We start from the raw sequence: 114,230 nt of genomic DNA on the forward strand, positions 1-114,230 counted from the left end.
TTCGTCCTGAGCCAGGATCAAACTCTCCAATAAGGATTGTGTTGATCGCTCCAGACGGAATATGTCTGGCAATCTGGTAAAACTACTCAAAGGAATACTCCTGACGAGGAGTATTCATATTACTGACTGTGTTATCGGCACGCTGTTGAGTTCTCAAAGAACACGCGCTCACCGGATCCAATCTCCGTTTCCGGAGAGTTTCACTCGGGGCTTGTGTTGCTGAAGCTTATTTTGTCCTGCTCGCCGGTGTCAAATCGGCCTCTCAGAGGCCCTTTGTCTTCCGGCTTGTGCCCCGCTCGTTCCGGTTTTGATTTCCGGCCCGTTCCGCGCTGGCAGAGAGAACATTACACGGGGCTGTTTCGATCTCCAAATCGGGGGGTCCTGGTGACCGCGAAACGTGCGGCCACCAGGACAAACAGGGGGATCAGGGTGCGTTGACGCCGACGTCCACGCTCGTGAGCGGCCTGCGGATGGCCGACGAGTTGTACTCGTCGGCCCCCACATCGGGCTTGCCGACGCGGGACTGCGAGTCGAAGTCCCGCGTCACGTAGGAGTACGTGCCCGCGGAGGTCTCGATCGCCGGGCTGCCGGACGCCAGGCGCAGGAGACCCTTGGAGTCGCGCACCAGCTTCGGGTCTACCGAGCGGTAGCCGGACGAGATGCCGGCGGTGCCGCCCCAGATGATGTTGCCCTCGTACTTCACGGTCGAGCCGCTCATCATCTCGATGAACTTCGCCGACGAACCCTTGATGATGTTGTTCGCGAACACGCAGTCCTTCGGCGCGTAGGTGCTGGTGTCGCTGTCGACCACGGCGCCCGTGCCGATCAGGGTGTTGAACGCGACCGTCACGCGGTCCGGCCGGTCGTGCAGCTTCGAGGTCGGGCCGCTGTCGGTCTCGGAGCCCTTGCCGAACACGATCGCGCGGTCCCCGGTGTTCTCCACGTAGTTGTTGAACACCTTGTGGTCGTTCCCGTGGAACCGCACGCCGCTGCCGAACAGCAGGTTGCCCTCGACCGTGGAGCGGTGGCCGTGGCGCAGCACGATGTAGCCCTTGCTGTTGCGGATCGTGTTGAAGCGAACCGTGTTGTCCGAGGACTTCACGGAGATGGCCTCCGGGTCGCCGTTCGCCTTCTCCAACAGGTTGTTCTCGATGACGGCGTAGGCAGACAGCTGCTGTTTGTAGCTGTAGCCGAGCCGGATCGACTCGCCGCCGTTCAGGCCGGTGTAGCTGTGGTTGTAGAAGTAGTTGTGGTGAACCCTGGTCCGTTGGGCGATCTTGCCGTCAGGGCCGGCGATCTGCAGGTACACGCCCTCGTTCGTGCGGTTCGAGAACGTGTTGTGGTCGACCTCGACGTCGTTGGCGCTCACGGTGAGGGAGGCACCCGGCTTGTCGCCGTTGAACGTCGTGCGGGTGATGCGGGTCCCGTAGGCCTCCGCCGGCACGGACAGGGAGCTCGTACCGTTGAAGACGAAACCTTCGATGGTGACACCGCGCACCGCACCGAACTCGAAGCCGCTGGTGTTGAACACCGCGCGACCGGTGTTCTTGGCCGCGATGGCGATCTTCGACTTCGTGATCTTGATGGGCTTGCCGGGGCGGTGCACTCCGTCCTCGAGCAGGATGCGCTGACCGGCTTTGGCCGAGTTGATCGCGGCCTGCAGGGAGGCAACGTTCGGCACGGTGACGACCGCCGCACTCGCGGGCGCCTGGACGAAGATGGACGACAGCAGGGTGGCCGCGCCCACAGCGGCCAGTGATCGGATCATTCGCCAACTCCTATGGTGGCCCGTCGGTGGCGGTGGACCGAAAGGTACCGAGGAGTTCCTGCGGACGGGGTAGTTCGGCGGGGGCCGCTTGCCCCGCCCAGCAGGTAAGGCTCCGATGTCTGCCCTCAAGGGCAGGCTATGGCGCGGAAGGCCCCACGTCAGCCTTGGTCAGCGCTTTGCGGATTGCCGAGGTGCTGTACTCGTCCGCTCCGACGTCCGGCTTGCCCGACCGCGCCTGTGGGTCGAAGTCCCGCGAGACGTAGGAGTAGCTGCCGGTGGATGCGTCGATCGCCGGACTGCCGGACGCCAGCCGGAACAGGCCGCCCGCGTCCTTCACGAGCTTCGGGTCCGCGGAGCGGTAGCCGGACGACGGCATGCTGCCGCCGGTACCGCCCCAGATGACGTTGCCCTCGTACTTCACGGTCGAACCGCTGTGCATGGAGACGACACCACCGGACGAGCCCTTGATGATGTTGTTCGCGAGCACGCAGTCCTTCGGCTTGAAGTCACCGCCGTCGCTGTCGACCACGGCGCCGGTACCGATCAGCGTGTTGAACGCGACCGTCACGCGGTCGGGGCGATCGTGCAGCTTCGAGGTCGGACCGCTGTCCGCCTCCTTGCCGGAACCGAACACCATCGCACGGTCGCGGGTGTTCTCCACGTAGTTGTTGTAGATCTTGTGGTCGTTGCCGTGGAACCGGATGCCGCTGTTGAACAGCAGGTTGCCCTCGACCGTGGTGCGGTGGCCGTGGCGCAGGACGATGTAGCCCTTGCTGTTGCGGATCGTGTTGTAGCGGACCGTGTTGTCCGAGGACTTGATGGAGATGGCTTCGGCGTCACCGTCTGCCTTCTCGAACAGGTTGTGCTCGACGATCGCGTTCGCCGACTTCGACTGCTTGTGGCTGTAGCCGAGCCGGATCGACTCACCACCGTTCGAGCCGGAGAACTGGTGGTTGTAGAAGTAGTTGTGGTGGATCCAGGTCCGCTTGGCGATGTCACTGCCGGGGCCGGTGACCTGCAGGTACACGCCCTCGTTCGTGCGGTTGGAGAACGTGTTGTGGTCGACCTGCACGTCGTCGGCGCCCACGCTGAGCGAAGCGCCGTTCTTGTTGCCGTTGTAGGTGTTGCGGGTGATGCGCGCGGCCTGGGCTCCCGGCGGTACCGACAGCGTGCTGGTGCCGTCGAAGACGAAGCCCTCGACGGTCACGTTCTTGACGTCGCCGAGCTCGAACCCGCCGCTGGTGAACACCGTGCCGCCGACGGTCTGGGCGGCCACGGTGATCCCGGACCTGGTGATCTTGATGGGCTGGTCGGCCACGTGCACGCCGTTCGCGAGCACCAGGCGCTGACCGGGCCGAGCCGAGTCGATCGCGGCCTGCAGGGAGGACACGCTCGACACCCCGACGACCGCCGCGAAGGCGGGCACGTGGACGAAGGACGACAGCAGGGCGGCCGCGCCCACTGCGGCCAGTGATCGGATCATTCGCCAACTCCGTTGATGGGAAGCTGGCGGCGGTAAGGCCTAAGTTAGCGCAAGATTCCGGCAGCAGGGGTAGTTCGGTACAAACCAAGGGCCGTGTCAATGGACGGCACGCGGTCAAGTTGTCCGATGTCTGCGACCGGGAACCACTGCGCGAGGTCGGTTGTGCCGTCCACCTCGTACCGCAGCTCGCCGCCCACGATCCGGACCTCGTACATGATCCGCAGGGCGTGGTAGTCGCGGTCGGGTTCCTCGCGGAGTTCCGAGTCGATGCCGAGCAGCCGCAGCACCTCGACCTCGAACCCGGTCTCCTCCTCGTACTCGCGGATGACCGCGTCGTGCGGGTGCTCCCCGTGGTCGATGCCGCCGCCGGGGAGGATCCAGCGCTTGCCGTTGGGGCCGAGCCAGCGCGCGAGCAGGATCTCGTCGTTCTCGTTGATGCACACCCCGTACGCGGCCACGCGCTGCTTCTTCGCCCTCATGCGGATCAGCCTAGCTGGCGATCATGGCGGAAAAGTGATATCACTTAGCTACTACTTCGATAGGGGGTTCGAATGAGCGCTGTGGCCGACACGAAGGTGCACATGCCGGCACCTGTCGTGCGTGAGAAGCACGCACGGGAGCTGCCCGGTCTGCCGATGTTCCTCGCAGGACTGGTGGTGTTCGCGGTGGGCGTGTGGGTGCTCGTACGAGAGATCATGAACGCGGACAGCAGCGGCACCGACCCGTCGGCGGCGATCCTCATCATCGCGGTGCTGTTGTTCCTGGCGGCATCGCTGATCATGAAGGGGCTCTTCACCGTGGCGCCGGGTGAGGCGCGGGTGCTGCAGTTCCTCGGCCGCTACGTGGGCACGGTGCGCACGGACGGCCTGCGGTGGGCGAACCCGGTCACCACGCGCCAGAAGATCTCGACCCGGATCCGCAACCACGAGACGGCGACGCTCAAGGTCAACGACGCCGACGGCAACCCGATCGAGATCGCCGCGGTCGTTGTGTGGCAGGTGGAAGACACCGCGCGCGCACGGTTCGAAGTGGACGACTTCGTGCGGTTCGTCGGCATCCAGACCGAGACCGCTGTCCGGCACATCGCGACGAGCTACCCGTACGACAACCACGAAGAAGTCGGGCTGTCGTTGCGGGAGAACGCGGACGAGATCACCGAGACGCTCGCGATCGAGATCGCGGCACGCGTGCAGTCCGCCGGCGTGAAGGTGATCGAGTCGCGGCTCACGCACCTCGCGTACGCGCCGGAGATCGCACACGCGATGCTTCAGCGGCAGCAGGCGAGCGCGGTCGTGGCGGCACGGACGCGGATCGTCGAGGGCGCCGTCGGCATGGTCGAGCTCGCGTTGCACCGTCTCGCCGAGCAGGACGTCGTCGAGCTCGACGAGGAGCGCAAGGCTGCGATGGTCTCGAACCTGCTCGTCGTTCTGTGCGGTGACCGTTCCACTCAGCCCGTGGTGAACGCAGGGTCGCTCTACACCTGATGGCTGACCGCAAAAGCGTTCTGCTCAGGCTTGATCCGGCGGTGCACGACGCGTTGAGCAGGTGGGCGAACGACGAGCTGCGCAGCACCAACGCGCAGATCGAGTTCCTGCTGCGGCGTGCGCTGGCGGAGGCGGGCCGGCTGCCCAAAGAGGCAAAGAAAATGCCTCGGCGTGGCAGGCCACCGAAGGAACCTGACCAAAAGGCTGAGGCCGGACCTGCCGACTAGTGCGTACGGTGGAATCAATGACAGATCTCCACACATCTGACGCACGATCACTCGCGTCGGCTCTGCAGGGGTTGCTGGAGGAGGCCAGGAAACTGGTCTCCGACGGCGCGGAGTCGACGCTGGTCCGGAAGGTGACCGACCACATCGGAATCCCGATGAGACAGGTCCCGACCGTGACAGCCAGGTTCATGGGGTGGGAGCACGTGAACGTGCACCACGGAATCGAAACCTATCTGGCGGAACACTCTCCGGGGGCGGAGTGGTTCGGGATCGCGGGCAGACGCTCGTTCCAGTACCTGTCCGACATGCTGAGCGGAGCAGTGCACGACGGCAGCTTCGGTCTCGGGCCCGTCGACTACGCGACCGTCGCCACCGGCCCCGACACCGCGATCGAGGCGGTGCAGCTCGGGCTGGTCCCCTCCCGATCACCGGACGGCGAGCCCGTGGTCCTCGCGGTGCAGGGTCCCGGCGAGGACTGCGACGCCCAGTGTTCGCTGCAGGTGCTGGCAGCGTCCAGGGAGACCGCGACGGCCACCCGGGAGGCGGTCGAAAGCCACATCACGCGGCACAACCTGTTCCAGGGCAAGGTGATGGCGTTCGGGCTGAGCGAGCACCGCCGCAACCAGCTGCTCACCTTCCTGCCGAGACCGTCGTTGCGATCTGAAGACGTCGTTCTGCCAGAGGGCGTGCTGGACGCGATCGAACGCCACGTCGTGCGCACAGCCTCACAAAGCGCGCGGCTGCAAGCACACGGGCAGCATCTGAAACGAGGACTTCTGCTCCACGGTCCGCCTGGCACCGGCAAGACGCACACGATCCGGTACCTGATGGGACGGCTGGGATCCTCGACGGTGATCGTGCTGAGCGGCATCGCGATGTTCAAGCTCCTGAAAGTGGCGACGTCGATGGCACGGAAGCTCGCACCGTCGGTGGTCGTCGTCGAAGACGTCGACCTGATCGCCGAGGATCGGCGCCACACGGAGACCGGCAACCCGGCGTTGTTCGAGCTGCTGAACGAGATGGACGGTGTCGGCTCCGAGGCGGACGTGACGTTCGTGCTCACCACGAACCGGGTGGACGTGATGGAACAGGCCCTCGCCCAGCGGCCTGGCCGGATCGACCTCGCGATGCACGTCCCGTTGCCCGATGAGGAAGGCCGCGAACGGCTGCTGCGGCTTTACGCGTCCGGTACTCGTCTGGATCTGCCGGACGCTTCGGCGATCGTGGCTGCGAGCAAGGGCGTGACGGCGTCGTTCATGAAGGAGCTCGTGCGGCGGGCGACGTTGATCGCGTTGGACCAGCAGCCCGAGGTGGAACGCGTGCGGCTCGACGAGGCGACGATCTCGGCCGCGCTGGCCGAGCTGCTGGATGAAAAGCAGTCGCTGACACGGAGCGTCCTGGGCGGCTGAACAGGCGTTTCACCAGCATGAAACCGCTTCCACGGAGTTCCTCCGTTCGGGGGTGTTTTTGTCCTACTCCTCCACGCGATCGTGTGCGGCGGGCGCACGGGAGCGTGGAGGAGTCTTGTCTTTGTTTTCCCGCAAGCGCGCCGGTCTCGGCGTGCTGGGCGTTGCTGTGCTGATCGCGTCGCTGACACCTGCAGGTGGTGTCGCGGCGGGCAAAGAGATCTATTTGGACGCTCGGGCGTCGACGGAGCGGCGGGTCGAGGACCTGCTGCGGAGAATGACGCTCGAGGAGAAGATCGGGCAGATGGCGCAGATCCGCGTCGGGAAGCTGCGCGGTGACTGCAACAACGTCAACGGACCGTTGGTGGAGTCGTGCCTGAAGGCGGTGCTGTCGGACGCGCACGTGGGCTCGATCCTGTCCGGCGGTGGTGACGCACCGCTGGAGAACACGCCCAAGGCGTGGGCCGAGATGAACAATGCGATCCAGCGCTACGCGTTGGAGAACAACAGGTTGAAGATCCCGATCATCTACGGCGCGGACGGTGTGCACGGGCACAACAACGTCATCTCCGCGACGATGTTCCCGCACCAGATCGGGCTCGGTGCGACGTGGAACCCCGCGCTGCAGGAGCAGATCGGTGTGTCGGCGTCGAAGGCGTTGCGCGCGACCGGTGTGTTCTGGAACTTCGCGCCGGTGTCGGACATCGCGCGCGACACGCGTTGGGGGCGTTACTACGAGACCTACAGCGAGGACCCGTTCCTCGCGGGACAGCTGGCGGCGGCGAACGTGCGTGGACAGCAGTCCAAGGTGGACGACACGGCTCAGCTGACCGCGACCGCGAAGCACTTCGCTGGGTACTCGGCGCCGGCGAACGGGCACGACCGCGCGGCTGCGCAGATTCCCGTCCGCCAGCTGCAGGACGTGGTGCTGCCGCCGTTCCAGGCGCAGTTCGACGCGGGCGTGAAGACCGTGATGATCAACTCCGGTTCGCTCAACGGTGTGCCGGTGCACGCGTCGAAGTACATGCTGCAGAAACAACTGCGTGAGCGCATGGGCTTCAAGGGCGTCGCGGTGTCGGACTGGCAGGACATGAAGTACCTGGTGGACCGGCACAAGGTCGCGCCCGACTACAAGACCGCGATCGCGATGAGCGTCAACGCCGGTGTGGACATGGCGATGGAGCCCTCGAACGCGGCCGAGTTCACGTCGCTGCTGCTGGCGAACGTGCGCGACGGTTCGGTGTCGCGCGGGCGGATCGACCAGGCCGTGCGGCGAGTGCTGAAGCTCAAGTTCGACCTGGGGCTGTTCGAGAAGCCGTACGTGGACCCGGCGAAGGCCGACGGCAACGTGGTGAACGTGGACCGCCCGCTGGCACGTCAGGCAGCGGCCGAAGGCACCGTGCTGCTGAAGAACGACGGCGTGCTGCCGCTCTCGGGTTCGGCGAAGAAGATCGTCGTGACCGGTGAGACCGCGGACGACGTGCGCCGCCAGCTCGGCGGCTGGACGGTCGAGTGGCAGGGCGTGCCGGACGACTCACCGCTGCCGCCGACCGCGACCGTGCTGACCGGCGTGCGTGAGGCTGTTCCTGGTGCGTCTGTTGTGCACGCTGCGACTCCTGCTGCTGCCGTTTCTGAAGCCGCTGGTGCGGACGCGGTCGTCGTCGTCCTGGGCGAGAAGCCAGGTGCGGAGGGTCCGGCCGACACGGAGAACCCGGCACTGACTCCTGAGCAGCAGGCGTGGGTCGACACGGTGCAGGCGACCGGCAAGCCGGTGGTCGTGGTGCTGCTGACCGCCCGTCCCCAGGTGCTCGGCGGTGCCGCAGACGCGAACGCGCTGGTCGCGGGCTGGTTGCCGGGCAGCGAGGGCGGCCGGGCCATCGCCGACGTGCTGTTCGGCGCGGTGAACCCGAGCGGCAAGCTGCCGGTGTCGTGGCCTCGGACGCTGGGTGATCCGACCCTCACCTACGACCAGCTGCCGGGCGCGAACACGTCGGCGGGCGCGAAGTACGACCCGCTGTACGCGTTCGGGCACGGGCTGTCGTACACCTCGTTCGCGACCTCGGGCACGTCGGTGGCCGTTGATCGCTCGACGGGCGTGGTGAAGTTCACGGTGGCGAACACCGGCGGGCGTGCGGGCACGGTCGTGGTGCCGGTCCACGTGCGCCAACCGGCCTCCCCGGTGCTGACGCCCGACCAGCGCCTGGTGGGCTGGACGCGCGTGGAACTCGCTGCGGGACAGTCGAAGCAGGTCGAGGTGTCGTTCAAGCTCTCGCAGCTCGCGCTGACCGTGGGCGACGTGGACGGCGACGGCCGGCGTGAGGTCGCCCGCGGCGGCTACGAGGCCGTGGTGGGCGCGGAGAAGGCCGCCTTCACGGTGCGCTGAGCTGGCCTGATATCCTTCGTCGTCGTGAATGCGCGGCACTCCGCCGTGGAGGAGAGCCGGTCGTCGAGGCCGGTGCCGACCAAGCGCGTCACGAACTCCGGTTTCGACACAGAAGGGTGATGTCGCATGGCGAACATCAAGTCCCAGCTCAAGCGGATCAAGACCAACGAGAAGGCGCGCCTTCGCAACAAGTCGGTCAAGTCGTCCCTCAAGACGGCCATCCGCAAGTTCCGCGAGGCTGCCGAGGCCGGTGACAAGGCGAAGGCCCTGGAGCTGCTGCAGGACGCGTCCCGCAAGCTCGACAAGGCCGCCACCAAGGGTGTCATCCACCCGAACCAGGCCGCCAACAAGAAGTCGGCGATGGCGCTGCGCGCGAACCAGCTCGAGGGCTGATTCAGCACGGCACAAGCCTCTGAGAAGGGCCTGCTCCTCGTTGAGCAGGCCCTTTTCGCTGTCGAGGAGTGGACTGCCGGTCCGGTTGCGCGGTAGGGATGGGAACCATGGAATCGCTTCCGCGCATCGACTTCGTGGAACTGCACGATCTGGACCGCATCCCTGCCGTGCTGCGCACCCTGCACACCGAGTCCATCGTGACGATCTACCGGCTGACGGACGCCGCACGGGCGTACTCGGTCCCGTTGTCGATCGCCCTGCGCGAGGGCGCCTCCCACCGGATCGTCGACCTCTGCGCGGGCTCTGGCGGGCCGGTACCGCTCATCCAGCGCAAACTGCACCGCGAGGGCATCCACACCCAGGTCACGCTGACGGACCTGGTGCCGAACGTCCGTGCCTTTCAACGCGTTCAGGCTGCACACCGGCGACGGCTGCCAAACTGCTGTTCCGTGGACTACGTCTCGTCGTCCGTGGACGCCACCGACTGCACGGTCGAGGGAACGCGGACGATCTACGGCGCCTTCCACCACTTCCCGCCGGCGATCGCTGCCCGGATGCTGCAGAACGCCGTCGACACCCGCTCGCCGATGGTCGTCGTCGACACCAAGCGGTCGTTCCTGTACGTGCTGCTCTTCCCGTTCCTGATCACACTGGCCGTGCTGCTTTCGGCACCGTTCCAGCGCAATCCCCTGCCGCGCTACCTCCTGCGGCTGGCGCTGACCTACCTCGTGCCGGTGCTGCCGTTCATGATGTTCTTCGACAGCGTCGTGTCGTTCCTGCGCATGTACGGGCGCGCGGAACTGCGGCGGATGGTCGACGGCCTGGCCGGCACCGAGACGTTCACGTGGAAGATCGGCGTCGTGCCGGGCTTCACCGGCGCCCAGTACCTGATCGGGATCCCCCGCGACTGATCAGCGGCGGCCGTGCGCGGCGACGATCTTGAGCACCGCACGTTCCAGCGCGTAGTCGGCGTCGGCCGCCACGCCCTTGACGTCGGCGTTGAGCCCCGCGACGACCTGCATCGCGTCGGCGAGGCCCGACTGGTCCCAGCCGCGGGCCTGAGCCTGCGCCTTCTTGATCTTCCACGGCGGCATGCCCAGCGGACCGGCCAGGCTGAACGGGTCGGCCCGGCCCACCGCGGACACACGCGCGACCGTGCGCACAGCGTCCGCCAAGGCGTCCGCGACCAGCACGTGCGGCACGCCCAGCTGCATGGCCCAGCGCAACGCCTCCATGGCGCCCGCCCGGTCACCGGTCACGGCCTTCTCGGCGACCGCGAACCCGGTCACCTCGGCCTTGCCCTGGTGGTAGCGGCGGATCTCGTCGACCGTCACCTTGCCGTCGGTGTCGGAGACGAGCTGGGACGCCGCCGCGGCGAGCTCGCGCAGGTTCGTGCCCACGGCGTCGATGAGCGTGGCGACGGCCTCGGGGTCGATCTTGCCGCCCGCCTGCCGCACCTCGTTGCGGACGAAGGCCTCCCGATCACCCGGCTTGGTGACCTTCGGGCACTCGATGACCACGGCGCCGGCCTTCTTCAGTTGTCCAGGCAGGTCCTTGGCCGCCTTGCTGCGGCCACCGCCCGTGTGCACGACGACGAGCGTGATCCCGTCCGCGGGCGCCTTGGCGTAGGAGACGACCGCGTCGGCGATCTCCTTGCCGATCTCCTGCGCGTTCTGCAGAACGATCACGCGACCCTCGGCGAACAGCGACGGACTGACCAGCTCGGCCAGCTCGGGAGGCGTGAGATCAGTCACCTGCACGCGGGTCAGGTCGGCGTTCGAATCGGCCTTGCGTGCGGCCTCGAGAGCCGCCCGAACAGCCCGTTCGACCAGCAACTCCTCCTCGCCGACGACGAGGTGCAGTGACTCCGGTGCGCTCACGCTCCGCATCCTCCCACGTCCCGGATCGTGGACGTCTGTGGCTGAGCAATGGGCTCTTGTCGTAGCTTGGTGACCACAACTGAACACCGCTCATCCAGAGGGGCAGAGGGACCGGCCCGAAGAAGCCCCGGCAACCGGCGTCAGCGCTATCACCATGCGCAGACGATCACGGTGCCAATTCCGACCCGTTCGATTTCGCGGGAAAGATGAGGAGATACCTCGCGATGACTGCTGTCTCTGTGCCCACGAGCACGAAGTTCGACCTCGGCCCCGCCCGCGCACTGCTGTGCCGTGAGTGCGGAAATGAAACTCCTCTCGCTCCTGAGTACGCCTGTCTGGAGTGTTTCGGGCCGCTGGAAGTGGCCTACGACTTCGGCAAGATCCGGCGCGAGGACATCGAAGCCGGCCCCAGGTCGATCTGGCGCTACCGCGGCCTCCTCCCCGTTCCGTCCACTGTGGAACAGCACCCGAACACCGACCCCGGCGGCACCCGCCTGGTCGAGGCACACAACCTCGCCAAGGCACTGGGCGTGCGCAAGGTCTGGGTGAAGGACGACACCGGCAACCCCACCCACTCCTTCAAGGACCGCGTGGTCGGCGTCGCGCTCGCCGCGGCCCGCGAGCTCGGCTTCAAGGTGCTGGCCTGCCCCTCCACCGGCAACCTGGCGAACGCAGTAGCCGCGGCAGCCGCCCGCGCGGGCTGGCAGTCGGTGGTTCTCGTTCCCTCCTCTCTCGAGCGCGCCAAGATCCTGATGAGCGCCGTCTACGAGGGCGCCCTGATCGCCGTCGACGGCAACTACGACGACGTGAACCGCCTGGCCCAGGAACTCGCCGCGGAGCACGAGGACTGGGCGTTCGTGAACGTCAACGTCCGCCCGTACTACGCGGAGGGCTCGAAGACCCTCGGCTACGAGGTCGCCGAGCAGCTCGGCTGGCGCCTGCCCGACCAGATCGTGGTGCCCATCGCGTCCGGCTCGCAGCTCACCAAGGTCGACAAGGCGTTCCGCGAGCTCGGCCAGCTCGACCTCGTCGAAGCCACCCCGTACCGCGTGTTCGGCGCCCAGGCCACCGGCTGCAGCCCGGTGTCCGCCGCCTACAAGGAAGGCCACGACGTCATCCGCCCGGTCCGCCCGGACACCATCGCCCGCTCGCTGGCGATCGGCGCCCCGGCCGACGGCCCCTACGTGCTCGACGCGGTCCGCCGCACGAACGGCGCCATCGAAGACGTGACCGACGAAGAGGTCGTCGAGGGCATCAAGCTCCTCGCCCGCACCGAGGGCATCTTCGCCGAGACCGCCGGCGGCGTGACCGTGGCGACGGCGAAGAAGCTGATCGAGTCGGGCCAGCTCGACCCGGACGGCGAGACCGTGCTGCTGATCACCGGCGACGGCCTCAAGACCCTCGACGCGCTCGGCGACACGGTCGGCCCGCGCGCGACGGTGCCGGCGTCCGCAGAGGCCGTCATCAAGGCACTGGGCTGATCACGCTGCTTTGATCACCTCCTTCCGGTCCGGGGACGTTCACGCGTCCCCGGACCGCGTTGTCTCCGTTGTGTCAGAAGGAAATGGCGTCCGTCTTCATCCAGCCGGTACGCGGAAAGCGTTGCAGGCAGTCCATCACGTGCGGCCCGATCGGGTTCACGTTCGCGCGCCACGCCACGATTCGTTGCGGCCACGGGGCTTCCGCCTTCAGCACGTTGTAGTGGTAGTCGTGCCAGTCGTGCGGCACGATCCGCAGTTCGTCGTCGAACACGTACTCCGAGACGAGGTCGTACGCCTCCTCCGGTTCGGCGGCCTTGGTCGGTGGCAGCACGTGCGTAGTCGTCGCCTTGTAGGTGAGGGCTCGGGTGCCGTCTTCGAGTGTTTCGCAGATGTAGTAACCGAAATCGGGTTTGAGCTCGTCGTGCGGCCATGGCGTCGCCGAGTAGTTCGTCTGCCACAGGGCCCACGCAAGCCCGGGCGTGCCACCGGGAACCGGGTAGCGCGCGTTGTACAGCCTGATCCAGACCATCCTCTTCTCCTTCGTACTATTCGGTTTCCCGGCAACACCGCCAGGTCTCCGTCCCTGTCCGTGCGCAACACCAGCGCACCTCCCGCCCGCAACATGTCCATCACGTGCGGACTCGGGTGCCCGTAGCGGTTGCCCGTGCCGACGCTCACCAGCGCCACCCGCGGCCGCACGGCCTTGAGAAACGCGGGCACCGAGTACCGCGAGCCGTGGTGCGGCACCTTGAGCACCTCGGCACCCAGGTCCCGCTCCCCCAGCAACGCCGACTGGCCGGCCAGCTCGACATCGCCGGTGAGCAGCACTCGGCCCGCTCTGGTGTGTGCTTTGAGGACGAGCGAGTAATCGTTGACCGTCGTGTTCGTGTCTCCTGCTGTCGGTGGCCGTCGTGGCCCCAGCACCTCCACTTCCAGTCCGGGCCAGGCAAACCGCTCACCGGCCTTCGGCTCCACCACCCGCACGCCACGACTGCGGGCCTGTTGACCGACCTCCTTCCACGCCCACGCGGGCTCCTTGAGCGGCCCCACCGCCACCGCACCCACCGCACGCCCGGTGAGCACAGCCGACAGGCCCTGGACGTGGTCCGCGTGCAAATGCGTCAACACGACCAGAGGAATCCTCTTGATTCCCAACGTCTTCAGGCACCGGTCGACGGCACCGGGATCGGGCCCGGTGTCCACCACGACCGCGCGGTCGGCGTCGTCGGTCGCCAGAACCAGTGCGTCGCCCTGGCCCACATCGCAGGTGATCACCTTCCACCCGTCCGGCGGCCAGGCCGGCGCCACGACCTTCAGCGGCACCAGCACCACGAAGACGCCGACCAGCACGGCGACGACCAACGTCCGCGTCTTCTTGAGGCGCAGCAACAACACCACCGTCGCCACGACCACGGTCAACGCGATCGCCCCGAGCCAGCCCTCCGGCCACCTGACGGACGCGCCGGGCACGGTCGCCGCCTGCCGCCCGACCTGGATGAGCCACGTCACCGCGGGTCCGGCGACGTGCACGACCAGTTCGGCGGCCGGGTCCCAGAGCGGCGCGACGGCTGCCGCCGCCACGCCCAGCACCGTCGCGGGTGCGACCACCGGCCCCGCGACCAGGTTGGCGACGATCGCCACGAGGCTGACCTGACCGGAGAGCCCGGCGACCAACGGAGCCGTTGCCAGGCTTGCGGCCGTCGGTACGACGATCGCCTCGGCCAGGCCGCTGGGCACGCCGCGTTCCTTCAGCGCCCGCGACCACTTCGGCGCCACCAGCACCAGCGCCGCCGTCGCCACCACGGAGAGCGCGAACCCCGGATCGCCGCCCAGCGCGGGATCGACGAGGACCAGCAGGAGGATCGCGGTCGCGAGGCTCGGGAGCGTGGACCGGCGCCGGCCCAGCACGAGCGCCAGCAGCGTGACGGCACCCATGACCGCGGCTCTGAGCACGCTGGGCTCCGGACCCGCGAGGACCACGAACCAGACCAAGGCCGCCATCGCTGCCGCGGCCGCTGTACGCGGGCCGGCCCTGAGTCGCTTGGCCACCAGGTAGACCGCGCCGCACACGATCGCGAGGTTCGCGCCGCTCACCGCAAGCAGGTGCGCGAGGCCGGCGGTGCGGAACTCGTCGACGATGCGAGGCACCATCTGGTCGGTGTCGCCCACCACCAGTGCCGGCAGGAGGCCGGCTTCCTCGGCATCGAGGACCTCGCTGGCTTCCTTCAGACCGTCGCGGAGGTGGTCCGCCCAGCTCTGCCAGATCGGAGGTGGCCGCGGGTCGGTCGGCGGGCCGCGGACTCGCAGGACTGCCGAGGTGAGATCGCCGCCTCGGGGCGGGGCGAGCGTGCCCCTGGCCGTGACTCTTTGGCCTGGCAACAGGTTTCGCCACTTGTCGGCCGGTGCCAGCAGGACCAGTTTGGCGCCGTTCGCCTTCGCCGTGATGACCACGTGGTCGACGCCTGCCTGGTGGCCGCCGAAGCCTGCGGCCCTGATGCCTTTCGGCCTGGTCGTGAGTTCGACGGTGAGAGTGGTCGTACGGCCTTCGTCGGCGGCCAGTCGGAGCGGGTGGGTTTCGGCTCTCAGGACGTTGCTGCCCACCCAGGCCGCGGCAACCGGGCCGGAGATCAGGAGGGCGATCGCGCAGGTCCTGGTCCACCAGGCTCTGCGCCACGCGGCCAGGCCGATGGCCCCTGCCGCGAGGCCCGTGAGGACTGCCGCCTGCCAGCTGAGGAAGAGACCGGCGACGGCGGTCGCCCACACCGCTGCCGCGGCGGGGACCAGCCGGTAGTCGTGGGTTATCGAGTGCTTGCGGACCACCGGAGCCTCCGTTGTCCTGACTCGAGCAGCAGTCGCTCGGTGGCGCGGGTGGATTGGGGTGTGGCTCGGCGGGTGATGCGGACAGAACGCATGACCAGACTCCTGTTGGAGAGCAGCGGGGCTGAACCGGATCGGAAGAGCGGGTCAGGTGTGGACCAGCTCGGCCAGCTTGGCCAGCTTGGTGTCGCCGATGCCTTCCACCTCGCGGAGTCGGTCGACCGAGGCGAACGGGCCCTTGCGGGTGCGGTGCTCGACTATGCGCTGCGCCGTCACCGGGCCCACGCCGGGCAGGGCGTCCAGTTCGGCGGCCGTTGCCGCGTTCAGGTCCAGCTTGGACGGGGCGGCGCCGGGTGCGGCCTGGGGCGGCAGGCCGACGGCTATCTGCTCGCCGTCGGCCAGTTTGCGGGCCAGGTTCAGGTTGTGGAGGTCGGTGCCCGGCTTGATGCCGCCTGCCAGGCGGACGGCGTCGGCCACTCTGGCGCCGGAGGTCACCGTCACCAGGCCGGGGGTGGCCACCTCGCCAACCACGTTCACAACCAGTTCCTGGGCCGCGGCCGTGGTGCTCACGAGGGCCACGGCCGGGGCCGGTTCGGCGGCGGGGCTCTGCCACCAGCTGCCCAGGCCGATCACGGTGCAGGCGACGACTATGCCCAGGGCCAGGAGGCCTCGGCGTGGCAGGCGCGGCAGGTGAAGGCGGCGGCGGGGTTTGCCGTGTTCGTCGGAGTCTTCGGAGCGGGCGTAGACCAGGGTCGGGTCGGCGCGGACCTTGGCGGCCAGGGCTGCCAGGCGTTCGCTCGGGCTGTCGGCAGGGTGGGGGCGGGGGAGCATGGGGGCGACGCTACGGAGCGGGGTGGGTGGGGTGACCGGGTTGGCTCCGGGGCTGTGGATTACTCGCGGGTTGTGGACAGGTCGCGATCACTCGGGGCTTGAGGACGCGGAATTGTCGGGGGTGTGTGGGAGGATGTCGGGCCCTCCCGGCAGCACCACCACGCCCAGCACTCCTGGGCCCGTGTGGGCACCGATCACCGCGCCGACCTCGGAGATCACGCATCCCGTCGAGCCTGGCAGGCGTTCGTCCAGCCGGGTCGCCAGTTCCGCGGCGCGTTCGGGAGCTGCCAGGTGGTGCACGGCCAGGCCTACCGGGCCATCGCCCGCCGCGGCCGCAGCCAGGTCGACCAGACGGCCCACGGCCCGGCTCATCGTGCGGACCTTCTCCAGCGGCACGATTCGGCCGTCGTCCATGTGCAGCAGCGGTTTCACGGCCAGCGCGGTCCCCACCAGCGCCGCCGCCGTGCCGATCCGCCCGCCCCTGCGCAGGTGGTCGAGGGTTTCGAGGCAGAAGAACATCCTGGTCTGCGCGGCGGCAGAGGTGGCGGCCTCCTCGACGGCAGCGTGTGAACGTCCATCAGCGACGGCCGCACACGCGCGCAACACCGCGAAACCGAGCCCCATGCCCGTCGAGCGCGAGTCGACCACGCGAATCCGGGACGGGTCGATCTCCTCGGCAGCCAGCCGCGCCGCCTCCCACGTCCCGGACAGCTCACGAGAGAGATGCACGGACACGATCGCGTCCGACGACGACAGGACGTCCCGGTACACGGCAGCCATCTCGCCTGGCGTCGGGCGAGACGTGGTCACGCGGCGGTGCTCGGCAAGGGCGCCGGCCAGCTCGAATGGACCGAAGTCGACGCCATCGAGGCGTCCGGCACCGTCCACCGCCACGTGCAGCGGCACCACGGTGATCGAATGGCGCTTCGCGAACCCCTCGGGCAGGTATGCCGTGGAGTCGGTGACGATGGAGATGCGCACGAGCGACGAGCCTACGGGGCTCACTCCTCCGTGGGACTCAACGCCACGGACGAGATGAGGGCGGCCATCGCCTTGCCCACCAGCTCGTGGCCCTCCCAGCCCCAATGCATCCCGTCTGGATTTCCTGCGCCGGAACGCACGTGCTCACCGATCACGGCCGGCAGGTCCAGCAACGGCACTCCCGCACGTGAGGCCCAGCCACGCACGGCCGCAGCCGCAGCCGCGTGTCCGTCATGCACAAAGCGATACGTGGGAGCCCGGTGCACCGACGGCACGATCCCCACCGCCGGCATCGTGTACTGGAGGTTGCGCACCGACTGGAGCATGTCCCGCAGGTACCGCGCAGTCAGCGCCGGAGGTAACGCCGTGCGCGCGTAGGGCGCCAACAGCGGTTGGACGTCCCGATAACGCGCCCGCACCCACTTCCGCAACCAGTCAGGCCGCACATAACGCAGCCCCTCGCGCAAGTACGTGGGCAACGGCGACGGCAGCGTGTCCATGCTCCCCACCGCGAACACCAGAACGTCGGTGCGAGGCAGCAACGACCAGATCCGCGGATCCCCGGTCAACGCCCACCAGGCGTCCCGAGCCGTCCACCCGAACCCGGCCGCCAGCTCCGCTGAACCACCCAGCTCAGCGGCACAGATGTTGTGCCACAACCGCGGGTGATCAGCGGGTAACGGCCCGGAAGGCCCGAAGAACGACAGCGAGTCCCCGAGGACGAGCAGTCTCAACGCGTGATGCCCGCGTTGTAGGAGGAGAGCCGCCAACGGCCGTTGCGCCGCGTGAACACCGTCCAGTGGCAGTTGGAGATCCCACCGAGCTGCGACCACGACGGCACCGGCAAGTCCAGCAACCGCCCGGTCAACGCACTGATGAGCCCGCCGTGCGCGCACAGCATCACCGTGCCGGAGAACTCCGCGTCCACCTCGGTCACGACCTCGACGGCCCGAGCGGCCACCTCGACGCGCGACTCACCGTCCGGCGGCGTGTAGGTCGGATCGGTCCGCCACACCGTGATGGCGCCCGGCCACTCCTGCTCCACCTCGGCCGTGGTCAGTCCCTGCCACTTGCCCAGATGGGTTTCGCGCAGCCGCTCGTCGATCCGCAGCGGGATGTCCGTCGATGAGGTGAAAACCCCAGCGGTGTTGCGCGCGCGTTGCAGGTCGGACGCGACCACGATCTCCGGCTCGAACCCGGCGAGCACCGGGACGGCGAACCTGGCCTGGTTCAAGCCGGTCTCGGTGAGCGCCGAGTCCAGATGACCCTGCAGACGACCTGTCGCGTTGTAGTCGGTCTCACCGTGCCGCCACAGCACGAGCCGGCTCAGGGCCATCAGCTACCTCATTCAGCCGTGGACTCGGCGGGGACGTCCGCTTCGAACTCGATGCGCGGGCAGTCCTTCCACAGTCGCTCCAGGCCGTAGAAGCTGCGCTCCTCCGTGTGCTGCACGTGCACCACGACGTCCACGAAGTCCAGCAACACCCAACGGCCCTCGCGAGCCCCTTCGCGGCGCACCGGCTTCGTGCCGGCCTCCCGCAGCTTCTCTTCGATGTTGTCGACGATCGCGCCGACCTGCCGCTCGTTCGGAGCGGACGCGATCACGAACACGTCAGTGATCACGAGCTGGTCGGAGACGTCGAGCACCGTCACGTCGTGCGCCTTCTTGTCGGCCGCTGCGTTCGCCGCGACCAGCGCCAGCCGTCGTGCCTCGTCGGTGGCTGCCACGTCACTCCTCTGACTTCCGGCGAGCGTCGATACGCCCACACGAGTTACTGAGGGTACCGGCGACCGCCAACCGTTACGTCGCACGCGGGCATGAGGAAGGCCACCCCAGCGCCCTGGAGTGGCCTTGAACTGCGTTGAAACTCAGAGCGGGCGGACCTGCTGGGCCTGCGGCCCCTTCTGTCCCTGCCCGACCTCGAACTCGACCTTCTGGTTCTCCTCGAGCGAGCGGAACCCCTTGGACTGGATCTCCGAGTAGTGCACGAAGACGTCAGCCGAGCCGTCGTCGGGGGCGATGAAGCCGAACCCCTTCTCGGCGTTGAACCACTTCACGGTGCCTGTAGCCAAAGCCTTGCCTTTCACCAACCAGCAACAACGCGATGATTGTTGCTCCCCGAGACCGCGGATGCACGCGAAATCCACCCAAAGGTGGTCACGACTCGGAGTACAAGCCGGTTTTGGCGATGTACTGGACCACACCGTCTGGGACCAAATACCAAACCGGCTGGCCCGAAGCGGTCCGCGCGCGGCAGCCGGTGGAGGAGATGGCCATGGCCGGGACCTCGACGAGCGACACGGCTCCTGGCGGCAGGTGATGGTCAATCAGCGTGTAGCCCGGACGGGTGACCCCGATGAAGTGGGCCAGTTCGAACGCATCCGCGGCGCGCTTCCACGACAGGATCTGCTCCAGCGCGTCGGCGCCGGTGATGAAGAACAGGTCCGCGTCCGGGTACTGCTTCTTCAGGTCCGTGAGCGTGTCCACGGTGTACGTGGGGCCGTCGCGGTCGATGTCCACGCGACTGACCGAGAAGCGGGGGTTGGACGCGGTGGCGATGACCGTCATCAGGTAGCGGTCCTCGGCGGGCGACACCTCGCGCGACGACTTCTGCCAGGGCTGACCCGTCGGCACGAAGATCACGCGGTCCAGGTCGAACCTGGCCTGCACCTCGCTGGCGGCCACGAGGTGGCCGTGGTGGATGGGGTCGAACGTGCCACCCATGACGCCGATGCGCATCAAAACAGCGTAGACGGGCGCGGACCGCTCCCATGGTCCTGCGCCCGTCGTGCTGATCACACCGGACGGCCCAGGGGGAGGACGGGCCGTACGGCGCGCGGCCCACCCCGAAGCAGAGCCGCGCACAGGAGGAACGCATCCGCCTCTCCCCCATTACGCGGCTCGGCCAAAATTTTTCTCACCAGGCGACGACGAGCTTCACAGGGCCCCTGACCAGCGAACCCTTGCGGAACTCGACCGGTTCCGCGAGCCGCAGACCAGGCATCCGGCGCAGCAACGTGCCCAGCGCGACCTGCAGCTCCATCCGCGCGAGCTGCGAGCCGAGGCAGAAGTGGATGCCGTGCCCGAACTGCAGGTGCTGGCCGACATCGCGGCTCAGGTCCAGTTCGTCGCTCTTCGGGTACACCGACTCGTCGCGGTTCGCCGACGACACGACCACGAGTACGGCGTCGCCTTCCTTCACGAGCGCGTTGCCGACCTGGACGTCCTCGGTGGCGATGCGCGTGAAGCCGGCACCACTACCCAATGGGATGAACCGCAGCAGCTCCTCGATCGCGTTCGGGAGCGTGTCCGGGTCTTCACGCAGGCGCTTCATGGCGTCCGGGTGCTCGAACAGGGTCACGACGCTGTTGGCGATCATGTTCGCCGTCGTCTCGTGGCCGGCGACGAGCAACGTGATGCCGAACCGGACGAGTTCGTCCTCGCTCAGCCGGTCGTCGTTGTCACGGGCTGCGACGAGTGCGCTCATCAGGTCGTCCGCGGGCTGTTGACGGCGTTTCGCGATGAGGCTGGTGAAGTAGGCGTGCAGCTTGAGCATGCCTTCCATGGCCTCTTCCGGCGTGTAGCCGCCGACCGTGGCCAGCACCTGGTTCGACCACATGCGGAAGTCGGCGCGGTCCTCGAACGGCACACCCAGCAGCTCGCAGATCACCGTGATCGGGAACGGCATGGTGAAGCCCTCGACAAGGTCGCCGGGGTTGTCCATGCGGTCGAGCAGGTCGTCGGTGATCTGCTGCGCGCGTGGACGCAGCTGCTCGATCCGCCGCACCGTGAACGCCTTGGACACCAGGCGTCGCATGCGTGCGTGGTCTTCGCCGTCGTGGGTGAGGATCGACCCACCGGGCGCGATGAGGGGCTGCATCCTCGGCACGTCCTGGTTGACCGTTCGCGCTCGGCTGAAGCGCGGGTCGCCTAGGACGAACTTCGTCTCTTCGTAGGACGTGACGAGCCAGCCCTCGCCGCCGTACGGGTACGTCACGCGCGTGACGGGCTCTTCACGCCGTAGACGTTCATAGGTCGGATCGAGGGCCAGGCCGTCGGTTTCGGAGAACGGGTAGGTGGGAGCCATGTCTCCGAAGGTAGAGCTACGCCTTCGGGCGCGTGTGACCTTCGCCCCAGACGACCCATTTAGAGGACGTCAGCTCGGATAGGCCCATCGGACCGCGGGCGTGCAGCTTCTGCGTGGAGATGCCGATCTCGGCGCCCATGCCGAACTCGGCACCGTCCGTGAACGCCGTGGAGGCGTTGACGAACACCGCCGCCGCGTCCACTCGCGTCGTGAACTTCCGTGCTGCCGCAACGTCGTTCGTCACGATGGCCTCGCTGTGGCCGGAGCCGTACGTCGCGATGTGCTGCACCGCTTCATCCAGCGAGCCGACGACCTTCGCGGAGATGTCGAGGCTCAGGTACTCGGTGCCCCAGTCGTCGTCGGTCGCCTTCTCGACGTTCGGCTGCTGCGCGAACTCGTCGTCGCCGTGGATGGTCACGCTCTCCTGCTGCAACGCCTTGGTGATGCGCGGGACGAACTCCTTCGCGACGTCCTTGTGCACCAGGAGCGACTCAGCCGCGTTGCACACGCTCGTGCGACGCGTCTTGGCGTTGAGGACGATGGCCTCGGCCATGTCGAGGTCGGCGTGCGCGTCCACGTAGACGTGGCAGTTGCCGACGCCGGTCTCGATCGTGGGAACCGTCGCCTGCTCCACCACGGCGTTGATCAAACCCGCGCCACCACGCGGAATCACCAGGTCGACCAGGCCGCGGGCGGTGATGAGGTGCGTGACGGACGCGCGGTCGTGACACGGCAGCAGCTGCACGCAATCGGCCGGCAAGTTCACGCTTTCGAGTGCATCGCGCAGGACTGCGACGAGCGTGGTGTTGGAGTGCTCGGCGGTCGAGGAGCCCCGCAGCAGCGCGGCGTTGCCCGACTTCAGCGCGAGACCGGCGGCGTCGACCGTGACGTTCGGGCGAGCCTCGTAGACCATGCCGACGACGCCCATCGGGACGCGGATCTGCTTGAGCTCCAGCCCGTTCGGGAGGATTCCGCCGTTGAGCACCTGGCCGACCGGATCGGCAAGTCCCGCAACGGTTTCCAGGCCCGTGGCCACGCCGTCGATGCGGGCTTCGGTGAGCGTGAGGCGGTCCAGGATGTTGTCTGGCAGGCCTGCCGCCCTGCCCGCTTCGAGGTCCTTCTTGTTGGCCTCGATGATCTCTGGCGCGCGCTGGCGGAGAGCGGCGGCCATCTCGTGCAGCGCGGCATCCTTGCGCTCACGGGTGGCGAGGACGAGTTCGTCGGCGGCGACGCGGGCGCGGCGGGCTGCTGCGTGCACCTGGTCGCGCAGGTCATCAGTCACGCTGCACAGCTTACGACCTGCGACAATCACAATTGTCAGACCCGCCTGGCAAGCTTGCTCCCCATGGACGACATCGCGTTGCGAGAGCTGGCCGAAGAACGGCTACGGGCACTGGCAGGCCCCGAGGCGGTGCTGCGCGAGGACCAGTGGACCGCGATCCACACCCTCGTGGCTCAGCGCCGCAGAGCTCTCGTCGTCCAGCGCACCGGCTGGGGCAAGTCGGCCGTGTACTTCATCGCGACGGCGTTGCTGCGCCAGCTCGGTGAGGGACCGACGGTCATCGTCTCGCCACTGCTCGCGTTGATGCGCAACCAGGTCGACGCGGCGGCACGGGCAGGCGTGCACGCGGTGACGATCAACTCGGCCAACACCGACGAGTGGGACGCCGTGCAGGAGCAGGTCGCGGCCGGCGACGTCGACGTGCTCCTGGTGAGTCCGGAACGGCTGAACAACCCCGACTTCCGCGACACCGTGCTGCCCTCGCTGACCGCTTCCGCGGGCATGCTCGTGGTCGACGAGGCGCACTGCATCTCGGACTGGGGCCACGACTTCCGGCCGGACTACCGCAGGCTGCGGACGTTGCTGACGGAGCTGCCACCGGGCGTGCCGGTGCTGGCGACGACGGCGACGGCCAACGACCGCGTGGTCCACGACGTCACCGAGCAGCTGGGGCTCGGCGCCGAGGAGGGCACGCTGGTCCTGCGCGGGCCGCTGGACCGCGACAGCCTGCGTCTTTCGGTCGCGCTGCTGCCGACCGCCGAGTCACGCCTCGGGTGGCTCGCGGAGCAGCTCGACCGGCTGCCGGGCTCCGGCATCATCTACACGCTCACGGTCGCGGCGGCGGACGACATCGCGGCGTTCCTGTCGTCACGCGGCTTCCCGGTGGCCGCGTACTCGGGCAAGACCGAGCCGGCCGAACGTGAACGCGCCGAAGAGGACCTGCTGAACAACCGGGTCAAAGCGCTCGTCGCCACCTCCGCACTGGGCATGGGTTTCGACAAGCCGGACCTGGGGTTCGTCGTGCACGTCGGCGCGCCGTCCTCGCCGATCGCCTACTACCAGCAGATCGGCCGGGCGGGCCGCGGCGTCGACCGTGCCGAGGTGATCCTGCTGCCGGGTCACGAGGATCGCGACATCTGGGCGTACTTCGCCTCGCTGGCGTTCCCGGCGGAGGTCGTGGTGCGCCAGGTGCTGTCCGCGCTGGCAGGCGCGAGCAAGCCGTTGTCGACGGCGGCGCTGGAGCCGATGGTCGAGCTGTCCCGGGGCAGGCTCGAGGTCGTGCTGAAGGTGCTGGACGTAGACGGCGCGGTCCGGCGGGTGCGCGGTGGCTGGGAAGCGACCGGGCGCCCGTGGGAGTACGACGGCGATCGGTACGCGCGCATCGCCGAGGCGCGCAGGGCCGAGCAGCAGGTGATGATCGACTACCTGCGGACGTCGTCGTGCCGGATGAAGTTCCTGCAGGACCAGCTGGACGACCCGCACGCGCGCGAGTGCGGTCGTTGCGACAACTGCACTGGCGAGCGGTTGTCGGTCGAGGTGTCGGAAACGGCGGCAGGCGCGGCCCGCGAACGCCTGCTGCGCCCCGGCCTGGACGTGGCGCCGCGCAAGATGTGGCCCACCGGCATGGCCGCGATCGGCGTGTCGTTGTCCGGCAAGATCCCGCCGTCGGAAATCGCGGCGACGGGCCGGGCACTGGGCCGGCTCACCGACATCGGCTGGGGCAACAGGCTCCGCGACCTGCTCGCCGACGGCACCGACCGCGAGATCCCCGAGGACGTCTTCGCGGCCTGCGTGAAGGTGCTGTCGGCGTGGGCCTGGGACGACCGCCCGGTCGGTGTGGTGACGGTCGGTTCCCGCAGGCGCCCGGCTCTGGTCGACAGCTTCGGCCAGCGCATCGCGTCCATCGGCAGGCTGCCGTTCCTCGGCACCGTGTGGCTCGGTGAGTCGACGCACCGAGCCAACAGCGCCCAGCGCCTGGCCGGCCTCGTGCGCTCCGGCGAGACACCGGATGTGTCCGGTGTGGATGGTCCGGTGCTGCTGGTGGACGACCACATCGACACCGGCTGGACGATGACGGTGGCGGCTCGGATGCTCAGGAAGGAGGGGGTGCCCGCGGTGCTGCCGTTCGCGCTGGCCGTGACGAACTGACGTACGCGCCTGAGCGACCGCGCATCCGCCCGCTAGACCGAGCGGGACAGCCGGGGCGGCGAACCGCGCCGCGGAGGCCAGACCAGAGTGAACCTGCTGGCAGGGTTCGGGCGAGCCCGGGGTGAGGCACTGCCACTCGGGTCCAACGGTCGGGCGTGCGTGCATCCGACACCAGGGCCCGACAGCACGCGCACGACCGGGGCAGCCAACCGCACGGCGGCGGCCAAGCCGGAACGAACCCGCAGGCACGCTCCGGCGGAACCCGGAAGCGAGGCGCTGAATTCGGGTTCAACGTGCGACCGACACAGGACTCCGGCAGCACGCGGAGCAACCGGGCGGCCACCGCGCCGAGAAGCTAGGCCGGAGTGAACCTGCCGGCAGGTTCGGGCGAGCCCGGAGGTGAGGCGCCGCCACCCGCGTCCAACAGTCGGACACCCGCGCATCCGACACCAGGGCCCGACAGCACGCGCACGACCGGGGCAGCCAACCGCACGGCGACGGCCAAGCCGGAACGAACCCGCAGGCACGCTCCGGCGGAACACCGAAGCAAGGCGCTGCATTCGGGTTCAACGGCTGGGCGACCGCGCAACGGCCGCTGAGCCCCGACAGCACGCGGCGCACCGAGCGGCCGATCACACGGCCATGGCCAAGCCGGAACGAACCCGCAGGCACGCTCCGGTGGAACCCGGAAGCGAGGCGCTGCCGCTCGCATCCAACGGTTCGGGGTGCACCCGACAGCACGCGGCACAACCGGCCCCGCCAGCCGCACGCCGCTGGCCAGGGTGGAGTGAACCCGCAGGCAGGTTCGAGCAAACCCGGAGGTGAGGCACTGCCACCCGCGCCCAACGGCTGAATGATCGCCGGAAGACCTGACACCTCGGTGCCGGGCCTGCCGAAGCACGACCCCGAGTTGTCGTGACTTCCGGCGAGCGAGAAACTCCACCACATGATCCCGCCTGGACCGGCCACGCCTCGCACACGCAGGTCGTGGTTGCGGATGTTCCTCGTCGGACTGGCGCTGTGGGTCGCGACGGTGGTGATCACCTACCTCACCGGCAACGCCAACCTGATTCCGACGATCGTGCTGCTGGGCAGTTTCCTGGTGCCGGCGACGTTCGTGGTGTGGGCGTTCGAGCACAGGCACTCCGGTGAGGTGACCGGGGAGCTCGTGTTCCGGACGTTCGCGGTCGGTGGTGTGCTGGGTGTGCTCGGGGCGTCGTTGCTGGAGACGTACCTGCTGCATCCGTCGCCGTGGTTGTTCGTGGGCGTCGGGCTGATCGAGGAAGCGGTCAAGCTCGGTGCGCTGGCGTTGCTCACGCGGCATCTGGTGCACAAGTCGACGCGGGACGGGCTGGTGCTCGGGGCCAGTGTCGGGTTCGGGTTCGCGGCGTTCGAGTCGGCCGGGTACGCGCTGATGGCGACGTTGACCGAGGACGGGCTGTCGTTGATGGACCTGGTCACGACGGAGCTGTTGCGAGGGTTCCTCGCGCCGTTCGGGCACGGGCTGTGGACGGCGATCCTGGGTGGGGTGTTGTTCTCGCGCAGTGTTCGCGAGCACTTCCTGCTCACCGGGCGGTTGCTTTGGGCGTACCTCGGGGTGTCGTTGCTGCACGCGCTGTGGGACTCGATGAACAGCATCGCCGTGGTGATCACGTTGGTGCTGACCGATCAGCCTTGGCAGGAGCAGGCGTTCGAGGCCGGTTACATGCCTCAGCCGACGCCTGTGCAGGTGCAGCTGTTCACGGTCTTCACGTGGCTCGGGCTGGCGTTGATCTCCGTGGTCGGGCTGCTCTGGCTGCTCAGCCTGGTGCGGGCGTCCCGGCGGGAGTTCGCGCCGGTGCGCGGCTATCCGCTGCGCACCGACGCGCGGTGGTGGCCGGGAGGCCGCTAGCAGTTGTGGATGCCTGAGGTTGCGGACGACACCACCAGGTCCACGCCGGGCAGGGTGATGTGGGCGCCGTTGACCTGGAGGCCGCCGGGCGCCGGCACCTGCTCGTTGATCACGATCTTGCCGCCGGGCAGCGGGATCGTGGTGTTGGGTGCGGTGCTGACGGTGATCGGGAGGCCGGCGACGGTCAGCGCGCCGATGGTGACGGTGCCGGTGGCGCCGGCGCAGGTGCTGCGGGAGGTGGCGACGACGTCTCGCAGCGCGATGATGCCGATGCCGACTTCCGCGACCGACGTGCGTGCGGTCGAGGTGCCGGGTGTCAGCGTTGTGACCACCGACGTGCACAGTGCGCGGGCGCCTACGGGCAGGTTCGCGACGCACGGTGGTGTGGTTGTTGTTGCGCGCGCGACGCGGACTTCGCCCGTGTCCGGTGTCGGTGCCACAGTCAGGCCGAGGGCGTTGCCCGAGAGGCCGAAGCCGCGGCCGGTCATGTGTTGCAGACCTGCCGTGGTGGACGTCTGGCTCGGCTCGTAGAACTGGTCGCCTGCGAAGGTGGCCGTCACGGGCACTGTTGCTGTCGGGTTGAGCGGTTGGTCCACGGACGCGATCGTGCACTCCGCGGTGCCTTGGGCGTCGGTCGTGTCCACACAGGACTGTTCGCCCAGGTTGAGCTGGACGGTGCGGGCGGCTACGGGTGTGCCGTCGTCCTCGGTCAGTTTGGCGGCCAGGCGGGCGGGTTCGGCGTTGGCCACGGTCGCGTCGCCGGTGTAGGTGAGTGCGGTTTCCTCTTTGGTGACCACGAAGTCGGCGCCGGTGTTCGACGGCAGCAGGCCCTTGCTGCCCGCGAACGCCGCGGTCAGCGGGTAGGCGCCCGCCGGCTCGTTCGGCGTGATCGAGCACGATGCCACGCCGGACGCGTTGGTGGTGCCGGTGCAGGTCTCGGTGTTGTTCAGGGTGAAGACCACCGGCTGGTCGCCTGCGGGTGCGCCGGTGCCGGTGAGGGTCAGGCGGGCGGAGACCGTTGCCGGGTCGTGGAAGTCACCGGTCAGCGCGCCGGTGTAGGTGAGCGTCGTCGGCTTGCGGGTCACCTCGAACTGGACCTGCGTGCTCGACGGGTGGTGCACCACGTCGCCGCCGTAGCCGATCGCCAACGAGTAGGTGCCCGCGTTCTCGTTCGGGGTGATCGAGCAGGAGGCGACGCCGTTGGCGTCGGTCGTGCCGACGCAGGTTTCGGTGGCGTTGAGGCGGAACACCAGTGCGGCGTTGGGCACCGGGGTGCCCGAGGTCGTGGCGGTGAGGCGGGCGGAGAGTGTCACCGGGTCGCCGGTGAAGCCGGAGGACGGGCCGGTGTAAGTGATCGTCGTGGACTCGACGAGGTAGCTGATGGTCACCGACGGCTCTTCGTCGGTCTCCTCTACGACGAAGTTCGAGACGCCGGCGCCCGCGCGGGCAGAGCCGTTGCCGCCGTCACCGCCGTCGACCGCGATGATCAGCGGGGTCGGCGCCTGGAAGCCGGACGCGCCGCCGCCACCGCCGTACCAGCCACCGCCGCCTCCTCCCCCGCCGCCACCGCCGGCGGTCGCGGGGTTGCCGGGTGCGCCGAGTCCGCCGAACCCGAAGGTGCCGGGGAGACCGGGGAAGCCGCCCGGTCCCGGGATGCCGGGCGTGCCGCCGGTGTTGTCGCCGCCGTTGCCTGCATTGGTTCCCGGAACACAGCCGATGGCGAAGCACCGGCCACCGCCGCCTCCGCCGCCGGGCGCGACGATCAGCCTGCTGCTGAGGCTGTCGCAGGGTGCGGCCGCCGAGCACAGCCGCACGTCGCTCGCCCCACCGCCGGCGCCGCCCGCGAACGGCGTGCCCAAGCCGCCGGGTGCGCCGCCGCCGAAGCCCGGCACGCCGCCGTTCTCGCCGTTTCCGTGGCCGCCGTTCTGGCCAACTGCGACCACCAGCTGCGTGACGCCGGATGGGATGGCGAGGTCCGAGGTGGCTCGGTAGCCACGTCTGCCGCTCGGGGCCGAGCCGTCGCCGCCGTCGCCGCCGCGTCCGCCGATGGCCACCACGCGCAGCTTCGTGACGCCTGCCGGGATCGTGTAGGTCTGTTCGCCGCCGGTCGGGTGGAACGTCCTGGTGACGAGGTGATCGGCGAGTGCCGGTGGTGCGAACACGACGCTCGCGCCCATCAGGCCGATGGTGAGCGCCGTCGCGAGCCTGGCTCGGGACATCCGGGGTGCCTTCCGTGCAGAGGGCCCCGACCCGGCGAAAGGATCCCGCAGCACAGTTCGGGACGGCACGAACTTCACCCGAACGCCAGAGGCAAAGAAGCCGAACGGACGCGCGGACGGCCCACTGGTGCGGTGTGGCACTGTTTGGCCATGACTCCGGACGTCGTGCGGTTCCGGCAGGCCGATCTTCTGTCCGCGCTGCACCGGCGGTTCGGGCCGGTCGTGCGGATGGGCCCGTACACCTACCTGCTCGGGCCGGAGGCGAACCAGTTCGTGTTCGCCAACTCCGAACTGTTCGAGGTGGAGCGGGCGTTCCAGGTGCTGGTGCCGGTGGACGGGCCCACGTCGTTGATCGTCAGTGACGGCGAGGACCACAAGCGACGGCGGCGGCTCGTGCAGCCCGCGTTGGTGCACCGGCAGATCGCCAACTACGTGCCGGTCATGCGGGCCAACGCCGAAGCGGCGCTCGACGCGTGGCGGCCCGGCGAGACTGTCGACGTCTACCAGGAGTTCCGGCGGGCGATCCGGCGCAGCACGATCCACGCGCTGTTCGGCGAGAAGCTGGCACAGGACGCGGACTTCTTCGGTGCGCACCTGCAGCTGCTGATCAACCTGGTCGACCGCAACCCCGCGGTGGTCACGTGGCTGCGGCGCACGAAGGCTCCGGCCTGGCGCAACGCGATGAGGGCCAGGAGAGCTGTCGACGCGCGGGTCTACCAGGCGATCGAGGAAGCGCGCCGGGGAGCGGCCGAGGACGACCACGTGCTCGCGTCGCTCGTGCGCGAGAAGGACGGGCTGAGCGACCTCGAGGTGCGCGACCAGGTCGTCACGCTGATCGCGGCCGGGTACGAGACGACCAGCGGCGCGATGGCGTGGGCGGTCTTCAACCTGTTGCGGCACAACGGGGTGTGGGAGCGCGCGCAGGAGGACGACGACTATCTGGCCAATGTCGTCAACGAGACGTTGCGGCTGTACCCACCGGCGGTGGTGTCGGCACGGGTTGCGGCGCAACCGTTCGAGTTCGCCGGGAAGAAGATCAAGCAGGGCACGTTTCTGCTGTACAGCCCGTACGTCACGCATCGGCTGGCCGAGGTGTGGCCGGATCCGCTGCGGTTCGACCCGGACCGGTGGGAGCGCAAGCCCGCGCCGCACGAGTTCCTGCCGTTCGGCGGCGGGCCACACCGGTGCATCGGCGCCGGGCTGGCCACGACGGAGCTGACCGTGATGCTGAAAGCGTTGCTGCAGCGGCCGAAACCGGAACTCCTGCCCCAGCGCATCACGCCCACGAGCGTCGCCGCGATGCGCCCCAAGCGCGGACTCAGAATCCGAGCAGCAGGATGATCGTCGCGGCGAGGCAGGCGACGGTGCGCACGTGGTTCCAGAGCGTCCACTTGCGCAGGTACTCGGGCCAGTAGGCGTCGTCGGTCCGTTCGAGGCGGTTGTTCATCGGGACGTTGACGAACATCGTCAGCAGAAAGCATCCGACGATATAGAGCAGGCCGCCGACGATCCTGCCCTGGAAGACCTCGATGCCGCACAGCACAGCGGTGCCGAGAAAAACCAGCAGGAACAACGGGTTCTGGATGCGGCCATTCATCCGGCGCATGGCACCGCGGGCGTGCTCGGCGGACAGGTCGGCGAGGCCGGGCATGACGGCCGTGGAGAAGGCGAAGAACACGCCGGCCATCAGGCCGGACATGGTGACTGCGATCAGCGTGGTTATCCCCATGACGTCCACTTTGTCGCGTCAACACCGGACTCTCAATGACAGTTCATCGCGCGCGCTTGCTCGTTCGTCCAGACTGGTGACATGACGGACGCGTTGGGCGAGGCGCTGCACCTGCTGAGGATGTCCGGCACCTTCTACTGCCGGAACGAACTCACCGAGCCGTGGGGGCTGACCATGCCCGACATGGAGGACTGCCTGTGGTTCCACGTGCTGACCAGCGGCCGGTGCGAGGTCGAGGTCGACGGCGCGGTCACGGTGCTCGAACCCGGGGACGTCCTCCTCGTGCCCGGCGGCCAGAGCCATCGGCTGTTCAGCGCTCAGGACGCGGCATCACCACTGGTCACAACGCTGCCGCACACGTTCGAAACCGACAACTACGCGATCCTCCGGTACGGCGACGGTGGCGCCGTCACGCACCTCGTGTGTGGTGCGGTCCGCTTCGACCACCCGGCGGCGAAGCACCTCATCACCGTGCTGCCGCACCTGCTGTACGTCCGGCAGGCCGACGACATGCGCGCCACGATCGACCTGATGGCCGCCGAGGCGCGGACCCTGCGCCCCGGCGGCGAAGCGGTGATCACCAGGCTCGCGGACGTGCTGGTGATCCAGACGATCCGCTCGTGGCTCGCCAACGACCCCGCCGCACGCACCGGCTGGCTGGGAGCCTTGCAGGACCAGCAGATCGGGCAGGCGCTCGCGCTGATCCACCGCGATCCCGCGCAGCCGTGGACCGTCGAACGCCTCGCGCACCAGACCGCGATGTCCCGGTCGGCGTTCGCGGCGCGGTTCACCGACCTGGTCGGCGAGCCGGCCATGCGGTACGTGACGCGGTGGCGCATGCACGTGGCGCTCAACCGGTTGCGGGACCGGGACAGCACGGTCAGCGAGATCGCGCGCGGGCTCGGCTACGAGTCGGAAGCGGCGTTCAGCCGGGCGTTCAAGCGGATCGTCGGAGTTTCCCCCGGTCAGGCGCGGGCGGGCTGAAGCAGGTCCCAGCGGTTGCCGTAGAGGTCCTCGAAGACGGCCACGCGGCCGTAGACCTCGTCGCGCGGCGTCTCCAGGAAGCGCACGCCGAACTCGGTCATGCGGGCGTGATCGCGGTCGAAGTCGTCGGTGTTGAGGAAGAACCCGACACGGCCGCCGGTCTGGTCACCGACGCGCGCCTTCTCCCCCTCCGACGAGGCCCGCGCCAGCAACAACGACGCTCCACCGCCTGCGGACACCACGACCCAGCGCTTGTCGCCCTGCGGCTCGTCTTCCACCAACGTGAACCCGAGACCGTCCACGTAGAAGCGGATCGCCTCGTCGTAGTCGCGGACCACCAACGTCACCAAACCAAGAGAACGCACGCACAGGAGTATCGACGAGCCAGTTGAGACGTTCACCCGAGGCACCCTCCTCTGTGAGAAAGTGCCCACATGGCGGTGACCACGGAAACTCATCGACTGCCCGTGCGCACTCTCGTCGCTTCGTCGGCGGGCAACGCTGTTGAGTGGTACGACTGGGGCATCTACACGGCGTTCAGCATCTACTTCGCCACCCAGATCTTCCCCGCGGGCAACGAGGCCGCCGCCCTGCTGAGCACCTTCGCCACGTTCGCGCTCGCCTTCTTCTTCCGACCGCTCGGCGGTTATCTGCTCGGCCGGTTCGCGGACCTCAAAGGCCGCCGCACCGCGATGCTGCTGACGATCGTGCTGATGTCCGGCGGTTCGGTCGTGATCGGTCTGCTGCCGACCTTCGAGCAGGTCGGCTGGCTCTCACCGGCTCTGCTGGTGCTCGCCCGCATCGCGCAGGGCATGGCGCTGGGCGGTGAGGTGTCCAACGCGTCGGCGTACCTCGCGGAGATCGCGCCCGCCGCACACCGCGGCCGCTACTCGTCGTTCTTCTACATCTCCACCGGTGCGGCGGTGCTGATCGCGTCGCTGCTCGGGTTCGTCCTGTCCCGCAACCTCGACAAGGCGGCGATGGCCTCCTACGGCTGGCGCGTGCCGTTCCTCATCGGCGGGGTGCTCGGTCTGATCGGGCTGTGGCTGCGGCGGGAGCTGAAGGAGACCGAGCAGTTCGAGGACAACAAGGCCAAGGCGGAGAGCCTGCGCAACCCGTTGATGATGACGCTCAAGGAACATCCGAAGGCGGTCGGTCAGCTCATCGGCGTCACGCTGCTCTCGACGCTGAGCTTCTACACGTTCTTCTCGGCGCTGACGCCGTTCGCGGTGAAGACCAAGGGCGCCAACGACATCGACGTGTTCCTGGCGCTGTCGATCGGCACCGTGGTGTTCATCGCGCTGCAGTACCCGATGGGCTGGCTGGCCGACCGCTACGGCCGCAAACCGCAGATGCTCGTGTGGGCCGGCGCGATGGCTTTGCTGGTCGTGCCGTTGTCGACGCTGGTGCGGCCGGGCCTGATCAACCTCGTGATCGTGTTCTGCGTCGGGCTCGGCCTCTACACGGCGATCACGTCGATCGCGCCCGCGATCATGAGTGAGCTGTTCCCCACCGAACTGCGCGGGCTCGGCATCGGCGCTTGGTACAACCTCACGGTCGCGCTGTTCGGCGGCACCGCGCCGCTGGTCATCCAGGCCGTCGGCGGCACGGTGTTCTTCTGGTACGTCGCCGTGGGCGCGGTGATCACGTTCCTGGTGATCCTCACGCTTCCGGAGACAAAGGGTGTTCCGTTGAGCTGAGGCAGAACTCGTTGCCCTCCGGGTCGGCCAGCACGAACCAGACGCCGTCACGGCTCACCACCGACGCGCCCAGGCCGACGAGCCGTGCCACCTCCGCCTCGACGTCGTCGCACCAGAGATCGACGTGCACGCGGTTCTTGACCGTCTTCGGCTCCGGCACGCGATTGAAGAAGAACCGCGGCGATCCATCGAGCAACACCGACGGGTCGTCCTCGGGATCGTCGATCCCCATGGCGCGCAACCGAGTCAGTTCCGCCTCGTCGTACGGCGCGATCTCGTGGTCGTCCAGTGCCTGCGCCCAGAACCGGGCGAGCGATGCTGGATGAGCGCAGTCGATCACAACGTCGTGCATCCGGGCCATGCGGCCGAGATTAGCGCTGCAGCGGCACCAGGTCATCGGCGTGCACGACCTCGCGACGCTGCTCCTCCGGCAGGTCGTGGGTCTTCCGGCCGATCAACGACGGCAGCTCGGCCGAGTCGTAGCCGACCACACCGCGCGCCACGGTCTCGCCCGCGTGGCTCACGAGCTCCACGACGTCGCCTGCCTCGAAGTCGCCGTCCACGCCCGTGATTCCCGCTGCCAGCAACGAACGGCGTCGGCCTACGACAGCGGCGACGGCGCCGTCGTCGAGGTGCAGGCGACCGTTCGCGTCGGTGGCGTAACCGAGCCAGAAGCGGCGTGCGGTGAGGCGCGAGCCCGTGGCTGCGAAGGCCGTGCCGACGTCTGCGGCGGACAACGCCCGGGACGCGTCGGAGGAACCCGCCAGCAACACCGGGATGCCGGCCGAGGAAGCGAGTCGTGCCGCTGCCAGTTTTGAGGCCATACCGCCGGTGCCGAGGCCGGACGCCCCGGCGGTGCCGGCCTGCACACCGTCCACATCGGACGCTCCAGCCACCTCGGAGATCCGCACCGCACCGGGCTTGCGCGGGTCGCCGGAGTAGAGAGCGTCGACATCGGACAGCAGGAACAACGCGTCGGCACCGACCAGGTGAGCCACCAGGGCGGCGAGACGGTCGTTGTCACCGAAGCGGATCTCGTCGGTGGCGACGGTGTCGTTCTCGTTCACGACCGGGACCGCACCCAGGGCCAGCAGACGCGAGAACGTGCGCTGGGCGTTGCGGTAGTGGGCGCGGCGCACCACGTCGTCGGCAGTCAGCAGGACCTGGCCGACGGTCAGGGAGTAGCGGCCGAACGAGTTCGCGTAGGCGTGCGCCAGGGTCAGCTGGCCGACGCTCGCCGCGGCCTGCTGAGTGGCGAGGTCGCGCGGGCGGCGGGACAGCTTCAACGGCGCCAGGCCGGCGGCGATCGCACCGGACGAGACCAGCACGACCTGGCTGCCCGCGGCGCAGCGGGCGGCCAGGGCGTCGACCAGGGCGTCGAGGCGCGCCGGGTCGAGGCCACCTTCCGCTGTGGTCAAAGAAGAAGAACCGACCTTCACCACGATGCGGTTCGCCGAAGCGACTGCGCGCCGCGCTTGTGAGACCGCGGGGGCCGTCACGGGTTACTCCTCGTCGAAGTCGTCGCCGTACTCGCCGGGCGCGCGACGGGCCTTCTTCAGGGCCTTGCGCTCGGTGGCGCCGATGCGGTCGTTGCGCTCGAGACGGGCGTCCGTGCCACGTCCGGTCATCGTCATCGCGATACCGGCCGGCGTGGTCGGCTCCCAGTCGAACACCAGGTCGCCGATGGTGACCTGGCAGCCAGGGATGGCGCCCATCTTCACGAGCTGATCCTCGACACCCAGCCTGTTCAGGCGGTCGGCGAGGTAACCGACGGCTTCGTCGTTGGAGAAGTCGGTCTGGCGGATCCAGCGCTCGGGACGGTCGCCCTTGACGATGAAGCCACCCTCGACCGAGGGGTCCTCGGTCACGGTGAACCCGGTGTCGTCCACGGCGGTCGGCCGCAGCACGATGCGGGTCGATTCCTTCTTCGGCTGAGCGGCGCGGTACTCGCGCACGACCTCGGCCAGTTTGAAGGTCAGTTCACGCAGTCCCTCGCGGGACACGGTCGACACCTCGAACACCGGCAGGCCGCGCGCCTCGATCTCCGGGCGGACGATGTCGGCGAGGTCCTTGGCGTCCGGGATGTCGATCTTGTTCAGGATCACCACGCGCGGGCGGTCGGCGAAATCGCCACCGAGTGACGGGGTGTACTCCGCCAGCTCGTTCTCCAGCGCGTCGATGTCCGCGATCGGGTCACGGCCGGGCTCGTACGTCGCGCAGTCGACGACGTGCGCGAGCACCGCGGTGCGTTCGATGTGGCGCAGGAAGTCCAGGCCGAGGCCCTTGCCCTGCGAGGCGCCGGGGATCAGGCCGGGCACGTCCGCCATCGTGAAGATCGTCTCGCCCGCCGTGATCACGCCGAGGTTCGGCACCAGCGTGGTGAACGGGTAGTCGGCGATCTTCGGCTTCGCGGCGGACAGCACCGAGATCAGCGACGACTTGCCGGCCGAGGGGAAGCCGAGCAGACCGACGTCCGCGACGGACTTGAGCTCCAGCACCAGGTCGCGGGTTTCGCCCGGCTCACCGAGCAGCGCGAAACCGGGGGCCTTGCGGGCCTTCGAGGCGAGCGAGGCGTTGCCGAGCCCACCGCGGCCACCGGCGGCGGCGATGAGCTGGGTGCCCTCACCGACCAGGTCCGCGACGACTTCGCCGTCCTCGGTCAGCACCACGGTGCCGTCCGGGACGCGCAGGATCAGGTCCTCGCCGTTCGCGCCGTCGCGGTTCGCACCCGCGCCGGCCTTGCCGCTGGTGGCGGTGGCGTGCGGGCGGAAGTGGAAGTCGAGCAGGGTGTGCACCTGCGAGTCGACGACGAGCACGACGTCGCCGCCCTTGCCGCCGTTGCCGCCGTCCGGGCCGCCGAGCGGCTTGAACTTCTCGCGGTGCACGGAAGCGCAACCGTTGCCCCCGTTGCCGGCGGCAGCGTGGATCACCACCCGGTCTACGAAGCGGGCCACGGAACTACGTCCTCTCAAAAGTCTGAACAAGCAACGAGGGGCGGTGCCGGATGACCGGTCCCGCCCCTCGCTGAGGTGTGTAACAGTCGTTCGCGGAAAACGGTCCTCAGACCGCGACCGGAACGATGTTGACGGTCTTGCGACCGCGCTTGGTGCCGAACTCCACCGCACCGGGAGCCAGGGCGAACAGCGTGTCGTCCTTGCCGATGCCGACGTTGACGCCGGGGTGGAACTTGGTGCCGCGCTGGCGGATCAGGATCTCGCCGGCCTTGACGACCTGACCGCCGAACCGCTTCACACCCAGGTACTGGGGGTTGGAGTCACGGCCGTTGCGGGAACTGGACGCACCCTTTTTGTGTGCCATGAGAAGTCAGGTCCTCACTTACCGGTGATGCCGGTGACCTCGACGCGGGTCAGCTTCTGGCGGTGACCCTGGCGCTTGTGGTAGCCGGTCTTGTTCTTGAACTTGTGGATGCGGATCTTCGGACCCTTGGTGTGCTCGACGACCTTGCCGGTCACCGAGAACTTCTCCAGGGCCGCAGCGTCAGCGGTCACGTCGGTGCCGTCGACCACGAGCAGCGCCTGGAGGGAGATTTCGGTGCCCGGCTCGCCCTCGAGCTTCTCGACCTCGACGATGTCGCCGACAGCGACCTTGTACTGCTTGCCGCCGGTCTTGACGATCGCGTACATCAGGACGGAAGTCTCCTGCTACTCGATGGTGACGGGCCATGCGCCAACCCATCTGCGAAAAACCTGGCAGAGGAGGCACACGACAGGACCCGTCGGATAACGGGCCGTCAACAAGGTTACGGGAGTGGGTACAGCCGGAGCAAACTGGGGTGCCCTGATCGCGTTTGCGCAGGCTGTGCCGTCCCTCACACACGAAGCGACGCGGCAGTTCTGCGCGGGTCTCGTCGTCCCCCCGCACATGCAAAACCGGGGCCGCCCCTGAAGGAACGACCCCGGTCTCACTTCTCGCGTCAGTCCTCCTGGACCGGCGGTCCCGCGGGCCGCGACACGGCGCGGCGCCTGCGGGTGGTGGTGACCACCGGTGCGGGCAGCTGGACCTCGGGCTGCTTCGGCACCTCGACGACGATCGGGGCGGGAGCGTCCTTCACGGCCGGCGCACCCGCAGGGCGCTTGGCCGCACGACGGCGCGAACGGACACCAGGAGCGGCCACCGGAGCCTCTGCAACGGGCGCAGGGGGCTCCTCCGCCACAGCGGGTGCCTCCGCGGCGGCGACGGCCTCAGCGGTGATCTCGGCCACCTCAGCGGCTTCCTCCGCGACTGCGGCAGCCTCCTGGGCGACCTCTTCGGCCACCGTCACCGGCTGGACGAGCTCCGGCGCCGCCTCGGTGATCTCCTCAGGGATCTCCTCCGGAGCGACCTCGGCGGCAGGCTCCTCCGCCGAGGGCTCTTCGACGACGACGGGCTCGGTCTCGATCGGCTGCGGGTCCTCGGCGACCTCGTGCGGCACGTGACCGTTGAGCGCCTGCTCCTCGACCACGACCGCGTCGACGACGGCCTGCTGCTCCTTGTCGCGGCGACGGCGACGGCGGCGACGGCCACCGTGACCCTCGTGCTCCTGGTCAGCGGCGACCACGGACTCGGTGGTGTCCTCGGGCTCACCCGGTTCCACGACCTCGACAACCTCGGGCTCGACGTCGGCAGGAGCCTCGGAGGCCTCGACGACCGCGGTGGCCTCGACGACCTCGGCTGCCTGCTCCGATCCACCCTTGTTGCGGCGCGACTTGCGGCCACCGCCCTGCGGCTGCTGCTGGCCGCCACCGTTGCCACCGCCGTGCGAGTGCACGGGCTCGGTGGACACGACGACGCCACGGCCGCGGCAGTGCTCACACGTCTGGCTGAACGCCTCGAGCAGGCCGGTGCCGACCCGCTTGCGGGTCATCTGCACCAGGCCGAGCGAGGTGACCTCGGCGACCTGGTGACGCGTGCGGTCGCGGCCGAGGCACTCGGTCAGGCGGCGCAGCACCAGGTCGCGGTTCGACTCCAGGACCATGTCGATGAAGTCGATGACGATGATGCCGCCGATGTCGCGCAGCCGGAGCTGGCGGACGATCTCCTCGGCCGACTCCAGGTTGTTCCTGGTGACGGTCTCCTCGAGGTTTCCGCCCGATCCGGTGAACTTGCCGGTGTTGACGTCGATGACCGTCATCGCCTCGGTGCGGTCGATGATCAGGTAGCCACCCGACGGCAGCCAGACCTTGCGGTCCAGCGCCTTCATCAGCTGCTCGTCGATGCGGTACTCGACGAACGCGTCGTTGTTGCCGACGTGCTTCTTCAGGCGGTCCTGCAGGTCGGGCGCCACGTGGCGGACGTAGCCGTCGATCACGTCCCACGCCTCGTCGCCCTGGACGACGAGCTGGGCGAAGTCCTCGGTGAACAGGTCGCGGACGACCTTCACCAGCAGGTCCGGCTCTTCGTAGAGCAGCGTCGGGGCCTTGGTGGAGGTGCTCTCGGACTTCTCCTTGATGACCTTCCACTGGGCCTGCAGACGGGTGACGTCGCGCGCCAGCTCCTCCTCGGAGATGCCCTCCGAGGCGGTGCGGATGATCACGCCGGCGTCCTCGGGGACGACCCGCTTGAGGATGTCCTTGAGGCGCTTGCGCTCGTTGTCCGGCAGCTTGCGGCTGATGCCGGTGGCACCGCCGCCCGGCACGTAGACCAGGAAGCGGCCGGGCAGGCTGATCTGGGTGGTCAGGCGGGCGCCCTTGTGGCCGACCGGGTCCTTGGTGACCTGGACGAGCACGCTGTCGCCGCTGGAGAGCGCCTGCTCGATCTTGCGGGACTTGCCCTCGAGACCTGCGGCGTCCCAGTCGACCTCACCGGCGTAGAGCACGGCGTTGCGGCCGCGGCCGATGTCGATGAACGCGGCCTCCATGCTCGGCAGCACGTTCTGCACGCGGCCGAGGTAGACGTTGCCCACGATCGAGCCGCTGCCCGACGACGTGACGAAGTGCTCGACCAGCACGCCGTCCTCGAGCACACCGATCTGGGTGCGGTCGCCGCGCTCGCGGACGACCATCGTGCGGGCCACGGCCTCGCGGCGGGCCAGGAACTCGGCCTCGGTGAGCACCGGGGCACGGCGGCGGCCGGCCTCGCGACCGTCACGACGGCGCTGGCGCTTGGCCTCCAGACGCGTCGAGCCGCGGATGCTGCGGACCTCGCTCTGCGCGGCCTCGGAGTCGGCCTTGTCGTCACGCGCGTCGCGGGACTCGCGGACGTGCACCACCGTGTTCGGCGGGTCGTCCTCGGAGGTCACCTCGTCGTCCGCGCCGGTCTTGCGGCGACGGCGACGGCGGCGACGGCGGGTCGAGCCCTCGTCGGCCTCGTCCTCCGCCTCGTCCGCGGCGTCGGCCTCCGAGGTGGACTCGGCCTCCTCGGCCTGGCCCTCCTCGGTCTCCTCGCCGCCCTGTTCGCCATCGGCACCCTTGCCGCGGCCGCGGCCACGACGGCCGCGGCGACGGCGGCGACGGCTTTCGCCCTCGTCGTCACCCTCGGCCTCGGCCTCCGCCTCGGCGGCGTCGAGCTCGTCCGCGGCGATCTCGCCGATCGACTTCTCGTCCTCGGCGACGGGCTCCTCGACGACGAACGGCGAGGCCTGCGCCTTGGGCCGTTCGATCGGCTGCGGCGGCAGGAACACCGCGCTCGGGGCCGCGAAGATCGGCGCCAGCGCCGGTGCCTCGAACGCGGGGACCGCCGGGGCCTCGTAGTCCTCGGTGACCTCACCGGTGACGACGTCGTCCCAGTCCAGCAGCGTCTCGGCGACCTTCAGCGCGACGTCCCGGCTCACGCTTGACTGCGCGCTGCGAGCGACCTCACCGAGGTCGGCCAGCGCCGTCATCACGTCCTTGCTGCTGACGTCCAGCAGCTTCGCCAGTGCGTGCACCCGCAGCTTGTCCGGCAGATCCGCCAGTTCAGGGCGTGCGGATACCACACCCTGCCCGCCGGTTGCGCCGGCAGGCTTGTCCTTGTTCGACATGCAGCTCCTCCACCCCCGGGCGCGTCCCGTGAGGACGCGGCCGCGCAGGGGCCTCTCTTGTCTCTCTCCACCGCTGCTCGCGGCGGGAATCCTTGCCTCGCGCGCAGCGGCGTGGCGCCTCACTGGGCGCACGCTTGCGCAGGTCCCACGACGACGCTGCTGTCAGCGCCGCTCCTCCTGATGCGTTGCGGCTGAACGTTCCAGCGCTCCTGCGTCAGGACTCTCTGTCCTGTTGGAGCGGGTCCACCAGCCGGCCTTCGTCGTCGAGCCGTCCCTGCGCCATCCGGGTTGCTCTCGCAGGTACCGGCGGCACGAGGCCGGCGACGACACGAAGCGCATTCAGCACGTCGTCGGGCCGCACGGTAGGCGTTACCTGCCGGACGACCGTCATGAGTATCCCACACGGTTGTGACAATCCGGCCTCATCGTGTCCGGCGTCGCTCGAACGTGGCTCCACCAGTGCGGACACGACGGCCGGTCGCACGTCGATGATCCTTTTGCCGTCCTTGGTGAGACGCTCGACCTCCACCCGCTCCTGGGAGAGGAAGACGCTCACCGCCTCCGCGAGCTCCGCGGGCTCCACCCCGTCGAGCTCGATCCGCCACTCGCTCGCGTCGATTCGCTCGGTGAGGTTGCCACCGTGCGCCTGCACGATGTCGACCACGTCGATGCCGGGCGGCAACGCCTGGTCGAGAGCGAGCTTCAGCGCTTCCGGGTCGACCCGTTCGACCACCGACACCTCGACGTACTCCGCCTCGCTGGCGACGCCGGTCGGTGCGGCACCGACCCACGACACCTTCGGGTGAGGGCTGAAGCCCTGCGAATACGCCATGGGTACTCCAGCCCTGCGCAACGCACGCTCGAACGTACGAGCGATGTCGCGGTGCGAAGTGAAACGCAACCTCCCCCGCTTGGTGTAGCGGAGGCGCAGTTTCTGCACGGCTGCGGCCGACGGGTTGTTGGGCTGGTTGCGGCTCAGTGGTGCTCCCAGGTGGTGTACCGACGGGTGAGCGGTCCCATCGGCGCAGGCTGTTCGTCCGGTAGGACGGTACCGTGAACGCGATTCAGAACGTTCAGCTTGTCTAGATCGTTGCGCGTGGCTACGGTCCGGCTGACTGGACGCCTTGCCAACCTGGAGGTCCCTGGTGCCTCTGCTCCACCGCGCACGGGCGGCGGCGATGACCGCGCTGCTCGCGGCCGGATGCATGGCGGCGTCCCTGCCCGCGATCGCGGAGCCGGACGTCAACTCGTGCATCCAGCCGGGCCCGAACCTGCGCTATCTCGTGGTGTTCTCGCAGTTCACAACCGCTGAGGCGGCCAACGCGGAGATCACGGAGGCCTGCGGCACCACGACCGTCTACTACCCGGAGATCGGGGTCGCGGTGGCCACGTCCCCGGACCCGAGCTTCCTCAAGCTGATCGGCCCGCAGCGCGCGTACAGCGCCCAGGCCGAGAGCATCGCCAAGCGCTCGGAGAAGCGCAAGAAGGACGACACGGAACTGTTCCGCCCGTCGGGACTGCGCTCGGGCGAACAGTGGGACATGGATCTCATCAAGGCCCCGGCGGCCCACGCGATCTCCCGCGGCTCCAAGTCCGTGGTGGTCGGCGTGCTGGACTCCGGCGTCGACCCGCGCCACCCCGACCTGGTCCAGGCGCTGGCGCCGGAGCTGTCGGCGGGTTGTTTGACCGGTAAGCCCGATACGTCCCCTTCAGCGTGGGCTCCGACGACCTCCGCGCACGGCACCCACGTCGCGGGCACCATCGCCGCCGCTGACGACGGTCGCGGCACCACGGGCGTCGCGCCGGGCGTGCGCATCGCGTCGGTGAAGGTCGTCGACGACGACGGGTTCATCTACCCCGAGTACGCGGTGTGCGGCTTCATGTGGGCCGCGGCACAGGGCATGACCATCACCAACAACAGCTACTTCATCGACCCGTACCTGTTCACGTGCCAGAGCGAGCCCGGTCAGCGCGTCATCTACGAGGCCGTGCGTCGCGCCGTCGACTACGCCACCTCTCGCAACGTGCTGACGGTCGCCGCGGCGGGCAACAACGCGGCGGACCTGTCGCGGCCTGGTCGCGACTCGTCCTCGCCGACGAACGGGGACGCGCAGACGCGCACCGTCGACTCGACGTGCGTGGTGTTGCCCGCGCAGCTCAAGAACGTGGTCGGCGTGTCGGCGGTCGAGTCGACCAAGACCAAGGCCGGGTACAGCTCCTACGGGCTCGGCGCGATCGACGTCACCGCGCCCGGCGGAGACACGCGGGCGCCTTCGGGATGTGTGCTCTCGACCGTGCCGTCCGGTTACGACTACTCGTGCGGAACGTCGATGGCGACCCCGCACGCGGCCGGGGTGGCGGCGTTGATCGCGTCGACGCACCCCGAGACGGACGCGGTCTCGCTGGGGCGGATGTTGAACGCGCAGGCCGAGACGTTGGCGTGTCCTGCGGACTACGACCTCAACGGGATCGGTGTGCAGGACGCGTTCTGCACGGGCTACTCGGAGTACAACTCCTTCTACGGCCACGGGCTCGTGGACGCACTCGCCGCCGTCACCAAGTGACGTTGTGACGAGGTCGGCCTCCTCCAGTCCCGTCCGGACTGGAGGAGGCGGACCACCTCGTCCATCAGAGCGGCGTCGATCACCCCGAGGTCAGTGCCGGGTTCTTCACCGGCGAGCCGACACCGACCGGTGAGATCGGCAGCAGCTTGCGGCCCGTCGGGCCCACCTCGATGTCCGTGCCCATCGCCGGGCACACACCGCAGTCGAAGCACGGGGTCCAGCGGCAGTCGTCCTGCTCGCGCTCGTCCAGCGCGTCCTGCCAGTCGGCCCAGAGCCATTCCTTGTCGAGGCCCGAGTCGAGGTGGTCCCAGGGCAGGACCTCCAGCTCCTCGCGCTCGCGGGTGGTGAACCAGGCGAGGTCGACGCCGAGCGGCTCCAGGGCTTCCGCGGCCTTGGTGGTCCAGCGGTCGTAGGAGAAGTGCTCGGTCCAGCCGTCGAACCGGCCGCCGTCGCGCCACACGGCCTCGATGACCTTGCCGATGCGGCGGTCACCACGGCTGAGCAGGCCTTCGATGAGGCTGGGCTTGCCGTCGTGGTAGCGCATGCCGATGTTGCGGCCGAGGCTGCGGTCGGAGTTGACCGCGTCGCGGAGCTTCTTCAGCCGGTCGTCGACCGTGTCCGGGTCGCACTGCGCGGCCCACTGGAACGGCGTGTGCGGCTTGGGCACGAACCCGCCGATCGAGATGGTGCAGCGGATGTCGTTGCGGCCGCTGGCCTGGCGGCCGGCGCGGATGACGTTCTTGGCCATCTCCGCGATCTGCAGGACGTCCTCGTCCTCCTCGGTCGGGAGGCCGCACATGAAGTACAGCTTGACCTGGCGCCAGCCGTTCGCGAACGCGGCGGAGACCGTCCTGATGAGATCCTCTTCGGACACCATCTTGTTGATGACGCGGCGCATCCGCTCGCTGCCGCCCTCGGGCGCGAAGGTCAGGCCCGAGCGCCTTCCGTTGCGGGACAGCTCGTTCGCGAGGTCCACGTTGAACGCGTCGACGCGCGTGCTCGGCAGGCTCAGGCCCGTGTTGGTGCCCTCGTAGCGGTCCGCGAGGCCCTTGGTGATCTCGGCGATCTCGCTGTGGTCCGCGCTGGACAGGGACAGCAGGCCGACCTCTTCGAAGCCGGTCGCCTCCAGTCCCCGCTGGACCATGGCGCCGATGCCCTCGATGGACCGCTCGCGCACCGGGCGGGTGATCATGCCCGCCTGGCAGAAGCGGCAGCCGCGGGTGCAGCCGCGGAAGATCTCGACGCTCATCCGCTCGTGCACGCTCTCGGCGAGCGGGACCAGCGGCTGCTTCGGGTACGGCCACGCGTCGAGGTCCATCGTGGTCCGCTTGAACACGCGGTACGGCACGCGGTCGCGGTTCGGCACGACGCGCTGGATGCGGCCGTCCGGCAGGTACTCCACGTCGTAGAAGCGCGGGATGTACACGCCACCGGTCTCGGCGAGCCTGGTCAGCACCTCGTCGCGGCCGCCGGGGCGGCCCTCGGCCTTCCAGGTCTTCACGATCTCGGTGATCTCGAGGACGGCTTCCTCGCCGTCGCCGAGCACCGCCGCGTCGACGAAGTCCGCGATCGGCTCGGGGTTGAACGCCGCGTGCCCGCCGGCGACCACGATCGGGTCGTCCTCGGTGCGGTCGGCCGCGTGGATCGGGATGCCCGCGAGGTCCAGCGCCGTGAGCATGTTCGTGTAGCCCAGCTCCGTCGCGAAGCTGATGCCCATCAGGTCGAACGCCTTGACCGGCCGGTGCGCGTCCACCGTGAACTGCGGAACCCCGTGCTCACGCATGAGCTTCTCGAGGTCCGGCCACACGGCGTAGGTGCGCTCGGCGAGCACGTCAGGCAGCTCGTTGAGGATTTCGTAGAGGATCATGACGCCCTGGTTGGGCAGCCCCACCTCGTACGCGTCGGGGTACATCAACGCCCAGCGCACGGACGCCGCGTCCCAGTCCTTGACGGTCGCGTTGAGCTCCCCGCCGACGTACTGCACCGGCTTGGAGATCCGCGGCAGCAGAGGCTCCAACCTGGGGAAAACAGACTCGACACTCACGCGACCAGAGTAACGGCCTTCCCGCGGTGAGGCCGAATCGCGGTCAGTCCAGCAACAACTTCCCCAGGCGCCTCGCGGCCACCACCGTTCCCACCGCCGCCAGCACCACGAAATAGGCGACGTGGCCGAGCATCCCCCAGCCGACGACGCCGAGCGTGAGCCCGCGCGTCAGCTCGATGGCGTGGTAGAGCGGCGTCCACGTCACCACGGTCTGCAGCCAGCCCGGGTAGACCGACAGCGGGAAGAACGTCGTGGAGAACAGGAACATCGGCAGCACCGCCAGCTGCACCAGGTCGAAGTCCTGCCACGAGCGCATGAACGTCGTCGCCGCCATGCCCACCGCGGCGAACGCGAACGCGACCAGCAACGCCGCCGGCAGAACCAGCAGCGCCCACGGCGAGGCGACCAGCCCCATGCCGAGCATCACGCCGAGGAAGCCTGCCGAGTACAGGCCACCCCGCAGCAGCGCCCAGGTGATCTCGCCCATCGCGATGTCCAGCGGCCCCATCGGCGTGGCCAGCATCGCGTCGTACAACTTGGCGTACTTGAACTTGAAGAACACGTTGAACGTCGCGTCGTACACCGCACCGTTCATCGCCGACGCCGCCAGCAGTGCGGGCGCCACGAACGCCGCGTAGCTGACCGGCCGCCCGTCGGGCCCTGCCACCGAGGACACGAACTGGCCGAAGCCGAGCCCCAGCGACCACAGGAACAGCACGGGCTCGAACGCCCCGCCGATGAGCACGAACCACGCTCGCCGGTTCACCAACGCCGACCGTTCCACGAGCGTGCTGGCCTTACCGCCGTAGAGGCCGGGCGGGATGACCCGCCACAACAGGCCGACGCTCGCGGGCGCCGTCTTGTGCGCGGGGTCGAGGGTCTGGGTCATGTCACACCGCCAGCCTGCGTCGGAAGGAACGAGCGGCGAGAACCACGCCCACCGCGACCAGGACCGCCAGGTAGACGGTGTGGCCGAGCCCGGACAGGAAGCCGAGCGTGCCGAAGGTCGTACCCCTCGCGAGCTCGATGCCGTGCCAGGCGGGGGTGAGCCACACCAGCGGCAGCAGCCAGTCGGGCAGCTGGCTGACCGGGAAGAACGCCCCGGTGAAGAGCGTCATCGGCATGAGCACGAACCGGAAGATCGTGTTGAAGCTGTCAGGCTTGTCCAGCGTCGCGCTGTAGGCGATCAACGGGCAGCTGAACGCCAGCCCCGCAAGCGTCGCGAACAGCACGGACCACAGGATGGCGGGACTGGCGGCCGCACCGAGCACCGCCGCGATGACCACGAACACCACTGAGCGCGCGAACAGCTGCGACCCGATCCACAGCACCTGCCCGTACAACACCTGCGCCGGCGTGATCGGCGTGGCCACCATGCCGATGTACGTCTTCTGCCACAGGAACGACGACATGATCGCGTAGGTCGACTCGAACGTGGCGCCCTGCACCGCCGTGATGACGACCAGCGCAGGCGCGAGGTACTGCAGGTACGGCACGCCACCGATCAACGCCGTGGACTGCACCTGCGACCCGAACCCGAGCCCCAGCGCCAACAAGAACAACAGCGGCGACAGAAAACTCGACACCGCCGTGGCCCGCCAGTTGCGCCGGTACCACAGCCAGTGCTTCTCGAAGCCGAACCAGGACGCCCTGAGTGTCTGCATCAGTCCACCAACGTCCTGCCGGTGAGCCGCAGGAACACGTCCTCCAGCGAACTGCGCCGCACCAGGCTCTGAATGGGCTGCACCCCGTGCTCGTGCACCTTGGCGAGCGTGTGCTCACCGTCCTGCGTGTAGAGCAACAGCCGATCCGGCAGCACCTCGACCCGCTCGGCGAACCTCTCCAGATCCGGCTTCTCCGCCCCGGGCTGGAACCGCAGCTCCAACACTTCCTTCGTGGAGTACCGGTTGATGAGCTCGCTGGGCGCCCCTTCCGCCGCGATCCGCCCACCGTCCATCACCACGAGCCGGTCGCAGAGCTGCTCGGCCTCGTCCATGTAGTGCGTGGTGATGATGAGCGTGACGCCGTCCTGCTTGAGCCGGAACAGCCTGTCCCACAACAGATGCCGGGCCTGCGGGTCCAACCCGGTGGTCGGCTCGTCGAGCAACAGCAACTCCGGATCGTTGACCAGCGACCGCGCAATGGTCAGCCGCCGCTTCATCCCACCGCTGAGCGGCTCGACCTCCTGGTCCGCCCGGTCCGCGAGCTGAGCGAACTCCAGCAGCTCCACAGCCTTCTCGCGACACTTCTGCCGCGACATCCCGAAGTACCTTCCATAAACCTGGAGGTTCTGCCGGACCGTCAGCTCCAGATCCAAGTTGTCGAGCTGCGGCACAACCCCGATCCGCGCCCGGATCCGGGGCCCGTCCCGGTCCGGATCCATTCCAAGCACCTTCAGATCCCCACCCGTGCGCCCGGACACGCACGAGATCATCCGCATGGTCGACGACTTCCCAGCCCCGTTGGGTCCCAAGAACCCGAAGGCCTCCCCCTTGCGCACCTCGACGTCGATGCCACGCACGGCTTCAAACGTCCCGAAGTGCTTGGTCAGCGCCTTGGCCTCAACGAGGTTCTCCACCCCACCGACGTTAACGAACAGGTCTGACAATTTTCGACGCAATTACGATCGCCCCATGCCCGAGATCGAACTGCGGTGGCTGACCGAGGCCGACGACCAGCGCCGAGCCGAGATCCACACAGTGGTGCACGACGTAGTGGCAGCCGGCGGCGCAGTCGGCTACCACGAGCCACCAACCCTCGACCGCATCTCGCAGTGGCTGGACGACATCCTGAAGCAGGTCCGCGACGGCAACGCAGCCTTCGCCACCGCCGTGGTGGACGGCGTCGTCCAAGCAGTGGGCCTGTGGCGGCGCGGCTCCACCGCCGTGTTCCAGCACCGAGCCGAGATCCAACAGATCATGGCCCACCCAGCGGCACGCGGGCTCGGCCTGGGCAAGCGGGTCGTGCAGGGCCTGGTGGAGCACGCACGCGAGAACGGCATCGAAATCGTCATGCTCGGCACGCGCGGCAACAACCACGGGGCGATCGAGCTGTACGAGAGCCTCGGATTCCGCGAGTGCGGCCGGATGCCGAACGCGATCGCTGTGGGCAACGAGCGCTGGGACGACGTGTGGATGTACCTGCCGCTCGGCTACCCGGCGGGCACAGTCCTCAAGGGAGCCAAGGCAGGCGGCCTGGGCTCAAGCCCACGAAGGAGCTGACCCCCGCACACACACAAACCTCTCGCGATGGCGAAGCCGAGCTGCCTTCAGCAACGCGGGCCGCCGTGGGGTGGGTCCCGTCACGAGTCGTGCCCCACGCAAACCCAACCGCAAGCCGCCCAACGCAACAGGCGTGCCATCTACCTGCGCGTGGCGCTGGCGGGTCTTTGATCAGATTGGCGGGGTTTGGGGCAGAGCCCCAGGAAAACCCACGCAAAACAGGAACCCGCCAACGAAACAGGGGGACGACCTACGGACAGAGCGCGCGCTCGCACGCTCCCCGCAAGCGTCCCCCTGAATCAGGAACCCCTACAAATCCCTACACCTCAGAGGTTGGGGAACCAGATCTTGATCTCACGCTCAGCCGACTCAGCCGAGTCCGACCCGTGCACGAGGTTGTACTGAACCTCCAGCCCGAAGTCCCCACGGATCGTCCCAGGCGTCGCCTTCTCCACCGGGTCGGTCCCACCAGCCAGCTGACGGAACGCCGGGATCGCCCGAACACCCTCCACGACCAGCGCGACCAGCGGCCCACCGGTGATGAAGTCGACCAGGTCGTTGTAGAACGGCTTGCCGTCGTGCTCCGCGTAGTGCTGCTCGGCGGTGGCGCGGTCAGCCGTCCGCAGCTCCAGCGCGGCGAGCTTGAGGCCCTTGCGCTCGATGCGGGCGATCACCTCGCCAACGAGACCACGCTCGACGCCATCGGGCTTGACCAGAACCAGGGTGCGCTCGGACACGACGGTACGACTCCTCGAAACGGAAAACAGGTACGGGATGTGCTGACAGGGTAGCGAACGCCACACCCGCCACAGTGCGCAGCGTGAGTCCTGTGGAGCGACGGACCACTAGTGCACGAGCACCGGCTGCGCGTCGTCGCGGGCTACCGAGACCTGCCGGAGCACGAAGACCGCCAGCGCCAGAGCCACCGCGACCAGCCCCGCGCTGATCCAGAACGCCAGGTGGAAGCCCGAGGTCAGCGCCTCCAGCCGGTCCACCCCAGACGCCAGCAGCCCTGAGGTGTAGGACGTCGAGGTCGTGGCGAGAACCGCCAGCCCCAACGCGCCACCAACCTGCGCGGTCGTGTTCACCAGCCCAGATGCGAGGCCGGCTTCGTCGTGCGCCGCGCCGGACATGGCCAGCGTCATCAGCGCCGGGAACGACAGGCCCAGGCCGATGCCCAGGGGCGCCACCGCGGGCAGGATGTCGGTGAAGTAGGAGCCGCCGACCGGCACCTGCGTGAACACCAGCATGCCCACCAGCATGAACGTCAGGCCGACGATCAACATGTTCCGCTCGCCGAAGCGGGTGTTCAGGCGTGCAGACAGCGACACCGAGAACACCGCGATCGCGCCGGCGACCGGCATGAACGCCAGGCCGATCTGCAACGGCGTGTACGAGAGCACCAGCTGCATGTACAGCGTGCCGAGGAAGAACACCCCGAACATGCCGGCGACCATGGCGATCTGCACCAGGTTCGCGCCGGTCACGTTCCTCGAGCGGAACACCCGCAGCGGCAGCAACGGCTTCGACGCGGTCCGTTGCCGCAGCACGAACCCGACCAGCAGGGCCAGCGCCACGAAACCAAGGCCCAACGTGTGGAGCGAGCCGAAGCCGTAGTGCTCAGCCTTGACGATCGTGTACACGCCGAGCATCACCGCGGCGACGATCAGCAACGCGCCCAGCACGTCGGCACCCTCGCGCAGACCCAGCCCCACGGAGTCGGGCACCAGGCGAACGGCCGCGACAGCCGCGATGATGCCGATCGGGATGTTCACGAAGAAGATCCAGTGCCACGACATGGCGTCCGTGAGCACGCCGCCGAGCAACAGGCCGATGGACGCGCCCGCCGCCGCGACGAAGCTGAACACGCCGATGGCGCGCCGCTGCTCGGCCGGTTCCGGGAACATCGTGACGACCATGCCCAGCGTCACGGACGTGGCCAGCGCACCGCCGGCCCCCTGCACGAACCTTGCGACGATCAGCATTTCGGAGCTGAAGGACACGCCGCACAGCAGCGACGCGACCGTGAAGACGCCGAGGCCGATCAGGAACACCTTCTTGTGCCCGATCAGGTCGCCGAGGCGGCCCGCGAGCAGGAGCAGACCGCCGTAGGCGATCAGGTACGCGTTGACGACCCAGGCGAGACCCGCCTGGCCGAACTTGAGGTCTTCTTCGATCGCGGGCAGCGCGACGTTCACGATGGTCTGGTCGAGAACGATCATCAGCATGCCTGCGCACAGCACGATCAGCGCCAACCAGCGCGAGTCTGTCTTCGGTCCCCCTGAATCCATAAGAGGAACCGTAGCAGATAGTTTTGTACGGGACTATCTATTACCCAATGGCATGACGCAGAGCACGCTTGCGGGGCGGCTTCTCGCACGGCACGACGGTGCTCAGCCGGCCTTCCATCAGCCGGGTCAGGCCGTTGACCAGGCCTTCTCGCTCGCCGTCCGGCAGCGAAGCCAGCACGCTGGTGACGACCTCCCGGTACACGTCGTCGGCCTTCGCCACGATCTCGCGGCCCAGCTCGGTCACGACCACGACGCGCGCGCGGCGGTCGGTCGCGGACGGCCTGCGCTCGGCATAACCAGCTGACTCGAGGGCGTCGAGCGTCACGACCATGGTCGTCTTGTCGATGCTGACGATCTCGGCGATCTCGGACTGCGTGCACTCCGCGTCCAGAGCGGTGGACAACACGCAGCGGGCTCGCGGAGTCAACCCGATCTCCGCGAGCCTCGCCGTCAACTCGGTCTCCAGTGCGTGACCCGTCCGATGCAGCAGCATCATCAGGTCGGTACACCCCTTCGCGCCCATGACACGAAGGTACCAAATTATCTAAACGTCAACTATTTGTTGGCGGAACTACCTCTCCAGCACAACCACCGACCGCGCGGCACCTACCCGCTTTTCGCTGGTCAGCGGCTTCCAGTCACCATCGGGCAGCGCGACCGCCTTGTCGGTCGGGTACGGGTTGATCACCACGAGCAGCCCGCGCCGGCCAGAGTCCACGTCCGGCCCGACCGTGTCGTCGACGTGCATGACGATCACGCCGGACTCCGCGGCCGGGAACGACACCTTCTGCTGCACCAGATCAGCCGACCCGAGAGAGAACAGCGGCGACGACTGCCGGATCCGGAGCAGCTCCAGGGTCGCGTTCAGTGAGGCCTTCATGTCCGCCGACGAGGGCTTCGGCTGTGCCAGCAGCGGTTTCGCGTACGGCCACTTCGACTCGTTGTCGGCCTTGGGCGGCATCCCGCGGCCGAAACCGTTGTCGCGCAACGACGGGTCGTACGGGTTGAACCAGTCACCCGAGTCGTAGCTGTTGCGGTCCAACGACTTCGAGCGCAGGAACTCGGTGCCGGCGTGCATGAACGGCCGCCCCTGCCCGAGCAGCGCCGGTGCCAGCGCCACCGTCTGCATCTTCACGCGATCCGCTGAGGACGTCGAAGGCTTCAGCTTGTAGGTCAACGCGTCGAACAACGTCTCGTTGTCGTGCGCGTCGACGTACGTGACCGCCTCCAGCGGCTGCCCGGTGTACCCGGCCGCGGCGCCGTTGTACTTCACGTCCCGCCCGGAGACCACCGGCCCGGCGGTCGACTGGAACCGGTACGACGCCATGTTGCCCGCCATGCCGAGCTTCACCAGGTCGCTGTAGTTCTCCAGCCGCGCGGCCACGTCACCGTTGGCGGGCGAGGAGTTCACGTCACCGGCCAGACCCGAACCGATGCCCTGCACGCGCGGATCGTCGTCGAACGGCCCACCGCCGCGCACCGCGTCACGGAGCCGGTCGCTGAACGTGCCGATGCCGGTGTTCGCCATGTTCGCCTGCGTCGCCTGCTCGAAACGGGCGTTGCCGGCGACCTCACCGAAGTCCCAGCCCTCGCCGTAGACACCGATCTTGCGTCCGTCCACGCCGTCCCGTTCGACGGTCAGCGCGTCGAGAGCGGCGCGCACCGCGAGGATGTTCGCCTTCGGGTGGTGGCCCATCAGGTCGAACCGGAACCCGTCGACCTTGTACGTGCGAGCCCACCGCACCACGGAGTCCACGACGAGCTTGCCCATCATCGCGTTCTCGGTCGCGGTGTTCGCGCAGCACGTGGAGTTCGCGACCGAGCCGTCGAGGTTGAGCCGCTGGTAGTAGCCGGGCACGACCTTGTCGAGCACGGACGTCGGTGCGTCGCCGAACGCCGCCGTGTGGTTGTAGACGACGTCCACCACCACGCGGTTGCCGTTGTCGTGCAACGACTTCACCATCTCGCGGTACTGCTTCGACCGTGCCCAGCCGTTCTGCGCGTCCGCCGTGGCGTACGAGCCCTCCGGCACGTCGTAGTGGAACGGGTCGTAGCCCCAGTTGAAGCCGTCCTTGCCCGCCACCGCGCCGACACAGGCCTGCTGCTGGTCGGAGTCCGCGGGCAGCGACGGCAGGTCGCAGGCGGGCGTGGCCTGCTCCGAGCGCTTCTCGGGGATCGTCGCGATGTCGAACGTCGGCAGCAGGTGCACGGTGTCCATGCCGGCGGCAGCCAGCGTCTTGAGGTGCTTCATGCCCACGGAGTCGCGGTGCGTGAACGCCTTGTAGGTACCGCGATCCGCCGCCGGGACGGACTGGTCGTTGATCGAGAAGTCCCGCACGTGCAGTTCGGTGATCGCGCCGCCGATGCCGCGAGCGACGTCCTTCGACCACCCGCCTGGCATGGTCCTGGCGTCCTTGAGGTCGGCGAACTGCGAGTGCGTCGAGTTCACCGACAGCGCGACGGAGTACGGGTCGGTGACCACGACCGTGCGCTGCCAGTTGGTGACCTCGAACTGGTAGTACTTGTTCTTCCAGTTGCCCGAGCCGGACCACGATCCCGAGGCGTCGTCGCGCTTGAGCTGCACGACCTTCTCGGGCTCACCCGCGGGCTCGTCGAACAGCCGCAGCTTCACGTTCCTGGCCGTCGGCGCCCACAACCGGATCGACGCGCGGTCGTGGCCGAACGTCGGCCCGTAGGTCAGCTTCGTCGCCGCGGCGGCGAAACGGTCGTCGAGCACGCCCGCGATCTGCACGCTCGTGCGGTGCCGGATCGCGCCGCCCGCGTCGACGTGGACAGCGGAGAGCTTGTCCCGCAACGCCTCGTCGGCGAACCCGCGCACCGCGAACACCGGCTTGCCCTTCAAATGCGGGAACTGCGCCGGAACCTCTTCGGTCGTGGGAGACAGTCGCAGCACACGGTCGCCGTACTCGATCCGGTAGCCGTCGGACTGGACGACCGGCACGTCCCAGACGACCTTGTCCTTCGCGATCCAGATCGCCTTCGCCTTGGTCAGGTCGTCATCGGCGGCGGGACCCGCGTTCGGAGGCAGCAGATAGGTCTCGTCGCCCTGCAACTGCCACACCTCGTTCCCCTTCTGACCCAGGTCGAGGAACTGGTCGGGCCCGGGATCCTTGGTGTCACCGCGGTGGATGATGTAGCTCAGTCCCGCCGCACCCGGCGCGAGCGGCACCGACCAGTAGACGCCGAACTGGTCGCGCCCGTCCGGCACCCGTGACTGGTTCCAGCCAGGTGACGGCTCCAGCGAACCCGTCCAGTGGTACATCGTCCAGTCCGTGTAGTCGCCGTCGGCGCGGTGGTAGTGGATCACCGCCCGGTTGTCGGCGGCGGCCTTCGTGGCGTGCACCTTGCCGTTCGCGACCCACGCGTGGCCGCTGGTGAACTTGCCGGACGCCTCGACGGTCGTCCCGCGCACCACCGAGAAGTCGGTGGTCGGCGGCAGCTCGGCGATGCCGCCGCTGAACGGCACGTCCGCCCGTCCCGCCACGCGCACCACGGCTCCGGTGGCGTCGCCGACGTAGTGCACGACCGCCTTGCCGGTGGCCGCCTGCTCGGACGGGTGCACCGGGGTCTGTCCCTGCTTCAGCCACACCTCGGGCGTGACGCTCGGGTCGGCGAACCGGTCGACCGAGGTGTCCTTCTCGTCGCCCTTGTGCGCGATGATGCCGACGGACTTGGCGCCCGGCTTCAGCTTGACCCAGGCGAAGCGCCCGTAGGCGTCCTCTCCCGCGAACGGCAGCGGTGCGTTCCACTCGGTCGGCGTCTCGACGTCACCCCAGACGTGCAGGCCCCAGCCGTCGTAGTTGTCCCGCTGGTAGTGCACGACCAGCCAGTCCGGGCTCTTCGTACCCGGATCCTGCACCGGCGGAGCAGGCACCAGCGACACGAACGCGCCGTCCGCACCGATCTCGCCGGACTTCGCGACAACGCGCAGCTCGACGCGCTTGCCGGCGGCCGCGCCCGGAAGTGCTGACAGGTCAGCGAAAACCCGGTACGGGGCGGCGTCGTCGGTGCCGAGCACGGTCCAGTCGGACGTGCCCTCGACCCGCGCGGCGAACGTGGCGGCCGCGTTGGACGCGCTGATGCCGTCCGCACGGAGCTCGACCCGCTTGTCCAGCACGGTTCCTGCCGCCGGAGCGACCAGAACCGGCGACGGCTTGGTCTTGGCCACGTCGCTGGTTCCCTTGAGCACCAACGACGACAGCGCGGGCACGGTCACCGTGACGCGGCCGTTCTGCACCTGCGCGTTCTCGAAGGCGGTGGAGCTGACGGGGATGGTGACCGTGGCGGGCTGGGTTCCGGCGTTGGCGACGACGAGGTGCTCGCGGCCGAGGATGCGGCTGAACGCGAACACGTCGGCGTCGGCGTAACGCAGCACCTGGTTGCCGTCGCGCCACACCGGGTCCTGGTCGACCTGTGCCGCCAGCGCCTTGAGCTGCTGGTAGAGCGGGTGCGAGGTGTTGTAGTTGTCCTGCGCGCCGGTGCGGTCGGAACCGACCAGCTTCTCCGCCATGTACTCCGGCGTCTTGGAGGCGAACATGTCCTGGCGCGCCAGCTTGTCGCCACCGGTGCCCGCGAAGCCCTGCTCGTCGCCGTAGTAGACGACCGGGTTGCCGCGCCACAGGTACATCAGCGTGTTGCCGAGCTTGAGCCGCTCCAGCAGTTCGGCGTCGGAGATGCCGGGCCGGTCGTTGCGGATCATCCACGCGATGCGGCCCATGTCGTGGTTGCCGAGGAACGTCGGCAGCGACGAGGCGTTGGAGTCGGCGTCGGTGTAGCGGTCGTCGTCGAGCAGCACCTCGCCGAGCCGCTGGGAGCCCTTGCCGGACAGGAAGCTCACCGCGCTGCTCTGGAACGGGAAGTCCAGCGTGGCCTGCATCTTGCCGGTGGTCGTGTACTTCGACGTGTTCTCCGGGGAGGAGTCGAAGACCTCGCCGAACACGAAGAAGTCCTTCTTGCCCTTGCGGTTCGCGTACTGCTTGACGTGCGGCGCGAGCGCCTGCCAGAACTCGAGGTTGACGTGCTTGACCGTGTCGACGCGGTAGCCGTCGATGTCGAGCGTGTCGATCCAGCTGGTGAAGATGTCCTTCATGCCGTTGACCACGCGCGGGTGCTCGGTCATGAGGTCGTCGAGGCCGGAGAAGTCGCCCTGCTCGCTCGACTCGCCGGAGAACGTCGAGTCGCCGCGGTTGTGGTAGAGCGTGGAGTCGTTGAGCCAGAACGGGATCTTCGCCGGCCCGTCCTTCACCGGCGTGTACGGGAAGGACTTCTTCGCGTCGAGCTTCGGGAAGTCCTTGCGGCCCGCGTACTCGGCGATGTCGAACGGCTTGCCGGAAGCGTCCAGGTACGGCTGCGCGCCGGTCGAGACGTACGCGGTCCTGCCCTCGGCGTACTTGATCACGTCGGCGGTGTGGTTCGCGACGATGTCGAAGAACACCTTGATGCCACGCCGGTGCGCGTCGCGGATCAGCTCGCGCATCTCCTGCGTGGTGCCGAAGTGCGGGTCCAGCTTGGTGAAGTCGACGGTCCAGTACCCGTGGTAGGCGGCGCTGTCGCCCTGCACCCAGCGGTTGAGGAACATCGGCGTCATCCAGATCGCCGTGATGCCCATGCCGTCGAGGTAGTCGAGCTTCCGGTGCAGGCCCTTGAGGTCGCCACCGTGGTAGAAGCCCTTGTCGGCGGGGTTGAACCCGTGCTCGGCGCTCGTGGACCTGCCGCGGTCGTTGCGCGGGTCACCGTTCGCGAACCGGTCCGGCATCACGAAGTAGAAGCGCTCACCCCGCAGATCGTCGCGCTTCGGTGGCAACGCGAGTCTCGTGTCCCCGTCGCGCACACCGGGCGCGACGTCCACCACCTCCCCCACGGCCAGGCGTTGCTTCGGTTGAGCAACGGCCTGGACCGGTGTGAGAGGTAGCAGAACCAATGCAGCGAGCGCGGCGACGACCCGGCGCATCGCGACCTCCTTGTCGCAACTTCTTGCAGAGTTTCTGCACGAAACCACGACAAACGGCGAGAAACAATACGTCGGGCTCTGCAAATATTTGCGATCAGCTTCCAGTAGGTCGTGCGCTCACCGATCTGCACCGCGATGTGGCCCGCGACGGGAATCCCGCAGACTCCCGAGATCAGCTGACCGTTGACGATCGCGTCGAGCTCTGGCGGAAAGGTCCTGGGCGGGCGGCTTGGGCTGGAACGGCGGCAGTGCGGCGAACTGCGGATCAAGCCGCCCTGTGCGCACGACCTGGTGGCCCCAGGCCCGCGCGCGGGAGAGCGGGTCTCTGGGAACCGGCTGTCGAACCGCGGGTCGTCCGCCCGCGTGGAACGGCAACCGGCCCTGCAGCTGCGGCGCGTACGGGTGCGGCATGACCCAGCGCTCGAACCCGACCTCGGGCGCGAGCACCGCCTCGCGCATGCCAGTGACCGGACCTTCCACCGCGATGAGCTGCAGCACCGCGCTGCAGGTCGCCTTCGGCACCGTGAACGAGCACAGGAACGCCTGCCCGGCCGGGCGGTTCGGCAGCGGCACTTGATGATCCGCAGCTGTGCCGGCGAGCTGGACGACGTGCGCCTCGATGAGGTAGCCGTCCTGGCCGTGGAGCACAGCCAGGTCGTGCCTCAGCTTGGGCAGGTCGTCCAGCCCGGCGGGCAGATCGGGGACCAGGTCGTAGTAGGTCAGGTTGAGCCGGTCGCCGTTGGCGGGGTTCGACCAGTCGCTCTGGTCCTGCTGCTGGAAGCCGGTGGTGTCGAACGAGATGGGCGCCCACCGACCCTATTGCGATCTTCAGGCCGCCCTCAGCGTTTTGGACCAGAGCGCTGCTCCGGTTGCATCACGCAGCCACACCGTGAGCTCGCGCTGGTTCGCCTCGACCTCACCGAAGTGCTGGAACCCGTCCAGCGGCGTGGTGTTGGCGGCGAGCGGCGCGTGCACGAACACCGCCTCCGGGCCGAACGTCGGGTCGAGCTTGTTCGGGCCGAACGCGCCGGAGTGCAGCGGGCCGGACACGAACTCCCAGAACGGGTCGAAGTCGCCGACGGCAGCGCGTTCCGGCGAGTAGTGGTGGGCAGCGGTGTAGTGGACGTCCGCGGTGAGCCACACGGTGTTCTTGACGCGGCGCTTCTTGAGTTCGCGCAACACCCACGCGATCTCGTGCTCGCGACCGTTGGGCGCGCCGGGCAGGCCGTTCGCGACGCCCTCGACGTCGGTGCCGTCCGGGACGGTGAGGCCGATCGGCAGGTCCGCCGCGATGATCTTCCACGTGGCCGTGCTGCGGGACAGCTCGCGGACGAGCCACTGGGCCTGCCTGGCGCCGAGGATCACGCCCGGCTGGTCCTTGGGCGAGGTGTTCTTGTCCTTGTAGGTGCGCATGTCGAGCACGAAGATCTCGACGTTGCGGCCGTAGGAGAACTTCCGGTAGACGCGTCCGTCGACGGCGCGGTGCCGGTCGATCGGCATCCACTCGTGGAACGCCTGAAAAGCACGCTGTGCCAGCACGTCCACGCGCTTCTCGGTGTACTGCGGGAGGTCGAGGATCTCGCCGGGGTACCAGTTGTTGGTGACCTCGTGGTCGTCCCACTGCGCGAAGATCGGCACCTGGGCGGCGAAGCGCTTGAGGTTGTCGTCGAGCAGGTTGTAGGCGAACTGGCCGCGGTACTCGTCGAGCGTCTCGGCCACTTTGGACTTCTCGGGAGTGACCACGTTGCGCCAGATCCGGCCGTCCGGGAGCGTGACCGTCTCTTTGAGAGGGTTGTCGGAGTAGACGCTGTCGCCGCTGTGGATGAAGAAGTCGGGGCGGCGGTCGGCCATGGCCTTGAAGATCGGCATGCCGCCGATGTCCGGGTTGATGCCCCAGCCCTGGCCCGCGACGTCACCCGACCACACGAAGCGGACCTCGTCGCGGCCGAGCGGGGCGGTGGTGAAGCTGCCGGTCACGGGCTCGCTGCAGGTGCGGCCGTGCAGGTCCTCCGCCGTGACGCGGTAGTGGGCGGTGCGGCCGGGCAGCAGGTGGCCGACCCTGACCTGCCCGGTGCCGCCGGTCTCCGGTGTGAGCAGCGGACCGCGGATGTGGCGGGAGAAGCGGAAGTCCGCGTCGTTGGACACCTCGACGAGCATCCGGGAGGGCCGGTCCGCTCGGGTCCAGACGATGCCGCCGTCCCACGTGACGTCACCGGACTGCACACCATGAGTCAGAACCGGGCGGTCGGTCTTCGCGAGGCTGATGCCCGAGGGCACCAGCGCCGCAGCCGTGCCGAATGCGCCTGCCTTGAACAACGTGCGACGGTCGAAGGTCATGCGCGGTTTCTAGTCGCCGGTTCTGTCCGGTGGTGAAACCGGAAGTGAACTTCAGCAGCGCAGGTCCGTCCAGCCGGAGACGTACTTGCCGTCCGGCGTGGTCACGCTGGAGACCGCGCGGGTGCACTTGTCGAGCGTGGCCGCTCCGGCGCCCCAGAGCTCCTGCTTCATGCTGGCCTGGCCACCGCCGGCAGGCGACTCCTCGCCGTTCTCGATCACCGCGATCCAGTTCGAGACGCGATAGCGGTTGCTCTGGGCGTAGGAGTCCCAGACCCAGGTGTACGGGAAGTTCTTGCCGCAGCCGGCGAACTGCTTCACCGACGCGATGATCTTGCCCTGGTAGTAGAGGTGACCCGTGGTGCCGATCTGCTTGGCAGAGGCACAACCGGGGACGGTCTCGGCAGCGTTGGCGGTGCCGAGACCGACGGACAGCAGCGTCGCGGCCAGTGCGGCGGCGATGGCGATTGGCTTTCTCACAGCCGCGACGCTGGTGCAGTCCGGTTAGAAAGCGGTAAATCAGGTCAGGCGCTTGAGCCAGTCCGTGATGATCTGCCGCGACGCGGGCGTGGCGTGCACCCACGTCTGGTGGTTCTGGTCGGTGTACTTGACCACGAGCCAGCGGCCGTCCTCGAAGTCGATCGTGGTGAGGAACGTCTTGGCCCGTTGCCTGCCCTCGGCGCCGCGCCGTGCCGCGTAGAGCTTCGCCGTGCCCTTGCGGGGCTGGGCGAGCAGCTGCCGCAACGAGATCGACGGCGACGCCTTGCCGGGCTGGTGCGCGTTGATCTCCGAAGCGTGCACGTTGATCGACGCGCCCTTGCCCGCCGGCACGTCCGGCAGCTGCATCGCGAGCACCTCGGGAGCGTTCTCCGGGCGGATCGGGTGCAGCTGCACGTAGCCGTTGTCGTGCACGGCGAGCACACCGTGCTGCGAGTTCGCCGCCACCACCACGGGCCGCGTCTCGCTCGGCGTGACCGCGATCCACGCCGAGTAGTCCGCGTCCGCCTTGGCGATCAGGTGCAGCGTGCTCCGGATGTCCGGGTGGTCCAACCCGACCCTGCGCAGCTCACCGATGACGTCGCGCTCGATGACCGCGCGCTCGTCGTCGGTCTGACCGGGCGAGTCGACGTGCAGCGCCGGGTGGTACTCCCCCAGCTTCTCCTGCTTCCACAGCACGTCGAACGCGAGGTCTGACAGTTGGATGGACGATCGCAGCACGTCACCCCCCGATCGTCGGCGGCGCGACCATCGGCATGTCACCGATGATCTCGTTCGTGTTCTCCTCGGACACCAGGTAGTCGGCGGACTTGTGCTCCAAGTCGTCCTCTCCCTGACCCTTCTGGCCCGGGCCGCCCATGCCGCCCATGCCGGCGGCACCAGCACGCCCCGCAGCACCGGCGGCACCACCGCGGGCGCCGGCGTTCGGCCCGGTCTCCCCCATGCCGCCGAACACACCGGCCTTGCCGCCGGGCTGCTGCGCCGACGTACCGCTGCCGGCGCCCACGCCACCGAGGCCGCCGCCACCGAACTTGCCACCGGCCCCGCCACCTCCGAACTTGCCCGCGCCGCCAGGACCTCCACCGGGCCCGCGCCCAGTGCCTGCGCCGCCGCCGGGACCACGCCCGGTGCCGGTGCCGCCGAGGCCGGGACCGACGGGCACGCCGATCGGCGGGATGCCCGTGTTCGGCGGGCGCTCGATCACGCTGCCGATGGGCGGCTTGCCGGTGAGGTCACCCTTGCCGCCACCGGTGCCACCGGTGCCGCCGGTGCCGCCGTCGCCGGAACCGGCCCAGCTGAGGTCGGTCCGGTCGCTGTTGAGGCTGCCGGGCGGGGTCCAGGTGGTGCCCTGCGGGGAGCCGGTCGTGCTCGGGAGGCCGCTCGTGTTGGTGGTGTTGCCGACCTTGCCCGTGCCGACGTTCGAGGTCTTGTCACGACCGTCGTCGCCGCCGGTGTTGGCGATCTCGACCTGCAGGTTGTCGGCCGTGACGCCGGGGAACTCCTTGGGCAGCTCACCGCGGTTGGTGTTGCTGGCGCTCTGGAACTCGCTGTAGACCTTGCGGTTGTGCGCTTCTTCTGAGTTGTAGCTGTTGACGGCGTCCTCGGTGTCGGTGTCCCAAGGAGTCGCGTCGTCCCAGAAGTTCGTCTCCGGCTTGTTCGCCGGCATGTTCTTGAGCTGCCCCTTGTTCAGGTTGAACTGGTAGACCTGGTTGGACAGCGAGTGGTCGGCCTGCCGGAGCGCGTCCTGCATCTGGATCATGGCCTGGTTGATCGGGTTGCCGGCGGTCTGGGCGGCGTCCGCGCTCGCGCCGGTCCACGCCTCGCCCAGCGTCTCGCCGACGCGCTTGAGCCTTGCCTCGATCGCGGCGTAGCTCCGCTCCAGTTCCGCTGCCTTGTTGGCGGCGTTCTGCGCTGATCCGGTGCCTTTTCCGCCGGTCATCTGAGCGTAGATCTCATGCCCGGAGAAACCTTCGGCGCGCGTGTTGTCCTGGGTGAAGCAGCTGGGCGCGGGCCGTGTCATTTCGCACCTGCCTTGATCGTCGTGATGACCTGGTTCGCGAATTCGGTCGCAGCCCCGCACGGGTCCGCGAATCGGGGGCTGCCCTTCTCGGTCACGATGAGGACCAGAAGCGCCACCTCGTCGGACAAACCGACCGACACGTCACAGTTGCCGTCGGCACGCTGGTCCACCTGCAAGTTCATGATTGCCGGGTAGCCCTGGATCGCGGGCAGCACCTCGAACGCCGCGTACGAGTCCTTGTTCTGATACATCGCGTCCAACCCCTTGCCACCTGGGATCAGGGTCGCGCTGGGCGTGATCTTGCTCGGGGCGGACGCGCCGAGCCAGATGCAGGACGCGCCTGGAGCGCCGCTGTTGACCCTGCCGGTGACGCCGGGGAGGCCGAACGCTTCGACCTGAGCCGGGGTGGCCATGCCACACGGGTTGGCTTCGAAGGCCTTCACTTCGAGCGGGTTCTTCACCTTAGGCGCACCGTTCGCGGTGGTGTCGCCTCCGCCGCTGCTGTTGCTGGTCGGCGTCGTGGCGGTGGTCGGCGTACCAGTGGTACCACCGCTGTCACCACAACCGGCCAGCAGTGCGAGGGCGGCGGTACCGGCGACGATGGTTGGGATGCGCAACAGCTCAGTCCTTCGGCTTCAGGTTGTCTCGGTTGCCGGCTTCGGTCTGTTCGTACTGACGCAGCGTGGCCTCGAGGTTCTCGATGCGAGTCGTCAACGTGTTGCGCAGCTGCTCATTCGACTGCTGGTGCATCGCGCCCGCAGTGTTGGCCCAGTTCGCGTACACCTTGCTGGGCATGTCCAGGCCGGCGTGCTGCACTTCGGTCAGCACACGCCCGGTCGTGTGCGCCATCAGGAGGTCGTCGCGAATGGACTTGTACTCCTTGATGGCAGCGCGCAGCGTCTCGAGATCGACTTTGGTCCCGCTCATACCCCAGTACCCTCCCCTGCAGTTTCGTGCGTCAGGCAGCATACCGCCGGGCCAGGGCCCTCGTCCTGACTTTCGAGCACGATCGGGTGAACGAAACGAAGTGTCAGCCCGGCATTGCGACAAGTCCGGGTACGAAGAGCTGCATGCGTCGTTCTTTGGTGCTTTTCGTCAGTGTTGCAATGCTGCTCACCGCCTGTTCCACCCCCAAGCCGGTCGCCGCTCCGAAGATCAAGCCGCCGACGCCGGCGGTGGGTGCGCAGGCGGACTGCGCCGAGGTCATGGGGATGGAGGACTCGCGGTGTCTGGGATGGACGGCACCCGAGCCGCACACGTTCTCGGACGTCCGGAGGATCAGCGACGACCAAGCGGGCACGGGCAAGGAGTTGCAGTGGGGCCCCTATTACTGGTGTGACGCGTTCAAAGAGGACGTGCTCAAAGACGTATTGGGATCAACCGACGTGGCGCGGGTCGTCACGGACAAGTTCTACTGCCAAATAGTCGTCCGAGGGCGCAAGGTGAGCGGCATTTACAACAGCCTTTCCGTCTATCTCTCGCCTTACCGGCCCGGAAACCCCGCTTACGACTGGTTCGTCGAGCCGAACCCGCTCGGCGAGGTCACCGAGTACAAGGGCAGGAAGGCCACGCGCAACGCGACGCTGAGCGGCGCGACCACTGAGCGGATCCAGTACACCGTTGAGATCCCCGGCCACGGGTCGGTGTGGAACGTCGAGCTCTGGCGCGACCAGTACGACTGGAAGGTGCCGTTCACGGCCGACCTGGCCGACGCCGAGCGACGCGTCCGGCTGGCAATCGACGCGTTGATGGCCTATGACCAGACCTGATCTGTCTAGGGTGTCCGCGTGCGCGCCCTCGCCTTCGGACTTGCCGCCGTCCTCGCTTTCCTGACGCTGGCCACGACGATCCGGACCACCGACGTCCTGGTCGGCTCGGTCGACGCGAAACGGATCGGTACGGCCACCGTCACCTCCTGCACGAAGCACGGACCGGTCGGGAGGTGGGGCGTCGGCACAAGCTACGGGTGCACCGCGGACGTGCGGTGGGAGGACGGGCGCACCGAGCAACGCGCGTTTCCGCCGGGGCAGCTCGCGCCCGGCGACCGGGACGTGGCGGTCTTCCAGTCGAACCGCGATCCCGGCCTCAACGACAGCGGGCGGTGGTTCCTCGCCGGGCCGCTTGCAGCGATCGCACTCGGACTGCTGACGCTGTGGATGCTCCTCCTGACCGTCCTCTCGCTCGTTCCCTCCAAGCGCGGGCGGAAGAAGCAGGACGAGCAGTGGCCGGTCACCAGGGACGAGGTGAAGGCGGCTCCGGTCACGCGGCGGGTGCGGCGGCTGCGGTTGTACGCGTGGCTCGGGCTGGTCGCGGCGGTGGCGGAAGGGCTGGCTTCGATGCCGTTCTTCGACGCGCCGCGGCGGGTTGGCGCGTTCGTGTCGCCGTGGCCCGCGTTGGAGGACGCCTGGCTCGTCGACCTGCCGTCCGGGGTGCTCGCCGGGTTCGCGGTGCTGGTCGCCGCCGTGATCGGGCTGATCGCGGAGAGCGTGCACAAGGACGCCGCGCGCATCGTCCGATATGGACAGAGCTATCTCGGCAGCAGGAAGCAGGTTCCCAGTGGTGGCGGCAGCTGGGTGCCCACGGCGTTGATCGCGGCGCTCGTGCTCGGTGCGATCGTCAAGGTCGTGCTGGCCGTGCCCGCGCACGCGCCGGTTGCCGTGTGGCTGGCCGGGAGCAGGGACGCCCTGGTGCTGCTGGCCTTGTTGATCATCACCGTCTGCACTCGACAGTCCGCAAAGGACATGGTCGGTCAACTGGTCGGCAAATAGGGGAACCGAATACCGGTCGGGGCAGTCTCAGTCGGCATGAGTTCTGCAGAACTGGGCGCTGGGCAGCAGCGACTCGACGAGTACATGCGCCGTGTCACCGACATCCAGCAGAAGGCCGAGGAGACGCAGGCTCAGCTCAAGGCGTTGCGCGCGAACGTGAGCAGCCCCGACCGCTCGGTCACGGTGACGATGGCACCTGGCGGGCGGCTGGAGAAGCTGAGCCTGGCACCCTCGGCGATGAGGATGTCCCACGAGCAGCTGGCCGCCATGATCACCGAGACCGTCAGCAGAGGGCACGCGGCCGTCGCCGAGCAGATGGAGGCGACGATGCAGCCGTTGATCGGCGGCACGCCGGCGATGGACTTCCTGCGTGACCAGGTCACCGCGGCGCAGCAGCCGGAGGAGACCGAGGAGCAGCCGCGGCGTCCGCAACGTCCCGGAAGCCCGGACGACGACGAGCCGTTCGGCACCATCTACCGGTAAGGGGAACCCGGTGTCAGGAAACTTCGCCATGGTGCCCGCGGACGTGATCAACCACGCGGGCAACGTGCAGTCGATGGGCATGGAGCTCACCAAGGCCGCCGCACGCGGCGAGAGCGTCGACCTCGGCGTCGAGACCTACGGGATCATCGGCCAGGTCTTCAGCGTGCCGGTGCGCATCCACATCGCGGCGATCGCGAACTCGATCAACGAGCTGGCCAACGCGCTGCCGGACGTCGCCGACGCGCTGCGCGACTGCGCGGACGCCACGCAGCAGACCGACGACGACCACGCGAAGCTGTTCAACAAGTTCAAGGGGCAATGATGGTTCTCGACGTCAGTGCGGACAACGCCACCGACGGTGCGCGGATCATCGACACCGTCTGGAAGTGCGCGGAAGACTTCAACAACCCCAGCGACTGGGCCTTCGACGGCGTCGCACTGGGGCTCGACGTGCTCGGCTTCGTCGCGAACCCGCTGGGCACGCTCGTCGGCGCGGGCATCGGCTGGCTGATCGAGCACGTGTCGTTCCTCAAGGAGCCGCTCGACGACCTCGCCGGTGACCCCGGAGCGATCAACGTCGTCGCGGCCGCCTGGGGTGAGGTCGCCAAGGCGTGCGCGAAGGTCGGCAACGACTACGCGCAGGCTGCCACCAGCCAGACCGCGACGTGGACCGGCACGTCCGGTGACGGCTACCGCAAGGCGGCCGCGACGCTCGCCGAGCAGGTCAAGGCGCTGGAGGGGGCCGCGAACGCGGTCGCGACCGGCATCAGGGGAACCGGCATCCTGGTCGCGGCGGTGCGCGGCATCATCCGCGACATCGTGGCCGACGTGGTGGCGGAGTTCATCATCGCCGCCGTGACCGCGCTCGCGACGAGCTGGTGCAGCTTCGGCGCCTCGATCGCCGCCTTCACCGGCTGGGCGGTGGCACGCGCGGCGTCGACCGCGGGCAAGATCGCGGGCAAGGTCAGCAAGCTGCTGATGAAGCTCGCGCAGGCCGTCCGCAAGTTCGACAACCTCAAGGGCGTGTCCGACGCGCTCGCCAAGGCCGCGGTCGCCATCGGCCGCAAGGCCAAGGGCGTCGGCCGCGCGATCGGCAAGAACCACGCCTCGGTGAAGCAGATCGAGGACGGCTTCTCCAGCGCCAACAACGCGATCCGCGACAAGCTCACGTTCGGCAGCGACAAGCTGAAGGAAGCGGCCGGCAAGGTCGACGACGTCATGGCCCCGCGCGGCCGCGACGGCTTCGCGGACACGATCAAGCCCATCTCACTCGGCCGGACCGGCGCCTCCGAGGCGTTCAAGGAAGGCGCGAACTGGGACGAGAGCTACGAGAAGGGCCAGGAAGAGCTCAACCAGAAGAAGTAGCGCGGTCAGGGCGCCTGCTGCTGCGACGGCAGGCGCCCCTCCGCCATCCGCTTCAGCAAGTCCTTGCGCAGCCACAACATGTAGACCCACACCAGCCCGAAGATCACGCCGATCACACCCATCGCGGGCAGCAGGATCCACGACGCGATCAACAGCACGTGCAGGCCCACCACGGCGCCGATGGCCCACGGCTTGCGGACGAAGGCGCACATCGCGATGAACAACGCGATGAAGCCGAACGCCACCCAGCCGACGAGCGAGGTGATGCCGCCGTGCAGCTTGGCGATCACCGGCAGGGCCAGGGCCACGACGATGACCTCGAGGATCAGCGTGCCGGCCATGATGCCCCGGAACGCCTTCATCGGGTCCTTCTTCGGAGGGGGCGCGACCTGCTCGGTCATGCCGGCTCCTTCCCGAACAGGGCACGGGCCTCGCCCGCGGTGACGACCGAGCCGGTGATGATCACGCCGCCGCCGGAGAGCTCGTCCTCGGTGAGGTGGATGGCTTCTTCGATCGCGTCGTCGAGGCGCGGGCGAACCTCGAAGCGGTCCTCGCCGAAGATCGGGACGGCCAGACCGGCCAGCAGGTCCGGGTCCATGGCGCGCGGCGACGAGTTGGTGGTGATCACCAGCTCGTGCACGACCGGTTCCAGGGCCGAGAGGATGCCCTCGGCGTCCTTGTCGGACATCACGGCCACGACGGCGACCAGCTTGCGGAAGCCGAACTCCGTGTCCAGCGCGCGGGCCAGAGCCGAGGCGCCGTGCGGGTTGTGCGCGGCGTCGACGAAGATGTTCGGGGCGGACTTCACGCGTTCCAGGCGGCCCGGCGTGATGACCGACGCGAAGCCCTCGCGGATCGCCTCCACGTCCAGCTGGCGATCGGCGCCGGCGCCGAAGAACGCCTCGACCGACGCCAGTGCCAGCGCGGCGTTGGCGGCCTGGTGCTCGCCGTGCAGCGGCAGGAAGATGTCCTCGTAGACGCCGCCGAGGCCCTGCAACGTGATCAGCTGACCGCCGACCGCCACCGAGCGCGAGACGACGCCGAACTCGCTGCCGAAGCGCGCGACCGTGGCGTCCACCTCGGCCACCCGCTCGAGGATGACCTTCATCGCCTCCGGCGTCTGCTCACCCACCAGCGCGATGGAGCCCGGCTTGATGATGCCGGCCTTCTCGGCCGCGATGTCCTCGATGCGCGGGCCGAGGTACTCGGTGTGGTCGATGCCGATCGGCGTGAGGACGGCGATGCGGGCGTCGGCGATGGACGTCGCGTCCCACGTACCGCCCAGTCCGACCTCGACCACCGCCACGTCGACCGGGGCGTCCGCGAAGGCCGCGTAGGCCATGCCGGTGAGCACCTCGAACTTGCTCATCCGGATGTCTGACCGGTTGTCGACCATCGCGACGTACGGCTCGATGTCGCGGAACACCTCGACGTAGCGATCGGGGCTGATCGGCTGGTTGTCGAGGCTGATGCGCTCGGTCGCGAGCTGCAGGTGCGGGCTCGTGTAGCGGCCGGTGCGCAGGCCGATGCGCGTGAACAGCGCATCGGCCATGCGCGACGTCGACGTCTTGCCGTTGGTGCCCGTCAGCTGCACGACCGGGTAGGTCGTCTGCGGGTCGCCCAGCACGTGCGCCAGCGCCTTGATCCGGTCCAGCGACGGCTCGAGCTTCGTCTCGGGCCACCGCTGGTTGAGCTCGTTCTCGACGTCGAAGAACTCGTCGAGGTTGCTGTCCATCACTTCTCCGGCAGCGCGGCCAGGCGCTCGTTGATGCGGGCGATGTCGGCCTCGGCGGTGGCCTTGCGCTCTTCGATCTTGGCCACGACGTCCGCCGGTGCCTTGGCGAGGAAGCCCGCGTTGCCGAGCTTGCCCGACGTCTGCGCGAGCTCCTTCTGCGCCACCGCGAGGTCCTTCTCGAGACGCTTGCGCTCGGCCACGACGTCGATCGCGCCGGACAGGTCCAGCTCGACCTTCACCGCGCCCTTGGGCAGGCCGACCTCGAGCGTCGCCGAGACGGTGAACTCGTCACCCGGCTCGGTCAGCCGCGTGAGCGAGCGAAGGGCGGGCACCTGGTCGGTGAGGCCGACGCAGCACGCGCCGCGGACCTTGCCCGCGACCTTCTGACCCGGCTTGAGACCCTGCTCCGAACGGAACCGGCGGATCTCCGTCGCCAGCTTCTTCAAGCCCTCGATCTGCGCGGCGGCCTCGAGGTCGCGCTCGCCACCGGAAGCCTTGGGCCACTCGGCGACGACGAGCGACTCACCGCCGGTCAGCGACGTCCACAACGTCTCCGTGATGAACGGGATCGCCGGGTGCAGCAGCCGCAGCACGGTGTCCAGGACGTGCCCGAGCACCGACTGGGTCGCCTCGACGCGGCCGTCGGCGATCTGGACCTTCGCGATCTCCAGGTACCAGTCGCAGAACTCGTCCCACGTGAAGCTGTAGAGCGCGTCACAGACCTTGGCGAACTGGAAGGTCTCGAAGTATCCATCCACAGTGGACACGAGCTGGTCCAGCGTGTCGAGGATCCAGCGGTCGGCGGCCGTCAGCTCCTCGCGCGAGGGCAGCGGACGGTCCACAGTGGCCCCGTTGGCCAGCGCGAACCGCGTGGCGTTCCACAACTTCGTGGTGAAGTTGCGCGAGCCGGCGGCCCGCTCCTCCGAGAGCGCCAGGTCCGAGCCGGGGTTCGCGCCGCGCAGCAGCGTGAACCGCGTGGCGTCCGCACCGTAGGCGTCCATCCAGTCCAGCGGGTCGATGCCGTTGCCCTTGGTCTTCGACATCTTCTTGCCGTGCTGGTCACGGATCAGGCCGTGCAGGTAGACGTGGTCGAACGGCTGCACGTCGTCCATCGCGTACAAGCCGAACATCATCATCCGGACGACCCAGAAGAACAGGATGTCGTAGCCGGTCGACAGAACCGAGGTCGGGTAGAACTTCTTCAGGTCCTCGGTGGAGTCCGGCCAGCCGAGCGTGGAGAACGGCCACAGGCCCGACGAGAACCAGGTGTCGAGGACGTCCTCGTCCTGCCGCCAGCCCTCACCGGTCGGGATCTCGTCGTCCGGTCCGACGCAGACGACCTCGCCGTCCGGGCCGTACCAGACCGGAATCCGGTGGCCCCACCACAGCTGCCGCGAGATGCACCAGTCGTGCAGGTTGTCGGTCCAGTCGAAGTAGCGCTTCGCCAGCTCCTGCGGGTGGATCGTGGTGCGGCCGTCGCGGACGGCCGCGGAGGCCTTCGCCGCGATGCCCTCGACCTTGACCCACCACTGCAGCGACAGGCGCGGCTCGATGACCGTGTCGCAGCGCGAGCAGTGGCCGACCGCGTGGACGTACGGCCGCTTCTCCGCGACGATCCGGCCCTCGGCACGCAGCGCGGCGACGATGGCTGGACGCGCCTCGAACCGGTCGAGCCCCTCGAACGGCCCGTGCGCGGTGATGGTCGCGCGGCCGTCCATGATCGTCAGGTTCGGCAGGTTGTGGCGCTGGCCGATCTCGAAGTCGTTGGGGTCGTGCGCGGGCGTCACCTTGACGGCACCCGTGCCGAACTTCGGGTCGACGTGCGTGTCCGCGACGATCGGGATGCGGCGGCCGGTCAGCGGCAGCTCGACCTCGGTGCCGATCAGGTGCTGGTAGCGCTCGTCGTCGGGGTGGACGGCTACCGCGGTGTCACCGAGCATCGTCTCGGCGCGCGTGGTCGCGACGACGATCGACGCGTCGCCGTCGCCGTAGCGGATCGAGACGAGCTCGCCGTCGTCCTCGGAGTGGTCGACCTCGACGTCGGACAACGCCGTCTGGCAGCGCGGGCACCAGTTGATGATCCGCTCGGCCTGGTAGATCAGGCCGTCGTCGTACATCTTCTTGAAGATCGTCTGGACGGCGCGCGACAGCCCCTCGTCCATGGTGAAGCGCTCGCGCGACCAGTCGATGCCGTCGCCGAGCCGCTTCATCTGGCCGTGGATCTTGCCGCCGTACTCCTCTTTCCACTCCCAGACGCGCTCGACGAACTTCTCGCGCCCGAGGTCGTGCCGGGACAGCCCCTGCTTCGCGAGGTCGCGCTCGACGGCGTTCTGCGTGGCGATGCCCGCGTGGTCCATGCCGGGCAGCCACAGGACCTCGTAGCCCTGCATGCGGCGGCGCCGGGTCAGCGCGTCCATGACGCTGTGGTTCATGGCGTGGCCCATGTGCAGGCTGCCGGTGACGTTGGGCGGAGGGAGCACGATCGTGAACGGCGGCTTGTCGCTGTGCACGTCCGCCGTGAAGTAGCCCCGGTCGACCCACCGCTGGTACAGCTCCGCCTCTACCTCCGCCGGAGTCCACGCGGCGGGGAGGTCAGGACGCTGGGTTGCGGTGTCGAGTTCAGTCACAGCTGTCAAGTCTACGGAGCCGTGGGTATCGACTTGAAACGAGATACCTGCTAACGGGCCGCGTGGCGTCTACGATCCCCGGCTCGTGGGGATTTCCGGGGGCATTGAAGATCATCCTGACCTGCGCGACGCCCAGTGGGGCAGGCGCGTGGAGCGTGAGTGGCGCCGCGAGCAGCGCAGGCTGGGCAAGGCGACTGTGGTCGGTGCACTGGTCGTCGGCGCCCTGATCGCCGTCGCGGCGTGGCAGTACGCGCCTCAGTGGTTCGGCAACCCGCCGCGGCCCGTCGTGGACTTCGGCCGGCCGTTCGCCGGGACGCCCTACGAGTCGTGGGCGGACGGGGAGCGGGCCGTCGTGGCGGCGCCCGAGCACGAACAGGTGCGGCGGGCCGTGATCGCGGCCCGGATCGACCCCGCGGAGCTGGAACGCCGCGACGGCGCCGCTTTCCTCGCACTGTTCCCCGAGGCTGCCAGGCCGGCCTGGCAGCAGATGCTGCCGATGCTGGCGACCCAGCTCACGCCGGGCACGAAACTGCTGCCGAACGGCGTCAGGGCGCAGGGCACGATCGGCAAGGCCGTCGACGGGGAGGGCAAGGAGGTCGTCCGCGCCGACTTCCGGATCGCCTACGCCTTCGCGCCGGACGATCCCGGCGTGATCCGCGGCCACGAGGACTTCATCGTGATGGCGGAGGCACGCGCGGACTTCCAGCAGACGCCGCAGGGCATGCGGATCACGGACTCCGCGATCCGGTGGCACAACGCGGCGTGCGGCGCCTACGTGTCCGGTCTCGTGGCGCCGAAGTTCGCCGCGGCGAAGCAGCCCTGCTGACGATCCGGCGGCAACCGGAAACCGATCGACCGCGTGATTCGGATTGACCGGACACGAACACCCTGGGGGAACCGTGCAGTACGACCTCGAAGACCATCCCGACCTGAAGGACGCGGCGTGGATCCGCGCCGCCAACAGACGCGCGAAACGGGACATCCGCAGGCAACGCCGGCAGGCACGGATGCGCAGACACGGCGGCAAGATCGTGTCCGCCGTCGCACTGGCCGTCATCGGCGCGGTGCTGTTCGGGTTCTACCAGGCCGGGAAGTTCGGCGAGGTCTCACTGCCAGAGGTCAAGCTGCCGCAGACCGGCGTGAACGTCGAGATCCCGTTCGCGAGCACACCGGCCGAACAGTGGCCGGAGGGCGAGAAGGGCATCGTCGTGCCGGACGGGAACCCGGCGTACGAGCAGGTCCGGCAGGCGCTGATCGCGTCGCGGATGGACCCGGCGATGATCAACGACCACAAGCCCGACCGGTTCCTCGCGATGCTGGCGCCGGACGTGCGCGAGCACATCACGAAGGAGCTGTCCGGCTGGACCACGCGGCTCAAGCAGGGCACCAGGCTTCTCCCCAACGGCATCCGCGTGTCCGGGAAGATGACGCTCGGCGAGAAGGACGGCTATCCGGCCGTGACGACGGACTACGTGTTCGCCTACGCGTTCGAGCCGCCGGACCCCGAGAAGCTGCTCGACCAGATGGAGATGGTCGCGGCGGTCCGCGAGAAGGTCACGTACATGATCACGCCGGCGGGGCTGTGGCCGGCGGACGCAGACGGGTTCCAGTATTCGATCGCGTGCCAGGCCGCGAAGGACGGTTTCCTCGCGCCGCAGTTCACCGAGCCGTCCAAGCCGGGAGAGGGCCTGCCCGGTGACAACAGGAAGTACTTCTCGGTGGACGGCCAGATGCCCACGGAGAACACCTGCGATTGATCACCCTTTCAGAGGTGCCGAGCGGGAGTGACGGCGATCACAATTGACCGTCACGGACCGTTCAACCCCTTGGGGCCCGTGACGGCGACGCCGCCGCGTTCTTCGGGGGCGCTGGCGGCGCCGACGTCGATCAGCGAAGAATGAACCCATGAGCAGCAAGCCCCCGCAGCACGACGTCGACGAGTCCGCGCTCGAAGTCACCACCCCGAAGACATGGGCGGCGGGTATTCCCGGCGTGCTCGTGTCGCTCGACCGCGCGGTCGAGCAGATGGGGGTCAGCCGCACGGTCAAGACGTTGCGCCTGCTCAACCAGCGTGAAGGTTTCGACTGCCCCGGTTGCGCGTGGCCGGAGCCGCAGGGCCACCGCAAGATGGCGGAGTTCTGCGAGAACGGCGCGAAGGCCGTCGCGGAGGAGGCGACGAAGCGGCGGATCGGGCCCGAGTTCTTCGCCGAGCACTCCGTCGAGAGTCTGCGGACGAAGACGGACTACTGGCTCGGGCAGCAGGGCCGCCTCACCGAGCCGATGGTGCTCAAGCCCGGCGCTACGCACTACACGCCGATCAGCTGGGACGCCGCGTTCACGCTGATCGCGGACGAGCTGACCGCGCTGTCGTCACCCGACGAGGCGATCTTCTACACGTCCGGCCGCACCAGCAACGAGGCCGCGTTCCTCTACCAGCTGCTGGTCCGCTCGTTCGGCACCAACAACCTGCCGGACTGCTCGAACATGTGCCACGAGTCCTCCGGCGCCGCGCTCAACGAGACCATCGGCATCGGCAAGGGCTCGGTGTCGATCAAGGACTTCGAGCTCGCCGACCTGATCGTGGTCGTCGGGCAGAACCCCGGCACCAACCACCCGCGCATGCTCAGCGCGCTCGAGGACGCGAAGAAGAACGGCGCGAAGATCATCGCGGTCAACCCGCTGCCGGAAGCCGGGCTGATGCGGTTCAGGAACCCGCAGAACGTCGCGGGCGTCGTCGGCCGCGGCACCGCGCTGTGCGACGAGTTCGTGCAGATCCGCGTCGGCGGCGACCAGGCGCTGTTCCAGGCGATCGGCCACCTGCTGCTGCAGTGGGACAAGGTCGACAAGGACTTCGTCAACGCCAAGACGCACGGCTTCGAGGACTACGCGAAGCACCTCCGGGAGCTCGACTGGGACCGCGTGCTCACCGCGACCGGCCTGACCGGCGAGCAGATCACCCGCGTCGCCGGCATGTTCGTCGACTCGCAGCGCACGATCGCTTGCTGGGCAATGGGTCTGACGCAGCACAAGCACAGCGTGCCGACGATCCGCGAGGTCGCGAACGTCATGTTCCTGCGCGGCATGATCGGCAAGCCCGGCGCGGGCCTGTGCCCGGTGCGCGGCCACTCGAACGTGCAGGGCGACCGCACGATGGGCATCTACGAGAAGATGCCGGAGAAGTTCCTGCTGGCACTGGAGAACGAGTTCGGCATCCCGGTGCCGCGCAAGCACGGCTACGACACCGTCGACGCGATCAACGCCATGCGCCACGGCCGCGGCAAGGTGTTCATCGCGATGGGCGGCAACTTCGTCAGCGCCACCCCGGACACCCCGGTGACCGAGAACGCGCTGGAACAGTGCTCGCTGACCGCGCACGTCTCCACGAAGCTCAACCGCTCGCACGTGATCCACGGCCGCACCGCGCTGATCCTGCCCGCGCTGGGCCGCACCGAGAGCGACGTGCAGCACTCGGGCGAGCAGTTCGTGACGGTAGAGGACTCGATGTCGGTCGTGCACCGCTCGCGCGGCCGGTTGAAGCCCGCGTCCGACCAGCTGCTGTCCGAGGTCTCGATCATCTGCCGGTTGGCGCGCAAGGTGTTCGGCTCCTCCCACCCCGTCGCGTGGGAGGAGTTCGAGAAGGACTACGACGTCATCCGCGAGCACATCGCACGGGTCGTGCCGGGCTGCACCGACTACAACACGCGCGTGCGTCAGCCTGACGGTTTCGTCCTGCCACACCCGCCGCGCGACAGCCAGGAGTTCGCGACGACGACCGGCAAGGCGAACTTCACCGCGAACGAGCTGACCGTGCTGGAGGTGCCGGAGGGCCGTCTGCTGATGCAGACCCTGCGCAGCCACGACCAGTACAACACCACGATCTACGGCCTGGACGACCGCTACCGCGGCGTGAAGGACGGGCGGCGCGTGGTGTTCGTGAACCCCGACGACATCAAGGAACTGGGGTTCTCCGACGGCCAGATGGTGAACATCGTGTCGGAGTGGAAGGACGACCCGACGGGCGTCGTCGAGCGTCGCGCCGACTCGTTCCGGATCGTGTCCTATCCGACCGCGCACGGGTGCGTGGCCACGTACTTCCCCGAGGCGAACCCCTTGGTGCCGCTGGACTCCAAGGCGGACATCTCGGGTACGCCGACCTCCAAGTCGGTGATCGTGCGCCTGGAGCCGGCTGCCTGACGGTGTCGTGTCCGGCCGGTTGAGCTCACACGCTCGCCGGCCGGACGCGCGCGAACAGCCTCCAGCGCCGGCGTGCGGGCTTCGGCGCGACCTCTTCGGGCTTCATGGCCAGACGGCGAACAGCAGCGTCCGCCTCCAGCTCACCCTGCCTCATCTTCGCGATAGCAAACGCTTGGTCGTGCGACAACATGACATATCCCCCAATGCAGCGGTGTCAGTCGGGTGAGACCGTCGTGCTCAGGAAGAAGCGCACCGGCCGCGCGCCATCCGGACGCAGCTCGGGCCGGTCCATCCGCTCGCTGTAGCGACCGAGCACCGCACGCAGCTCGTTCTGGAGCTCGATCAGCTCATCGATGGTCAGGAACTTGGTACTGCTGTTGATGCCGATGCCGCCCGGCGCCCGCCACTCCTCAGGCAGGCGATCGTGCTGGCGCAGGCGCTCGCGAGTGCGTTCGTACTCGTTGTCGAGCAGGGCCACCACGGCGGCTTCCGCCGCCATCGCGGACTCGTCGTCGAGTCCTTCGCTCGTGATCGTCTGATGGCGGTTGACGAGCTGCCACGGCTTCTGCCTGCCCGGCCCCTCCACCTCGGCCACGAAGCCGTACTTGGCCAGCATGTTCAGGTGATAGGAGCAGCTCGCGACACTCTCACCCAACTTCGCCGAGCACTGCGTGGCAGTGCTCGGCCCTTCCTCGTTGAGGAGGTTGATCAGCTTCCACCGAAAGGGGTGCGACAGCGCGCGAAGTGCTTTGGGGTCGGTGATGGGAGCGTCGGTCATGACACCAAGGTACGCGTATCAGCAAACCTTTAGCAAGCTTCCTTGATATATAAATCCTGATATAAAACCCGCATGGCTCGGGGGCAGCAGTGGCTGGATCGATCCGCCGTGGCCCGCTGAGCAGGCACTGCACAGTTCGTTGACGGCAGTCGCGATCGTGGCGCTGTGGCTGCTGCGACGACGCCTGGACACCGCACAGTGGGCCTGGGCGCTGCTGTTCCTCGCGCTGCACACGATCTCGGCGCGGTGGATCTACTCGTTCGTGCCGTACGACGACTGGACGGACACGGTGTTCGGCGTGCGGCTGTCGGAGGCGTTCTCCTGGGAGCGCAACCACTTCGACCGGCTCGTGCGCTTCGCGTACGGCGTGTGCCTGACCGCGGTGCTGAGGCTGAAGTGGTTGCGCTCACTGGAGATTGGCAGCGCTCGTCACCAGTCTGGCGAGTTCCGCGCGACGGCGGTCACCAGCGGCAGCGACTCGATGACCGGCACCCGCAGCAACTCGGCGGGCACGTCGGGGTCGCGCACCGGTTCGACGAGCTCCCGCAGCAGCGCGCCGACGACGTCGTCCGCGGTCTGATCAACCTCGTGGATGAGGTCGCGCAGCTGGTCGGCCGCGTCGTTGAGCACCCTCGGCCGCTGCGGCTCCTCCAGCATCAGCGCGGCCAGCCGCAACACCCGCCGGCAGGTGCGCAGCCGCAGGCTCCTGCTCGCCGACTCCCGTGCGCCCGCGAGTCCCAGTCGCCCACGTGTGCGCTCGATCCACGGCTCGACCGTCTCCCGCCGCCAGATCGGGCCTGACGCGAGCTCGGCGTCCGGCTCCGGAATGCCGTGCGAGCGCCGCTTGCGCCACACAGCAACCAGTTGCCGACTCAGCCCCATGGCGTCGGCGATCTCCGCGATCCCGTAAAAGTCCCCCACGCCGTTCACTGTAACCAGAGATGACGTCAGATGCCATCATAAATGTCACCGACAGCGTCTCAAATGCGTTCGAGGACGGCACGGGCCGCGTTGTGGCCGCCGATGCCGCTGACGCCACCGCCGCGCCGCGAGCCCGCTCCGCAGACGAAGACGTTGTCCACGTCCGTCTCGACGCCCCACTTGCCGACCTCGGCGTCGGTTTCGGCGAACGGCCACCCGAGCTCTCCGTGGAAGATGTTGCCACCCGGCAGGCCGAGCTCTTCCTCCAGGTCCAGTGGTGTGCGGGCCTCGATGCACGGCTCACCGTTCGCATCGGTCGCGAGGCAGTCCTGGATCGGCTCGACCAGGTGGGCGTTGAGCTGGTCGAGGTAACGCCGCACCAGCTCGTCGCGCAGCCGTTCGTTGCGTCCTTCGAACAGCGACGCCGGCAGGTGCAGGCCGAACAACGTCAGCGTCTCGTGGCCCGCGAGCGACGGGCCGAGGATCGACGGGTCGGTCAGCGAGTGGCAGTACATCTCGCCCGGCAGCACCGACGGCACCTGACCGGCGACGCTCTCGAGGTACGCGGTCTCCAGCTGGTCGTAGGACTCGTCGAGGTGGAACGTGCCCGCGAACGCGAGCCGCGCGTCCACCCCGGACTTCAGCGCCGGCAACCGCCGCAGCAGCATGTTGATCTTCAGCTGGCAGCCGGGCGCGTCGTGCACTTCCCTGCCCTGCAACCGACCCAGCACGGAAGGCGCCACATTGGACAGCACGAACCGGGCCTCGGCTGTGCCGTCCCCGTAAGTCACCGACGCGGTCTTGCCGTCCGACTCGATCGACGTCACCTCGGCACCGGTGACGATCTCCGCACCGGCCTCGCGGGCGGCCCGTTCCAGCTCGGCGGTCACCGCACCCATGCCGCCGACCGGGACCTTCCACTCACCGGAACCGTTGCCGATCACGTGGTAGAGGAAGCACTTGTTGGCGCGCAACGAATGCAGCGACGAGTGCGTGCCGATCAACGCGTCGGTGGCGACGACGCCGCGCACCAGGTTGTTGTCGAACAGCTCCTGCAGCGTCGCACCGATCGGGCGTTCGAAGACCTGGTCCCACAACCGGCCGCGCGCCACCGCGTCGACGTGCAGGCGCAGGTGTTCCCGTGACACCAGCGGTTCCAGCAGGGTCGGCGCCAACGCGGCAGCCATCAGCTCCAGGTCGGCGTACCAGCGCTGCCACCGCTCCCAGTCGTCCAGCGACCCGCACACGGCCTCGAACGACGCCACGGTCGCCGGACCGGGCTCACGTTCGACGAGCAGTCCCGTCCTGCCGTTCGGCGTGTACGACGACGCGGCCCGCGAGCGCAGCGTCAGGTTCAGCCCGAGGTCGGACACGATCTGGTCGGGCAGCAATGACACCAGGTAGGAGAACCGGGACAGCCGGGCGTCGACGCCTTCCCACGGTGACGCGCTCACGGCCGCGCCGCCGACGTGCGGCAGCTTCTCCAGCACCTTGACCGACTTCCCGGCCCGTGCGAGGTACGCGGCCGCCACCAGCCCGTTGTGGCCGCCTCCCACGATCACGACGTCGTCCATGCCCCGAGATCCCTCCCACGTAGCCTGGTCGGTGGGGAACATAGCGGTCCGAAGGAGATGTGCACATGGGCCGAGTGACGGTGCGCCGAGCGGTCGAGCGGGTGTCGCCGAGCGGTCGGAGCCGCCGGGTGGACGCCCTGGCCGCCGAGGAACCGCTGGAGCTGAGGGTCAACGGGAGGTCGTTGGCCGTCACGATGCGCACACCAGGCCAGGACGTCGAGCTCGCGCACGGCTTCCTGCTCAGCGAGGGCGTCATCGGATCGGCGGAGGACGTGTCGATCGCACGGTTCTGCGAGGGCACCGGGCCGGACGGGATGAACACCTACAACGTGCTGGACATCGCGCTGGCCGACGGTGTGCCGCCGCCGGACACGGGGGTGGAGCGGAACTTCTACACGACGTCGTCGTGCGGGGTGTGCGGGAAGACCGCGCTGGACGCGGTGAAGCTCAAGACCCGCCACTCCCCCGCGCTGGACCCGGTGCGGGTGACGCCAGAGGCGCTGACGGGCTTCCCGGACGCGTTGCGGGAACGGCAGAAGGTCTTCGAGAGCACCGGCGGGCTGCACGCGGCAGGGCTGTTCGTGAACGGCGAGCTGCTGGTCGTACGTGAGGACGTTGGCCGGCACAACGCCGTCGACAAGGTGCTGGGCTGGGCGGTGCTGCAGAACCTCGTGCCGCTGCGGGGCGCGGTGCTGATGGTGTCCGGGCGGGCGTCGTTCGAGCTGGTGCAGAAGGCCGCGATGGCCGGCATTCCGGTGCTCGCCGCGGTGTCGGCGCCGTCGTCGCTCGCCGTGGAACTGGCTGAGGAGCAGGGCATGACGCTCATCGGCTTCCTGCGCGGCGACTCGATGAACGTCTACACCGGAGGGGAGCGCGTGCTTGAGACCGCTTGACGGCGTCGTGGTGGTGAGCCTGGAGCAGGCCGTCGCGGTGCCGTACGCGACGCGGCTGCTGGCCGACCTCGGGGCACGCGTGATCAAGATCGAACGGCCGGGCGTCGGCGACTTCGCGCGGCACTACGACTCGTCGTGCGGCGAGGTGTCGTCGTACTTCGCGTGGACGAACGTCGGCAAGGAGTCGGTGTCGCTGGACATCAACCATCCGGACGGCCGAGAGGTGCTGGAACGGCTGGTCGCGCGCGCCGACGTGCTGCTGTGCAACCTCTCGCCGCGGGTGTGGGAACGGCTGGCGCTCGACCTGCCGTCGTCGTTGATCGTCGGTGAGCTGTCCGGCTACGGCTGGGACGGCCCGTACGCGGATCGCAAGGCGTTCGACGCGCTGGTGCAGTCCGAGGCCGGGCTGGTGTCGCTGACCGGCGAGGGTGACGTGATGGCTCGCGCCGGCATCTCGGTCGCGGACATCGCGGCCGGGGTGCAGCTGCACGCGGCCGTGCTGGCGGCGTTGCTGCAGAAGGCGCGGACGGGCTCCGGGGTGCGGCTGCGGTTGTCGCTGTTCGAGGCGATGGCCGAGTGGATGCACCAGCCGATGCTCTACGCCGCCGCGACGGGTGCCGCCGCCCCGCGTTCGGGCGCGCACCACCCGAGCATCGCGCCGTACGGCCCGGTGGCCTGCGCGGACGGTGCCGTGCACCTGGCCGTGCAGAACGACGGTCAGTGGCAGCGGTTGTGCGGGCTCATCGGGCTCGAAGCCGAGGAGAGGTTCGCCACAGTTGCCTCCCGGGTGGCCCACCGGGACGAGCTGCAGAAACTGCTCGAACGGGCGTTTTCCGGCATGACCGCGGCCGAGCTCCTGGCGGCGCTGGACGCCGTCGACGTGCCTGCCGCGCTGACCCGCTCGATCACCGAACTGCCCACGCACCCGCAGCTGGATACGTGGGTTGACGTGCAGGTTCCCGGCGGATCGGTGCGGATGCTGCCGCCGCCGGTGGCGGGGTTCGAGTGGTCACCGGGTGCGGTTCCCGCCCTCGGCGCGCACAATGATCACGTGTTGCGCTGGCTGGGCTATTCGGACGAGGAACTGTCCTCCTTACGCGTGCGTTCCGTCCTCTGAGAGGGAAACGAGGAACGGTGCCCACGCGATGAGGTGAGCATGGGGGAACCGAGGTACAGCCGCCGCAGCCTCATCGCGGCGATCGGCGTGATCATCGCGACAGCCGCAGGCGGCGCGACGTACGTGTCGTCGCCGTCCGATGCCACGGAGCAGCAGATCGCCACGGCGGACCGCGTGCGCGGCACGAGCGCCGCCGAACCGACCGTCCGCTTCGAGCGCGTGTACTCGGCCGCCCGCCGCCGCGAGGTCACCCTCGCCTTCTACCTCCCGACCGGCGTGAACCCGCGCGGTCTGCCGATGTCGATCCTGCTGCACGGCCTGCACGGCGACGCCCGCCACGCCAACGCGGGCAACCTCGCCGGAGTGCTGACCTCGGCCGTCGCGAAGGGCTCCGTCCCGGCGTTCGGCTTCGTCGCGGTCGACGGCGGTGACAACTACTGGCACGAGAACATCCCCGGCGACGACCCGATGGCCATGCTGCTCGACGAGGTCCCGCAGTGGCTTCGTGAGCGCGGCTACGGCGAACCGTTCGCTGTGACGGGCGTGTCCATGGGCGGCTTCGGCTCGTTGCTCTACGCACGCCGCCGTGCCGAACGCGGCGACCCGATCGCGGCCGCCGCGGCCATCTCCCCCGGCCTGATCACGACGTGGCCGGAGATGGCCAAGCGCCGCGCGTTCAAGAACGAGGCCGAGTGGGCGTCGCTCGACCCGTTGCGCCACCTCAAGTCGACCGGCTCGACCGCGCTGGGTGTGTGGATCGGTGACCGCGACCGGTTCATCGAGGGCACCCGCCGGTTCATCCGCGACGTGCGGCCCGAGGTCGGCATGGTGAAGGCCGGAGGGCACGACGACGGGTTCTACCGCAAGGTGACCCCCGACGTCGTGCGGTTCCTCGCCAAGTACGCCAAGCGGGCCGTCTAGACCCGGGCTGCCACACGGCTCCAGTGCACCCAGCCGACGCGGCCGTTCCCGTCCCGGCCGCCCAGCGGAAGCACACCGCTCTTGTCGACCGCGATCAGGATGTCGTCCTTCAGGTGGACGTACTCGCATTCCTCCATCGACAACAGTGCCGCACTGATCGGGTCGCGACCGACCTGCCGCACCTTCACCCTGCCCTGGTCCGCCGGGGTGATGTGCACATCGAGCGCGGAGCAGCGGTAGAGCCCCACGACCTTGTCCGGGTCCACCGGCGTCGGTTCCACGGGCACGTCGGGGAACTTCCGCTTGCGCACGCCCGCCAGCTCACCGAGCAGGTGGTCGAAGATCGCGCCGAAGACCGGCCCGGCCTCGTCCCCTCCGTTGACCAGCAGGGCCACCGCCACCCCGGCCGCCGGCACGACTCGCAGCATCGCCACGTAGCCGACGGTCAGGCCGGTGTGCCCGATCACCTCGCCGCCCTCGTGGTTGGACAGTTCCCAGCCGAGACCCCACCACCATTCGCCGGTGCCGAAGTCCGGGTGCGTGGCCTGCCGCTCGCGCATCGCGTCGAACTCGTTGGTGCTCAGGTGCATCCGCACGAACCCGAGCAGACCGCGGGCCGTCGTGGCGAGCACGGATCCGCCGGCGACCCACGACTCCGGCAGGTGCTCGGTCACCGGCAGCCCCTTCAGATGCCCGTCCGCCATCTCGTGCCGGGCGTAATCGGCCCTCGACGTCGCCGCCGTCACGTCCAGCGAGTCGGCCAGCTCACCCAGCACGGCCCGGAAAGGCTTGCCGCGCAACACCTCGACGATCCGGCCGAGCACCGCGTACCCGCTGTTGCAGTACGAGTAGAGCTCGCCAGGCGGACTGACCTGTCCCACCGTGGCGAGCAGGCCGACGTACTTCGCCAACAGGTCGTCACCCGAACCCGTCTCGAACTTCAGGTCGCCCTCGAACCCTGCCGTGTGACAGAGCAACTGGCGTGGCGTGATGACCTTCGCCGCCGCCTCGTCGGCGATCTGGAACTCCGGCAGCACGTCGCGCACCGGCCGGTCGAGGTCGAGCAGGCCCTCGTTGACGAGCCGCATGATCAGGGTGGCCGTCCACACCTTCGTGATCGACCCGATCTGGAAGAGCGTCTCACTGGTGACCGGCTCCTTCGTGACGCTGTTGCGCACACCCGCTGCCGCGTCGACGATCTGGCCGTCGTGCAGCACAGCTACCTGCGCGCCGACGACTCCGTGCTCTTCGATCAGCTCCGGCAGCCTGCGCTCGATCCACTCGGCGATCACTGCCTCACCGCCACTCGCCCCCAGTGCAACCACTTGACCTTGCCCCTCTCATTGCGTCCACAAAGGACGACCACCTCGTGGCGTCCGTTCTCCTGCTCGACAGCGATCAACGCGTCATCGCGGAACCCCGTGTACTCCTCGATCACTGCCGGCGCCTCGTCGTCCCTCAGCGCTGCTCGCATCCGCACCCGGCCGTGTTCGCCCGCCGTGACGTGGATGTCGGCCCGCAGGGTGCGGTAGACCCCGACGACCGCGTCGACGTCGATCGGAACCGGGACGGCAGGCGGCTCGGGAGGCTCCCGCAGGGTGACGTTCGCCAGCTCTCCCAACACCTTCTCGTGCACCGCCCGTACGACGGAGAGGGCCGCTCCCCCGTTGGTGAGCACCGCGACGGCGAGACCGCACGCCGGAATCACCCGCAGGTACGCCTGGTTGCCGGGCGTGCTGCCGTCGTGCCCCATACCGCTGAGGCCGTTCTCGTAGTCGTACAGGACCCAGCCGAGCCCCTGCCTGCCACCGAAGCCGAAGTCCGGCGGCACGACCTGCGTTTCCCGCATCGCGTCGAACTCGGTGGTGCCCAGATGCATCCGCACGAACGCGAGCAGGTCCCGCGCGCTCATGGCGAGCACCGAGCCGGCCGGCGAGTCTCCCTCGGGCGTCTTCTCGGTGACGGGCTTCATCCCGTCGTCACCGCGCAGGTGCCCGGAGGCGCACCACCTGTCTGTGTACTCGGCATGGCGCGTGGCGGCGTTGCCCAGACCCAGCCGATCGAGGAGACGTTCGCGCAGAACGGTGTTGAAAGGCTTGCCGCGCAACACTTCCACAATCCGGCCGAGCACCACGTAGCCGCTGTTGCAGTACACGTACAGCTCGCCCGGCGGAGTCGTCTGCTCCGTGTCGGCCATGCGCTCCAGGTACTTCGCCAGCATGTCGTCGCCGTCGCCGGTGTCGTAGAAGAGATCACCCTCGAACCCCGCCGTGTGGCAGAGCAGCTGACGTGGCGTGATGACGCTCGCGGCCCGCTCGTCGGCCAGCCGGAACTCGGGAACGACGTCCCTGACCGGGCGGTTGAGGTCGAGCAGGCCCTCGTTCACCAGTTCCTGGACCAGCGTCGCCGTCCAGACCTTGGTGATCGAGCCGATCTGGAAGATCGAGTCCGAGGTCACCGGCTCGTTGGTGACGTTGTCCAGCACACCCGCTGCCGCGTCCACGATCTCGCCGTTGTGCAGCACGGCGACCTGCGCGCCGACGACGCCGTGTTCCTCGATCAGCTCCGGCAATCGGCGCCTGATCCACTCACCGATCATCTTCCCTCCAGCTGTCGTGCTCAGACCCGGACCGCGGCACGGCCGTAGTGGAGCCAGCGGACGCGCTCGTGCTCGTCGCGTCCACACAGGACCAGCACAGCGTGCGAGCTGCCCTGAGGTTCGACGGAGATCAGAGCGTCGTCGCGCAACGTGGTGTAGTCGGCGCCGCGCTCGCCGTCGGTCATCCCGGCCGCGGAGATCCAGTGCTTCGGCTCGTGACGAACTCGGACGCGACCGTTCGCGGCCGGCGTCACGTGGAGGTCGACGGCGGACGAGCGGTAGAAACCGGCGACCTTGTCGGCGTCGACCGGGACCGGTGTCTTCGGCGGCACGGGCAGATCGGGCACGCGGACGCCGGCGAGCTCGCCGAGGAGGTGGCTGAAGACCTCGCGCTGAAGCTTCGCCACTCCCCCGCCGTTGGTGAGCAAAGCGATCGCGACACCCGCCTCCGGGACGAGGCGCAGGGAAGCGGAGAAGCCCATCGTGTCGCCACCGTGGCCGAAGCCGCCGGAGTCGTGCACGGTCCAGCCGAGGCCCCAGCCACCGGGGGAACCTCTGTCGGGAATCCGGACGTGCTCGACCCGCATCGCGTCGTAGGCGCTCGTCTCCAGGTGCATGCGAGCGAAGCTGACGAGAGAACGCGCGTTCATCGCGAACGCAGAACCAGCTGGGGCGTCGGAGCCCGGCATCGGGCGGTCCGTCGGGTCGTCGAGGGAGAGGTGACCTTCCGCAACCTCGAACCGGGAGTACTCGTCGTAGTGCGTGGCGACGTCGGTCAGGCCCAGCGGTTCGACGAGCCGCTGGCGGAGCACGACGTGGAACGGCTTGCCGCGCAACACTTCGACGATCCGGCCGAGCACCACGTAACCGGCGTTGCAGTAGGAGAAGAGCTCACCGGGTGCGTGAAGCTGGGGAGCATCGGCGAGGAGGGCGACGAACTTCTCCACGCAGTCGTCACCGACGCCGGTGTCGAACCACTGGTCGCCCTCGAAGCCGCCGGTGTGGCACAGCAGCTGCCGAGGCGTGATCACCGACGCCGCGGCCTCGTCGGCGAGGCGGAACTCCGGCAGCACCTCGCGCACCGGCCGGTCGAGGTCGATCAAGCCGTCGTGGACCAGCTGCATCACCAGCGTGGCCGTCCAGGCCTTCGTGATCGACCCGATCTGGAAGAGCGAACCGGAGGTCACGGGCGCCCTCTTGACGGTGTTGCGCACGCCCGCCGCCGCGTCGTGGATCTCGCCGTCCGCGAGCACGGCGACCTGCGCGCCCGCGACGCCGTGTGCCGCGACGAGTTCGGGCAGCCTGCGGTGCAGCCATTCGGCTGTGCTGTTCACGTTCCCCCCAGAATGTGAGACCTAGCGCGGTGAGAGCGGCACCGTCTTCGACCGCACCCACTTGAGCACCGAGGGCCACTCGCCGTAGCCCGCGTCGGTGTTGATGTGGGCCGCGCCTGGCAGCACGTCCACCTCGATGCGCAACGCCTCTGCCAGCTGCTTGGCGACCGGCATCGAGCAGTACGGGTCGGCGTCGCCCACGACGAGGCGGGTGTCGGTGGCGGCACGGCGCAGGCCGGCCGGGTCGAGCGGAGCCGGGAAGAACGACTTGATGGCCTTTTCCGGGTAGTCCGGTGCGGGCGGGGCGACCAGCAGCACGCGGTCGACGTGCCCGATGTCCTGCCTGGCGGCGTGGTGCAGCCAGAGGTAGCAGCCGAGCGAGTGGGCGACCACGACCCGTTCACGGTCGGCCGGTGCAGCCTCCAGGTGCGTGTCGAGCTCACGCAGCCACGTGGCGAGGTCGGGCTCGTCCGGGTCGCTGAAGTGCGGCATGTCCACCAGGCCGCCGTGCTCCGAGACCGTGCGGGCCAGCCAGCTCTGCCAGTGGTCGGGGCCTGAGCCGGACCAGCCGTGGAGGAGGAGCACGTGGGGCAGCGACATGCCTCCACCTTAGAACGCCGAAAGGGCGCCGGTGTGATCACCGGCGCCCTTTCAGAGAGATCAAGAAACTACGCGGACTTCTCCCGGCGCTCCCGGCGCGAGGGCTGCCGAGCCACGATCGTCGGGTTCACGTTCTCCTTCACCGTCTGCTCGGTGATGACGACCTTGGCGACGTCCGTGCGGCTCGGGATGTCGTACATCACCGGGAGCAGGACCTCTTCCATGATCGCGCGCAGACCGCGGGCACCGGTTCCGCGCAGGATCGCCTGGTCGGCGACCGCCTCGAGCGCGGTCTTGGTGAACTCCAGCTCGACGCCGTCCATCTCGAAGAGCTTCTGGTACTGCTTCACCAGGGCGTTCTTCGGCTCGGTGAGGATCTGCACCAGGGACGGCTTGTCGAGGTTCGTGACGGAGGCGACCATCGGCAGACGCCCGATGAACTCGGGAATCAGGCCGAACTTGATCAGGTCCTCCGGCATGGAGTCGGCGAAGTAGTCCGCCGCGTCCACCTCGGCCTTGGAGCGGACCTCGGCACCGAAGCCCAGGCCGCGCTTGCCGACCCGGTCCTGGATGATCTTCTCCAGGCCCGCGAAGGCGCCCGCCACGATGAACAGCACGTTCGTCGTGTCGATCTGGATGAACTCCTGGTGCGGGTGCTTGCGGCCGCCCTGCGGGGGCACCGATGCGGTGGTGCCTTCCAGGATCTTGAGCAGCGCCTGCTGGACGCCCTCACCGGACACGTCGCGCGTGATCGACGGGTTTTCACTCTTTCGAGCGATCTTGTCGACCTCGTCGATGTAGATGATGCCCGTCTCGGCGCGCTTGACGTCGTAGTCGGCGGCCTGGATGAGCTTCAGGAGGATGTTCTCGACGTCCTCACCGACGTAACCGGCCTCCGTCAGCGCTGTCGCGTCGGCGATGGCGAACGGCACGTTCAGCATCTTCGCGAGTGTCTGCGCGAGGTAGGTCTTGCCGCAGCCCGTGGGGCCGAGCATCAGAATGTTGGACTTCGCCAGCTCAACGCCGTCGTCACGACCCTCGCGCCCGCGGTCGCCCGCCTGGATGCGCTTGTAGTGGTTGTAGACGGCGACGGAGAGGGTGCGCTTGGCATCACTCTGGCCGATGACGTACTGGTCGAGGAACTCGTGGATCTCGGCGGGCTTCGGCAGCTCGTCGAGCTTCACGTCGCCGGCTTCCGCCAGCTCCTCCTCGATGATCTCGTTGCAGAGATCGATGCACTCATCGCAGATGTAGACGCCGGGGCCGGCGATGAGTTTCTTCACCTGCTTCTGGCTCTTTCCGCAGAAAGAGCACTTCAGCAAGTCGCCGCCGTCACCGATACGCGCCATGACCGCTGACCTATGTCCCCTCCGGCGCACACCTGCTGTAGTGCGCCTGCTGACTTGCTGTGGCAGTCCCACTGGCTGTGGGTGCTGAGCCCGTTCTCCTGACGGTACCTGGCCTACCCCGTTTCAGGGGAGGACCAGCGTCCCCCCGACGCCCCGATCAGGCCAGTTAACCGGTCACATCGGCGTGTCGGGTGGGCGCGCGGTGCCCGCCTTCTGGGGTTTCCCAGAAGGCGGGAGCTCACATCAGGACTTGGCGGAAAGCTTCCGGTAGGGCAGCACGGAGTCGACGATGCCGTACTCCCTGGCTTCCTCGGCCGTGAGGATCCGGTCGCGCTCGATGCTCTCGCGGACCTCCTCTGCCGTCCGGTTCGTGTGCCGCGCCAGGGTGGACTCCATCAGGCGGCGCACGCGCTGGATCTCGTTCGACTGGATCTCCAGGTCGGACACCTGACCGTACGCACCTTCCATCGAAGGCTGGTGGATCAGGATTCGCGCGTTCGGCAGCGCGTGGCGCTTGCCGGGCGTGCCGGCGGCCAGCAGCACCGCGGCGGCCGATGCGGCCTGGCCGAGGCAGTACGTCTGGATGTCCGGGCGCACGAACTGCATGGTGTCGTAGATGGCCATCAGCGAGGTGAACGAGCCACCCGGCGAGTTGATGTACATCAGGATGTCGCGATCCGGGTCCTCGGACTCGAGCACCAGCAGCTGCGCCATGACGTCGTTGGCCGAGGCGTCGTCAACCTGCACGCCGAGGAAGATGATGCGCTCCTCGAACAGCTTGTTGTACGGGTTCGACTCCTTCATGCCGTAGCTGGTGCGCTCGACGAACGAGGGCAGCACGTACCGCGACTGAGGCATGTGGAACTGGCTCACTTCGAGATCTCCTCAGCTTCTAGTTGCCCGAACGCACCGACTGGGGGCGAGTGACGACCTTGTCGACAAAGCCGTACTCGAGCGCCTCCTGCGCGGTGAACCAGCGGTCGCGGTCCGAGTCCTGGATGACCCGCTCGACCGGCTGGCCGGTGTGCTCGGCGATGAGCTCCGCCATCTCGCGCTTGGTGCGCGTCAGCATGTCCGCCTGGATCGCGATGTCCGCGGCCGTACCGCCGACACCGGCCGACGGCTGGTGCATGAGGATGCGCGCGTGCGGGAGCGCGTGGCGCTTGCCGGGAGCCCCCGCGGAGAGCAGGAACTGACCCATGGAGGCCGCGAGGCCCATCGCGTACGTGGCCACGTCCGGCTCGATGAGCTGCATCGTGTCGTAGATGGCCATGCCCGCGGTGACGGAACCACCCGGAGAGTTGATGTAGAGGGTGATGTCCTTGTCGGGGTCCTCAGCGGCCAGCAGCAGCAGCTGAGCGGTGATGGTGTTGGCGATGCCCTCTTCGACCTGCGATCCCAGGACGATGATCCGCTCGCGGAGCAGCCGCTCGTACACCGAGTCGTTGAGGTTCATCCCGGCGGTGGCCGACCGCATCTCGGGGGTCGGGAAGGAGTGCTGCGTCACGTCTGCCTGCCTAACTCCAGGTGGAACGAATCTGGATGCGAAAACTCTCTGCGACCGACCTTAACGAAGGCGGGCGGCGTCAGATGCCCGACACCGCCCGCGTTCGCTCTAGGCAGTATTTTCGGCGCTCACCCGCTGGCGGGGAGTCGCCTGGATCACTCGCCCGCGTTGTCCTCATCGGACTTGGTCTCGCCGAAGAGCTCGTCGAGGTCCAGCTTCTGACCAGCCGTGTCGCTCACCGAGGCCTGGCGGACGACGCTCGCGAGCGCCTTGCCCCTGCGGACGTCGGCGAAGATCGCGCCGAGCTGCCCCGACTGCTGGGCCCGCTTGACGTACTCGTCCGGGCTGATGCCGAAGCGCTGGGCCTGGTAGATGATCCGCTCGGTCAGCTCGCCGTCGGACACCGTGACCTGCTCGGCGTCGGCGATCGAGTCGAGCACCAGCTGCGTCTTGACGGCCTGCTCGGCGGCCTTGCGGAGCTCGGCGTCGAACTCCTCCTCCGACTGGCCCTGCTCCTCGAGCCATGCGGCGAACTTGGCGTCGTCGTGGTCGAAGGCGTGCACGGCGTCGTGCTTGCGGGCGTCGATCTCGCCCTGGACGATGCCCTCCGGCAGCGGGACCTCGGTGGTCTCGAGCAGCGCCTCGAGGACCTTGTCGCGCGCCTGGACGCCCTGCTGCATCTTCTTGACGCGGCCGAGGCGGTTCTTCAGGTCGTCCTTGAGCTCGTCGAGCGTGTCGAACTCGCTGGCGAGCTGCGCGAACTCGTCGTCGAGCTCGGGGAGCTGACGCTCCTTGACGGTGTTCAGCACCACGGTCACCTCGGCCTCACGGCCCTGGTGCTCGCCGGCGACGAGCGTGGTGGTGAAGGTCTTGGTCTCGCCCTCGGAAGCGCCGAGCAGAGCGTCGTCGATGCCCTCGACGAGCTGGCCGGAGCCGATCTCGTAGGACAGGCCGCTGGTGCGCGCCTCCTCGACCTCTTCACCGTCGACCGTGGCCGACAAGTCGACGATGACGAAGTCACCGTTCTCGACCGGGCGGGTCACACCGGTCAGCGTGCCGAAGCGGGCGCGGAGCTCGTCGAGCTGCGTGGCCACGTCCTCGTCGGTGACCTCCTGCTCGTCGACCGTGACCGCCAGCTCGCCGAAGGCGGGCACGGTGATCTCGGGACGAACGTCGACCTCGGCGGTGAACTCGAGCGTCTCGCCGTCCTCGATCTTGGTGACCTCGAAGTCGGGACGGCCGAGCGTGCGCACCTCACCCGCGGAGACCGCTTCCAGGTACTTGGCCGGGATGGCCTCCTGGATGACCTCGTCCAGAACCGGAGCGCGGCCGATGCGGCTCTCCAGCACCTTGGCGGGGGCCTTGCCCGGACGGAAACCGGGGATGCGGACCTGCTTCGCGAGCTTCCGGTACGCCTGGTCGAAGTTCGACTTGAGCTCGTCGAACGGCACCTCGACGTTGATCCGGACCCTCGTCGGGCTCAGGTGCTCGACGGTGCTCTTCAACGTGGACTCCTCGTAGCGAACAAGAACGTGCAGACAGCCGGTACCGCCTGATGTGGCGCCCGGATTCCCAGCGAGTCTAGGCGAGACCCGCGCTGTGACCGCCGCCACCCCTGTCCACGCATCGTTCGGCCCAGCTCGGCCTCAACGACCGGACCAACCGTTTCAGCTTGCCGACCGATCTTCACCAGCAAGCGATGGCATTGCGTGACCGAGCTACTACCGTTTCGGTCCGGCGGTCGCACGGCCGCTCTGGGGTGCTACGTGAATATTGAGGGGAAACAGATGTCTCGAGCGACCAGACTGCTCGCGGCCGCATCCGCGTGCGCGACCGTTCTCGGCATGAGCGCGACGCCGGCTCTCGCCGCACCGGCACCGGAGGCAACGGCCGCAGCGTACGTCTTCACCGACGGCCTGGTGACGGAGGCTCTCGTTGCGGAGAACGGCGAAATCCGTCAGCCGATGCACGCTTCCGGCTTCACCGCGACACACCCCGGCTGGGACGTGCGACTGTCCGACGAGGCCGCCGCTCCTGGCCTGCCGAAGCAGGACGTCCGCCTGCGCGCGAGCCAGGACGCGACCAGCTCGAGCGCGGGCAACAAGGGCTTCCTCTCCATCATCGACGGCCACTCCAGCGAGGTCCCGCTCGTGGTGGTGAACTACGTCAGCGGCGGCGTCTCCTGCAGCCCTGGCGGCGTGTGGCATTCGCACGCCGGCCAGGTTCGCTTGTGGGTCCGCGACCTCGGTCACGAGCTGTACGAGGTCGACTGGTGGAACAGTGAGGCCAAGTCGCTCTTCGACGGCGGCGGCCCCGCCGACAGGCCGTACGACGGATTGATCAGCACCACCGTGAAACTCAACAGTCTCGACAAGCTCGACCAGCTCACCGGCTACGGCCCCTTCGCCAAGTACCAGGGCCGCACCCACGGCGGCGGGAAAAGCCTCGAAGTGGTGATCACCCAGACCGAGCGCGGCGGTGCGACCAAGACGTACCGCATCCTCGCCGGGGCGTCCGTCGCGACCTGCTGATCCATTTCCCCGACGCCGCCGCCCACCACGGGCGGTGGCGTCCGCGGCGCAGCGTTGCTCGGCGCTTGTCGGCTTTGAACCACGACAGGCCGCCCGGGACATCCGCCTGTCCGACGGGACCTCCGGCGCAGGCCCGCCGGAGCATGATTTGGCAACCCCTGCCTGGCGGCTGCACGTACGCGGTGAACCCTCCGGTCGGCGGCCTTTTGGTTCGCCTGGCAAACAACTTCACCGAAAAGAGTCGGCCAACTACCGCCCGTCAAAGACCCCGTCTCAATTTCACTCTTTCGGCGGAAACGCTCTTTCCGGCACGATCAAGATGACTCCATAAGCACCAATCGGGCGCGCGCACACGACAGGTAGCGTTACGACTCCCGCACCACCCGTAACAGGACCACGGGAACGAACGAGAAAAAGTCATCGCGCCGTTTTACCCCGAGGACCCGCCTGATGGAGACACGCCAGCTTCTCGCGTTCACGACCGTGGTGCAGACCGGCAGCTTCACCAAGGCTGCAGCCACGCTCAATTGCTCGCAGCCCACCATCACCACCCGCATCAAGGCCCTGGAGGAGGGCCTGGGCGTCGTCCTTTTCCGCCGCCTCCCCCGAGGTATCCAGATGACGTCAGCGGGCGTGGAACTGCTCCCGTTCGCGCGAAACATCATCAACCTCACCGAAAAGGCCCGAAAAGCCATAACGATGAACGGTGAGCCCCACGGCAAACTCGTCATCGGCTCCGCACAGAGTTTGACCGACTACCGTCTGCTACCGCTCATCGAATACATGTGCTGGCGCTACCCGTCGGTCCAACTCTCACTGCACTCGCGGAACACGCTCAACAACCTGAACTCAGTCCGCGACGGCGCTCTCGACTGCGCCTTCTTCATCGGCGCCATCGAACCCCGAGAGGGCCTCGAAACGACAGTTCTCTGCCCCGAACCCTTGGTGATGGTTGCGGGCCCCAGCCACATGCTGACCCAACGCGACTCCCTGACCGACGACGACCTGACCAGCAGCACACTGATCCGAGCCGAGAACGGCGCTTCGTACCACGAACTCTTCGAAAACTCCCTCGGCTACGACGACACCAGAGCCCCGGTCCTGGAACTCGACTCGGTGGACGCCGCCAAGCGAGCCGTGGCCTCAGGCCTTGGCATAGCCCTGATGCCCGAGGTGACCGTGGCCTCCGAGCTCGCCGACGGCAGGTTGGTCCGCTTGCCCTGGTCCCCGAACTTCCGCGTCTACACGCAGTTCGGCTGGCGCCAGGACAACTCGACGAACCCGGCGGTGACAGCCCTGGTGTCAGCAGCGGCCCAGGTGGTGAGCGACCAGGTCGCCTCCCTGACCTGATCCCGCACACCCACGCGACACGCGGCATGCGCCACATCGCGCGAGGGCGAAGCCGAGCTGCTTTGAGCAATGCACCGCCGTGGGGTGGGTCCCGTGACGGGGCCCACCCCACGCAAACACCACCTACGTAACGGCAAGCCGCCCAACGCAACCGGGGACGACCCCCAACCGGCGCGCAACCCCGGAACAGCAACTCACCCCACCCCAGGCGCCACCGCGGTACTCCCCCGAACCACCAACTCCGGCAACACATCCTCGACGTCAGTGGGCGAAGCCCCCTCCAACACCGCCAGCAACGCCCGAGCAGCCCGAGCCCCGAACGCAAACGTGTCCCGAGACAACGCAGTCAACCGCCCGTGCTGACACAACACCGAGTCATCCCAAGCCACGATCGACAACTCGGCCGGCACAGCAACCCCGAGGGAAGCAGCCACCTCAGCCCCAGCCACAGCCATAACATCGTTGTCGTAAACGATCGCGCTAGGCGGCACAGCCCCCTCCAGCAACATACGAGTTGCCGCAGCCCCAGCCTCAGCCGTGTAGTCCCCGGCCACGATCACCCCGTCCACAACGGACGACAAAAAGGCCTGATCCCGCCGAACCGTGTGCAACAACGAGGGCAACCCGGCAACTCGAGCAATCCGCCGATGCCCCAACGACTTCAGGTACTCGACCACCGAAGTCATCGCAGCGTGGTCATCAGCCCACACCGAAGCCAGCGCCCCGTGGTGCCCAGCCCCACCCACCACGACAGCCGGCATCCCGAGCGATGACATCAACGCGACCCGCGGATCCGACACCAGCAGGTCCACGAGGAACACCCCGTCGACCCGGTGCTCGGCCCACCACCGCTGATAGAGCTCGATCTCCTCCGAGCGCGAGGACACCACCTGCAGCAGCAGCGCGGACGACATCTCGGACTGCATCCCGGCGATCAGCTGGAAGAAGAACGCCTCGTCCCCCAACGCCCGCGGCGGCCGCACGAGCACCAGCCCCACCGCACCAGCCGAGGCAGAGGACAACGCCCGAGCGGTGGCAGACGGCCGGTATCCCAACGACGAGGCCACCTCCAGCACGCGCGCCCGCGTCACCTCGGACACGCCGGACCGGCCGTTCAGCGCGAGCGACACAGCGCCCTTCGACACCCCGGCCGCGGCCGCGATGTCCTTGATGGTCGGCCTCTTCACGCAACGCACCCTGTCCGGAACAAGACAACAAGACGTCCGGAGGCTAGCCGGAGATAAACCGGTTTAGCTAGGGTCCGCGACCAAGGAGGTGGGTGTCAATGAAGAGGCGCACGTTCCTCGCGGGCCTGGCGGCGGTGCCCGTCGCGGGCTGCGGACTGTCCGGCACGTCCAGCACCACGACAGCGGGAAACGGCCAGGTCACCGGCGAGATCACGTTCCAGACGTGGTCGCTCAAGCCCAAGTACACCGACTACGTCAACGGTGTCATCGACGCGTTCCAGAAGCAGCACGCGGGTACGACCGTGAAGTGGGTGGACCAGCCCGCGGACGGGTACCTGGCCAAGGTCATGGCCGACGCCAGCGCGGGCAGCCTGCCCGACGTCATCAACGTGCCGCCGGACCTCAGTTTCCCGCTCGCCGAGGCAGGGCAGCTCGTCAACCTCGACGAGTCGCTCAAGGACGCCGAGCCCGAGTACCTCGAGAACGCCTGGCAGGCGTTCGAGATCCCCGGCAAGGGCGGCTGCTACGGCTTCCCCTGGTACCTCAACACCGGGCCGATCTTCTACAACAAGGCCTTGTTCCAGCAGGCAGGCCTCGACCCGGACAAGCCTCCGACGAACTTCAAGGAGCTCGAGGAGCAGGCGCTCAAGCTCGCGCAGAAGAAGATCGCGATGCTCGGCCAGACGCCGTCCATCGCCGACTTCGGGCTGTACGGCGTGAAGCTGTTCGAGAACGACAAGTTCGCCTTCAACGAGCCCAAGGGCGTCGAGTTCGTCGAGAGCTACAAGCGGATGTACGACGCGGGCGCGCTGATTCCCGAGGCGCTCACGCAGAACTACACCGGCGCCGGCGCCAAGTTCATGGCGCAGCAGACCGCGCTCAACCCCGGCAGCGCGTACGACCTCGGCAAGTTCAAGACCGACGCGCCGAGCCTCTACGCGAACATCGGCATCGCCAAGCCCATCACGAACACGGGCAGCGCCAACATGTTCCTGCACGGCGTGAGCGTTCCGAAGAGCAGCAAGAACCAGGCGACCGCACTCGCGTTCGGCCGGTTCGTCACCAACGCCGAGAACCAGGTGAAGTTCGCCAAGCTCGCGTCGATCTTCCCGTCGACCTCCAAGGGCGGCGACGACCCGTACTTCACCACGGAGGACGGCAGCGACGAGGCGCGCGTGCGCGTCGCGGCGGCCAAGCAGCTCAAGACCGCCGTGAACTACACGCCGGTGCAGTTCAGCGACCAGATGCGCGAAGCGCTGCTGCAGCAGCTCGCGGACGTGATGCTGGGCAAGAAGTCCGCCAAGCAGGCGTTGGACGACGCCGTGAACGAGTGCAACCGGCTGCTGAAGTGACTCCCGGAAAATGACACATCGCCCGTACACACCGTGGCTGTTCCTGTTGCCAGGACTGGCCATCAGCCTCCTGTTCGTCATCTTCCCGTTCCTGAACATGATCGTGCTCTCGTTCACCGACGCGAGCGCGCTGGGCGGCGGCCGGTTCACCGGCGTGGACAACTTCGTGCGAATGGCCCAGGACCCCAAGTTCTGGGTCGCCGCGCGCAACAGCCTGCTCTACATGGTGGGCGTGGTCCCGCCGCTCGTGCTGTTGCCGCTGCTGATCGCGATGCTCGCGCAGAAGGTCGTGCCGGGCATCGGGATCTTCCGCACCGCGTTCTTCACACCGGTGATCGCGTCCGCGGTGGTGGTCGGGCTCATCTGGACGTGGCTGCTCGACAGCCGCGGCCTGGTGAACAACGTCGTGGAAGCGCTGGGCGGCACCAGGATCGGGTTCCTGACCGACTCGACGCTGCTGCTGATCAGCTCGATGGTGGTGACGATCTGGCGCGGCCTCGGCTACTACATGGTGATCTACCTGGCCGCGCTCGCGAACGTGCCCAAGGACCTGCACGAGGCCGCGATGGTCGACGGCGCGGGACCGATCAGGAGGTTCTGGTCGGTCACCGTGCCCTCGCTGCGGCCGACGATGGTGCTCGTCGCGGCGTTGAGCGCGGTCAACGGGTTCCGCGTGTTCTCCGAGATCTACCTGCTGTCGGGCGGCTCCGGCGGGCCGGGCGGGGCGAGCACCACGATGGTGCTGCTGATCCAGTCGGTCGGTCGCGGCCTCACCGGTGAGGTCGGGTACGCCTCGGCGCTGAGCTTCGTCCTCTTCGTCATCCTGCTGGGCCTGCTGCTGGTCACCCTCAAGCTGAACCGCAGGGAGGACCAGCTGTGAAGCTCGTCCTCCGGTACAGCGCACTGCTGGCGATCCTCGCGATCAGCATCGGGCCGTTCCTCTGGCAGTTCGCGACCAGCATCAAGGGACCGAACGAGGACGTCTTCGTCCCCGACTTCATCCCGGACGACCCGACGTTCAGCAACTACGCCGCGGTCGCCGACGTGGTCCCGGTCTGGACGTTCGCCCTCAACTCACTGGCCGTGGCGAGCGTCAACGTCGTCACGAACTGTCTCGGCGCCGCGATGGCCGGGTATGCGCTGGCACGCTTGAGGTTCAAAGGACGCAAGCTCGCGGCCGTGATCTTCGCCAGCAGCATCCTGGTGCCGTTCGAGGCCATCCTGATCTCGCTGTTCCTGGTGATGCGCGGGTTCGGGCTCACCAACACCCTCACCGGTGTCGTGCTGCCCGGCGCGATCGCAGCGCTCAACGTCCTGTTGCTGCGCAACGCCTTCCTCGCCCTCCCGGCAGAAGTCGAGGAAGCCGCGATCATCGACGGCGCCAACGCGTGGCAGCGCTTCACCCGCCTCGCACTGCCGTCGGTGAAGGGCACGCTGGTCGTGGTGGCGCTGTTCTCGTTCATGTTCAGCTGGGACGACTTCCTCTGGCCGCTCGTCGTGCTGAGCGACCAGGAGAAGTACACGCTCACCATCGGCCTGGCGTACCTCCAGGGCACGTTCGTGCAGAACCAGCGGCTGGTGGCGGCGGGCACGATCATCGCCGTCCTCCCGCTGATCCTGCTGTTCCTGTTGCTGCAAAAGCACTTCTTCCGCGGCGTCGGAGAAGGCGCGATCAAGGGCTGAACAAAAGGGGTTCCACACTGTGCGTTTCGGCGTGAACTACACCCCGTCGACCGGCTGGTTCCACCACTGGCTCGACTTCTCCATCGACGACGTCAAAGCCGACTTCGACTCCATCGCCGGTCTAGGTCTCGACCACGTGCGGGTCTTCCCGCTGTGGCCGGTGTTCCAGCCCAACCGCGCCGTCATCCGCCCCAAGGCCGTCGACCAGCTCGCCCGGATGCTCGACGCCGCTCACGAGACCGGCCTGGACGTGCAGGTCGACGTGCTCCAAGGCCACCTGTCGAGCTTCGACTTCTACCCGTCGTGGGTGCAGACCTGGCACCGCCGCAACATCTTCAGCGACCACGACGTGATCAGCGGGCAGCGGTTCTACATCCGCACGCTGGCCGAGGCCCTGCGTGACAAGCCGAACTTCCTCGGCTTCACCCTGGGCAACGAGGTCAACCTGCTCACCGAGTCGAACCCGTGCACACCCCACCAGGCGGCGGAGTGGCTCGACGCACTGCTCGAAGAGTGCGAGACCGCCGCACCGGGCCTTCCGCACGTGCACTCCGAGTACGACGCCGTCTGGTACGAGAGCGAGCACGCGTTCCTGCCGGAGCACGCGGCCAACAAGGGCGCGATGACAACTGTGCACTCGTGGGTCTTCAACGGCACCGCACAGCGCTACGGCCCGCTGTCCCCCGAGAGCGTCCATCACGCCGAGTACCTCGTCGAGCTCGCCAAGGCGCACGCGAAGGATCCGCAGCGCCAGGTGTGGCTGCAGGAGGTCGGCGCCGCGCAGCCCGAGATCAGCGCCGAGCAGGCCCCCGAGTTCGCCGAGCAAACGCTTGCGAACGTGTTGACCTGCACGAACCTGTGGGGCGTCACGTGGTGGTGCTCGCACGACGTCGACCGTGCCCTGGTGGACTTCCCCGAACGCGAGTACGAGTTGGGGTTGTTGACGACAGAACGCAAGGTCAAGCCGCTCGGGGAGGCGATCGCCCGGATCGTGCGCGACACACCACCGGCACCGGTCGCGCGCACGCCGATCAGGCTGCACGGCGACCGGCCCTCGTGGGGACCTGGTGGCGCTTTCTTCGAAGAGTGGATGACTCTCGCGCGCGACGGCGTGCGGGCCTCGATCGAGCTGGGGTGAACACGTGCACGACGAACGCGCGCTGCTGGAAGAACGACTCAACCGCACTCTGAAGGAACGCATCCGCCCTGCGATCTACGGCGAGACGGCGCCGCTGGAGCTGGCCGTGTGGCACGTGCCGGACGAGCCCGTCCCTGTCGCCGAAGCGCTGCGGGCCACCTACGAACCGGTGAGCGTCGGCGACGCCTGGGGCGCGCCGTGGAGCACCAGCTGGTTCCGGCTGACCGGACGCGTTCCGCAGGCGTGGCAGGGCAAGCAGGTCGAGGTCGTGCTGGACCTGGGCTTCACCCACCCCGGCCCCGGTTTCCAGTCCGAGGGCCTCGCGTACAACGCCCAGGGCGAGCCGATCAAGGGCATCGAGCCGCGCAACACCCACCTGCCCGTCGACGGGTCCGAGGTCCACTTCTACCTGGAGGCCGCCGGCAACCCCACGATCCTCGACTTCCACCCGTTCCTGCCGACCCGGCTGGGCGACAAGGAAACCGCCGGCACCGAACCGCTGTACCGGATCCTCAAGGCTGAGCTCGCGGTGTTCCAGCCGCAGGTGTGGCACCTCATGCTCGACATCGAGGTGCTGCAGAGCCTGATGAAGGAGCTGCCGGACCACGACCCGCGCCGGCACAAGATCCTGCACGCGCTGGACCGGGCGATGGACGCGCTGGATCCGGGCGAGGTCGCCGCCACCGCCGACCTGGCCCGCGCCGAGCTCGAACCCGCGCTCTCGCTGCCCGCCACGGCCTCCGCGCACAAGGTGTCCGCCATCGGGCACGCGCACATCGACAGCGCCTGGCTGTGGCCGTTGAGGGAAACCGTCCGCAAGTGCGCCAGGACGTTCTCGAACGTCACCAGGCTGATGGACGAGTACCCGGACTTCTACTTCGCGTGCTCCCAGGCACAGCAGTACGCCTGGATGAAGGACCACCACCCGCACGTGTGGGACCGGATCCGCGAGAAGGTCCGCAGTGGACAGTTCGTGCCGGTCGGCGGCATGTGGGTCGAGTCGGACACGAACATGCTTGGCGGCGAGGCGATGGCCCGCCAGCTCGTGCACGGCAAGCGCTTCTTCCTCGACAACTTCGGCGTCGAGACCGAGGAGGTGTGGCTGCCCGACTCGTTCGGCTACAGCGCGGCGCTCCCCCAGCTGATCAAGCTCTCCGGCTCGCGCTGGTTCCTCACCCAGAAGCTGTCGTGGAACCAGATCAACAAGTTCCCGCACCACACGTTCTGGTGGGAGGGCATCGACGGCACGCGGATCTTCACGCACTTCCCGCCGGTCGACACCTACAACTCGACGCTCTCCGGTGAGGAGCTCGCCCGCGCCTCGCGCCAGTTCGCCGAGCACGCCAAGGCCTCCCGGTCGCTGGTGCCGTTCGGCTACGGCGACGGCGGTGGCGGCCCCACCCGCGAGATGATGGAGACCGCGCACCGCGTCGCGAACCTCGAAGGCTCCCCGACGGTCAAGGTCGAGCCGCCGCGCGACTTCTTCCAGGCCGCGCAGGACGAGTACCCGGACGCACCGGTGTGGGCGGGTGAGCTGTACCTGGAGAAGCACCGCGCCACGTACACCACCCAGGCCAAGACCAAGCAGGGCAACCGTCGCAGCGAGCACCTGCTGCGCGAGGCCGAGCACTGGGCCACCGCCGCAGCACTCCACGGCCACGACTACCCGTACGACGAGCTCGACCGGTTGTGGAAGACCGTGCTGCTGCACCAGTTCCACGACATCCTGCCCGGCAGCTCCATCGCCTGGGTGCATCGCGAGGCCGAGGCCACCTACGCCCGCGTGGCTTCCGAGCTGAAGGCGCTGACGGCCCGCGCCATCGACGCGATCAAGGGTGACGGCGAGGACGAGCTGACCTTTGACGTGCTAGGCAACAACGCACCGATGCCTTATGTGGCGCCGCAGAACGGCGTGCTGGACAACGGCCGGCTTCGCGTCACGATCGATGCCGACGGCATCGTGCTGTCCGTTCTGGACCTGGAGTCCGATCGGGAAGTGCTGCCCCCGCACGGGTTCGCCGGCATGCCACAGCTGCACCGCGACAACCCGAACCAGTGGGACGCCTGGGACATCGACCCGTTCTACCGCAACTGGAAGGCCGACCTGATCCCGTCCGAGCGGGTCGACGCGGCAGACGGCGTCGTGGTGCGCGCCAAGTTCGGCAACTCACGACTCGCCCAGACCATCCGCCTGCGCGAGGGCGCCAAGCAGGTCGACTTCGAGACCGAGGTCGACTGGCAGGAACGCGAGAAGCTGCTCAAGATCGCGTTCCCGCTCGACCTGCGGGCCGAGGTCTCCACCGCGGAAACCCAGTTCGGCCACCTGCACCGCCCGGTGCACACCAACACCTCGTGGGAGGCCGCGAAGTTCGAGATCTGCGCCCACCGCTTCCTGCACGTCGGCGAACCCGGCTACGGCGTCGCGGTGGTCAACGACTCGACCTACGGCCACGAGGTCACCCGCACGACCCGTGAGGACGGCGGAACCACCACGACCGTGCGCCTGTCCCTGTTGCGCGCGCCGAGGTTCCCCGACCCCGAGACCGACCAGGGCGAGCATCGCTTCCGCTACGCGCTCGTGGTCGGCGCGGGCATCCCGGAAGCCATCGACGCCGGCTACCGCATCAACCTGCCGCCGCAGACCGTCCGCGGTTCCCAGGCGCCAGAACCGTTGGTGTGCACGGACAACCCGGCGGTGCGGATCGAGGCCGTGAAGCTGGCCGACGATCGGTCGGGCGACGTCGTCGTCCGGCTCTACGAGGCGCATGGCGGTCGTGCCCGCGCGTCCATCAGCACTTCCTTCTCCTACCGCGGAATCCAGGAGACCGACCTGCTCGAACGGCCTCTCGGCGACGCGTCGGCGGAGATCGCGCTGCGGCCGTTCCAGGTGATCACCCTGCGTTTCGCCAGGTAGGCCGAACAGAGCAATTCAGGGCGGGGTGGGCAACCGACACCCCGCCCTTCGGCGTTAGGAGGCCGATGCCCTCGCCGAGGACGGCAGGGCATGGGAAGAGTGGCAACTTTTCTCATGGCTTTTTGGAGATCGCGATCGCGGTGGTCGCCGCGGTCGCACTGGGAATGATCACACCTGGTGTCGCGCACGCGGCACCGCCCGCCAACGACGACTTCGACGCGTCGACAGCGATCACCGCGCTGCCGTTCACCACGCAGGTCGACAGGACCGAGGCCACCAGGGCGCTCGACGACCCGGCCAACTGCGTGCAACGGCCCGCCGAGGGGTCCGTCTGGTTCCACCACACCGCCACCGAGAACGGCATCGTCCGCGTGAGCACGGACGGCAGCGATCTCGACGTGAAGCTGTCGGTGCTCCCGGAGCCCAACGACGCCATGGCCTCGGCGGCCACGACGACGGTGCCGGGCGACCACCAGCCCGACCTCACCCTCGCCACCGCCGAGCCGGGCGAGGCGCCGCCGAGCTGCGACACCGCGGCGACCCGATCGGTCTGGTACCGCTACACACCCCGGCCCGCGCCAAGTTCGTCCAGGTCTACGGCAACGTGACCAGCGTGCACCGCGCAAGCGATCTGTCCGAGGTGGACTGTTCGACGCGCTGCTCGAGCGCGGCGTTCGCCGCGGCCGCGAACGAGACCTACCTGATCTGGGCGGCCACGTCACCGGAGGGGTCCCCGTCGCCCTGCGGACCGCTCCGGACATCGCCCCCCGGCCTGTCCACGTGGCCCCAGACCCCGAACGTGCTGAGCGACACGACGCTCGGTGTGTCGACGGGCGACCCGATCTACCAGCCGCTCGCCAGCGGCACGATCGACCTCGGTGACGGCACCGTCCTGCGCACGAACGGCGAACACGTCAAGCACCGCTTCACCAAGGACGGTGACTACCGGGTCACGGTCACCGCCACAACCACCGACGGCCGCACCGCCACGAGCATGCGGACGCTGAAGGTCCAGACGCACGACGTCTCGGTGGCCGGGCTGTCGGTCCCGTCCTCGGCGCGGGCGGGCCAGACCAAGCCGATCAAGGTGTCCGTGGCCAACACCCACCACGACGAGGACGCCACCGTCGTCCTCTACCGGGTGGGTGCGAACAGCGAGGCGGAGAGGGAGATCGGCCGCCTCACCCAGCGCGTCGCGGCGTCGGCGCAGGGGCGGACCGAGTTCCCGTTCGCCTACTCCTACCGCGAGCAAGACGCGGCGGCGGGTCAGGTGACGTTCCGGGTGCGCGCCGAGCTGCCCGGCTACGGATGGAACGCCGACGACAACGGTGACGACAACGAGGCGCGTGGCGCCACGGCCTCCGTCCGGCCCGCGTCCACCGCGAGCGCCAGGATCAACTAACCGCAGGTAGAAGCCCTCGCGTCCCGACCCCTCAGGTCGTAGCGTGAGGGCTTTCGCGGGTCACCCTCAGCACCGGAGTAAGGGGTTTCGCGGCCGGGCCTTACCTGATCTTCCGATGTGAGGGGCCACCCCTCAGCAGCAATCTCACTCTCGTCGGAAAACGAACTGAGGAGTGAGTCAGATGGAGTGGACGCCCGAGGCGATCAAGGCGGAGATCGACTACCGGCAGGCTGCCCTGCGGGACGACGCCCGCCGGGTCCGGGAGTACTACCGCAACGGCGGAAAGCCCCGCTCGTGGTGGCACCGCATGACGCACAGGCACGAGCCTGAGGTCCCCAACGGACAACAGGCTGCCTGATGCCGGGGGTAGTCGTGGGGTGGTTCCTCTCGTCCGGGAACCACCCCACGACTTTTTTGCTTGGTCGAACCAGGGCGGGCTAGGCCTTGGGGAGCCAGGCCTTGACCTTGTCGCCGTTGGCCTCGACCCACTTCTTGGCCGCGTCCTCGGGCTTCATCTTGTCCTCGGCGATGTACTTCGCGACCGTGTTCTGGTCCTCGTTGGTCCACTTGAAGTTCTTGACCAGCTGGAACGCCGGGCCGTTCGCGTCGGCGAACTTCTTCGACACGATCTTGTCGAGGTCGTAGTCCGGGTAGTCGCAGGCGACCTTCTCGGCGTCGGCGTCACAGCCCGGCTTGTACTCGGGCAGCTTCACCTTCTCGAGCTTGATCTCGTTGAGCAGCCACTGCGGCGAGTAGAAGTAGCCGATGACCCACTTCTTGTCCTTCTCCGCCTGGCGGAAGGCCTGGATCAGCGCGGTCTCGCTGCCGCCGTAGACGACCTTGTAGTTGAGGTTCAGGTTCTTCACCAGAGCCTCGTCGTTGGTCACGAACGACGGGTCGCCGTCGAGCAGCTGGCCCTTGTCCCCGGACTCGGACGTCTTGAACTTGTCCGCGTACTTGTTGAGGTTGTTCCAGTCCAGGATGTCGGGGTGCTCCTTGGCGAGCCACGGCGGCACGTACCAGCCGATCTGCCCCTTCACACCCGTCGAGCCCGCGCTGACGGCGGTCTTCTGCTCGTCGATGTACTTCTTGCGCAGGTCGTCGTGGCCCCAGTTCTCGACCACGGCGTCGACCTCACCGGTGCCGAAGCCCTGCCACGCGACCTCTTCCTTGAGCTCCTTCTTCGTGACCTTGCACTTGAGCTCCTTCTCGGCCACGTACGCGAGCACCGCCGCGTTTGCCTCGTAACCCACCCACGGGTTGATCGCGAGGTTGAACGTGCCGCAGTCGCCGGCCGCACCCGAAGAAGAGTCGCCGACCTTGGCGCCACTGCAGCCGGCCAGCGCGAGTGCTCCTACGAGCACCGCTCCCAGCACGTTGTGCCTTGCCACTTCCAGACCTCCTAGTTGGTCCACCGCTTGGCGGCCGCCTGGGTGAGGCGGTCGAGCATCACGCCCAGCACGACGATCGCGACACCGGCCGCGAGCCCCTTGCCGTACAACTGGCCCTGAGAGAACCCGGCGACGACGTCGTAGCCGAGCGCGCCGGCGCCGACGAGACCGCCGACGACGACCATCGAGAGCACGTAGATCAGTCCCTGGTTGGCGGCGAGCGTCAACGCCCGGCGCGCCATCGGCAGCTGCACCTTCACAATCGTCTGCCACGAGCTCGAGCCCAGCGCCGTGGCCGCCTCGACGGTCGCGGGCGACACCGCGCGGACGCCGTCCGCGATGATCTTGATGGCGACCGGGGCCGCGAACACCACGGCCGCGATGATCGCGGTGAACCGCGAAGCCGAGAACAACGCGAGGAACGGCACCAGGTACACGAACGCGGGCATCACCTGGCCCGCGTCGAGGACCGGCCGGATGACCCGGTCCGCGCGCCTGCTGCGGCCCATCCACACGCCGACCACGACGCCGAGGACCATCACCAGGATCGTGGCGACCAGCGTGGACGCCAGCGTGATCATCGAGTCCTGCCACAGCCCGGTCGCGACCAGCAGACCGAGGCACACAGCGGACACCACGGCCGGCCTGAGGCCACCGATCAGGAACGAGAACGCGACGATCACCAGCGCCACCACGAACCACGGCGACTCGGCGAGCAGCGCCTGCAGCGGGTTGATCAGGGCGAGCGTGACGAAATCCTTGAAGCCACCCGTGATCACCGGCAGCGAGTCCTGCACCCACTCCGTCACGGCCGTCGCGCCCTGCCGGATCGAGCTGCCGATCTCCACGTCCGACTGGAACTCCGCCGCCCACAGGTAGGTGTAGGAGAGGTAGACCGCGACGCCGGTGACGCCGAGACCGCCGAACATCGCCCAGCGCGGCAGCTTCCGGCGTTCGGTGGCGGCGGTCGTCACGCGGTCCAGCACGATCGCCAGCACCACGATCGCGAGGCCCGCGTTGAACGCCGTGCCGACGTCGAGCGTCTGCAACGCCTTCACGACGGTCTTGCCCAGGCCCGGCGCGTCGATCAGCGCGGCGATGGTGACCATCGACAGCGCGGCCATGATCGTCTGGTTGATGCCGAGCACGATCGTCTTGCGCGCGGACGGCAACAGCACCTTGACCAGTGTCTGCTGCCAGGTCGCGCCGAGGGACTCGCTCGCCTCGACGGTGTTGTGCGGCACCGAGCGGATGGCGTGCGCGGTGATCCGGATGGCGGGCGGCGCCGCGTAGATCAGCGTGGCGATCGTCGCCGAGGCCGGACCGATCAAGAAGAACAGCGTCAACGGTGCCAAGTAGACGAACGTCGGCATCGTCTGCATGAAGTCGAGCACCGGCGTAATGACCCGGTGGGCCCGATCGGACAGTCCCGCCCAGACGCCCAGCGGAATGCCGAACAGCAACGAGATCACGACCGCGGCGAGCGTCAGCGAGAGCGTGTCCATGCTCTCCTGCCACAACCCCTGCAGACCGAGGAACACGAAGCCCGCGACGGCGAGCAGCGCGACCCGCCACCCGGCCACCACCAGGCTGACGAAACCCGCGATCGCGACCACGCCGAGCCAGCCGATCACCGGCACGGGCCGCCCGAACGACGGCTGCGCGATCAACGCCTGCACGAACGTCACGAACTCGTCGATGACGAACCGGATCTCGTTGAAGAAGTACAGGAACAGCGGGTTGGAGTTCCTGGACGCGCCCACCGCGTCGTTGACGCTGTTGATCCAGCGGTGCAGCGGGGTCAGCGCGGAGGCGTCCAGCGACAGCGTCCCGACGTTGCGGAACACGAGCCACAGCACCAGCCAGGCCAGCACGATCCCACCGGCGATCAGGGCCTTGGACCGGTAGATCGGGCGCGAACCCTGCTGTGGCCCCGGTTGCGACACCTGTGGTGGCGCTTGCTGGGGCTCGGCAACGGCGACCATCACGCCTCCCCGGCGACGACCCCGAGGATCTCCTCGTCCGCCACAACGCCGAGCAGTTCGCCGTCCCGCACGACCTTCACCGGCTTGTCCGCGCTGAGCACGCTGCGCACGGCTTCCCGCACAACGGTTTCCGGCGGGAGCTCCGGCCCGTCCAGCTCGTCCTCCGGACGCGGCGGACGCATGATCCACTTCAGGGTCAGCACGTGCGAGCGCGGCACGTCCTTGACGAAGTCGCGCACGTAGTCGTCCGCGGGCGCGCCGACGAGCTCGTCACCGGTGCCGACCTGCACGACCTGGCCGTCACGCATGATCAGGATCCGGTCGCCGAGCTTGAGCGCCTCGCTCAGGTCGTGGGTGATGAAGACCATCGTCTTGCCGACCTCGCGGTGCAACCTGATGACCTCGGACTGCATGTCGCGCCGGATCAGCGGGTCGAGTGCGGAGAAAGGTTCGTCGAAGAACAGAACATCGGGATCACCGGCGAGCGCGCGCGCAAGACCGACGCGCTGCTGCATGCCGCCGGAGAGCTGGTCCGGATAGGACTTCTCGTAGCCGGTGAGGCCCACGAGGTCGATCACTTCCTGTGACCGCTCTCCTCGTTTCGCCCGTGGTACCCCACGGATTTCCAGCCCGTAACCGACGTTGTCGGCGACAGTGCGGTGCGGGAGCAGACCGAAGTGCTGGAACACCATGGAGAACTTGTTCCTGCGCAGGTCACGCAGACGCTTGGCGTCCGCTTCGAGGATGTCCTCACCCTCGAACATGATCGTGCCCGCCGTGGGTTCGACGAGTCTCGTGAGACAACGGACCAGTGTGGACTTGCCCGAGCCGGACAGTCCCATGACCACGAACATCTCACCCGGAGCGACATCGAAGTCCACTCCGCGCACAGCGGCGACGGCACCTGTGCGATCCATCAGCTCCTGGCGCGACAACGACTTCAGCTCGTCGGATGCCACCACTTGAGATGCATTGGAGCCAAATACTTTCCACAGGTTCCCGACCGAAATCACGGGATCCACGTTCAAACCACTCCGACCTGTTGCGGACTGCGCACACCGTTTCTCGATGCGCGACAGCATTGACCCTCACACGGGTACGGTCAAGGGCTGATACATATTCAGTCCTTTGTGGACAACCAATCATCCCATGACTTGACTGTCATCGTTCGGACGGGAAAAGCTGAACTGAGCGGTCTCCTGCACCGCCATCCCCTCGACGAGGAGCTGTTCGTGCAAGCCCCCAGAATCGCTCTGGCAATGACGTTCGTGTTGACAATTGCCGGTTGTGGCAGTGGATCGACGTCATCATCACCGCGCTCCAGTTCGGCGGCACCGACCGAGCCCTGCGACTCGATCACCATCGCAGTCAACCCCTGGGTCGGCTACGAGGCAAATGCCGCAGTGATCGGCTATTTGGCCGAGAAGCGACTCGGCTGCAAGGTCACGAAGAAGGAAGTCGACGAGCAGACCGCCTGGCAGGGCCTCGACTCCGGCGAGATCGACGTGATCCTCGAGAACTGGGGTCACGAAGACCTGAAGCAGAAGTACATCGAGGAGAAGCGCACCGCAGTCAGGGTCGGCCCGACCGGCAACAAGGGCGTGATCGGCTGGTACGTGCCGCCGTGGATGAAGAAGACCTACCCGGACATCACGAACTGGCAGAACCTCAACAAGTACGCGGAACTGTTCAAGACCGCGCAGTCCGAGGGCAAGGGCCAGGTGCTCGACGGCGACCCCTCGTACGTGACCAACGACGAGGCTCTGGTGAAGAACCTGAACCTCAACTACAAGGTCGTCTACGCGGGCAACGAGCAGGCGCTGATCAAGGCGTTCCGCCAGGCGGAGGAGAAGAAGACGCCGCTGATCGGCTACTTCTTCGAACCGCAGTGGCTGCACCTCGACATCGAGCTCGTCAAGGTCGACCTGCCCGAGTACAAGGCGGGCTGTGACGCCGACGCGGCCAAGGTCGCCTGCGACTACCCGCGTTACGAGCTCGACAAGATCGCTTCCAAGAAGTTCATGGACAAGGGCGGCCCGGCGGCCAGGCTGATCCAGAACTTCCAGTGGAGCAACGACGAACAGGACGCGGTCGCGTCGTTCATCGCGAAGTACAAGATGTCGCCGGACGAGGCGGCACGGCGGTGGATCGAGGCGAACCCCGACCGCGTCGACGACTGGCTCACGAAGGCCAAGCCCTAGTGCCGTTGCAGTCAGCCTTTGCCCCGTGTTCGGCGGCCCGCTGAGCGTCGAAGACGCGGCGAAGGTCGGCTGTCGCGGCACTAGCTGGGCTTCCGGCTCCACCACTTCTCGTCGGGGCCGGAGATGTCCTCGACGCTGAGCCTGCGGACGGACCCGGCTCGCTTGAGCCGGGCCTCCAGCTGGTCCTTCCGCTGGGCGAGCCTGCGATAGATCTCCACCGCGGAGGTCTCGGGCTCACCCCGCAGTCTCTCCACAGTGCGCCAGTTGCCGAGGAACTCGAGCGTCAGATCGGCGACGGCCTGCCCGGCGTGCGCGGTCAGCTCGTCCGCCGGCGTCGCGAACCGACCCGCGTGGAACGCCAGGTTCCTCGTGACGTAGAGCCATTCCAGGACCGCGGCGACGGTGTCCTCCTGCTCGGCCAGCCAGCCCGCGAGGGCCGTCGAGTCCGCCAGCCTCATCCGCCACAGCTCGACGAGGTCCTGCACCAGACCGCCCTCGTTCGCCGCGAGCGCGGTGACGGCCTCCTGGGCGGCCTTGAGCTGTTCGTTCGGCCGGTTGTGCCTGATCAGCACTTCCAGCCAGGCGTCGACGGACTTGAGGTGGTGCTTCACGCCGGTCGTCGGGACGTGCGCGTCGAGCGGCCGGCGCAGCTGCTTGTCGTGGTTCGTGGTCACGACGTGCAGGCTGATCAGGTGCTGCCGCAACATCTGCAGCGCACACGCCTTGGCCAGCCACGCGATCTTGCTCGGGTCCAGCCCGGTCGCCTCCAGCGCACTCCACGCGAGCCCGGCACCGGCCATCGGAGCCGTGTTCGCGGACACCTGCCTGGCCAGGTTCGCCACCCGCATCGCACTGCGCAGCTCAGCGGGCCAGTACGCGGTGAGCGGGTAGGCGTTGCCGACCGTGCGCTGATGCTCTGTGCCGCGCGAAACCCGGCCGGTAGGCCCGCTGACCTGCCACAACGGCGCGATGTCCAGCACGGTGAGCCGCTCCCCCGCCGCGTACTGGTCGAGCACCTCCCCGAGGATCCGCCTGCCCAGCAACGCCGCCGTGTGCACGTCCGCCGCGCTGACCGGCAGCCGCACCAGCACCGACGACCCGTCCACGGCGTCCTTCAGGAAGTCGTCCTTCGGCAACCTGTTGCGGTGCAACGGCTCTTGCCTCGCTTGGGGCAACAGCACGTCCAAATGCCGCAGTACTCGTGCGCCGCGGACCACCAACGCCACCACATGCCTGCGCGGTGGCGGCCAGAACACGTCCCCGAGGCCGGAGTCCGGCTTCTTGAGCCACCGCAGCAGGTCGGCGCGGAGCTGCCTGCCGTCACGGCCGTGCACCGCGACCACCACCGCCACCTCGGCGATCATCCTGGCGCGCAACGGAAGCTCGACGCCGTTCCACAGTGGAGTGATCCATTCCTTGACGGCGGCTTCCAACGCCCGCGGATCGAGCTTCTTCGCGGCGGTGGCCGTGACCTGAGGGTCGAGTTTCTGCCCGTCGGCCGCGATCGCCGCGTCGACGTCGAGGAGTGTCTGACGTGCCTCGGCGAGTTCTCTCGCGCCACCGTGGTCGTACGCGGGCGCGGCGGCGTCCATGCACGCGAGCGAGGTGGTGATGATGCGGCGCAACAGGTTCCACCGCGGCTGGTCCTCGGTGGCGTGGCTGTCGAGCGCGGTCTGCGCACGGGTGACGGCGAGGAACGCGCTGTTGAGGCCCGCGACGTGTTCGCCGATGTGCGCGTCGGGGTCGAGTGCGCGCAGCACGCCCTGCAACAGTGCCCGCTGGCCGCGGTCGAGCCCGGCGTCGTCGAACGCCTGCCGCAGCCTGGCGTCGAGGTACTGGTAGCGCACGCAAAGACCCTAGTGCCGTGACCACCCGCCTTCGCCCGTGTTCCGACGTGGAACTCCGTTGGCCGGCGGTCCCGGGTCCACACTGGGATGCATGGACAACAGGAAAGCGGTCTTCGCGGGTGTGGACGGGCAGTCGCTGGCCGGCCGCCTCGAACTGCCGGACGGACCGGTCGTGGCGACCGCGGTGTTCGCCCATTGCTTCACCTGCGGCAAGGACTCGGTGGCCGCCTCCCGGATCTCCCGCGAGCTCGCGGCCCGCGGCGTGGCGGTACTGCGCTTCGACTTCACCGGCCTCGGCCAGTCCGACGGCGACTTCGGCAACACCACGTTCACGTCCAACGTCGACGACCTGGTGTGCGCCGCCGACCACCTGCGCGAGACCGCCGGTGCCCCGAGCGTCCTCATCGGACATTCACTTGGCGGCGCGGCCGTGCTGGCCGCCGCTCACCGCGTGCCCGAGGTGCGCGCCGTCGTCACGATCGGCGCGCCCGCCGACACCACCCACGTCGAGCACCTGATCGGCTCGTCCACCGCCGAGATCGAAACCCGCGGCGTCGCCGAGGTGGTGCTGGCCGGGCGCCCGTTCCGGATCAGCAACGACTTCCTCGCCGACATCAAGCAGCAGAACCAGGCCGCGTGCATCGCCGGACTGAACCGCGCACTGCTCGTCATGCACTCGCCGCAGGACGACCTCGTGGGCATCGACAACGCCAGGCTCATCTTCGACTCGGCCCGGCATCCCAAGTCGTTCGTGTCGCTCGACGGCGCCGACCACCTGCTGACCAACCGCGCGGACGCGACGTACGTGGCGGAGGTGCTCGCGGCGTGGGCGAGCCGGTACCTGGCTGGCTAGTGGGAAGCCCCGGAAAACGCGAGAGGCCGACGAGATCTGTGTTTCCACAGACTTCGCCGGCCTCAGCCGAGAGCGGGCGACGGGAATCGAACCCGCGTAGCTAGTTTGGAAGACTAGGGCTCTACCATTGAGCTACGCCCGCGTTGCCGCCCTGGAGTGGGGCTGCGATTAATACCTTAGCGGAGGGCGGTAAGCTGGGTGCAACCGGGGCGTGGCGCAGTTTGGTAGCGCACCCGCTTTGGGAGCGGGGGGTCGCAGGTTCAAATCCTGTCGCCCCGATCGGTTGCCGAGACCCGCAGTGAGCCTTTCGCTGCGGGTCTTCGCACATGCACCCTCGGACCTCAACCCCCTTCAGCCCCCGCTGAGGAACAGTCGCTCGGGTGAGTTCCACACCCAATTGGCTGGCTTCGACCAGCAGGTCTTCGGCGCTGTGGTGAGCAGGCTCACAGGTGGTCCTGTGTGGAGGCCACTCCTACCTGGGTCCGGCGGTGGGTGGGGCGTTCGATCTCGTCCACCACGGCCAGCGCGAAATCGGCGTAGGTCAGCTTGTCGGCCGGATCGGCGGCGCCCAGCCGGTACGTTCCCGTGCTCGTGCCGCCGAACATGCCGGCCGGGCTCATCACCAGCCAGTCCGCCTCGGAGCGGGCCAGCACGTCCACGCCCGCCGCGTGGCCCAGGCAGAACGGGCGGTGTTCGGCGTGGAAGTCCGGCGCGTCCACCACCCGCACTCCTGGCGCGGTTTCCAGGAGCGGGTAGATGCCGATCACGATGATGCGGCGGACACCGGAGGCCACCAGTGAGCGGGCCGCCTGGGCGTAGAACTCCGCCGGGTCGCGTGACAGGTCCACCACCGAGCTCACCGCCACGTCGTAGCCGGCGGCGACCTCCGGCGCCGCCTGGACACCGGGGTTCCTGCCGATCTTGGCCACCTCGTGGCCGCGCGCCTCGGCGACTGCCGCGATCTCCCGTCCGGCCTGGCCGGACGCTCCGAAAACAACGATCTTCGTCATGGGCGCGAAGGTAGGGTGCGAGGGTCCGGTTTCCGCAACGATATTGGGGGTGAGCAGGTGAAATGCGCGCATGACGAGCTGCCGTACCGCATCGGTGACAAGTGGACCGCGCACGTGTTGCGCGGGCTGCAGGACGGTCGTCGGCGCTTCACCGAGCTGCGCGCCGGTATGCCGGTGGTGACGCCCAAAGTGCTCACCGAGACGTTGCGGGCGATGGAGCGGGACGGCACAGTCACGCGCACCGAGTACGACGAGAACCCGCCGCGGGTGGAGTACGAGCTGACCGAGCAGGGACACAAGCTGCTGGGCTTGCTCGACCTCTGCTGCGAGTGGGCTCGCGAGAACCTGGTGGAGACCTGATGCGGCTTGAGCAGATCGTCGTCGACAGCAACGATCCGGCTCGCCTCGTGCGGTTCTGGGCCGAGTTGCTCGGCGGCGAGCCGGTCGAGCGCGAGCACGGCTGGGCGCACGTCGAACCGCCCGACGGCCCGCGGATGTCGTTCCAGCCGGTGCCAGAGCGCAAGGACGTGAAGAACCGGCTGCACCTCGACTTCGAGGTCGAGGACATCGAGGCCGCGGTCGTGAAGGCGGTCAGCCTGGGCGCCAGCCGCGAGGGCCTCGTGCACACCGACGAGAAGGGCAGCTTTCAGGTGATGCGCGACCCCGAGGGCAACGAGTTCTGTTTCGTCCGCTGAAGAACCTGTTACTGGACCGCCCGCCAGAGCGCCTCACCGAAGCGGATCGCGACGACCACGAGCAGCACGCCGATCGCGAAGCTGATGAGGCACCGGACGATCACCAGCAGTTTGGCGCCCTTCACCACGTCATGATTCATCCGTGAACGGCAAGAACAACAGCGTCCATCCGAACCAATAGCATGCTGGTGTGACCGACTGCCTGTTCTGCCGCATCGTCGCGGGCGAGATCCCGGCGACCGTGGTGACGGAGACCGACACGACGCTCGCGTTCCGCGACATCGACCCCAAGGCGCCCACGCACGTCCTGGTGATCCCCAAGGAGCACCATCAGGCGATCGGCGACGTCGACCCGCTGCTCGCGGGCCAGATCCTCGCGACCGCGCACCAGGTCGCGAAGCAGGAAGGTGTCGACGAGTCCGGCTACCGGCTCGTGTTCAACACCGGCAGGGACGGCGGCCAGACCGTCTTTCACGTGCACTGCCACGTGCTCGGCGGGCGCGGGCTCACCTGGCCACCGGGCTAGCTCTCTCCCGGGCTAGTTCTGCCCTGGAAGAGCCATCTCCCGCACGAACTGCGCGTCGACCGGGTTGCCGTGACCCGGCACGACGATCCGCGGGTTGAGCTCCAGCATCAGGTTCAGGACGTGCCGCCAGTTCGACGGCGTCGCGTCCGAACCGGCCTGAGCCGGCGCTCCTTCCTCGACGAGGTCGCCGGCGAACACGACGTCCACGTCCGGCACGTGCACGATCACGTCGTGCGAGCTGTGCGCGGGACCGAAGTGGTGCAGGTCCACCCTGCGGCCGCCGACGTCCAGCGTGACGGTGTCGCGGAACGTGTGCGTGGGCGCGATCAGCGTGCCCTCGAACGGGTCCGAGTAGTAGACGGCGCGGCTTTCGAGCAGGCTCTCGTCGATGACGCAGTCCTCGTGCGCCCACACCTCGCACGGCAGGAACGCCTCAGTGGCCAGCACGTGGTCGAAGTGGTTGTGCGTCAACACGATCCGCGACGGACGCACCTCGTCGGCCAGCGCCGGGTCCATGCCGGAGTCCACCAGGAGCGAATCACCTGATCCGGTGATGAATCCCAGGGTGAGGTCGAGCTCGGTGTGCCGCCGGATGAACACGCCGTCCGCGATCTCGATCACCGCGCCGCTCCGTCCACAAGCACTCCATCGACCAGCGTCGGCACCGCCGCGCTCACCCCGATCTGCACCGCCAGTTCCACGTCGGCGGCGTGGCCGTTCTCGACCAGCTCCCGCCCCGAGCCGCAGTCGCGCACCGCGGCCGCGACGTCGGTGTTCCGGAACGCGGTGGCAGCGAGCGCCGCCTCCGGCGAGGCCGTCCCCGGGAGAGCCGCGAGGACCGCACCCGCACCCAGGTAGTCCTCGACGCACGGGCGCAGCGGCCCGAACTCACGCGGCCCGGAGTTGAGGATGTCGAGCCCCCACCGTTCGCCGCCGGGGATCAGGCCGATCGTCTCCCCCAGCTCCGCCGCCCGCTTGGCCACTGCCTCGGCGTTGCGCAGGCAGGCCGCCAGCACGTGCGCCCCGGCCTCCGCGGCGAGGAAGCACAGGTTCGACCCGTTCGGCGACGGCAGCTCGACGAGCCCGGTCGCCTCGGCGAGTGATGCTGGTCGCAGCGTCTTACCCGATGTGGGCTTCCAGCGCGACGGCCGCACCTGGCCACCGTTGCCGACCACCAGGTCGACCGAGGTCGTGAACGACAGCACGTCCACGACAATCAGCACGTCACAGCCTTGCAGCACGTTGACGCCCTCAGGCCCCCATTCCAGCCTCAGCTGGTACCCCTCCTGGCTGAACACACCCACCAGCGTGCCAGACTCCGTGACGTGCGCGTTTATCTGGCAGCAGACCACGCGGGCTTCGAGCTGAAGTCCCATCTGTCCACGGCTCTCAAGGACCAGGGCTACGAGGTCGTCGACGTCGGTGCCCACGAGTACGACGCCCAGGACGACTACGTGTCGTTCTGCACCGATGCCGCCGAGCGCGTCGTCGCCGACCCCGGCAGCCTCGGCGTCGTGATCGGCGGCTCCGGCAACGGCGAGCAGATCGCCGCGAACAAGGTGAAGGGCGCCCGCGCCGCGCTCGCGTGGAACATCGACACCGCGCAACTCGCCCGTGAGCACAACGACGCCAACCTGGTCGGCATCGGCGCCCGTCAGCACAGCACCGAGGAGGCGACCGCGATCGTCTCGGCGTTCCTCAAGACGCCATTCTCCGGCGAGCCCCGGCACCAGCGCCGCATCGACAAGGTCAGCGCCTACGAAGACAGCGCCCACGAAGGCGGCGCTGTTCAGAACAAGCGTGCCTGAGGGTCACACGCTGCACCGCCTGGCGCGGCTGCACCAGCGCCGGTTCGCGGGCAAGCCCGTGGCCGTGACCAGTCCACAGGGACGCTTCGCGGCGTCCCTCGTGGACGGGCGCAAGCTCGTCCGTGCCGAAGCGCACGGCAAGCACCTGTTCCACGTCTACGGCCCGGACGCGATCGTGCACGTCCACCTCGGCCTGTACGGGACGTTCACCGAGTCACCGCTGCCGGTCCTGCTGCCCGTCGGCCAGGTCCGGATGCGGATGGTCGGCGAGACGCACTGGACCGACCTGCGTGGCCCGACCGCGTGCGAGGTGCTCAACAAAGACGAGGTCAGGGCGATCCGCGATCGGCTCGGCCCCGACCCGTTGCGCAAGGACGCCGACCCCGATCGCGCCTACGAACGGATCATCCGGTCGAAGCAGCCGCTCGCCGTGCTGCTGATGGACCAGAAGATTCTCGCGGGCGTCGGCAACGTCTACCGCGCGGAAGTGCTGTTCCGGCACAACGTGAACCCGTT

The 114,230-nt window shown here is 68.3% G+C and carries 106 protein-coding genes, 2 tRNA genes and 1 riboswitch (1 of these 109 running past the window's edge); of the genes, 44 read left to right on the forward strand and 64 right to left on the reverse strand.

Annotated features, from left to right (window positions below):
• Positions 1 to 424: 424 nt before the first annotated feature.
• The 3 genes from C8D87_RS22610 to C8D87_RS22620 form a co-directional block, all read right to left on the reverse strand.
• Positions 425 to 1,768, reverse strand: a complete 1,344-nt coding sequence (locus C8D87_RS22610; protein WP_112228290.1) for a polysaccharide lyase 6 family protein — start codon at positions 1,766 to 1,768, stop codon at positions 425 to 427.
• Between the two features lie 136 nt (positions 1,769 to 1,904).
• Complete coding sequence (locus C8D87_RS22615; protein WP_112228291.1) at positions 1,905 to 3,251, reverse strand: polysaccharide lyase 6 family protein; 1,347 nt, start codon at positions 3,249 to 3,251, stop codon at positions 1,905 to 1,907.
• 44 nt (positions 3,252 to 3,295) lie between these two features.
• Positions 3,296 to 3,730 carry an NUDIX domain-containing protein gene (locus C8D87_RS22620; protein ID WP_112228292.1) on the reverse strand — a complete coding sequence of 145 codons (435 nt, stop codon included), beginning with the start codon at positions 3,728 to 3,730 and terminating at the stop codon, positions 3,296 to 3,298.
• A gap of 72 nt (positions 3,731 to 3,802) precedes the next feature.
• On the opposite strand from C8D87_RS22620, the gene C8D87_RS22625 reads away from it, so the two are divergent.
• From C8D87_RS22625 to C8D87_RS22650, 6 genes are all read left to right on the forward strand, one after another.
• The gene (locus tag C8D87_RS22625) at positions 3,803 to 4,735 is read left to right on the forward strand and encodes an SPFH domain-containing protein (RefSeq protein ID WP_112228293.1); all 933 of its coding nucleotides are present in this window, start codon (positions 3,803 to 3,805) and stop codon (positions 4,733 to 4,735) included.
• Complete coding sequence (locus C8D87_RS22630; protein WP_112228294.1) at positions 4,735 to 4,962, forward strand: type II toxin-antitoxin system antitoxin; 228 nt, start codon at positions 4,735 to 4,737, stop codon at positions 4,960 to 4,962. The genes C8D87_RS22625 and C8D87_RS22630 overlap by 1 nt, the downstream gene beginning before the upstream one ends.
• 17 nt (positions 4,963 to 4,979) lie before the next feature.
• A complete protein-coding gene (locus C8D87_RS22635; RefSeq protein WP_112228295.1) occupies positions 4,980 to 6,371 on the forward strand; it encodes an AAA family ATPase in 1,392 nt (463 codons plus the stop codon).
• Between the two features lie 115 nt (positions 6,372 to 6,486).
• The gene (locus tag C8D87_RS22640; RefSeq protein ID WP_146771833.1) at positions 6,487 to 8,751 is read left to right on the forward strand and encodes a glycoside hydrolase family 3 N-terminal domain-containing protein; all 2,265 of its coding nucleotides are present in this window, start codon (positions 6,487 to 6,489) and stop codon (positions 8,749 to 8,751) included.
• A gap of 126 nt (positions 8,752 to 8,877) precedes the next feature.
• Positions 8,878 to 9,144, forward strand: a complete 267-nt coding sequence (rpsT, locus tag C8D87_RS22645; protein ID WP_109642775.1) for a 30S ribosomal protein S20 — start codon at positions 8,878 to 8,880, stop codon at positions 9,142 to 9,144.
• Between the two features lie 107 nt (positions 9,145 to 9,251).
• The gene (locus tag C8D87_RS22650) at positions 9,252 to 10,055 is read left to right on the forward strand and encodes a class I SAM-dependent methyltransferase (RefSeq protein WP_146771834.1); all 804 of its coding nucleotides are present in this window, start codon (positions 9,252 to 9,254) and stop codon (positions 10,053 to 10,055) included.
• Here C8D87_RS22650 and holA read toward each other — a convergent pair whose 3' ends face one another.
• Entirely contained in the window at positions 10,056 to 11,033 is a 978-nt protein-coding gene (gene holA / locus C8D87_RS22655) for a DNA polymerase III subunit delta (RefSeq protein WP_109642779.1), read from the reverse strand.
• A gap of 78 nt (positions 11,034 to 11,111) precedes the next feature.
• Positions 11,112 to 11,237, forward strand: a riboswitch (SAM riboswitch).
• Between the two features lie 11 nt (positions 11,238 to 11,248).
• On the opposite strand from holA, the gene thrC reads away from it, so the two are divergent.
• Positions 11,249 to 12,505 (forward strand): threonine synthase, encoded by a 1,257-nt coding sequence (gene thrC / locus C8D87_RS22660; protein WP_109642780.1) that lies wholly within the window; start codon positions 11,249 to 11,251, stop codon positions 12,503 to 12,505.
• 73 nt (positions 12,506 to 12,578) lie between these two features.
• Here the strand turns inward: thrC and C8D87_RS46075 are convergent, their stop codons facing one another.
• The 11 genes from C8D87_RS46075 to C8D87_RS22715 form a co-directional block, all read right to left on the reverse strand.
• Positions 12,579 to 12,752 carry a hypothetical protein gene (locus C8D87_RS46075; RefSeq protein WP_170155379.1) on the reverse strand — a complete coding sequence of 58 codons (174 nt, stop codon included), beginning with the start codon at positions 12,750 to 12,752 and terminating at the stop codon, positions 12,579 to 12,581.
• Positions 12,713 to 15,325: a ComEC/Rec2 family competence protein gene (locus C8D87_RS22670; RefSeq protein WP_233440297.1), complete on the reverse strand. Its 2,613-nt coding sequence runs from the start codon at positions 15,323 to 15,325 to the stop codon at positions 12,713 to 12,715. The genes C8D87_RS46075 and C8D87_RS22670 overlap by 40 nt, the downstream gene beginning before the upstream one ends.
• Before the next feature lie 144 nt (positions 15,326 to 15,469).
• Positions 15,470 to 16,153, reverse strand: coding sequence for a helix-hairpin-helix domain-containing protein (locus tag C8D87_RS22675; RefSeq protein ID WP_112228298.1), 684 nt, complete (start codon positions 16,151 to 16,153; stop codon positions 15,470 to 15,472).
• A gap of 87 nt (positions 16,154 to 16,240) precedes the next feature.
• Positions 16,241 to 17,134, reverse strand: coding sequence for a DegV family protein (locus C8D87_RS22680; RefSeq protein WP_109642787.1), 894 nt, complete (start codon positions 17,132 to 17,134; stop codon positions 16,241 to 16,243).
• Between the two features lie 20 nt (positions 17,135 to 17,154).
• Positions 17,155 to 17,868, reverse strand: coding sequence for a diglucosylglycerate octanoyltransferase (gene octT, locus C8D87_RS22685; RefSeq protein WP_112228299.1), 714 nt, complete (start codon positions 17,866 to 17,868; stop codon positions 17,155 to 17,157).
• Positions 17,865 to 18,470, reverse strand: a complete 606-nt coding sequence (locus C8D87_RS22690; protein WP_109642791.1) for a histidine phosphatase family protein — start codon at positions 18,468 to 18,470, stop codon at positions 17,865 to 17,867. The genes octT and C8D87_RS22690 overlap by 4 nt, the downstream gene beginning before the upstream one ends.
• Positions 18,471 to 18,478: 8 nt before the next feature.
• On the reverse strand, positions 18,479 to 18,862 hold the full coding sequence (gene rsfS / locus C8D87_RS22695) for a ribosome silencing factor (RefSeq protein WP_109642793.1): 384 nt from the start codon (positions 18,860 to 18,862) through the stop codon (positions 18,479 to 18,481).
• A gap of 141 nt (positions 18,863 to 19,003) precedes the next feature.
• A complete protein-coding gene (gene cspE, locus C8D87_RS22700; protein ID WP_030468099.1) occupies positions 19,004 to 19,207 on the reverse strand; it encodes a transcription antiterminator/RNA stability regulator CspE in 204 nt (67 codons plus the stop codon).
• An 85-nt stretch (positions 19,208 to 19,292) separates the two neighbouring features.
• Complete coding sequence (gene nadD, locus C8D87_RS22705; protein ID WP_109642796.1) at positions 19,293 to 19,874, reverse strand: nicotinate-nucleotide adenylyltransferase; 582 nt, start codon at positions 19,872 to 19,874, stop codon at positions 19,293 to 19,295.
• Between the two features lie 178 nt (positions 19,875 to 20,052).
• Positions 20,053 to 21,222, reverse strand: a complete 1,170-nt coding sequence (locus C8D87_RS22710; protein WP_112228300.1) for a cytochrome P450 — start codon at positions 21,220 to 21,222, stop codon at positions 20,053 to 20,055.
• Positions 21,223 to 21,238: 16 nt separating this feature from the next.
• Positions 21,239 to 22,504 (reverse strand): glutamate-5-semialdehyde dehydrogenase, encoded by a 1,266-nt coding sequence (locus C8D87_RS22715; RefSeq protein WP_233440298.1) that lies wholly within the window; start codon positions 22,502 to 22,504, stop codon positions 21,239 to 21,241.
• A 63-nt stretch (positions 22,505 to 22,567) separates the two neighbouring features.
• On the opposite strand from C8D87_RS22715, the gene C8D87_RS22720 reads away from it, so the two are divergent.
• Together C8D87_RS22720 and C8D87_RS22725 are read left to right on the forward strand one after the other, a co-directional pair.
• Complete coding sequence (locus tag C8D87_RS22720) at positions 22,568 to 24,652, forward strand: RecQ family ATP-dependent DNA helicase (RefSeq protein WP_109642802.1); 2,085 nt, start codon at positions 22,568 to 22,570, stop codon at positions 24,650 to 24,652.
• A 946-nt stretch (positions 24,653 to 25,598) separates the two neighbouring features.
• Positions 25,599 to 26,543 carry a PrsW family intramembrane metalloprotease gene (locus tag C8D87_RS22725; RefSeq protein WP_109642804.1) on the forward strand — a complete coding sequence of 315 codons (945 nt, stop codon included), beginning with the start codon at positions 25,599 to 25,601 and terminating at the stop codon, positions 26,541 to 26,543.
• On the opposite strand, the gene C8D87_RS22730 is transcribed toward C8D87_RS22725, so the two are convergent.
• Complete coding sequence (locus C8D87_RS22730; protein WP_112228301.1) at positions 26,540 to 28,762, reverse strand: choice-of-anchor P family protein; 2,223 nt, start codon at positions 28,760 to 28,762, stop codon at positions 26,540 to 26,542. The genes C8D87_RS22725 and C8D87_RS22730 overlap by 4 nt on opposite strands.
• Positions 28,763 to 28,912: 150 nt before the next feature.
• Here C8D87_RS22730 and C8D87_RS22735 point away from each other — a divergent pair, with 150 nt between their 5' ends.
• Positions 28,913 to 30,103 (forward strand): cytochrome P450, encoded by a 1,191-nt coding sequence (locus tag C8D87_RS22735; protein ID WP_109642808.1) that lies wholly within the window; start codon positions 28,913 to 28,915, stop codon positions 30,101 to 30,103.
• Here C8D87_RS22735 and C8D87_RS22740 read toward each other — a convergent pair.
• Positions 30,081 to 30,491: an anthrone oxygenase family protein gene (locus C8D87_RS22740; protein WP_112228658.1), complete on the reverse strand. Its 411-nt coding sequence runs from the start codon at positions 30,489 to 30,491 to the stop codon at positions 30,081 to 30,083. The two genes, C8D87_RS22735 and C8D87_RS22740, sit on opposite strands and share 23 nt — an antisense overlap.
• 81 nt (positions 30,492 to 30,572) lie before the next feature.
• Between C8D87_RS22740 and C8D87_RS22745 the strand changes: the two genes are divergently transcribed.
• Positions 30,573 to 31,475: an AraC family transcriptional regulator gene (locus C8D87_RS22745; protein WP_112228302.1), complete on the forward strand. Its 903-nt coding sequence runs from the start codon at positions 30,573 to 30,575 to the stop codon at positions 31,473 to 31,475.
• Here C8D87_RS22745 and C8D87_RS22750 read toward each other — a convergent pair.
• Positions 31,457 to 31,840 carry a VOC family protein gene (locus tag C8D87_RS22750; protein ID WP_112228303.1) on the reverse strand — a complete coding sequence of 128 codons (384 nt, stop codon included), beginning with the start codon at positions 31,838 to 31,840 and terminating at the stop codon, positions 31,457 to 31,459. The two genes, C8D87_RS22745 and C8D87_RS22750, sit on opposite strands and share 19 nt — an antisense overlap.
• 69 nt (positions 31,841 to 31,909) lie before the next feature.
• Here C8D87_RS22750 and C8D87_RS22755 point away from each other — a divergent pair, with 69 nt between their 5' ends.
• The gene (locus tag C8D87_RS22755; RefSeq protein ID WP_112228304.1) at positions 31,910 to 33,175 is read left to right on the forward strand and encodes an MFS transporter; all 1,266 of its coding nucleotides are present in this window, start codon (positions 31,910 to 31,912) and stop codon (positions 33,173 to 33,175) included.
• Here C8D87_RS22755 and C8D87_RS22760 read toward each other — a convergent pair.
• The 7 genes from C8D87_RS22760 to C8D87_RS22790 form a co-directional block, all read right to left on the reverse strand.
• On the reverse strand, positions 33,138 to 33,536 hold the full coding sequence (locus C8D87_RS22760; protein ID WP_112228305.1) for a VOC family protein: 399 nt from the start codon (positions 33,534 to 33,536) through the stop codon (positions 33,138 to 33,140). The genes C8D87_RS22755 and C8D87_RS22760 overlap by 38 nt on opposite strands.
• Positions 33,537 to 33,546: 10 nt before the next feature.
• Complete coding sequence (gene proB / locus C8D87_RS22765) at positions 33,547 to 34,674, reverse strand: glutamate 5-kinase (RefSeq protein WP_112228306.1); 1,128 nt, start codon at positions 34,672 to 34,674, stop codon at positions 33,547 to 33,549.
• 3 nt (positions 34,675 to 34,677) lie between these two features.
• Entirely contained in the window at positions 34,678 to 36,129 is a 1,452-nt protein-coding gene (gene obgE, locus C8D87_RS22770; protein WP_109642819.1) for a GTPase ObgE, read from the reverse strand.
• Positions 36,130 to 36,235: 106 nt separating this feature from the next.
• The gene (gene rpmA, locus C8D87_RS22775) at positions 36,236 to 36,493 is read right to left on the reverse strand and encodes a 50S ribosomal protein L27 (protein WP_109642821.1); all 258 of its coding nucleotides are present in this window, start codon (positions 36,491 to 36,493) and stop codon (positions 36,236 to 36,238) included.
• 14 nt (positions 36,494 to 36,507) lie between these two features.
• Positions 36,508 to 36,819 carry a 50S ribosomal protein L21 gene (rplU, locus tag C8D87_RS22780; RefSeq protein ID WP_109642823.1) on the reverse strand — a complete coding sequence of 104 codons (312 nt, stop codon included), beginning with the start codon at positions 36,817 to 36,819 and terminating at the stop codon, positions 36,508 to 36,510.
• Positions 36,820 to 37,109: 290 nt separating this feature from the next.
• Complete coding sequence (locus tag C8D87_RS22785; RefSeq protein WP_112228307.1) at positions 37,110 to 40,133, reverse strand: translation initiation factor IF-2 N-terminal domain-containing protein; 3,024 nt, start codon at positions 40,131 to 40,133, stop codon at positions 37,110 to 37,112.
• Positions 40,134 to 40,347: 214 nt separating this feature from the next.
• Positions 40,348 to 41,073, reverse strand: a complete 726-nt coding sequence (locus C8D87_RS22790; RefSeq protein ID WP_109642826.1) for a TIGR03936 family radical SAM-associated protein — start codon at positions 41,071 to 41,073, stop codon at positions 40,348 to 40,350.
• 205 nt (positions 41,074 to 41,278) lie between these two features.
• On the opposite strand from C8D87_RS22790, the gene C8D87_RS22795 reads away from it, so the two are divergent.
• Positions 41,279 to 42,697 carry a S8 family peptidase gene (locus tag C8D87_RS22795; RefSeq protein ID WP_170166546.1) on the forward strand — a complete coding sequence of 473 codons (1,419 nt, stop codon included), beginning with the start codon at positions 41,279 to 41,281 and terminating at the stop codon, positions 42,695 to 42,697.
• Between the two features lie 79 nt (positions 42,698 to 42,776).
• Here C8D87_RS22795 and C8D87_RS22800 read toward each other — a convergent pair whose 3' ends face one another.
• The 4 genes from C8D87_RS22800 to C8D87_RS22815 are packed head-to-tail and all read right to left on the reverse strand — an operon-like array spanning position 42,777 to position 47,319.
• A complete protein-coding gene (locus C8D87_RS22800; RefSeq protein WP_112228308.1) occupies positions 42,777 to 44,741 on the reverse strand; it encodes a TIGR03960 family B12-binding radical SAM protein in 1,965 nt (654 codons plus the stop codon).
• Between the two features lie 43 nt (positions 44,742 to 44,784).
• Positions 44,785 to 45,630, reverse strand: a complete 846-nt coding sequence (locus C8D87_RS22805; RefSeq protein WP_112228309.1) for an ABC transporter permease — start codon at positions 45,628 to 45,630, stop codon at positions 44,785 to 44,787.
• A 1-nt stretch (position 45,631) separates the two neighbouring features.
• The gene (locus C8D87_RS22810; RefSeq protein ID WP_109642833.1) at positions 45,632 to 46,405 is read right to left on the reverse strand and encodes an ABC transporter permease; all 774 of its coding nucleotides are present in this window, start codon (positions 46,403 to 46,405) and stop codon (positions 45,632 to 45,634) included.
• Positions 46,405 to 47,319 carry an ABC transporter ATP-binding protein gene (locus C8D87_RS22815; protein ID WP_233442241.1) on the reverse strand — a complete coding sequence of 305 codons (915 nt, stop codon included), beginning with the start codon at positions 47,317 to 47,319 and terminating at the stop codon, positions 46,405 to 46,407. Before C8D87_RS22815 ends, C8D87_RS22810 begins: the two co-directional genes overlap by 1 nt.
• Positions 47,320 to 47,374: 55 nt before the next feature.
• Between C8D87_RS22815 and C8D87_RS22820 the strand changes: the two genes are divergently transcribed.
• Positions 47,375 to 47,962, forward strand: coding sequence for a GNAT family N-acetyltransferase (locus C8D87_RS22820; protein ID WP_233442242.1), 588 nt, complete (start codon positions 47,375 to 47,377; stop codon positions 47,960 to 47,962).
• A 326-nt stretch (positions 47,963 to 48,288) separates the two neighbouring features.
• Here the strand turns inward: C8D87_RS22820 and ndk are convergent, their stop codons facing one another.
• From ndk to C8D87_RS22870, 11 genes are all read right to left on the reverse strand, one after another.
• On the reverse strand, positions 48,289 to 48,699 hold the full coding sequence (ndk, locus tag C8D87_RS22825) for a nucleoside-diphosphate kinase (protein WP_030468130.1): 411 nt from the start codon (positions 48,697 to 48,699) through the stop codon (positions 48,289 to 48,291).
• A gap of 108 nt (positions 48,700 to 48,807) precedes the next feature.
• Positions 48,808 to 50,253, reverse strand: coding sequence for a DHA2 family efflux MFS transporter permease subunit (locus C8D87_RS22830; protein WP_112228311.1), 1,446 nt, complete (start codon positions 50,251 to 50,253; stop codon positions 48,808 to 48,810).
• 40 nt (positions 50,254 to 50,293) lie between these two features.
• On the reverse strand, positions 50,294 to 50,776 hold the full coding sequence (locus tag C8D87_RS22835) for a MarR family winged helix-turn-helix transcriptional regulator (protein ID WP_215732440.1): 483 nt from the start codon (positions 50,774 to 50,776) through the stop codon (positions 50,294 to 50,296).
• Between the two features lie 48 nt (positions 50,777 to 50,824).
• A complete protein-coding gene (gene pulA / locus C8D87_RS22840; RefSeq protein ID WP_112228312.1) occupies positions 50,825 to 56,224 on the reverse strand; it encodes a pullulanase-type alpha-1,6-glucosidase in 5,400 nt (1,799 codons plus the stop codon).
• Between the two features lie 117 nt (positions 56,225 to 56,341).
• The gene (locus tag C8D87_RS22845; protein ID WP_112228313.1) at positions 56,342 to 56,872 is read right to left on the reverse strand and encodes a hypothetical protein; all 531 of its coding nucleotides are present in this window, start codon (positions 56,870 to 56,872) and stop codon (positions 56,342 to 56,344) included.
• Positions 56,873 to 57,052: 180 nt separating this feature from the next.
• Complete coding sequence (locus tag C8D87_RS22850; RefSeq protein WP_112228314.1) at positions 57,053 to 58,561, reverse strand: alkaline phosphatase D family protein; 1,509 nt, start codon at positions 58,559 to 58,561, stop codon at positions 57,053 to 57,055.
• Positions 58,562 to 58,612: 51 nt separating this feature from the next.
• Positions 58,613 to 59,038, reverse strand: a complete 426-nt coding sequence (locus C8D87_RS22855; protein WP_112228315.1) for a hypothetical protein — start codon at positions 59,036 to 59,038, stop codon at positions 58,613 to 58,615.
• A 39-nt stretch (positions 59,039 to 59,077) separates the two neighbouring features.
• Complete coding sequence (locus C8D87_RS22860) at positions 59,078 to 59,776, reverse strand: ESX secretion-associated protein EspG (protein WP_170166547.1); 699 nt, start codon at positions 59,774 to 59,776, stop codon at positions 59,078 to 59,080.
• Between the two features lies 1 nt (position 59,777).
• Positions 59,778 to 61,076: a WXG100 family type VII secretion target gene (locus tag C8D87_RS48650; protein WP_170166548.1), complete on the reverse strand. Its 1,299-nt coding sequence runs from the start codon at positions 61,074 to 61,076 to the stop codon at positions 59,778 to 59,780.
• Positions 61,073 to 61,693 (reverse strand): DUF3558 domain-containing protein, encoded by a 621-nt coding sequence (locus tag C8D87_RS22865; RefSeq protein ID WP_170166549.1) that lies wholly within the window; start codon positions 61,691 to 61,693, stop codon positions 61,073 to 61,075. The genes C8D87_RS48650 and C8D87_RS22865 overlap by 4 nt, the downstream gene beginning before the upstream one ends.
• A gap of 4 nt (positions 61,694 to 61,697) precedes the next feature.
• Complete coding sequence (locus C8D87_RS22870) at positions 61,698 to 62,003, reverse strand: PE domain-containing protein (RefSeq protein WP_170155259.1); 306 nt, start codon at positions 62,001 to 62,003, stop codon at positions 61,698 to 61,700.
• Positions 62,004 to 62,146: 143 nt separating this feature from the next.
• Here C8D87_RS22870 and C8D87_RS22875 point away from each other — a divergent pair, with 143 nt between their 5' ends.
• The 5 genes from C8D87_RS22875 to C8D87_RS22895 are packed head-to-tail and all read left to right on the forward strand — an operon-like array spanning position 62,147 to position 65,692.
• Positions 62,147 to 62,845: a hypothetical protein gene (locus C8D87_RS22875; protein WP_170166550.1), complete on the forward strand. Its 699-nt coding sequence runs from the start codon at positions 62,147 to 62,149 to the stop codon at positions 62,843 to 62,845.
• A gap of 18 nt (positions 62,846 to 62,863) precedes the next feature.
• Positions 62,864 to 63,844 (forward strand): DUF6346 domain-containing protein, encoded by a 981-nt coding sequence (locus C8D87_RS22880; RefSeq protein ID WP_112228319.1) that lies wholly within the window; start codon positions 62,864 to 62,866, stop codon positions 63,842 to 63,844.
• 36 nt (positions 63,845 to 63,880) lie between these two features.
• Complete coding sequence (locus tag C8D87_RS22885; protein WP_109640847.1) at positions 63,881 to 64,327, forward strand: YbaB/EbfC family nucleoid-associated protein; 447 nt, start codon at positions 63,881 to 63,883, stop codon at positions 64,325 to 64,327.
• 10 nt (positions 64,328 to 64,337) lie between these two features.
• Entirely contained in the window at positions 64,338 to 64,649 is a 312-nt protein-coding gene (locus C8D87_RS22890; RefSeq protein ID WP_233442243.1) for a type VII secretion target, read from the forward strand.
• Positions 64,646 to 65,692, forward strand: coding sequence for a hypothetical protein (locus C8D87_RS22895; protein ID WP_109640845.1), 1,047 nt, complete (start codon positions 64,646 to 64,648; stop codon positions 65,690 to 65,692). Before C8D87_RS22890 ends, C8D87_RS22895 begins: the two co-directional genes overlap by 4 nt.
• A gap of 5 nt (positions 65,693 to 65,697) precedes the next feature.
• On the opposite strand, the gene C8D87_RS22900 is transcribed toward C8D87_RS22895, so the two are convergent.
• The 3 genes from C8D87_RS22900 to C8D87_RS22910 are packed head-to-tail and all read right to left on the reverse strand — an operon-like array spanning position 65,698 to position 70,054.
• The gene (locus C8D87_RS22900) at positions 65,698 to 66,093 is read right to left on the reverse strand and encodes a DUF4233 domain-containing protein (protein WP_109640844.1); all 396 of its coding nucleotides are present in this window, start codon (positions 66,091 to 66,093) and stop codon (positions 65,698 to 65,700) included.
• Complete coding sequence (gene folC, locus C8D87_RS22905) at positions 66,090 to 67,427, reverse strand: bifunctional tetrahydrofolate synthase/dihydrofolate synthase (RefSeq protein ID WP_112228321.1); 1,338 nt, start codon at positions 67,425 to 67,427, stop codon at positions 66,090 to 66,092. The genes C8D87_RS22900 and folC overlap by 4 nt, the downstream gene beginning before the upstream one ends.
• Positions 67,427 to 70,054: a valine--tRNA ligase gene (locus C8D87_RS22910; protein WP_112228322.1), complete on the reverse strand. Its 2,628-nt coding sequence runs from the start codon at positions 70,052 to 70,054 to the stop codon at positions 67,427 to 67,429. Before C8D87_RS22910 ends, folC begins: the two co-directional genes overlap by 1 nt.
• Before the next feature lie 85 nt (positions 70,055 to 70,139).
• On the opposite strand from C8D87_RS22910, the gene C8D87_RS22915 reads away from it, so the two are divergent.
• The 3 genes from C8D87_RS22915 (at position 70,140) to C8D87_RS22925 (ending at position 74,248) form a co-directional block, all read left to right on the forward strand.
• Positions 70,140 to 70,880, forward strand: coding sequence for a hypothetical protein (locus C8D87_RS22915; RefSeq protein ID WP_146771836.1), 741 nt, complete (start codon positions 70,140 to 70,142; stop codon positions 70,878 to 70,880).
• 73 nt (positions 70,881 to 70,953) lie between these two features.
• Complete coding sequence (locus C8D87_RS22920; RefSeq protein ID WP_112228324.1) at positions 70,954 to 71,811, forward strand: hypothetical protein; 858 nt, start codon at positions 70,954 to 70,956, stop codon at positions 71,809 to 71,811.
• 148 nt (positions 71,812 to 71,959) lie between these two features.
• Positions 71,960 to 74,248, forward strand: coding sequence for an FdhF/YdeP family oxidoreductase (locus C8D87_RS22925; protein WP_112228325.1), 2,289 nt, complete (start codon positions 71,960 to 71,962; stop codon positions 74,246 to 74,248).
• A gap of 25 nt (positions 74,249 to 74,273) precedes the next feature.
• Here the strand turns inward: C8D87_RS22925 and C8D87_RS48655 are convergent, their stop codons facing one another.
• A complete protein-coding gene (locus C8D87_RS48655) occupies positions 74,274 to 74,402 on the reverse strand; it encodes a hypothetical protein (protein ID WP_267899879.1) in 129 nt (42 codons plus the stop codon).
• A 60-nt stretch (positions 74,403 to 74,462) separates the two neighbouring features.
• Positions 74,463 to 75,026, reverse strand: coding sequence for an ArsR/SmtB family transcription factor (locus tag C8D87_RS22930; protein WP_109640838.1), 564 nt, complete (start codon positions 75,024 to 75,026; stop codon positions 74,463 to 74,465).
• Between the two features lie 139 nt (positions 75,027 to 75,165).
• On the opposite strand from C8D87_RS22930, the gene C8D87_RS22935 reads away from it, so the two are divergent.
• Positions 75,166 to 75,606 carry a DUF2238 domain-containing protein gene (locus C8D87_RS22935; protein ID WP_215732441.1) on the forward strand — a complete coding sequence of 147 codons (441 nt, stop codon included), beginning with the start codon at positions 75,166 to 75,168 and terminating at the stop codon, positions 75,604 to 75,606.
• Between the two features lie 400 nt (positions 75,607 to 76,006).
• Here the strand turns inward: C8D87_RS22935 and C8D87_RS22940 are convergent, their stop codons facing one another.
• Entirely contained in the window at positions 76,007 to 77,521 is a 1,515-nt protein-coding gene (locus C8D87_RS22940; protein ID WP_112228327.1) for a phytoene desaturase family protein, read from the reverse strand.
• A gap of 65 nt (positions 77,522 to 77,586) precedes the next feature.
• On the opposite strand from C8D87_RS22940, the gene fdhD reads away from it, so the two are divergent.
• From fdhD to C8D87_RS22955, 3 genes are read left to right on the forward strand one after another with little or no spacing between them, the layout of a single operon-like run.
• Positions 77,587 to 78,414: a formate dehydrogenase accessory sulfurtransferase FdhD gene (gene fdhD, locus C8D87_RS22945; RefSeq protein ID WP_112228328.1), complete on the forward strand. Its 828-nt coding sequence runs from the start codon at positions 77,587 to 77,589 to the stop codon at positions 78,412 to 78,414.
• Positions 78,401 to 79,531: a CaiB/BaiF CoA transferase family protein gene (locus C8D87_RS22950; RefSeq protein ID WP_112228329.1), complete on the forward strand. Its 1,131-nt coding sequence runs from the start codon at positions 78,401 to 78,403 to the stop codon at positions 79,529 to 79,531. The genes fdhD and C8D87_RS22950 overlap by 14 nt, the downstream gene beginning before the upstream one ends.
• Positions 79,532 to 79,570: 39 nt before the next feature.
• Positions 79,571 to 80,452, forward strand: a complete 882-nt coding sequence (locus C8D87_RS22955; protein WP_112228330.1) for an alpha/beta hydrolase — start codon at positions 79,571 to 79,573, stop codon at positions 80,450 to 80,452.
• On the opposite strand, the gene C8D87_RS22960 is transcribed toward C8D87_RS22955, so the two are convergent.
• From C8D87_RS22960 to tig, 8 genes are all read right to left on the reverse strand, one after another.
• Complete coding sequence (locus tag C8D87_RS22960; RefSeq protein WP_170166551.1) at positions 80,449 to 81,744, reverse strand: serine hydrolase domain-containing protein; 1,296 nt, start codon at positions 81,742 to 81,744, stop codon at positions 80,449 to 80,451. The genes C8D87_RS22955 and C8D87_RS22960 overlap by 4 nt on opposite strands.
• Positions 81,741 to 83,051 carry a serine hydrolase domain-containing protein gene (locus C8D87_RS22965; RefSeq protein WP_112228332.1) on the reverse strand — a complete coding sequence of 437 codons (1,311 nt, stop codon included), beginning with the start codon at positions 83,049 to 83,051 and terminating at the stop codon, positions 81,741 to 81,743. Before C8D87_RS22965 ends, C8D87_RS22960 begins: the two co-directional genes overlap by 4 nt.
• A gap of 20 nt (positions 83,052 to 83,071) precedes the next feature.
• Complete coding sequence (locus tag C8D87_RS22970; protein WP_112228333.1) at positions 83,072 to 84,385, reverse strand: serine hydrolase domain-containing protein; 1,314 nt, start codon at positions 84,383 to 84,385, stop codon at positions 83,072 to 83,074.
• 21 nt (positions 84,386 to 84,406) lie between these two features.
• Complete coding sequence (locus tag C8D87_RS22975; RefSeq protein ID WP_112228334.1) at positions 84,407 to 84,985, reverse strand: RBBP9/YdeN family alpha/beta hydrolase; 579 nt, start codon at positions 84,983 to 84,985, stop codon at positions 84,407 to 84,409.
• A 68-nt stretch (positions 84,986 to 85,053) separates the two neighbouring features.
• On the reverse strand, positions 85,054 to 86,334 hold the full coding sequence (clpX, locus tag C8D87_RS22980) for an ATP-dependent Clp protease ATP-binding subunit ClpX (protein WP_112228335.1): 1,281 nt from the start codon (positions 86,332 to 86,334) through the stop codon (positions 85,054 to 85,056).
• A gap of 243 nt (positions 86,335 to 86,577) precedes the next feature.
• Positions 86,578 to 87,192 carry an ATP-dependent Clp protease proteolytic subunit gene (locus C8D87_RS22985; protein ID WP_109640883.1) on the reverse strand — a complete coding sequence of 205 codons (615 nt, stop codon included), beginning with the start codon at positions 87,190 to 87,192 and terminating at the stop codon, positions 86,578 to 86,580.
• A gap of 34 nt (positions 87,193 to 87,226) precedes the next feature.
• A complete protein-coding gene (locus tag C8D87_RS22990) occupies positions 87,227 to 87,811 on the reverse strand; it encodes an ATP-dependent Clp protease proteolytic subunit (RefSeq protein ID WP_109640882.1) in 585 nt (194 codons plus the stop codon).
• A 185-nt stretch (positions 87,812 to 87,996) separates the two neighbouring features.
• Positions 87,997 to 89,346: a trigger factor gene (tig, locus tag C8D87_RS22995; RefSeq protein ID WP_109640826.1), complete on the reverse strand. Its 1,350-nt coding sequence runs from the start codon at positions 89,344 to 89,346 to the stop codon at positions 87,997 to 87,999.
• A 282-nt stretch (positions 89,347 to 89,628) separates the two neighbouring features.
• Here tig and C8D87_RS23000 point away from each other — a divergent pair, with 282 nt between their 5' ends.
• Complete coding sequence (locus tag C8D87_RS23000) at positions 89,629 to 90,372, forward strand: hypothetical protein (protein ID WP_112228336.1); 744 nt, start codon at positions 89,629 to 89,631, stop codon at positions 90,370 to 90,372.
• Between the two features lie 450 nt (positions 90,373 to 90,822).
• The gene (locus C8D87_RS23005; RefSeq protein ID WP_109640824.1) at positions 90,823 to 91,722 is read left to right on the forward strand and encodes a LysR family transcriptional regulator; all 900 of its coding nucleotides are present in this window, start codon (positions 90,823 to 90,825) and stop codon (positions 91,720 to 91,722) included.
• Positions 91,723 to 91,916: 194 nt separating this feature from the next.
• Here C8D87_RS23005 and C8D87_RS23010 read toward each other — a convergent pair whose 3' ends face one another.
• Positions 91,917 to 92,909, reverse strand: a complete 993-nt coding sequence (locus C8D87_RS23010; protein WP_112228337.1) for a LacI family DNA-binding transcriptional regulator — start codon at positions 92,907 to 92,909, stop codon at positions 91,917 to 91,919.
• Between the two features lie 98 nt (positions 92,910 to 93,007).
• Between C8D87_RS23010 and C8D87_RS23015 the strand changes: the two genes are divergently transcribed.
• The 8 genes from C8D87_RS23015 (at position 93,008) to C8D87_RS46090 (ending at position 101,756) form a co-directional block, all read left to right on the forward strand.
• Positions 93,008 to 94,261, forward strand: a complete 1,254-nt coding sequence (locus tag C8D87_RS23015; protein WP_112228338.1) for an ABC transporter substrate-binding protein — start codon at positions 93,008 to 93,010, stop codon at positions 94,259 to 94,261.
• A 10-nt stretch (positions 94,262 to 94,271) separates the two neighbouring features.
• Positions 94,272 to 95,141 (forward strand): carbohydrate ABC transporter permease, encoded by an 870-nt coding sequence (locus C8D87_RS23020; protein WP_109640821.1) that lies wholly within the window; start codon positions 94,272 to 94,274, stop codon positions 95,139 to 95,141.
• Positions 95,138 to 95,944: a carbohydrate ABC transporter permease gene (locus C8D87_RS23025; RefSeq protein WP_112228339.1), complete on the forward strand. Its 807-nt coding sequence runs from the start codon at positions 95,138 to 95,140 to the stop codon at positions 95,942 to 95,944. The genes C8D87_RS23020 and C8D87_RS23025 overlap by 4 nt, the downstream gene beginning before the upstream one ends.
• A gap of 19 nt (positions 95,945 to 95,963) precedes the next feature.
• On the forward strand, positions 95,964 to 97,082 hold the full coding sequence (locus C8D87_RS23030) for a glycoside hydrolase 5 family protein (RefSeq protein ID WP_112228340.1): 1,119 nt from the start codon (positions 95,964 to 95,966) through the stop codon (positions 97,080 to 97,082).
• 4 nt (positions 97,083 to 97,086) lie between these two features.
• A complete protein-coding gene (locus C8D87_RS23035) occupies positions 97,087 to 99,996 on the forward strand; it encodes an alpha-mannosidase (protein ID WP_112228341.1) in 2,910 nt (969 codons plus the stop codon).
• Between the two features lie 122 nt (positions 99,997 to 100,118).
• Positions 100,119 to 100,604 (forward strand): hypothetical protein, encoded by a 486-nt coding sequence (locus tag C8D87_RS46085; protein ID WP_170166553.1) that lies wholly within the window; start codon positions 100,119 to 100,121, stop codon positions 100,602 to 100,604.
• A gap of 5 nt (positions 100,605 to 100,609) precedes the next feature.
• On the forward strand, positions 100,610 to 101,398 hold the full coding sequence (locus C8D87_RS23040) for a PKD domain-containing protein (RefSeq protein WP_170166554.1): 789 nt from the start codon (positions 100,610 to 100,612) through the stop codon (positions 101,396 to 101,398).
• Between the two features lie 181 nt (positions 101,399 to 101,579).
• Positions 101,580 to 101,756: a hypothetical protein gene (locus tag C8D87_RS46090; RefSeq protein WP_170155254.1), complete on the forward strand. Its 177-nt coding sequence runs from the start codon at positions 101,580 to 101,582 to the stop codon at positions 101,754 to 101,756.
• A gap of 79 nt (positions 101,757 to 101,835) precedes the next feature.
• Here C8D87_RS46090 and C8D87_RS23045 read toward each other — a convergent pair whose 3' ends face one another.
• Genes C8D87_RS23045 through C8D87_RS23055 form a run of 3 tightly spaced genes read right to left on the reverse strand, consistent with a single transcriptional unit; the run spans position 101,836 to position 105,691 of the window.
• Complete coding sequence (locus C8D87_RS23045) at positions 101,836 to 102,789, reverse strand: ABC transporter substrate-binding protein (RefSeq protein WP_215732442.1); 954 nt, start codon at positions 102,787 to 102,789, stop codon at positions 101,836 to 101,838.
• 11 nt (positions 102,790 to 102,800) lie between these two features.
• Complete coding sequence (locus tag C8D87_RS23050; RefSeq protein WP_109640812.1) at positions 102,801 to 104,774, reverse strand: ABC transporter permease; 1,974 nt, start codon at positions 104,772 to 104,774, stop codon at positions 102,801 to 102,803.
• Positions 104,774 to 105,691, reverse strand: coding sequence for a quaternary amine ABC transporter ATP-binding protein (locus C8D87_RS23055; RefSeq protein ID WP_211337663.1), 918 nt, complete (start codon positions 105,689 to 105,691; stop codon positions 104,774 to 104,776). The genes C8D87_RS23050 and C8D87_RS23055 overlap by 1 nt, the downstream gene beginning before the upstream one ends.
• A 342-nt stretch (positions 105,692 to 106,033) precedes the next feature.
• Between C8D87_RS23055 and C8D87_RS23060 the strand changes: the two genes are divergently transcribed.
• Entirely contained in the window at positions 106,034 to 106,975 is a 942-nt protein-coding gene (locus tag C8D87_RS23060; protein WP_109640810.1) for an ABC transporter substrate-binding protein, read from the forward strand.
• Positions 106,976 to 107,055: 80 nt separating this feature from the next.
• Here the strand turns inward: C8D87_RS23060 and C8D87_RS23065 are convergent, their stop codons facing one another.
• On the reverse strand, positions 107,056 to 108,822 hold the full coding sequence (locus C8D87_RS23065; protein WP_112228343.1) for a hypothetical protein: 1,767 nt from the start codon (positions 108,820 to 108,822) through the stop codon (positions 107,056 to 107,058).
• A 91-nt stretch (positions 108,823 to 108,913) separates the two neighbouring features.
• On the opposite strand from C8D87_RS23065, the gene C8D87_RS23070 reads away from it, so the two are divergent.
• Positions 108,914 to 109,675 carry an alpha/beta hydrolase family protein gene (locus C8D87_RS23070; protein WP_109640808.1) on the forward strand — a complete coding sequence of 254 codons (762 nt, stop codon included), beginning with the start codon at positions 108,914 to 108,916 and terminating at the stop codon, positions 109,673 to 109,675.
• Between the two features lie 71 nt (positions 109,676 to 109,746).
• On the opposite strand, the gene C8D87_RS23075 is transcribed toward C8D87_RS23070, so the two are convergent.
• A tRNA-Gly gene (locus C8D87_RS23075) sits at positions 109,747 to 109,817 on the reverse strand.
• 63 nt (positions 109,818 to 109,880) lie between these two features.
• Here C8D87_RS23075 and C8D87_RS23080 point away from each other — a divergent pair.
• A tRNA-Pro gene (locus tag C8D87_RS23080) sits at positions 109,881 to 109,954 on the forward strand.
• 164 nt (positions 109,955 to 110,118) lie between these two features.
• Here the strand turns inward: C8D87_RS23080 and C8D87_RS23085 are convergent.
• Positions 110,119 to 110,685: an NAD(P)-dependent oxidoreductase gene (locus tag C8D87_RS23085; protein WP_109640807.1), complete on the reverse strand. Its 567-nt coding sequence runs from the start codon at positions 110,683 to 110,685 to the stop codon at positions 110,119 to 110,121.
• A gap of 57 nt (positions 110,686 to 110,742) precedes the next feature.
• On the opposite strand from C8D87_RS23085, the gene C8D87_RS23090 reads away from it, so the two are divergent.
• Together C8D87_RS23090 and C8D87_RS23095 are read left to right on the forward strand one after the other, a co-directional pair.
• On the forward strand, positions 110,743 to 111,045 hold the full coding sequence (locus tag C8D87_RS23090; RefSeq protein ID WP_211337662.1) for a winged helix-turn-helix transcriptional regulator: 303 nt from the start codon (positions 110,743 to 110,745) through the stop codon (positions 111,043 to 111,045).
• Positions 111,045 to 111,380 carry a VOC family protein gene (locus tag C8D87_RS23095; protein ID WP_109640806.1) on the forward strand — a complete coding sequence of 112 codons (336 nt, stop codon included), beginning with the start codon at positions 111,045 to 111,047 and terminating at the stop codon, positions 111,378 to 111,380. The genes C8D87_RS23090 and C8D87_RS23095 overlap by 1 nt, the downstream gene beginning before the upstream one ends.
• Before the next feature lie 8 nt (positions 111,381 to 111,388).
• Here C8D87_RS23095 and C8D87_RS48660 read toward each other — a convergent pair whose 3' ends face one another.
• Complete coding sequence (locus C8D87_RS48660) at positions 111,389 to 111,520, reverse strand: hypothetical protein (protein ID WP_267899880.1); 132 nt, start codon at positions 111,518 to 111,520, stop codon at positions 111,389 to 111,391.
• A gap of 50 nt (positions 111,521 to 111,570) precedes the next feature.
• On the opposite strand from C8D87_RS48660, the gene C8D87_RS23100 reads away from it, so the two are divergent.
• A complete protein-coding gene (locus tag C8D87_RS23100) occupies positions 111,571 to 111,906 on the forward strand; it encodes a histidine triad nucleotide-binding protein (RefSeq protein WP_109640805.1) in 336 nt (111 codons plus the stop codon).
• Between the two features lie 12 nt (positions 111,907 to 111,918).
• Here the strand turns inward: C8D87_RS23100 and C8D87_RS23105 are convergent, their stop codons facing one another.
• Positions 111,919 to 112,527, reverse strand: coding sequence for an MBL fold metallo-hydrolase (locus C8D87_RS23105; RefSeq protein ID WP_109640804.1), 609 nt, complete (start codon positions 112,525 to 112,527; stop codon positions 111,919 to 111,921).
• Positions 112,524 to 113,204, reverse strand: a complete 681-nt coding sequence (locus tag C8D87_RS23110) for a 2-phosphosulfolactate phosphatase (RefSeq protein ID WP_456085585.1) — start codon at positions 113,202 to 113,204, stop codon at positions 112,524 to 112,526. The genes C8D87_RS23105 and C8D87_RS23110 overlap by 4 nt, the downstream gene beginning before the upstream one ends.
• 27 nt (positions 113,205 to 113,231) lie before the next feature.
• Here C8D87_RS23110 and C8D87_RS23115 point away from each other — a divergent pair, with 27 nt between their 5' ends.
• Together C8D87_RS23115 and C8D87_RS23120 are read left to right on the forward strand one after the other, a co-directional pair.
• Entirely contained in the window at positions 113,232 to 113,714 is a 483-nt protein-coding gene (locus C8D87_RS23115; RefSeq protein WP_109640802.1) for a ribose-5-phosphate isomerase, read from the forward strand.
• A protein-coding gene (locus C8D87_RS23120) for an Fpg/Nei family DNA glycosylase (RefSeq protein ID WP_109640801.1) crosses the window boundary here: on the forward strand, positions 113,707 to 114,230 show its 5' portion. 277 nt of this gene lie beyond the right edge of the window; the window shows 524 of its 801 coding nt (coding positions 1-524); it begins with the start codon at positions 113,707 to 113,709; its stop codon lies off the right edge, out of view. Before C8D87_RS23115 ends, C8D87_RS23120 begins: the two co-directional genes overlap by 8 nt.

The sequence above is a fragment of the Lentzea atacamensis genome (assembly GCF_003269295.1).
GTDB lineage: Bacteria > Actinomycetota > Actinomycetes > Mycobacteriales > Pseudonocardiaceae > Lentzea > Lentzea atacamensis.

What these genes read in the sequence shown, in the direction of transcription:
- C8D87_RS48650 (WP_170166548.1), bottom strand. Translation starts at nt 61,076, where the DNA reads ATGACACGGCCCGCGCCCAGCTGCTTCACCCAGGACAACACGCGCGCC.
- C8D87_RS22895 (WP_109640845.1), top strand. Translation starts at nt 64,646, where the DNA reads ATGATGGTTCTCGACGTCAGTGCGGACAACGCCACCGACGGTGCGCGG.
- C8D87_RS22725 (WP_109642804.1), top strand. Translation starts at nt 25,599, where the DNA reads ATGATCCCGCCTGGACCGGCCACGCCTCGCACACGCAGGTCGTGGTTG.
- C8D87_RS22625 (WP_112228293.1), top strand. Translation starts at nt 3,803, where the DNA reads ATGAGCGCTGTGGCCGACACGAAGGTGCACATGCCGGCACCTGTCGTG.
- pulA (WP_112228312.1), bottom strand. Translation starts at nt 56,224, where the DNA reads ATGCGCCGGGTCGTCGCCGCGCTCGCTGCATTGGTTCTGCTACCTCTC.
- C8D87_RS22760 (WP_112228305.1), bottom strand. Translation starts at nt 33,536, where the DNA reads ATGGCCCGGATGCACGACGTTGTGATCGACTGCGCTCATCCAGCATCG.
- fdhD (WP_112228328.1), top strand. Translation starts at nt 77,587, where the DNA reads ATGGGCCGAGTGACGGTGCGCCGAGCGGTCGAGCGGGTGTCGCCGAGC.
- C8D87_RS22870 (WP_170155259.1), bottom strand. Translation starts at nt 62,003, where the DNA reads ATGAGCGGGACCAAAGTCGATCTCGAGACGCTGCGCGCTGCCATCAAG.
- C8D87_RS22810 (WP_109642833.1), bottom strand. Translation starts at nt 46,405, where the DNA reads ATGCAGACACTCAGGGCGTCCTGGTTCGGCTTCGAGAAGCACTGGCTG.
- C8D87_RS46090 (WP_170155254.1), top strand. Translation starts at nt 101,580, where the DNA reads ATGGAGTGGACGCCCGAGGCGATCAAGGCGGAGATCGACTACCGGCAG.
- clpX (WP_112228335.1), bottom strand. Translation starts at nt 86,334, where the DNA reads ATGGCGCGTATCGGTGACGGCGGCGACTTGCTGAAGTGCTCTTTCTGC.
- C8D87_RS22620 (WP_112228292.1), bottom strand. Translation starts at nt 3,730, where the DNA reads ATGAGGGCGAAGAAGCAGCGCGTGGCCGCGTACGGGGTGTGCATCAAC.
- C8D87_RS23070 (WP_109640808.1), top strand. Translation starts at nt 108,914, where the DNA reads ATGGACAACAGGAAAGCGGTCTTCGCGGGTGTGGACGGGCAGTCGCTG.
- C8D87_RS22930 (WP_109640838.1), bottom strand. Translation starts at nt 75,026, where the DNA reads ATGACCGACGCTCCCATCACCGACCCCAAAGCACTTCGCGCGCTGTCG.
- C8D87_RS23015 (WP_112228338.1), top strand. Translation starts at nt 93,008, where the DNA reads ATGAAGAGGCGCACGTTCCTCGCGGGCCTGGCGGCGGTGCCCGTCGCG.
- C8D87_RS22720 (WP_109642802.1), top strand. Translation starts at nt 22,568, where the DNA reads ATGGACGACATCGCGTTGCGAGAGCTGGCCGAAGAACGGCTACGGGCA.
- C8D87_RS23020 (WP_109640821.1), top strand. Translation starts at nt 94,272, where the DNA reads ATGACACATCGCCCGTACACACCGTGGCTGTTCCTGTTGCCAGGACTG.
- C8D87_RS22820 (WP_233442242.1), top strand. Translation starts at nt 47,375, where the DNA reads ATGCCCGAGATCGAACTGCGGTGGCTGACCGAGGCCGACGACCAGCGC.
- C8D87_RS23000 (WP_112228336.1), top strand. Translation starts at nt 89,629, where the DNA reads ATGTCTCGAGCGACCAGACTGCTCGCGGCCGCATCCGCGTGCGCGACC.
- C8D87_RS22955 (WP_112228330.1), top strand. Translation starts at nt 79,571, where the DNA reads ATGGGGGAACCGAGGTACAGCCGCCGCAGCCTCATCGCGGCGATCGGC.
- C8D87_RS22755 (WP_112228304.1), top strand. Translation starts at nt 31,910, where the DNA reads ATGGCGGTGACCACGGAAACTCATCGACTGCCCGTGCGCACTCTCGTC.
- C8D87_RS22900 (WP_109640844.1), bottom strand. Translation starts at nt 66,093, where the DNA reads ATGACCGAGCAGGTCGCGCCCCCTCCGAAGAAGGACCCGATGAAGGCG.
- C8D87_RS22885 (WP_109640847.1), top strand. Translation starts at nt 63,881, where the DNA reads ATGAGTTCTGCAGAACTGGGCGCTGGGCAGCAGCGACTCGACGAGTAC.
- C8D87_RS22835 (WP_215732440.1), bottom strand. Translation starts at nt 50,776, where the DNA reads ATGGGCGCGAAGGGGTGTACCGACCTGATGATGCTGCTGCATCGGACG.
- C8D87_RS23005 (WP_109640824.1), top strand. Translation starts at nt 90,823, where the DNA reads ATGGAGACACGCCAGCTTCTCGCGTTCACGACCGTGGTGCAGACCGGC.
- C8D87_RS22830 (WP_112228311.1), bottom strand. Translation starts at nt 50,253, where the DNA reads ATGGATTCAGGGGGACCGAAGACAGACTCGCGCTGGTTGGCGCTGATC.
- rpmA (WP_109642821.1), bottom strand. Translation starts at nt 36,493, where the DNA reads ATGGCACACAAAAAGGGTGCGTCCAGTTCCCGCAACGGCCGTGACTCC.
- thrC (WP_109642780.1), top strand. Translation starts at nt 11,249, where the DNA reads ATGACTGCTGTCTCTGTGCCCACGAGCACGAAGTTCGACCTCGGCCCC.
- C8D87_RS22710 (WP_112228300.1), bottom strand. Translation starts at nt 21,222, where the DNA reads ATGGCTCCCACCTACCCGTTCTCCGAAACCGACGGCCTGGCCCTCGAT.
- C8D87_RS22990 (WP_109640882.1), bottom strand. Translation starts at nt 87,811, where the DNA reads ATGCGGTCGGCCACCGCCGGGATGAACCTCAACGACTCGGTGTACGAG.
- C8D87_RS22610 (WP_112228290.1), bottom strand. Translation starts at nt 1,768, where the DNA reads ATGATCCGATCACTGGCCGCTGTGGGCGCGGCCACCCTGCTGTCGTCC.
- C8D87_RS22965 (WP_112228332.1), bottom strand. Translation starts at nt 83,051, where the DNA reads ATGATCGGTGAGTGGATCAGGCGCCGATTGCCGGAGCTGATCGAGGAA.
- C8D87_RS23055 (WP_211337663.1), bottom strand. Translation starts at nt 105,691, where the DNA reads ATGGATCGCACAGGTGCCGTCGCCGCTGTGCGCGGAGTGGACTTCGAT.
- nadD (WP_109642796.1), bottom strand. Translation starts at nt 19,874, where the DNA reads ATGCGCATCGGCGTCATGGGTGGCACGTTCGACCCCATCCACCACGGC.
- C8D87_RS22975 (WP_112228334.1), bottom strand. Translation starts at nt 84,985, where the DNA reads ATGTCGCTGCCCCACGTGCTCCTCCTCCACGGCTGGTCCGGCTCAGGC.
- folC (WP_112228321.1), bottom strand. Translation starts at nt 67,427, where the DNA reads ATGGACAGCAACCTCGACGAGTTCTTCGACGTCGAGAACGAGCTCAAC.
- C8D87_RS48655 (WP_267899879.1), bottom strand. Translation starts at nt 74,402, where the DNA reads ATGAGGCAGGGTGAGCTGGAGGCGGACGCTGCTGTTCGCCGTCTGGCC.
- C8D87_RS22675 (WP_112228298.1), bottom strand. Translation starts at nt 16,153, where the DNA reads ATGCTCCCCCGCCCCCACCCTGCCGACAGCCCGAGCGAACGCCTGGCA.
- C8D87_RS23050 (WP_109640812.1), bottom strand. Translation starts at nt 104,774, where the DNA reads ATGGTCGCCGTTGCCGAGCCCCAGCAAGCGCCACCACAGGTGTCGCAA.
- C8D87_RS22875 (WP_170166550.1), top strand. Translation starts at nt 62,147, where the DNA reads ATGCGTCGTTCTTTGGTGCTTTTCGTCAGTGTTGCAATGCTGCTCACC.
- C8D87_RS22690 (WP_109642791.1), bottom strand. Translation starts at nt 18,470, where the DNA reads ATGGCCCTGAGCCGGCTCGTGCTGTGGCGGCACGGTGAGACCGACTAC.
- holA (WP_109642779.1), bottom strand. Translation starts at nt 11,033, where the DNA reads ATGCGGAGCGTGAGCGCACCGGAGTCACTGCACCTCGTCGTCGGCGAG.
- C8D87_RS22985 (WP_109640883.1), bottom strand. Translation starts at nt 87,192, where the DNA reads ATGCCTCAGTCGCGGTACGTGCTGCCCTCGTTCGTCGAGCGCACCAGC.
- C8D87_RS22805 (WP_112228309.1), bottom strand. Translation starts at nt 45,630, where the DNA reads ATGACCCAGACCCTCGACCCCGCGCACAAGACGGCGCCCGCGAGCGTC.
- C8D87_RS22785 (WP_112228307.1), bottom strand. Translation starts at nt 40,133, where the DNA reads ATGTCGAACAAGGACAAGCCTGCCGGCGCAACCGGCGGGCAGGGTGTG.
- C8D87_RS22745 (WP_112228302.1), top strand. Translation starts at nt 30,573, where the DNA reads ATGACGGACGCGTTGGGCGAGGCGCTGCACCTGCTGAGGATGTCCGGC.
- rpsT (WP_109642775.1), top strand. Translation starts at nt 8,878, where the DNA reads ATGGCGAACATCAAGTCCCAGCTCAAGCGGATCAAGACCAACGAGAAG.
- C8D87_RS22650 (WP_146771834.1), top strand. Translation starts at nt 9,252, where the DNA reads ATGGAATCGCTTCCGCGCATCGACTTCGTGGAACTGCACGATCTGGAC.
- rplU (WP_109642823.1), bottom strand. Translation starts at nt 36,819, where the DNA reads ATGTACGCGATCGTCAAGACCGGCGGCAAGCAGTACAAGGTCGCTGTC.
- C8D87_RS22730 (WP_112228301.1), bottom strand. Translation starts at nt 28,762, where the DNA reads ATGTCCCGAGCCAGGCTCGCGACGGCGCTCACCATCGGCCTGATGGGC.
- C8D87_RS23085 (WP_109640807.1), bottom strand. Translation starts at nt 110,685, where the DNA reads ATGACGAAGATCGTTGTTTTCGGAGCGTCCGGCCAGGCCGGACGGGAG.
- C8D87_RS22735 (WP_109642808.1), top strand. Translation starts at nt 28,913, where the DNA reads ATGACTCCGGACGTCGTGCGGTTCCGGCAGGCCGATCTTCTGTCCGCG.
- C8D87_RS22740 (WP_112228658.1), bottom strand. Translation starts at nt 30,491, where the DNA reads ATGGGGATAACCACGCTGATCGCAGTCACCATGTCCGGCCTGATGGCC.
- C8D87_RS22925 (WP_112228325.1), top strand. Translation starts at nt 71,960, where the DNA reads ATGAGCAGCAAGCCCCCGCAGCACGACGTCGACGAGTCCGCGCTCGAA.
- C8D87_RS23095 (WP_109640806.1), top strand. Translation starts at nt 111,045, where the DNA reads ATGCGGCTTGAGCAGATCGTCGTCGACAGCAACGATCCGGCTCGCCTC.
- C8D87_RS22615 (WP_112228291.1), bottom strand. Translation starts at nt 3,251, where the DNA reads ATGATCCGATCACTGGCCGCAGTGGGCGCGGCCGCCCTGCTGTCGTCC.
- C8D87_RS48660 (WP_267899880.1), bottom strand. Translation starts at nt 111,520, where the DNA reads ATGAATCATGACGTGGTGAAGGGCGCCAAACTGCTGGTGATCGTCCGG.
- C8D87_RS22850 (WP_112228314.1), bottom strand. Translation starts at nt 58,561, where the DNA reads ATGACCTTCGACCGTCGCACGTTGTTCAAGGCAGGCGCATTCGGCACG.
- C8D87_RS22635 (WP_112228295.1), top strand. Translation starts at nt 4,980, where the DNA reads ATGACAGATCTCCACACATCTGACGCACGATCACTCGCGTCGGCTCTG.
- C8D87_RS22630 (WP_112228294.1), top strand. Translation starts at nt 4,735, where the DNA reads ATGGCTGACCGCAAAAGCGTTCTGCTCAGGCTTGATCCGGCGGTGCAC.
- C8D87_RS22940 (WP_112228327.1), bottom strand. Translation starts at nt 77,521, where the DNA reads ATGGACGACGTCGTGATCGTGGGAGGCGGCCACAACGGGCTGGTGGCG.
- C8D87_RS23060 (WP_109640810.1), top strand. Translation starts at nt 106,034, where the DNA reads ATGACGTTCGTGTTGACAATTGCCGGTTGTGGCAGTGGATCGACGTCA.